This window comes from Aquimarina sp. I32.4 (assembly GCF_002924285.1).
Classification (GTDB): domain Bacteria; phylum Bacteroidota; class Bacteroidia; order Flavobacteriales; family Flavobacteriaceae; genus Aquimarina.
In genome coordinates this window covers 1-81,839 of the sequence record NZ_PGUB01000006.1, presented here as the reverse complement: position 1 = coordinate 81,839, position 81,839 = coordinate 1, and the positions used below count along the sequence as shown (strand labels likewise).

79 protein-coding genes and 1 pseudogene are annotated in these 81,839 nt (G+C 32.7%); 28 read left to right on the top strand and 52 right to left on the bottom strand.

Annotated elements, in window-relative coordinates; translation table 11 throughout:
- Window positions 1–138 precede the first annotated feature (138 nt).
- The gene (locus CVD18_RS02465) at window positions 139–789 is read left to right on the top strand and encodes a PAS domain-containing sensor histidine kinase (RefSeq protein ID WP_103863858.1); all 651 of its coding nucleotides are present in this window, start codon (window positions 139–141) and stop codon (window positions 787–789) included.
- 29 nt (window positions 790–818) lie between these two features.
- On the opposite strand, the gene CVD18_RS02460 is transcribed toward CVD18_RS02465, so the two are convergent.
- The 11 genes from CVD18_RS02460 to hemA all read right to left on the bottom strand — a co-directional run bounded on the left by CVD18_RS02460 (window position 819) and on the right by hemA (window position 9,575).
- Entirely contained in the window at window positions 819–1,226 is a 408-nt protein-coding gene (locus tag CVD18_RS02460; protein WP_103863857.1) for a hypothetical protein, read from the bottom strand.
- A gap of 48 nt (window positions 1,227–1,274) precedes the next feature.
- Window positions 1,275–1,877, bottom strand: coding sequence for a hypothetical protein (locus tag CVD18_RS02455; RefSeq protein ID WP_103863856.1), 603 nt, complete (start codon window positions 1,875–1,877; stop codon window positions 1,275–1,277).
- A 204-nt stretch (window positions 1,878–2,081) separates the two neighbouring features.
- On the bottom strand, window positions 2,082–2,855 hold the full coding sequence (locus CVD18_RS02450) for a hypothetical protein (protein WP_103863855.1): 774 nt from the start codon (window positions 2,853–2,855) through the stop codon (window positions 2,082–2,084).
- Between the two features lie 15 nt (window positions 2,856–2,870).
- Entirely contained in the window at window positions 2,871–3,779 is a 909-nt protein-coding gene (gene hemF / locus CVD18_RS02445; RefSeq protein WP_103863863.1) for an oxygen-dependent coproporphyrinogen oxidase, read from the bottom strand.
- Window positions 3,780–3,900: 121 nt separating this feature from the next.
- On the bottom strand, window positions 3,901–4,689 hold the full coding sequence (locus CVD18_RS02440) for an EI24 domain-containing protein (protein ID WP_103863854.1): 789 nt from the start codon (window positions 4,687–4,689) through the stop codon (window positions 3,901–3,903).
- A 1-nt stretch (window position 4,690) separates the two neighbouring features.
- Window positions 4,691–5,080, bottom strand: coding sequence for a hypothetical protein (locus CVD18_RS02435; RefSeq protein WP_146052685.1), 390 nt, complete (start codon window positions 5,078–5,080; stop codon window positions 4,691–4,693).
- A gap of 69 nt (window positions 5,081–5,149) precedes the next feature.
- The gene (locus CVD18_RS02430) at window positions 5,150–5,641 is read right to left on the bottom strand and encodes a hypothetical protein (protein ID WP_103863852.1); all 492 of its coding nucleotides are present in this window, start codon (window positions 5,639–5,641) and stop codon (window positions 5,150–5,152) included.
- Between the two features lie 2 nt (window positions 5,642–5,643).
- Window positions 5,644–6,675: a uroporphyrinogen decarboxylase gene (gene hemE, locus CVD18_RS02425; protein WP_103863851.1), complete on the bottom strand. Its 1,032-nt coding sequence runs from the start codon at window positions 6,673–6,675 to the stop codon at window positions 5,644–5,646.
- 47 nt (window positions 6,676–6,722) lie between these two features.
- Complete coding sequence (locus CVD18_RS02420) at window positions 6,723–7,409, bottom strand: uroporphyrinogen-III synthase (protein WP_103863850.1); 687 nt, start codon at window positions 7,407–7,409, stop codon at window positions 6,723–6,725.
- Window positions 7,410–7,411: 2 nt separating this feature from the next.
- Window positions 7,412–8,323, bottom strand: a complete 912-nt coding sequence (hemC, locus tag CVD18_RS02415; protein ID WP_103863849.1) for a hydroxymethylbilane synthase — start codon at window positions 8,321–8,323, stop codon at window positions 7,412–7,414.
- The gene (gene hemA, locus CVD18_RS02410; RefSeq protein WP_103863848.1) at window positions 8,316–9,575 is read right to left on the bottom strand and encodes a glutamyl-tRNA reductase; all 1,260 of its coding nucleotides are present in this window, start codon (window positions 9,573–9,575) and stop codon (window positions 8,316–8,318) included. Before hemA ends, hemC begins: the two co-directional genes overlap by 8 nt.
- Before the next feature lie 203 nt (window positions 9,576–9,778).
- On the opposite strand from hemA, the gene CVD18_RS02405 reads away from it, so the two are divergent.
- Entirely contained in the window at window positions 9,779–10,669 is an 891-nt protein-coding gene (locus tag CVD18_RS02405; RefSeq protein WP_103863847.1) for an AraC family transcriptional regulator, read from the top strand.
- Between the two features lie 7 nt (window positions 10,670–10,676).
- On the opposite strand, the gene CVD18_RS02400 is transcribed toward CVD18_RS02405, so the two are convergent.
- Window positions 10,677–10,856, bottom strand: coding sequence for a hypothetical protein (locus CVD18_RS02400; protein ID WP_103863846.1), 180 nt, complete (start codon window positions 10,854–10,856; stop codon window positions 10,677–10,679).
- 293 nt (window positions 10,857–11,149) lie between these two features.
- On the opposite strand from CVD18_RS02400, the gene hemH reads away from it, so the two are divergent.
- The 8 genes from hemH (at window position 11,150) to nadD (ending at window position 20,351) form a co-directional block, all read left to right on the top strand.
- Window positions 11,150–12,184 carry a ferrochelatase gene (hemH, locus tag CVD18_RS02395; RefSeq protein WP_103863845.1) on the top strand — a complete coding sequence of 345 codons (1,035 nt, stop codon included), beginning with the start codon at window positions 11,150–11,152 and terminating at the stop codon, window positions 12,182–12,184.
- Window positions 12,184–13,575 carry an MATE family efflux transporter gene (locus CVD18_RS02390; protein ID WP_103863844.1) on the top strand — a complete coding sequence of 464 codons (1,392 nt, stop codon included), beginning with the start codon at window positions 12,184–12,186 and terminating at the stop codon, window positions 13,573–13,575. The genes hemH and CVD18_RS02390 overlap by 1 nt, the downstream gene beginning before the upstream one ends.
- A 256-nt stretch (window positions 13,576–13,831) precedes the next feature.
- Window positions 13,832–16,942: a glycosyl hydrolase gene (locus CVD18_RS02385; RefSeq protein ID WP_103863843.1), complete on the top strand. Its 3,111-nt coding sequence runs from the start codon at window positions 13,832–13,834 to the stop codon at window positions 16,940–16,942.
- Window positions 16,943–17,079: 137 nt separating this feature from the next.
- Entirely contained in the window at window positions 17,080–17,631 is a 552-nt protein-coding gene (locus CVD18_RS02380; protein ID WP_103863842.1) for a CopD family protein, read from the top strand.
- 6 nt (window positions 17,632–17,637) lie between these two features.
- On the top strand, window positions 17,638–18,186 hold the full coding sequence (locus tag CVD18_RS02375) for a GNAT family N-acetyltransferase (RefSeq protein WP_158250376.1): 549 nt from the start codon (window positions 17,638–17,640) through the stop codon (window positions 18,184–18,186).
- Window positions 18,187–18,278: 92 nt separating this feature from the next.
- Window positions 18,279–19,136 carry a YicC/YloC family endoribonuclease gene (locus tag CVD18_RS02370; RefSeq protein ID WP_103863840.1) on the top strand — a complete coding sequence of 286 codons (858 nt, stop codon included), beginning with the start codon at window positions 18,279–18,281 and terminating at the stop codon, window positions 19,134–19,136.
- Window positions 19,137–19,706: a guanylate kinase gene (gene gmk / locus CVD18_RS02365; RefSeq protein ID WP_103863839.1), complete on the top strand. Its 570-nt coding sequence runs from the start codon at window positions 19,137–19,139 to the stop codon at window positions 19,704–19,706.
- 63 nt (window positions 19,707–19,769) lie between these two features.
- On the top strand, window positions 19,770–20,351 hold the full coding sequence (gene nadD, locus CVD18_RS02360; protein ID WP_103863838.1) for a nicotinate (nicotinamide) nucleotide adenylyltransferase: 582 nt from the start codon (window positions 19,770–19,772) through the stop codon (window positions 20,349–20,351).
- Between the two features lie 60 nt (window positions 20,352–20,411).
- On the opposite strand, the gene CVD18_RS02355 is transcribed toward nadD, so the two are convergent.
- From CVD18_RS02355 to CVD18_RS02345, 3 genes are all read right to left on the bottom strand, one after another.
- Window positions 20,412–20,975, bottom strand: coding sequence for a TetR/AcrR family transcriptional regulator (locus tag CVD18_RS02355; RefSeq protein WP_103863837.1), 564 nt, complete (start codon window positions 20,973–20,975; stop codon window positions 20,412–20,414).
- Window positions 20,976–21,144: 169 nt separating this feature from the next.
- The gene (locus CVD18_RS02350) at window positions 21,145–21,927 is read right to left on the bottom strand and encodes an enoyl-CoA hydratase/isomerase family protein (protein ID WP_103863836.1); all 783 of its coding nucleotides are present in this window, start codon (window positions 21,925–21,927) and stop codon (window positions 21,145–21,147) included.
- Between the two features lie 87 nt (window positions 21,928–22,014).
- Complete coding sequence (locus tag CVD18_RS02345) at window positions 22,015–23,475, bottom strand: ATP-binding protein (RefSeq protein ID WP_103863835.1); 1,461 nt, start codon at window positions 23,473–23,475, stop codon at window positions 22,015–22,017.
- Between the two features lie 103 nt (window positions 23,476–23,578).
- Between CVD18_RS02345 and CVD18_RS02340 the strand changes: the two genes are divergently transcribed.
- Window positions 23,579–25,270: an ABC transporter ATP-binding protein gene (locus CVD18_RS02340; RefSeq protein ID WP_103863834.1), complete on the top strand. Its 1,692-nt coding sequence runs from the start codon at window positions 23,579–23,581 to the stop codon at window positions 25,268–25,270.
- Window positions 25,271–25,823: 553 nt separating this feature from the next.
- Here the strand turns inward: CVD18_RS02340 and CVD18_RS02335 are convergent.
- The 8 genes from CVD18_RS02335 to CVD18_RS02300 form a co-directional block, all read right to left on the bottom strand.
- On the bottom strand, window positions 25,824–26,477 hold the full coding sequence (locus tag CVD18_RS02335) for a CoA transferase subunit B (RefSeq protein WP_103863833.1): 654 nt from the start codon (window positions 26,475–26,477) through the stop codon (window positions 25,824–25,826).
- Between the two features lie 2 nt (window positions 26,478–26,479).
- A complete protein-coding gene (locus CVD18_RS02330) occupies window positions 26,480–26,737 on the bottom strand; it encodes a hypothetical protein (protein ID WP_103863832.1) in 258 nt (85 codons plus the stop codon).
- Between the two features lie 91 nt (window positions 26,738–26,828).
- Entirely contained in the window at window positions 26,829–27,470 is a 642-nt protein-coding gene (locus CVD18_RS02325; protein ID WP_103863831.1) for a peroxiredoxin, read from the bottom strand.
- 32 nt (window positions 27,471–27,502) lie between these two features.
- Entirely contained in the window at window positions 27,503–28,204 is a 702-nt protein-coding gene (locus tag CVD18_RS02320; protein ID WP_103863830.1) for a CoA transferase subunit A, read from the bottom strand.
- Between the two features lie 152 nt (window positions 28,205–28,356).
- The gene (locus tag CVD18_RS02315; protein WP_103863829.1) at window positions 28,357–30,687 is read right to left on the bottom strand and encodes a penicillin-binding protein 1A; all 2,331 of its coding nucleotides are present in this window, start codon (window positions 30,685–30,687) and stop codon (window positions 28,357–28,359) included.
- Between the two features lie 84 nt (window positions 30,688–30,771).
- Window positions 30,772–31,275, bottom strand: coding sequence for a gliding motility lipoprotein GldH (locus CVD18_RS02310; protein ID WP_103863828.1), 504 nt, complete (start codon window positions 31,273–31,275; stop codon window positions 30,772–30,774).
- Window positions 31,262–32,539: a regulatory iron-sulfur-containing complex subunit RicT gene (locus tag CVD18_RS02305; protein WP_103863827.1), complete on the bottom strand. Its 1,278-nt coding sequence runs from the start codon at window positions 32,537–32,539 to the stop codon at window positions 31,262–31,264. The genes CVD18_RS02310 and CVD18_RS02305 overlap by 14 nt, the downstream gene beginning before the upstream one ends.
- 161 nt (window positions 32,540–32,700) lie before the next feature.
- Complete coding sequence (locus tag CVD18_RS02300) at window positions 32,701–33,732, bottom strand: rhodanese-related sulfurtransferase (RefSeq protein WP_103863862.1); 1,032 nt, start codon at window positions 33,730–33,732, stop codon at window positions 32,701–32,703.
- Window positions 33,733–34,246: 514 nt separating this feature from the next.
- Between CVD18_RS02300 and recA the strand changes: the two genes are divergently transcribed.
- From recA to CVD18_RS02280, 4 genes are all read left to right on the top strand, one after another.
- The gene (gene recA / locus CVD18_RS02295; protein ID WP_103863861.1) at window positions 34,247–35,254 is read left to right on the top strand and encodes a recombinase RecA; all 1,008 of its coding nucleotides are present in this window, start codon (window positions 34,247–34,249) and stop codon (window positions 35,252–35,254) included.
- Window positions 35,255–35,390: 136 nt separating this feature from the next.
- The gene (locus tag CVD18_RS02290) at window positions 35,391–35,801 is read left to right on the top strand and encodes a hypothetical protein (protein WP_103863826.1); all 411 of its coding nucleotides are present in this window, start codon (window positions 35,391–35,393) and stop codon (window positions 35,799–35,801) included.
- A gap of 24 nt (window positions 35,802–35,825) precedes the next feature.
- A complete protein-coding gene (locus CVD18_RS02285; protein ID WP_103863825.1) occupies window positions 35,826–36,371 on the top strand; it encodes an RNA polymerase sigma factor in 546 nt (181 codons plus the stop codon).
- 2 nt (window positions 36,372–36,373) lie between these two features.
- Window positions 36,374–37,936 (top strand): outer membrane beta-barrel protein, encoded by a 1,563-nt coding sequence (locus CVD18_RS02280; RefSeq protein ID WP_103863824.1) that lies wholly within the window; start codon window positions 36,374–36,376, stop codon window positions 37,934–37,936.
- 96 nt (window positions 37,937–38,032) lie between these two features.
- On the opposite strand, the gene CVD18_RS02275 is transcribed toward CVD18_RS02280, so the two are convergent.
- Window positions 38,033–38,776 carry a 1-acyl-sn-glycerol-3-phosphate acyltransferase gene (locus CVD18_RS02275; protein WP_103863823.1) on the bottom strand — a complete coding sequence of 248 codons (744 nt, stop codon included), beginning with the start codon at window positions 38,774–38,776 and terminating at the stop codon, window positions 38,033–38,035.
- Window positions 38,777–38,850: 74 nt separating this feature from the next.
- On the opposite strand from CVD18_RS02275, the gene trpS reads away from it, so the two are divergent.
- Both trpS and CVD18_RS22470 read left to right on the top strand, forming a co-directional pair.
- A complete protein-coding gene (gene trpS / locus CVD18_RS02270; protein ID WP_103863822.1) occupies window positions 38,851–39,819 on the top strand; it encodes a tryptophan--tRNA ligase in 969 nt (322 codons plus the stop codon).
- Between the two features lie 601 nt (window positions 39,820–40,420).
- Window positions 40,421–40,573, top strand: coding sequence for a hypothetical protein (locus CVD18_RS22470; protein WP_158250375.1), 153 nt, complete (start codon window positions 40,421–40,423; stop codon window positions 40,571–40,573).
- Between the two features lie 168 nt (window positions 40,574–40,741).
- Here the strand turns inward: CVD18_RS22470 and CVD18_RS02265 are convergent, their stop codons facing one another.
- A complete protein-coding gene (locus CVD18_RS02265; RefSeq protein WP_103863821.1) occupies window positions 40,742–40,966 on the bottom strand; it encodes a helix-turn-helix domain-containing protein in 225 nt (74 codons plus the stop codon).
- Window positions 40,967–41,238: 272 nt separating this feature from the next.
- Here CVD18_RS02265 and CVD18_RS22465 point away from each other — a divergent pair, with 272 nt between their 5' ends.
- On the top strand, window positions 41,239–41,415 hold the full coding sequence (locus CVD18_RS22465) for a hypothetical protein (RefSeq protein ID WP_158250374.1): 177 nt from the start codon (window positions 41,239–41,241) through the stop codon (window positions 41,413–41,415).
- Between the two features lie 222 nt (window positions 41,416–41,637).
- A complete protein-coding gene (locus CVD18_RS02260; protein WP_103863820.1) occupies window positions 41,638–42,753 on the top strand; it encodes a DNA alkylation repair protein in 1,116 nt (371 codons plus the stop codon).
- 74 nt (window positions 42,754–42,827) lie between these two features.
- Here CVD18_RS02260 and CVD18_RS02255 read toward each other — a convergent pair whose 3' ends face one another.
- From CVD18_RS02255 to CVD18_RS02225, 7 genes are all read right to left on the bottom strand, one after another.
- Entirely contained in the window at window positions 42,828–43,307 is a 480-nt protein-coding gene (locus tag CVD18_RS02255) for a lipocalin family protein (protein WP_158250373.1), read from the bottom strand.
- Between the two features lie 311 nt (window positions 43,308–43,618).
- On the bottom strand, window positions 43,619–44,014 hold the full coding sequence (locus CVD18_RS02250; RefSeq protein ID WP_103863818.1) for a hypothetical protein: 396 nt from the start codon (window positions 44,012–44,014) through the stop codon (window positions 43,619–43,621).
- A 7-nt stretch (window positions 44,015–44,021) separates the two neighbouring features.
- Complete coding sequence (pheS, locus tag CVD18_RS02245) at window positions 44,022–45,041, bottom strand: phenylalanine--tRNA ligase subunit alpha (protein WP_103863817.1); 1,020 nt, start codon at window positions 45,039–45,041, stop codon at window positions 44,022–44,024.
- Between the two features lie 208 nt (window positions 45,042–45,249).
- The gene (locus CVD18_RS02240; protein ID WP_103863816.1) at window positions 45,250–45,606 is read right to left on the bottom strand and encodes a hypothetical protein; all 357 of its coding nucleotides are present in this window, start codon (window positions 45,604–45,606) and stop codon (window positions 45,250–45,252) included.
- A gap of 210 nt (window positions 45,607–45,816) precedes the next feature.
- Window positions 45,817–46,950: a hypothetical protein gene (locus tag CVD18_RS02235; protein ID WP_146052682.1), complete on the bottom strand. Its 1,134-nt coding sequence runs from the start codon at window positions 46,948–46,950 to the stop codon at window positions 45,817–45,819.
- A gap of 97 nt (window positions 46,951–47,047) precedes the next feature.
- Window positions 47,048–47,926 (bottom strand): sugar-transfer associated ATP-grasp domain-containing protein, encoded by an 879-nt coding sequence (locus CVD18_RS02230; protein WP_103863814.1) that lies wholly within the window; start codon window positions 47,924–47,926, stop codon window positions 47,048–47,050.
- A gap of 66 nt (window positions 47,927–47,992) precedes the next feature.
- The gene (locus tag CVD18_RS02225) at window positions 47,993–49,585 is read right to left on the bottom strand and encodes a 7TM domain-containing protein (protein WP_103863813.1); all 1,593 of its coding nucleotides are present in this window, start codon (window positions 49,583–49,585) and stop codon (window positions 47,993–47,995) included.
- A 75-nt stretch (window positions 49,586–49,660) separates the two neighbouring features.
- Here CVD18_RS02225 and CVD18_RS02220 point away from each other — a divergent pair, with 75 nt between their 5' ends.
- The 3 genes from CVD18_RS02220 (at window position 49,661) to CVD18_RS02210 (ending at window position 53,766) form a co-directional block, all read left to right on the top strand.
- Complete coding sequence (locus CVD18_RS02220; RefSeq protein WP_103863812.1) at window positions 49,661–50,173, top strand: RNA polymerase sigma factor; 513 nt, start codon at window positions 49,661–49,663, stop codon at window positions 50,171–50,173.
- A 58-nt stretch (window positions 50,174–50,231) separates the two neighbouring features.
- Entirely contained in the window at window positions 50,232–51,134 is a 903-nt protein-coding gene (locus CVD18_RS02215; RefSeq protein WP_103863811.1) for a FecR family protein, read from the top strand.
- A 76-nt stretch (window positions 51,135–51,210) separates the two neighbouring features.
- Window positions 51,211–53,766 (top strand): carboxypeptidase-like regulatory domain-containing protein, encoded by a 2,556-nt coding sequence (locus CVD18_RS02210; protein WP_103863810.1) that lies wholly within the window; start codon window positions 51,211–51,213, stop codon window positions 53,764–53,766.
- Window positions 53,767–53,778: 12 nt separating this feature from the next.
- Here CVD18_RS02210 and CVD18_RS02205 read toward each other — a convergent pair whose 3' ends face one another.
- Together CVD18_RS02205 and CVD18_RS02200 are read right to left on the bottom strand one after the other, a co-directional pair.
- Window positions 53,779–54,054 (bottom strand): hypothetical protein, encoded by a 276-nt coding sequence (locus CVD18_RS02205; protein WP_103863809.1) that lies wholly within the window; start codon window positions 54,052–54,054, stop codon window positions 53,779–53,781.
- Window positions 54,055–54,065: 11 nt separating this feature from the next.
- The gene (locus CVD18_RS02200) at window positions 54,066–54,308 is read right to left on the bottom strand and encodes a hypothetical protein (protein WP_103863808.1); all 243 of its coding nucleotides are present in this window, start codon (window positions 54,306–54,308) and stop codon (window positions 54,066–54,068) included.
- A 175-nt stretch (window positions 54,309–54,483) separates the two neighbouring features.
- Here CVD18_RS02200 and CVD18_RS02195 point away from each other — a divergent pair, with 175 nt between their 5' ends.
- Window positions 54,484–54,996, top strand: coding sequence for a CvpA family protein (locus CVD18_RS02195; protein WP_103863807.1), 513 nt, complete (start codon window positions 54,484–54,486; stop codon window positions 54,994–54,996).
- Between the two features lie 55 nt (window positions 54,997–55,051).
- On the opposite strand, the gene CVD18_RS02190 is transcribed toward CVD18_RS02195, so the two are convergent.
- The 12 genes from CVD18_RS02190 to CVD18_RS02135 form a co-directional block, all read right to left on the bottom strand.
- The gene (locus CVD18_RS02190; RefSeq protein ID WP_103863806.1) at window positions 55,052–56,920 is read right to left on the bottom strand and encodes a SulP family inorganic anion transporter; all 1,869 of its coding nucleotides are present in this window, start codon (window positions 56,918–56,920) and stop codon (window positions 55,052–55,054) included.
- A gap of 347 nt (window positions 56,921–57,267) precedes the next feature.
- Window positions 57,268–57,900, bottom strand: a complete 633-nt coding sequence (locus CVD18_RS02185) for a carbonic anhydrase family protein (RefSeq protein WP_103863805.1) — start codon at window positions 57,898–57,900, stop codon at window positions 57,268–57,270.
- Between the two features lie 25 nt (window positions 57,901–57,925).
- Complete coding sequence (locus CVD18_RS02180) at window positions 57,926–59,506, bottom strand: SulP family inorganic anion transporter (protein WP_103863860.1); 1,581 nt, start codon at window positions 59,504–59,506, stop codon at window positions 57,926–57,928.
- 139 nt (window positions 59,507–59,645) lie between these two features.
- The gene (locus CVD18_RS02175) at window positions 59,646–59,966 is read right to left on the bottom strand and encodes a hypothetical protein (RefSeq protein ID WP_103863804.1); all 321 of its coding nucleotides are present in this window, start codon (window positions 59,964–59,966) and stop codon (window positions 59,646–59,648) included.
- Between the two features lie 81 nt (window positions 59,967–60,047).
- Window positions 60,048–60,797 carry a tetratricopeptide repeat protein gene (locus CVD18_RS02170; RefSeq protein WP_103863803.1) on the bottom strand — a complete coding sequence of 250 codons (750 nt, stop codon included), beginning with the start codon at window positions 60,795–60,797 and terminating at the stop codon, window positions 60,048–60,050.
- A gap of 5 nt (window positions 60,798–60,802) precedes the next feature.
- Window positions 60,803–62,572, bottom strand: a complete 1,770-nt coding sequence (locus CVD18_RS02165; protein WP_103863802.1) for a BatD family protein — start codon at window positions 62,570–62,572, stop codon at window positions 60,803–60,805.
- Window positions 62,573–62,628: 56 nt separating this feature from the next.
- Window positions 62,629–63,501, bottom strand: a complete 873-nt coding sequence (locus CVD18_RS02160) for a tetratricopeptide repeat protein (RefSeq protein WP_103863801.1) — start codon at window positions 63,499–63,501, stop codon at window positions 62,629–62,631.
- Between the two features lie 6 nt (window positions 63,502–63,507).
- Window positions 63,508–64,542 carry a VWA domain-containing protein gene (locus CVD18_RS02155; protein ID WP_103863800.1) on the bottom strand — a complete coding sequence of 345 codons (1,035 nt, stop codon included), beginning with the start codon at window positions 64,540–64,542 and terminating at the stop codon, window positions 63,508–63,510.
- 66 nt (window positions 64,543–64,608) lie between these two features.
- Window positions 64,609–65,613 carry a VWA domain-containing protein gene (locus CVD18_RS02150; protein WP_103863799.1) on the bottom strand — a complete coding sequence of 335 codons (1,005 nt, stop codon included), beginning with the start codon at window positions 65,611–65,613 and terminating at the stop codon, window positions 64,609–64,611.
- 2 nt (window positions 65,614–65,615) lie between these two features.
- Window positions 65,616–67,280, bottom strand: a complete 1,665-nt coding sequence (locus CVD18_RS02145) for a BatD family protein (RefSeq protein WP_103863798.1) — start codon at window positions 67,278–67,280, stop codon at window positions 65,616–65,618.
- A 13-nt stretch (window positions 67,281–67,293) separates the two neighbouring features.
- On the bottom strand, window positions 67,294–68,160 hold the full coding sequence (locus tag CVD18_RS02140; RefSeq protein WP_103863797.1) for a DUF58 domain-containing protein: 867 nt from the start codon (window positions 68,158–68,160) through the stop codon (window positions 67,294–67,296).
- An 89-nt stretch (window positions 68,161–68,249) separates the two neighbouring features.
- Window positions 68,250–69,251: a MoxR family ATPase gene (locus CVD18_RS02135; protein ID WP_103863796.1), complete on the bottom strand. Its 1,002-nt coding sequence runs from the start codon at window positions 69,249–69,251 to the stop codon at window positions 68,250–68,252.
- Window positions 69,252–69,661: 410 nt separating this feature from the next.
- Between CVD18_RS02135 and CVD18_RS02130 the strand changes: the two genes are divergently transcribed.
- The 5 genes from CVD18_RS02130 to CVD18_RS02110 all read left to right on the top strand — a co-directional run bounded on the left by CVD18_RS02130 (window position 69,662) and on the right by CVD18_RS02110 (window position 75,180).
- Window positions 69,662–70,417: an SDR family NAD(P)-dependent oxidoreductase gene (locus CVD18_RS02130; RefSeq protein WP_103863859.1), complete on the top strand. Its 756-nt coding sequence runs from the start codon at window positions 69,662–69,664 to the stop codon at window positions 70,415–70,417.
- A gap of 90 nt (window positions 70,418–70,507) precedes the next feature.
- Window positions 70,508–71,644 (top strand): ATP-binding protein, encoded by a 1,137-nt coding sequence (locus CVD18_RS02125; RefSeq protein ID WP_103863795.1) that lies wholly within the window; start codon window positions 70,508–70,510, stop codon window positions 71,642–71,644.
- Window positions 71,645–71,692: 48 nt separating this feature from the next.
- The gene (locus tag CVD18_RS02120; RefSeq protein WP_103863794.1) at window positions 71,693–72,421 is read left to right on the top strand and encodes a metallophosphoesterase; all 729 of its coding nucleotides are present in this window, start codon (window positions 71,693–71,695) and stop codon (window positions 72,419–72,421) included.
- Window positions 72,422–72,801: 380 nt separating this feature from the next.
- Complete coding sequence (locus CVD18_RS02115) at window positions 72,802–73,941, top strand: SPFH domain-containing protein (protein ID WP_103863793.1); 1,140 nt, start codon at window positions 72,802–72,804, stop codon at window positions 73,939–73,941.
- Between the two features lie 132 nt (window positions 73,942–74,073).
- Window positions 74,074–75,180 (top strand): DNA helicase PriA, encoded by a 1,107-nt coding sequence (locus tag CVD18_RS02110; RefSeq protein ID WP_103863792.1) that lies wholly within the window; start codon window positions 74,074–74,076, stop codon window positions 75,178–75,180.
- A gap of 145 nt (window positions 75,181–75,325) precedes the next feature.
- Here the strand turns inward: CVD18_RS02110 and pgi are convergent, their stop codons facing one another.
- The 6 genes and pseudogenes from pgi to CVD18_RS02080 all read right to left on the bottom strand — a co-directional run.
- The gene (gene pgi, locus CVD18_RS02105) at window positions 75,326–76,966 is read right to left on the bottom strand and encodes a glucose-6-phosphate isomerase (RefSeq protein WP_103863791.1); all 1,641 of its coding nucleotides are present in this window, start codon (window positions 76,964–76,966) and stop codon (window positions 75,326–75,328) included.
- A 2-nt stretch (window positions 76,967–76,968) separates the two neighbouring features.
- A complete protein-coding gene (locus CVD18_RS02100; protein WP_233194450.1) occupies window positions 76,969–78,240 on the bottom strand; it encodes a peptidoglycan DD-metalloendopeptidase family protein in 1,272 nt (423 codons plus the stop codon).
- Window positions 78,241–78,251: 11 nt separating this feature from the next.
- Window positions 78,252–79,217 (bottom strand): tryptophan 2,3-dioxygenase family protein, encoded by a 966-nt coding sequence (locus CVD18_RS02095; protein ID WP_103863789.1) that lies wholly within the window; start codon window positions 79,215–79,217, stop codon window positions 78,252–78,254.
- Complete coding sequence (locus CVD18_RS02090; protein ID WP_103863788.1) at window positions 79,217–79,996, bottom strand: DUF3108 domain-containing protein; 780 nt, start codon at window positions 79,994–79,996, stop codon at window positions 79,217–79,219. Before CVD18_RS02090 ends, CVD18_RS02095 begins: the two co-directional genes overlap by 1 nt.
- Before the next feature lie 429 nt (window positions 79,997–80,425).
- Window positions 80,426–81,418 (bottom strand): fumarylacetoacetate hydrolase family protein, encoded by a 993-nt coding sequence (locus CVD18_RS02085; RefSeq protein WP_103863787.1) that lies wholly within the window; start codon window positions 81,416–81,418, stop codon window positions 80,426–80,428.
- Between the two features lie 63 nt (window positions 81,419–81,481).
- Window positions 81,482–81,688 (bottom strand): annotated as a pseudogene (locus tag CVD18_RS02080) (transposase); the annotation flags it as partial.
- Window positions 81,689–81,839: the final 151 nt, after the last annotated feature.

Below are 81,839 nucleotides of genomic sequence, written 5' to 3'. Positions count from 1 at the left end.
GTTGAATTAGAATTTTATAAACTTAAAAATACAGCATAGGTCTTAGAAAAATTGTCCGAATTTCTCTTGCAAGTCCACATAATGAATTGGACGAAAAAGAGACAGACTCGTGGATAAAACTCATTAGGGTGTTGAATCATGAATTCTGTAACCCCTATCACCTCTATATCTGAATCTATATTAGGATACTACAAAGATAAAAACGGGATATTATCTGCCACCAAAATTGATGAAGATAAAATTCGTAATACCGCAAAAGGATTAGAGGTTATCAAAAATCAAGGAAATGATTTGATGATTTTTGTACAATCATACCGTAGCTTCCTTAATGTACCTGTTCCTGATAAAAAAATAATTAGTGTAGATGAATTACTAGAAAAGGTAAAAGTTTTGATGAGTCAAGAAATAGATTTTAATGTCATTTCTTTTGATATTCATGGCCACCATAAAAATCTTGAAATCTATGCAGACGAAAAGCAGATTACTCAAATACTTGTCAACTTATGCAAGAATGCTGTTCAGGCATTAAAAGAAACTGAAAACGCATCTCTTATATTTATTACTGGTCTTACTAGCGATGACAAAAAGTATATAACAATCCAAGATAATGGCTCAGGAATTCATCCTGATATTATAACCCAAATATTTGTACCTTTTTATACTACCAAAAAAGATGGAACTGGGATTGGTCTCAGCCTCTCTAAACAGATTATGCATCTACATGGTGGTAATCTATCGGTGCGTTCTATCCCTGATCAAGAAACGTCGTTTACATTATTTTTTGAATAAATACAAAGACAATTAATTATTATCACCTATTATTTTACTTGATCGAGCTTTAATGTTTTCATCAAAGCATCAAAATAAAAGTCTTCCTGATCTGGAACAATAATGACCTTATAAGCTGTGTTTTTAATAATATAGTGAGATGAAATGGCTGGATCTAACGTATCAGAATGAAGATTGACTGTTTTTTGTATAAAATTATTAATTAGTAGTACTTCATCATAATGTATCTCTCTGCGATAGGTAGGCTTATCACTTTTATATACTAGATAATCATTTCTGAAACTAAGGGATTCTTTATCTCCATTAGAACGATTAAATTCAAAAGTAAAATCCTTGGAAGCAAATATGGTATTAATATTTTTTGCTGTTGGTTCTACCTCTCGAGCACAACTCACAACAAAAACTACAATTAAAAATATCTTAGCTCTTTGCATCATACATATATCTAGATGAGGAAAAGAACTAAGATAAGAATAATTCGTAATCTATTTTACGGCTAATTGTTTTATAGAATTTTCAAAATCAATATCTTCAAGATTGCTGATGGATAATCCGATTCCTCCAGATTTGGAAGCTACTATATATTCTGTTTGAAATTTTTTCTCTTTCTCAAATGCTTTCAAATACTTAAGTTTTACCACTTTTGATGTTGGTGTAAAGAAAAAACGGCCATGTATTCTCTTATATCTCACTTTCTGAATATTCGACTCATCTTTGAGTTGGTTATTCATAGCTTCTACTACTTTTGCTGCTCTATGCTCATCAAATTGATAAAAATCACAAACATATACAAATACGTAATTCTCTACAGTATTCTCATCTACAAATAGTTCGAAATCAACTTTTTTATCTTCTATTTTCTTTAATTCATCAAGAGCGACTTTTTTAAATTTCGGTTTATCTGTCAAAGAATCTAACCTTGCTCTAAACTCTTCTGGTGAGGATTTGGCATAACTACTTGTAAGAACTACAGTGTTGTTTCTGAACTCAATTGTGTTTTTTGAAAACTTAGAAAATTTGGATTCTTTGGGTAAAAATTCACATCCTACAATTAGGACTGTTACTAGTGCTAGTAGAATTTTTTTCATAGGGCGTTTGTGTTAATTAATACAACATTACAATAGACCAGCCCAAAATGATTTGCCTTGTAAGTTACTAAAAAAAAACTAATTAAACCCCCTTTCAACTTGATTTCTAAGCACTTCTACCGATTTCGCTTATAAAAATCACACAAAATAGTAGGAATAGTATTACTATTTTAATTCTCTCTTACCCCTTTATTACAGTGACCTCTACTCTAGATTAGCAATAAATTTTTCTACATTGAAATTAACATCATCTTCTCCTTGCTGATCAAAAGGATTTTCTAAATGAGATTGAATATTATCTAAAGCCACCAAAATAACACTGTATAAAATAGGCATAGCAAATTCCAATCCTACAGAATACTCATTGGCTTTATAAGCAAAATAGGGACCATATAGAATTGGCAAAACAATGATAAAGATATTACTGTACGTTCTCAATGTTCTTGGTGTACGATATTGGTAAATATGTTTTGTTCTCTCAAAAGAAATCATCATTTTGCTCAAAAATTGATTTGAACGAGATGCCTCACCTGAAGGTAACCCATGACTTCTCATTTTTTTTACAAAAGCAGATATTTCTGTAAAACTCTGATACACATCTTTTTCATATTTTTCAAGTTCAGATACTGGTTTTGTAAACATATGTCTACATGCGTTCATGAGTCCTTCTAAATGAATTTTCAACTCTTCTTTAAGAGTTTCAGGAGGATTTTCTAACCAATGAATGGTTGCAAAATATAAAGCTCTACCATGTGCCTTTATCCCACCGTATTCATCTAAAGCAATCTCTCTACGTTTATATGCCCCTCCTATAGAAAAAACAATAGGAAAAACAATTGCGGTAGCAATAAGACTCAAAGGAAAATTAGCAATAAAATTAAAATACCTGCATGTATAACTAGATATCAAAGACAATAATATAACTACAAAGGTCTTATAGTTGATAATCAGACCTACTCTTCTAATAAATTTTAACATAAAAATAATATGAGTTTAATTTGGCACCCAATTGACTGGGTTTTTTAATACTTCTAGTAATTCTTCTTCTTTACTCCCTTTTTCTGGGTGATGATCATATTGCCATTGCACATGGGGAGGTAAACTCATTAAGATACTTTCTATTCTTCCGTTTGTTTTTAACCCAAATAGGGTTCCTTTATCATGTACAAGATTAAACTCTACATATCGTCCTCTTCTTATTTCTTGCCAATCTCTTTGCTCTTTGGTATATGGTAATTCCTTTCTCTTCTTTGCTATCGGTACATAGGCATCAAGAAAGCTATCTCCTATTTCTATTACAAAATTATACCAGTCCTGCATAGACATCATATCTGTTGCTTTACAATAATCAAAAAACAAGCCCCCTATTCCTCTTCCTTCTTCTCGGTGAGAATTATAAAAATATTCATCACATTTCTTTTTATAAGTGGTATAAAAATCTGGGTTATGTATATCGCAAGAAGCTTTACACACTTCATGAAAATGCTTTGCATCCTCATTAAAAAGATAATAAGGTGTTAAGTCTTGCCCTCCTCCAAACCAACTATCTACTACGGTTCCTGTCTTATCATACATTTCAAAATAGCGCCAGTTGGCATGTACTGTTGGTACCATAGGGTTTTTAGGGTGCAATACCAATGATAGACCACATGCAAAGAAATCTAAATCACCTACATTAAAATAGCCCTGCATAGCTTTTGGCAATGCGCCATGAACTCCTGATATATTTACGCCTCCTTTCTCAAAAACATCTCCATTTTCGATTACTCGGGTTCTACCTCCACCCCCTTCTGGTCGTTTCCACAAATCTTCTTGAAACTTGGCCTTACCGTCTATTTCTTCTAGAGTAGAAGTAATTGTATCTTGAAGGTCTTGTATATATTGATAAAATCTGTCTTTTATATTCAACTTTTGATGATTTTCTTTCTGAAATTTATTCATTCTGTTACTATTCAAAGTTTTATTTGATAACAATAAACAAAATAAAGTCCTCTTCTATAATTTTTTAAAAGCTTATCCTTGATCAAGCTTCAATCTTAGGAACTTCTTTTGATGCACTGTTTAATTTAATAAATCCTTTTTCTTTTAAAATCTTTACAGTCTCTGTTGAGGCAGCCACCACAGATATTGGTAAGGTGATAATAAATCCTAAAATTGGTATAAAGAGCATGAGTACAAATACAATCCCGTTACCTATAGCGGTACCTCTGTTCTTTTTAACAAACTGAACGCTTTCTTTATAGCCAAAATGACGTTCCATAGTATAATCCATATTACCAAAACCTATATAATACGCTTGTATCAAAAAGATCAATATGGTAGCAATAATACCAACGATTGGTATAAAACTTAAAATCACTAACGGAATCATAAACAATAACTCTCTGATAAGATTACGTATGTTAATTCGTATCCCTCTAGATAATTGTTGACTAAAAGATGTTTGACGATGCGTATGATTTGTTTCTCCCAACAAATGAGATTCTACTTTTTCTGAAACTGGACTCATAAATGGAGCCGACAGTGCCATCACAATATGTTTATACAAAATTAACCCCACAACCAGAATCATTAACCCTCCTATGTATGTACTAATCGTTGCAAAGGTCTCTGATCCCCACTCCCAAACCCAAGCTTTGGCAATCAATGCTCCCAAGCTATTTGCAAAAAAATAAGTTAATGCTACAAAAGATACTCCAGTAACTACACTAATTAAAATTGGTATCGCAAAATACCTCCACAATCCAAGTTTTGAGATCAGTTTAAATGTACCAAAATAGGCTTTAATCCCACTTATAATATTTTTGAACATACTATTTATTATTTAGTCTTTCTATTTTTTGATTTAACTCAATAGAATACGTTGTCGCATTTGATTGTACATATGCATAAAGCTCATTTGCTTTTTGATAGATATTTTGCAGGGTAGCATTTTTAAAATATAATTCTGCCAATACATCCCCTAACAACTCTATATGTTGTAAACCAAAGTTTCGTCTTTTTAGAGTTGTAATCAGTAACATTTTATCCATATTACACACCTCCTCTAAAGATATCCCCAATTCTTCTTCTAATTTATTTGTAATTATCGTTACGCTTTCTTCCTTATTACTTGTAGTAATCTCAGTAGCTTTGGATAATAGATTCATTAGGAATTGAGTAATTTTCCTGACCTCTCTTGATAACCAATCCTCTACAGACAAACTAATTCTATTTTCCTATTAGTAGTCTTCATTATGATTTTGTTTCATTATTAATTAATTTTTATGCTTTCAAAACATAAGATACACCAAATCATTTGTATATACTGATACCTCATTAATCTCTTTTATTACTTTGGCATTCTGCAATTGTTCTTGTAGAAGAGTAATCACTTTTTCTTCCTCAAAACATACATCTTGTTTTAAAAAAACATCACGTCCTATTTTATTATTATGTAAATCCATAGCAGTAGCTATTGGTTCATTGGGTGCTAGCTCCTCGTGCATATCAGTTATTTTCTGTGCCCAATCAACGGATTTTTCTTTGCTTTTTGTTTTATACAATACACTTTTACAAATCAACACATTCCATAACGCATGTCTAAAAGCATTTGCTTTTCCATTGCCGTGATGTTCCTTTCCAAACAACTGATCACAAATAATCATGGTTCTTCGTGTTGCGATCAAAGTTGGATATATAAATAATGGGTTCTGAAGCATTGTCTTGGCCAGTCTATAAAACTGCCTAAAACTTAATTGTTTTACCAAACCCCAGACATTCATCCTTATACTTTATACTCTTTTACAGCGTCAACAAAAGCTTGTGCATTTTCTACTGGAATATTAGGCAATATTCCATGTCCTAAATTAGCAATATAACTATCCTTACCAAAGCCATCTATCATCTCTTTTACCATCTTTTTAATATCTGCTGGTGGAGATAATAGTCTTGATGGGTCAAAATTACCTTGAAGTGTAATATTTCCTCCTGTAAGATATCGTGCATTACGTGCAGAACAAGTCCAATCTACACCAAGTGCAGATGCTCCTGATTTTGCCATTTCCTGTAATGCAAACCAACACCCTTTTCCAAAAACAATAACTTCTGTTTCGTCTTTTAGCGCGTCTATAATCTGTTGAATGTATTTCCATGAGAATTCCTGATAATCTACAGGTGATAACATTCCTCCCCAACTATCAAACACCTGAACAGCATTAACTCCCGCAGCTACCTTTGCTTTGAGGTAAGCAATTGTAGTATCAGTAATCTTCTGTAATAATTGGTGTGCTGCTTCTGGCTGCGCAAAACACAACTCCTTGGCTTTATCAAAATTCTTAGACCCTTGCCCTTGTACGGCATAACACAAAATGGTCCAAGGAGAACCTGCAAAACCAATTAAAGGAACACGGTTATCTAATTGTTCTTTGGTTAGTTTAATAGCTTCCATTACATACCCTAACTCTTCATGCACATCAGGAACAACAACTTGCTTTACATCTTTTAGAGATCTAATAGGGTTTGGTAACCAAGGTCCGATTCCATCTTTCATCTCTACCTCAATATTCATAGCTTGGGGTATTACCAAAATATCACTAAATAAAATAGCGGCATCCGGTCCTATGATATCAATAGGCTGTACCGTTATCTCTGCTGCTAATTCTGGTGTTCTACAACGTGTAAAAAAATCATACTTTGCTTTTAATGCGCGAAACTCTGGCAAATATCGTCCTGCCTGACGCATCATCCATACTGGTGGGCGTTCTACTGTTTCTCCTCGTAGGGCTTTAAGAAATAGGTCGTTTTTTAATTCTGTCATTTTATTTTTCTATTAGCTCAAATATGTATTTCTGAGTTATATTTTTTCTATTTATCTCTATAATACGTAGCTGCCTGAACAATTACATTTTCTATAGTCGGACGATTTGCAACAACTACATTATCAGTATATTTTCTAGCTTCAGAGGCAGTTGTATTTCCTATACAAAACAAAATACTTTCTCCAATATTGTTTGTAGACACATAACTTCTAATTGCCGATGGACTAAAAAACAATATCCCATCAAATAAACGATTAAATATATTTGATGTCAAATATGTATTATATACAATTTGTTCTTCTATCGATATATTATTTTGTTTTAAAAGATCTGGTAATTCATCTCTTCTCATATTTCCGCAAAAAAACAAAAAAGAGTCGCTTTTATATCTTTTTATGATAATTTTAGCTAAATCTGATGCATTGTAAGCAACCTCTACCACATTACATCCATTATCTTCCAATAGTTTTTTTGTGTTTTCTCCCACACAAAAAACTCTTATTTCAGAATTTTCTATTTTGTAAAAAGGAAGTGATTTTTGATTAAAAACAGCATGTACTGCATTCTTGCTTGTAAAAATTATATTCGAGATAGTATTCTCTGGGCCTTTGACTTCTAAAAAATCAATTGTCACAGCATTATACTCAACCAATCTTAATCCTGTATTTAATACTAACTCTTTTTGAGCAACAGAGAGTTTCTTGGTAGAAAGTAATGTTGGTGAAGTATTCAATTTTACCCTATTTCTTCTTTAATTCTTTTCATTAACTCCTTACCACCATTCTGCAATATCTCCTGTGCACATCGTACACCAAAGTCTTTGCTTTGATCTATCTTTATTTCTTTACTTACTTCTATTTTATCTTTTCCGTCAAGACTAAACAAAACTCCCGTAAAAGAAATAAGATCCTCTTTAATGGTTGCTAGTGCTCCTATAGGTGCTGTACACCCTCCTTCTAACTCTCTTAGAAATTCACGTTCTATATGTACACATGTTTCAGAAGTTCTATCATTCAAGTTTGACAATACGTCTCGGCAATATGTATCTTCCTCTTTGGCAACTACCAACATTGCTCCTTGTGCTGGAGCAGGAATCATCCAGTCTAGATCTTTATAATTATCTGGTTTCAAATTTATACGCTCCAATCCAGCAGCAGCAAAGATTGCTCCATTCCACTTATTATCAGTGAGTTTTTGAAGACGTGTATTTACATTCCCCCTCAGGTCAGTTACTGTATGCTTAGGATATTTATGTAACCACTGTGCTTTTCTACGCAGACTTCCTGTAGCAATTATCCCATCACTTTCTAAAAATTCTAATCCTTTATGCACTAAGATGTCTTTTACATTAGCGCGTTTCAAGATAGCAGCCTCAACAATACCTTTGGGCAAAGCGGTAGGAACATCTTTCATAGAATGTACAGCTATATCAATATCATTCTGTAACATGGCAATATCCAAGGTTTTGGTAAATATACCTGTAATACCTAACTCATATAATGGTTTGTCTAACACAATATCACCTGTTGATTTTACAGGAACTAACTGAGTTTTGCATCCTAAATCTTCTAAGCTCTTTTGTACCGTTTTGGCCTGCCAAAGTGCTAACTCACTATCTCTGGTTCCTATGCGAATTGTTCTAATCAAGGCTGTTTTTTTGTAATTGAAAAACTTTTTGAATCAACTCTATACTCTCATCTGCCGAAGTGTTATCATCTTTGAGATGATTGGCAAAATGATTTGTTATTTTCTGAATGATCCTACTACTTATAATATCTGCTTGCTCTTCATCAAAATCTGCATACTTTTTTCTTTGTAAATTAATTTCTGCATCTTTTAATGTAAACAATTTATTTTTGAGAGCTCTAATGGTAGGAGCAAATTTTCTAGTCTCTAACCAATTATCAAACTCTAACTTTACTTCTTCTATAATTTCTTCTGCCTGCGGAATGTATTGTTTTCTTCTTTGTAATGTATCATCTGTCATTTTTGATAAATGATCCAAATGCACCAAAGTTACATTAGGTAATTCTGTGACATCATCTGCAACATTCTTAGGAATAGAAAGATCCAAAATCAACAATGGTTTTTGCGAGTGTATTAATTGCTTAGAAATTGTTGGATTCTGTGCTCCTGTTGCGACAATCAGGATATCTGTGTTTTTTATTTCAGATTGGATATTAGCATAATCTTTTACAACAAGATTAAATTTTCCTGCTATTTTTTCTGCTTTATCTTTGGTACGGTTAATAAGCGTAATATGATCATTTTTGGTATGCTTAATTAAATTCTCACAGGTATTTCTTCCTATTTTTCCTGTACCAAAAAGTAAAATATTCTTATTAGAAATATCTTCTACATTTTTTAAAATGTATTGTACTGACGCAAAAGAAACTGAAGTTGCTCCAGAAGAAATTTCTGTTTCATTTTTGATTCGTTTGCTTGCCTGAATTACCGCATTGATAAGCCTTTCTAAAAAAGGGTTTGTCATCTCAGCTTTTTTAGAAGCTTTAAAACTTATTTTTAGTTGGCTTATAATTTCAAAATCCCCTAATATTTGACTATCCAAACCAGTACCCACTTTAAATAAATGCGCTACTGCTTTCCTGTTTTTATGCACATACGCCACCTTCTCAAACTCCTCTACAGTACCATGAGTATGCTCACATAGTAATTTAATTAATTGAAATGGGTGCTGTGCAAAACCATGTAGTTCTGTTCGATTACAGGTAGAAGTAACAAGTAATGCTTCTATACCATCTTCTTGGGCTCGTTGTAGTATTCTTGCCTTGACCTCATCATTTACACTAAAATGACCTCTGATCTCTGCATCAGCTTTTTTATAACTAAGTCCAATTGTGTAAAAGTTCGTTCCTTTAGCTCTTAAGTGAGGCTCCATGTAATCAATTCTATTATATTCCGTAACAAAAGTATTTTAGATAGATCAGAAAAAATAACGCTAGAGGGATTTTTAGTGTCGAAAAACGTTGTTTCTGACATTATTTGCAAAAAAAACACAAAAAACCCTTATTTTTGTAGAGCTAAGAAAGGTTCTTATATCGATAGTTTAGATTCATTCTAAATAAATAAAATTTTATAATTATGGAAATTGAACTAAAAAACAACGCTTCAGGGATTCTAGAAGAAACCTTTATCGAAGACGGTTTTTACATCCTTAAATTTCAAAATGAAACCAATGAAAATCAAAGAGTTGTTAGAGATATCGACAGCAATTTGATTCAATTTCATTTCTGTATCAAAGGAGCTATTAAGTTTAATTTCAATAATGGAAGTTATGCTATAAATCTTTCTGAAGAGAATTCACTTCTTCTCTATAATCCACAACGAGACTTACCCATGAATCTGGAAATGAAACAAGATTCGTGGCTAATTACCATCCTTATCTCTATAAAAAAGTTTCATTCTTTATTTTCTAAAGAAGCAGACTATATTCCTTTTTTAAGTGAAGGGAATCGAGATAAAAAATACTATACAGATGCAGGTATTTCTCCTTCTATGGCAGTAGTACTTAATCAGATTATGAATTATAGTTTGCATCCATCTATCAAACAATTATACTGTAAAGGAAAAGCTTATGAATTATTAAGCCTTTATTTTAATAGACCTGGAGATACAGATATTGAACAGTGCCCTTTTCTGGTCGATGAAGAAAATGTAATAAAAATCAGAAAAGCAAAAGAAATTATTATTGCTCGTATGGCTGAGCCTCCTACACTACAACAATTATCAAAAGAAATTGGATTACCTCTCAAAAAGCTCAAAGATGGTTTTAAACAAATTTATGGAGAACCAGTATATACATTTCTTTTTGATTACAAAATGGAAGTAGCTAGACAGTTACTTGCCTCTGGAAGTCATAACGTAAATGAAGTTGGCTTAAAAGTTGGGTATAGCACAGCTAGCCATTTTATTGCTGCGTTTAAAAAGAAGTTCGGCACTACACCAAAAAAATATGTCATGAGTTTAAGTTAAAACTCAATTAGTCAAATAATTCATCTCTAGGGATACCAATCCCTTTTTGCAAGGATACAATAGAATCATACATCCCTGTATCTTCTTCTGTAGTATCAGCCAAAACGGATACAAATTCAAACTGGTCTAAAAGTTCTAGAAGAAAAGATAACTTATCTTTTTCTACATCTACAATTATACGTTTCATGTGCTTTTATAATTTAGAATTAATAGTCATATGAAACCCCATAACAATTAAAAACATCATTTTTTTAATTGAATCAGGTTTACCTTGCTTTTTTAATTACCTAAAAATACTAAAATAAAATCGTCCTTTTTTTGGTTTACTGGAATTTAACGTATTTTAAGTTATTATTGGCAACCCTATACCTTACAAGCATTAAGACAACAAATAGACAATACAACTATCAAAAAGTCTTATCACTTTTTATTTTATTCCTCTTTATAGTTTGTATTTTTGTACATGCAAAAAGGAAAAATATGAGTAAAGGAGTTCTCCTTGTTAATCTTGGATCACCAGATAGTACAGCCCAAAAAGATGTAAAAAAATATTTAGGTGAATTTTTGATGGACCCCAGAGTAATTGATGTTCCGCTTTGGGCTAGAATACTACTAGTAAAAGGAATTATTTTAAACACCCGACCTAAAAAATCGGCAGAAGCTTATAAGAAAATATGGTGGGATGAGGGGTCACCCCTGATTGTATTATCAGAAAGATTACAAAAAAAAGTTGCTGATAGCACTTCTATTCCTATAGGGTTAGCCATGCGTTATGGCTCAATGAATATCAAAAAAGGATTACAAGAACTACATGATCAAGGTGTTACTGAGGTATTACTGCTTCCTCTTTACCCACAGTTTGCAATGGCTACTACAGAAACGATTTTAGTACTGGCAGAAGAATTACGAGCAAGCTATTTTCCTGATATGAAATTCACAGATATCCCTGCATTTTATAATAAATCAGAATACATAAATATCTTATCCAATAGTATTGCTGAAAAACTAGAGAGTTTAGACTACGAGCATCTTCTTTTTTCTTACCATGGAGTACCCGAAAGACATATTAGAAAAAGTGATATTACAAAATCTCACTGCAAGATCGATGGATCATGTTGCAATACCCCCTCTCCAGCACACGAATTTTGTTATCGCCATCAATGCTATAAAACTACCCAAGAAGTTGCAAAAAAACTAAACTTACAAGAAGGCACTTATTCAACTTCTTTTCAATCAAGATTGGGTTTTGACCCTTGGTTACAACCTTATACAGATAGCACCATTGAGCGAATGGGAAAAGAAGGAGTCAAAAAAATGGCTATTGTAACCCCTGCTTTTGTTTCTGATTGCCTAGAAACCTTGGAAGAAATTGCAATGGAAGGAGAAGAAATTTTTCATGAAGTAGGTGGTAAAGAATTCACTACAATACCCTGCCTTAATGATCGCGAAGATTGGTCAGGTTTGCTAGCAAACTGGGTCAATGATTGGGCTACTACAAAAACTCAAACTGTTTAATGGCAAAACTTACTGCTGAAGCATTAGGAACAGAACCTATAGGAAAATTACTTGTAAAACAAGCATTACCTGCATCGATAGGGATATTGGTAATGTCTCTGAATGTCTTAATTGATTCTATTTTTGTAGGCAATTGGATTGGTTCTATTGCTATTGCTGCAATAAATGTCGTACTACCTGTATCATTTTTTATTGCTGCCCTTGGGATGGCCATAGGCATAGGAGGATCCAGTATCATCTCTAGAGCACTAGGTGCAAATGACAAAGAAAAAGCACTACAAACTTTTGGAAATCAAATTATCCTTACTTTGTTATGTACAGTATCTTTGGCCGTATTGGGTTTAGTTTTTGCTAATAGCATTATCCCAAAATTTGGAGGGAAGGGTGATATTTTTGATCCCGCAAAAATATACTACATCATTGTTTTATACGGAGTGCCTATTCTAGGTTTTGCTATGATGGGTAATACAGTAATTCGTGCAGAGGGGAAACCTAAATTTGCTATGATTGCTATGATTATCCCCACATTAGGAAATCTAATAATGGATTATGTTTTTATCAACCTAATGGATATGGGAATGCAGGGTGCCGCATGGGCAACAACAGCGTCATATCTAGCTTGCTTTCTATATATTTTTTGGTTTTTTGGCTCTAAGAATTCAGAACTGAAATTAGGTTTTCGCCATTTTGGTTTGCAAAAAGAAATTGTTTCTGAAATCTCTTCATTAGGAGGTGTTACCCTTGCTAGACAAGCTGTAGTAAGTATCACTTATCTATTAATGAATAATATTTTATTTGATCTAGGTCAAGAAGGTCTCATTGCTGTATATGCCATTATTGGTCGAATGCTAATGTTTGCACTATTTCCTGTATTTGGCGTTACTCAAGGCTTCCTACCTATTGCTGGGTATAACTATGGTTCTCAACAATACTCTCGTGTACGAGAATCGATTAATACTGCTATTAAATACGCTGCAATTGTTGCCACCTTAGTTTTTATTGGGCTGATGATTTTTCCTTCAGAAATAACCGCTTTATTTCTCAGTAACAATCCTAATCTAAGCCCTAAAGAATTAGCATTAAATCAATATGTTTTAGCACATACCGCAACACCAATGCGATGGGTTTTTGCCGCTACCCCCATCATTGCCCTACAACTTATAGGTGCCGCTTATTTTCAGGCAGCGGGCAAAGCAAAACCTGCATTATTACTAACCTTATCAAGGCAAGGATTCTTTTTTATTCCATTGATTTTAATTCTACCTAAGTTTTATGGAGAATTAGGTGTTTGGATTTCTTTTCCAATAGCAGATATTCTAGCAACCATCGTTACTGGTTATTTCCTGAATCGCGAAGTAAAATCAAAACTCATCACTACAAAAACCTCTTAACTCTTTATTTTTAAGGACTAATACCAGTTCTGATTTAAATTTACTCATAAGAAAAATGATGGATTTTTACTCTATGCTTCAAAATAAAACACAGCAATAGTGATGTTATCCCTAAATTTTCTTTTTTGTATAAGGTTAAAATTACGTGAATTTTTTTTGAAATAGTTTTTAATTCCTGACTTTAGTGTCCCATCAAATCTATTTTTTAACTACTTACCTAGCAACGTAGGCTTTTTAAAATTAAACACCAATAAACATGCATTTACAACTACCTAGAACATTCCTTATTCTTCTTTTAGCTTTTCTTACGATATCAAATCTTAACTCTCAGGTTTACAATCAAGAACTATATGATGCCCTTGAATATCGATTAATCGGCCCATTTAGAGGTGGCCGAAGTGCTGCCGTAACTGGAGTTCCTGGGAAACCTAATCTATTCTATTTTGGCGCCACAGGTGGTGGTGTATGGAAAACAGTTGATGGAGGGCGTGCATGGCAAAATATTTCTGATGGCTTTTTTGGAGGGTCTATTGGTGCAATTACTATATCCAAAAGTGACCCCAATGTGATTTATGTTGGAGGTGGTGAAAAAACACTTCGAGGAAATGTATCATCTGGTTATGGTGTCTGGAAAAGTGTAGATGCTGGAAAAACATGGATACAATCTGGCTTGCCAAAAAGCAGACACATTCCTAGAATTGCAATTCACCCAACCAATCCTGATATTGTTTATGCTACTGTATTAGGAAACATATACAAACCTACACAAGAACGAGGGCTCTATAAAAGTAAAGATGGCGGTAAAACATGGAACAACGTTCTTTTTGCTAATCAAGATACAGGTGCTGTTGATCTAATTATCGACCCTAATAACTCTAGAATTATATATGCCTCAACATGGAACGCCAGAAGAACTCCTTATAGCCTAAGCTCGGGAGGAAAAGGTTCTGCATTATGGAAAAGCACTGATAGTGGTGGAACATGGAAAGAAATTTCAACCAATAAAGGGTTTGCAACAGATACTTTGGGGATTATTGGCATTACCGTTTCACCTGTAAATAGTGAACGTATATGGGCAATTGTAGAAAATAAAGAAAAAGGAGGTGTATATCGCAGTGATAATGGTGGTGAAACATGGACTCTTTTAAATAGTGATAGAAGTTTGCGTCAACGAGCATGGTACTACACTCGAATTTATGCTGATCCAAAGGATATTGATATTGTTTATGTAGTCAATGTATCTTATCACAAAAGTAAAGATGGTGGCAAAAACTTTAGTAGTTACAATGCTCCTCATGGGGATCATCATGACCTCTGGATTGCCCCCGAGAACCCCAAACGTATGATCATTGGTGATGATGGAGGCGCACAAATTACCTATGATGGTGGTGAAACATGGAGCACCTATCACAATCAACCTACTTCTCAGTTTTATAGAGTAACTACAGACAATAGTTTTCCTTATAGAATTTATGCTGCGCAACAAGACAATTCCACCATTCGTATTAACCATCGAAGTACTGGTTCTTCAATTTCTGAACATGATTGGGAAAGAACTGCTGGAGGAGAATCTGCCCATATTGCGGTAGATCCTAAAAACAATGATATTGTTTACGGAGGAAGTTATGATGGTTTCCTTACCAGAAAAAACCATAAAACAGAAACTGTACGCTCCATAAGTGTATGGCCAGATAATCCTATGGGGCATGGTGCAGAGGACATGAAATATAGATTTCAGTGGAATTTCCCAATATTATTTTCTAAACATAATCCTAATCGGTTATACACATTCTCCAATCATGTTCATGTTACAGAAAACGAAGGACAAAGCTGGAAAGTTATTAGCCCAGATTTGACTCGTAATGATCCTGATAAACAAAAATCTTCAGGAGGACCTATCACACAGGATAATACCTCTGTAGAGTATTACTGCACTATTTTTGCTGCCGCAGAAAGCCCTCTTAAAGAAGGATTACTTTGGACAGGAAGTGATGATGGATTAATCCATATTAGTCAAGACGGAGGAGCCTCATGGAATAATGTGACACCAAAAGGAATGCCTGAATGGATGATGATCAATAGCATTGAACCCAGTTCATTTGCAGAAGGCACATGCTACATAGCTGGCACCAGATACAAGTCTGGTGATTTTACTCCATATCTCTATAAAACTACTGATTATGGAAAGTCTTGGGTCAAAATCACTAATGGAATCAAAGATGAACATTTTACTAGAGTAGTACGAGAAGATCCTAAGCAAAAAGGAATATTATACGCGGGTACTGAAACTGGTATGTATATCTCTTTTGACGATGGAAACAACTGGAAATCTTTTCAATTAAACTTACCAATTGTACCAATCACTGACATAACAATTAAAAACAATAATCTTATCGTTGCTACACAAGGAAGAAGCCTCTGGATTATTGATGATCTTACTGTTATACACCAGTTAAATAACATCTCAAAAAATCAAGATCACATCTTGTACAAACCTAAAGACTCTTATAGACTATCTGGTCGTAGCAACAAAAATTCTAAAACAGAAGGAACTAACCACCCCGCAGGAGTTATGACATATTTTTATCTCAAAAATTATGATGCTACAAAAGACACTATCTCCTTAACTTATTTCAACACCAAAAATGATACTCTTATATCTTTTAACACAAAAGCAAAAGAGAAAAAGAATCAATTAGAAGTAAAAAAAGGAGCTAATATCTTTACTTGGGATATGAAAGGCAAGGGAGCTGAAAAGCCAAAAGGCATGATCCTTTGGTGGGCAAGCTTGGATGGTCCAAAATCTGTACCTGGCACCTACAATGTGAGTCTTTCTATAAACAAAAAAGAAATATCAAAGCAATCTTTCACCATTCTTGCAGACCCAAGGGCAGAAGCTACAATCCCACAAATGAAATCTCAATTTGATTTTGTTACTGATATTAACAAGACTGTTGACAAAGCCCATAAATCTATTAAGAAAATCAGAAAAATCAACACACAGCTAAAATCCTTTACTACACAATACAAAGGTAATGATACAACTACTGATTTGGTAAAAAAGGCAACAGAGTTACAGGAACAATTTGAAGAGATTGAGAAAGCACTCTATCAAACCAAAAATAAAAGCAATCAAGACCCCTTGAATTTCCCTATCAAACTTACCAATAAATTAGCACACCTCAATGCACTAGTAAGCATGGGGGATTTTGGTCCTACAGAGCAAGATATTGCTGTAAAAAATGAACTTACCAAAATGATCAACAAGCAACTCACTCTTCTTGACACTCTAATTTCTAAGGAGATCAAAAGTTTTAATACAGAATTCAATACCCTACAGCTTAATTATTTGTTTGTAGATAATTAGATTAATTTGGTTTTATCATAGAACTCATCTTGACAGTATTGCTATATACAAATGAGATTTCTTATTTTTGGATTTTTAATAGCAGTAGTTATCGCATGTTATTGAAGGATACCTATGTTATTTCTTAAAAATATATAATGCTCGAATATTACAATTACATAAAATCATTGCATCTTATCTTTGTAATTACATGGTTTGCTGGATTATTTTATATCCCTAGATTATTTATATATCAAATAGAAGCCTCTCAAAAACCTTCACCAGACAAAGAGATATTAGGTACACAACTTAAACTTATGACCAAACGTCTTTGGTTTATTATTACTTGGCCTTCTGCTATACTAGCTACTTTATTTGCTATCTGGTTACTCATCTTAATGCCAGCTTGGCTACAACAACCTTGGATGCATGTAAAACTTGGGTTTGTTATACTTTTGATCGCATATCACCTAAAGTGTCATCACATATACCAGCAACTTCAGAACAATATTATAAAATGGTCATCAGGGCAAATGCGAATGTGGAACGAAGGGGCCACCATTATCTTATTTGCTGTTATCTTTTTGGTTATTGTGCGTGATGCTGTCAATTGGATTTATGGAGTTGTAGGTATCATATCGCTATCTATATTATTAATGATGGGAATCAAACTTTATAAAAGAATACGAGATAAAAACCCTAATACTTAAATAACATTGGATTTTCTTTCTAAAAGATATAAAACCAAATTAAACTACTCTATACTCATAAGAGAAGCAGTAGCGCAAGATGCTGAACAACTATTAGCTTTAAAACTTGAGTATATTGCCTTATCAAATACAATCCCCTTATTTGATTATGAATACGCTAACACTATTGAAGAAGAGGCAGAACACATCCAAAATTTTCATAAACATCCAAATAGCTTATTACTTGTAGCAGAATATAACGGAGAACTTATTGGCAATATTGACCTTACAGCCAGCTGGCGAAAGAAAATGCAACATACAGCTATGATAGGGATGGGAATACACACCAAATGGCATAATCAAGGCATCGGAACACTATTGATTCAAAATGTACTGGAGTGGTCTAAAGAAAAATCCTCTTTATCAGTGATCTGGCTAGAGGTATACGCTTCTAATTTAACAGGCATAGCTTTGTATAAAAAAATGGGGTTCAAAATTAATGGTTCTATTCCAAAGTTCTTCCTTGAAGTAGGAAAGTACATTGACAAAACTTGTATGCATATTCAAATAAAATAAATCTGAAAACCACTACACCTTGTCTAAATCATTCTTATTATTATCTAGGTCAGCAGTTTTCCTTATCTTCGTGCAACTTTTAGCATAATTTTATGATCAAATCTATGACAGGCTTTGGGAAGTCTATCCTACAGCTACCTACAAAGAAAATCACAATTGAGGTTAAATCTCTTAATAGTAAAAACCTAGATCTCAACGCAAGAATTCCTTCACAATACCGTGAAAAGGAGCTTGAAATGCGAAATACCATTGCAAAAAAATTGGTACGAGGTAAGGTTGACTTTGGTTTATATGTAGAAGCAACAGGTGAAGAAACATCCAACAAGGTCAATGAAGCTATTGTAAAAGAATACATCAGACAACTATCCAATGTACATCAAGGTGACACTACCGAGTTATTAAAAATGGCAGTACGCATGCCAGATGCTCTAAAAACCGAACGTGAACAAATTAACAAAGAAGAGTTTGATGCCATAAAAAAAGAGCTTACCATTGCTTTATCAGAAATTGAAAACTATAGAACTGACGAGGGGAAAGCGCTTGAAAAAGATTTCAATCTACGTATTACCAATATCGGTAAATTACTTGAAAAAGTGATTCAAATAGACCCTGAACGTATTGAAATTGTAAGAGAACGCTTACATAAAGCTGTTTCTGATCTAAAAGAAGAAGTAGATCAAAATCGTTTTGAACAAGAGCTGATTTACTACTTAGAAAAATTTGATATTACCGAGGAAAAAGTTCGATTAGCAAATCATTTAGAATATTTTACATCTACTTTGAATTCTTCTGATTCTAATGGTAAAAAACTTGGATTTATCACTCAAGAAATAGGTCGTGAGATTAATACTATTGGTAGTAAATCTAATTATGCACCTATGCAACAATTGGTAGTTCAAATGAAAGATGAACTCGAAAAAATTAAAGAACAATTACTAAATGTGTTGTAAATGAACCAAGGTAAACTTATTGTGCTTTCAGCTCCGTCTGGAAGTGGAAAAACTACTTTAGTTAAATACTTGCTTAACCAAGAAAAATTGAATCTTGGATTTTCTATCTCCGCCGCTTCTCGAGAACCTAGAGGAGCAGAAGTACACGGAAAAGATTACTATTTTTTATCATTACGAGAATTTAAGGATAAAATCAAAGCAGATGAATTTCTGGAATGGGAAGAAGTCTATCGAGATAATTTCTATGGTACTCTAAAAACCGAGGTACAGCGTCTTTGGAACAATGGCAAGCATGTTATTTTTGACATAGATGTAGTTGGTGGATTAGATATCAAAAAAATATATCCTGATCAGACATTGGCTATTTTTATTAAACCTCCAAGTATTGAAGAATTAAAAATCCGTTTAAAAAAACGTAAAACCGAATCAGAAGACAAAATTAATATGAGAGTTGCCAAAGCTTCTACAGAGATGGCTACTGCTCCGCAATTTGATGCTATCGTAACCAATGATACTCTTGAAAAAGCAAAGGACGAAGTATATCAATTGGTAAAAAAGTTTCTTTTGTAATACTAAAAATTTGATAGCATATAGAAATCTCTATATGCTATCAAATCAAAACTATGCTTTTTGATGAAAAAAATTGGATTATACTTTGGCACCTTTAACCCTATTCATATTGGTCACTTAACGATTGCCAATCACATGGCTGAACATTCTGATCTTGATGAGCTCTGGATGGTCGTAACTCCTCATAATCCTCATAAAAAGAAAAGCTCTTTACTAGACAATCATCATCGATATGAGATGGTATACCTAGCAACTGAGTCCTACCCTAAATTAAAACCCAGCGATATCGAGTTTAAACTATCGCAACCCAACTATACTGTCTACACCCTTGCACATCTACAGGAAAAATATCTAACAAAGGAATTTCATCTGATTATGGGAGAAGACAATTTAAAAAGCTTTCATAAATGGAAAAACTATGAGACTATTTTAGAGCGTCATAACATTTATGTATACCCTAGAATTTCTGATGGAATTATAGAGACTCAGTTTGACAATCACCCAAAAATACATAGAGTTGATGCTCCTATAATGGAGATTTCTTCAACATTGATTCGCAAGAATATTGCTATCAATAAAAATGTAAGACCTATGCTTCCTTTTGAAGTATGGAAATATATTGATGAAATGAATTTTTATAAATAAAAAAGGCATACTTATAATTACTTTCTTAGTTTTTAATATAGTGTGTTTACTCCAAAAAACCTATACATTCTTGAAAACTCCTTCTATATAATCAAACAGTTCTTTCTCTTTAAACACTTTTGATGCGACCGATAATCCTTGTAATGAAATTATTAAATAATTTGCTTTCTCTTCTACTTCTTTTTCACTAATCCTTTCTTCTTGCCGTAGCTTATTATAAAAATTCTCCCGAACGTTTGTTGCAAACTTAAAAACCTCATCAGCAATTGATGTGTCTACACCGTCTTCTAATTCATTAATTGTATTGGTTACAAGACACCCTTTATTTCCTTCTTGATCTTTGGAAAAAATTAAAAAATTATAAAAATACTGTTTAACACTTTCTATTCCATTAGCCGCATCTAGAGTATCCAAAAGCTCAGTTTGTATTTTCTTTTTATAGCATTTTAAGCTTTCTAAAAAAACCCCTTGTTTATTTCCAAAGCTCGCATATACAGAAAATTGGTTTATCCCCATCTCTTTCTCCAACATGCGTACTGAAGTAGACTCATACCCATTTTTCCAAAAAAGATGCATTGCCTTTTCTATCACCTCTTCTTCTTTATATTTCTTTTTTCTAGCCATCAAATATTTCCAATATTATGAAACTAAGCAATCGGTTAGTTATTTACAAATGTACTTATTTTATTTTTACTCACTAAGTGAGGTTTTAAAACTATGAAGCTTACTTATTTATCTAAAGAAGAATCAAAAAAAATACTCTTTTCCTTTTAATTCTTCTTTTAACTAATTTTTATTTACCAGGAAAATCCGCTTTTCGTTTTTCTAAAAACGCCGTTGTTCCTTCTTTAAAGTCTTGAGTACCAAAACAGTTTCCAAACTGTGCTACCTCCACTTTATATCCATTCACACCATCTTCATAACCAGAATTTACAGATTTGATTGCTGCACTAATTGCTACAGAAGAGTTTCTCATAATTTTTCCAGCTAGTTTCTCTGCCAAAGGTATTAACTCTTCTTGTGGTGTCACATAATTTACCAACCCATACTGTAATGCTTGATTAGCGTCAATCATTCCTGCCGTCATAATCATCTCCATCGCTCTTCCTTTACCCACTAATTGTGGCAGTCGTTGTGTTCCTCCATATCCAGGAATCACTCCCAAAGAAACCTCTGGCAATCCCATTTTTGCATTATCGCTGGCAATTCTAAAATGTGCTGCCATAGCAAGTTCTAATCCTCCCCCTAGCGCAAAACCATTTACTGCCGCTATTACAGGTGTAGAAAGGTTTGCTATAAAATCAAAAAGTAATTCTTGTCCTTTCTCGGCTAGTTTTCCTCCTTCTGACACAGAAAAATCTGCAAATTCACTGATATCTGCTCCAGCTACAAAAGCCTTTTCTCCACTTCCTGTAAGAATAATGACTTTGGTATCGGCATCCAAATCTGCAACTCTAACCGCTGCATGCAATTCTTGAATAGTATCTTTATTAAGTGCATTAAGTTTTGACTCACGATTAATCGTTATAGTAGTAACTCCTTTGTTCTGTGATGTTAGAATATTAGTGTACATTATAGTTTTTGTTGTTTGTATTAAGTATTTTTTATATTGATGTAAGTCTTTTTACAAACCTACTAACATTTCTTATTATTGTTATATGGTTTATAATTCTTTTGGGAATTTGACCTTGAAAACAGTTCCTTTTTCTTCTTGTGATGTAAAAGTAATGCTTCCATTATAAGTTTCAACAATATTTTTTACCATTCCCAACCCAAGCCCCATACCACTGGTTTTAGTAGTAAATTTAGGCTCATAAACTTTTTTCTTATTTTCCTCACTTATTCCTATCCCATTATCACTAACCATAATGACCACCTCGTCATTTTCTAAAAACACATCGACTATTATTTTTGGTACCTGACCCTCTGGAATTGCCTGTATACCATTCTTTACAAGATTCGTAACAACTCGGATAAGCTGGGTTCTATCAAACTTGGCTATGATTTTTTCTTTTTCTGAAGGAAAAATAATATAATCTTCATTAAAAATATCTAATGCTAATCCTACAATCTTTACCACATCAAGGGTTTCATTTTTTTGAGCAGGCATTTGCGCAAAATTAGAAAACGCAGAAGCAATAGAGCTCATTGTATCAATTTGCTGAATCAAAGTATCACTATACTCCTGAAGTTTTTGATGGATATCTGGATCTTGGGGATCAAATTTGCGCTGAAAACTTTGCACAGTTAATCGCATGGGAGTTAACGGATTTTTGATCTCATGTGCCACCTGTTTTGCCATTTCTCTCCAAGCTGCTTCCCGTTCGCTCTTAGCCAGCATTACTGCACTTTCTTCTAGTTCATCAATCATACTATTATACGCATTGACCAATGTATGTATTTCTTCTCCAGCATCTCCTATTTGTATACGTTTATTACGTTTATCTAATCGTGTCTGATCTATAGTTTCTGATATTGCTTTTAAGGATCTCGTTATATACCTTGAAAGAAAATATGCCAATACTACCGCTACTAAAAGCATCAACAAATACACTTGCCCCAAGTGCTTTAGAAACTCCAGCAATTCTCTTGTAATTAAGTGATCATCTTCTAGGTAAGGTAAATTAAGTATAGCTAATGGTTTTGCTCTACTATCTGTTATATAGGTGTATGATGACAAGAATTTTTCGTCATTTTTTTCTGACTTTATCAAATATCGCTTATCGTATAAGGAGGCAAGCGTATCTATAATTATTGGATTCAATTTTTTTCCAATCGTATCTTCAATAAAATTACCTTCTGATTTGATCAGTAATTGTCCTGATAAATCGTAAATATTAACGGGGAGTGAGTGCTCTTCTGATATTTGATAAATCCTTCCTCTTTCTCTAAAAATAGAAGTAATATTCTCTTCATTTACGGGATAGGTTGTACTTTTAAGAACATTATTTATTGCAATCTGTATCCGCTGTTCTTTTCGCTCTAATCGTCCTTGATGGTATTCTTCTGCATCTTCTTTATATTGATAGATGGTAACCGCCGCAATCAATATTGAAGCAATTAACACCAATATTGTCATTGATATAAAAATTCGTGTACGAAGAGAAAGTTTTAATAGCTTCATAGTATGCTTTGACCAGTAAATATAGCAAATATCGCACCAAAATAGTTGCAAAAAGAAATCCTGAAAACCGTTGAATTTCCTAAATTTACCTAGCTTTTTGATTATGAACAATACTATACTACTTTCTGTACAACATCTTTGTGTATCTTTTTCTTCTAATAAAAAGGAAAATCAGGTATTATATGATCTTTCTTTTGATATACATAAAAATGAGATATTAGGTGTTGTAGGTGAATCTGGGAGCGGAAAATCTGTAGCGTCATTAGCTATTCTTGGCTTGCTCCCTTCTAAAATCTCAAAGATTACCAAAGGAGATATTGTTTATAACAACACCTCATTAACCAATCTTACAGAAAAAAATTATCGAGCAATTCGCGGAAATGAGATCGCTATGATTTTTCAAGAACCCATGAGTTCTCTAAACCCATCTATGAAATGTGGCAAACAAGTTGCCGAAATTTTGCGTCAGCATACTTCTCTCTCTGCCATCAAAATAAAAGAAGAGGTCCTTTCTTTGTTTGAAAAAGTAAAACTTCCTGACCCCAATCGTGCATATTCCTCCTACCCTCATCAACTAAGTGGTGGTCAAAAACAACGTATAGTCATTGCAATGGCTATTGCTTGTAAACCCAAATTGCTTATTGCAGATGAACCTACCACAGCATTGGATGTAACGGTACAAAAAGAAATCATAAGCTTACTAAAAAGCTTACAGAAAGAATATAACATGAGTATTCTTTTTATATCTCATGATTTATCGTTGGTTTCTGAAATTGCTGATCAAGTTTTAGTAATGTATCAAGGCAAAATGATAGAATACGGAACGGTAGATACAATATTTCATACTCCAGAAAAAGAATACACCAAGGCATTGATAAATGCTCGTCCTCCTTTGAAGATTCGTTTAAAAAAACTACCAACTATTTCTGATTTTCTTAATGATAGTAATCAAATAAAAGAAATTATCACCAAAGAAATGAGAAAAGAACATCATCAACACTTATATAGTAAACCACCTTTACTAGAAGTCATAAATGTTAAAAAAAGTTATTTCTCTAAAGCAGGGTTATTTAAAAAAACTGAGTTTACCGCGGTAAATGATGTAAGTTTTAAACTTTATGAGGGGGAAACTTTGGGACTTGTTGGTGAATCAGGATGTGGCAAATCTACATTAGGAAACACAATTTTACAATTAGACAAGGCCAATAGTGGTCAGATTATTTACAAAGGACAAGATATCACACAACTACCCCCTTCTGCTATACGAAACCTGAGAAAAGAAATTCAGTTGATATTTCAAGACCCTTTTGCCTCTCTAAACCCTAGACTTACAGCAGGAAATGCTATTATGGAACCTATGCAGGCTCATAATCTACATACTAATGACACAGAAAGAAAGCAGAAAGTAATTGAATTACTAAACAGGGTAAGCCTGTCTGAGGAACATTTTGATCGCTATCCTCATGAATTTAGTGGAGGACAGCGCCAACGAATAGGTATTGCAAGAACCATTGCGCTACAACCAAAACTTATTATATGTGATGAATCTGTGAGTGCACTGGATATATCTGTACAGGCACAAGTATTAAATTTATTAAATGATCTAAAAGATAATTTTGGATTTACTTACATTTTTATATCACATGATCTTGCAGTGGTAAAATACATGTCTGACCAGCTATTAGTCATGAACAAAGGGCAAATAGAAGAGCATGGAGATGCAGATAACATCTACAATAGCCCAAACAAAGAGTACACTAAAAAACTTATTAACGCTATTCCAAAAGGAATATAAATATAAATCAAAAAAAACCTGTTAAGTCTTAAGAGTATAACAGGTTTCATTCATCGCGACTTGGGGACGGTTGCGATTAATTAACAACAAAAATCACATCAACAAAAATACTTTCTTCGCCACATAAACACAGTTTGAAATCAAATCTATTGTAGGTTTGATTGACTTCTGCAGACGATTAATACGTTTTTTCATAATACGGGGAAACTTTGTGGGGGTTAATACTTTCTTTTTAATTCAAAAAAATAATTTTTTATCTAGGGGATTACTTTTTATCTCGATGCTAATATGCAAATTATTTTCAACAACAACGTTAAAATACATAAATAATCGACAAAATACACTAAATTTTAACATTTATTTTTCTTTTTACTGTTTTTAAGCCTTAAAGCAAAGGTTTAACAGGATAGAAAATTGCTTAAAAGTGTAGTGCTTTTCTTTCAAAAATAAAAAACAAAGACCTTGTTATTAATAACGAGGTCTTTGTTTTTTTATTATTCGTAGTGCATTAATTATTATTCGTTGCTATATTCATAGAATTAGAAACAAACCCTTACAAAGTCATTTCAGGAATATCACCTTCAATAATTAAGTTCCCTTCAGTAGCATTTTGAATATCTTCTACAGATACCCCTGATGCTCTTTCTAAAAGTTTGAACCCCTCACTTGTCACTTCTAAGAATGCAAGGTTGGTAACAATATTTTTTACACACCCAACTCCTGTGAGTGGAAGTGAGCATTTTTTAAGTAGTTTAGATTTACCCGCCTTATTGGTATGCATCATAGCAACAATAATATTCTCTGCACTAGCCACAAGATCCATTGCTCCTCCCATTCCTTTAACCATTTTCCCAGGAATTTTCCAGTTAGCTATATCACCTTGTTCTGACACCTCCATAGCTCCCAAAACTGTTAAATCAACATGCTGACCTCTAATCATTGCAAAACTCATTGCAGAATCAAAAAAAGAAGCCCCTGGCATAGTCGTTATGGTTTGTTTACCTGCATTTATAATATCTGCATCTTCTTCTCCTTCATAAGGAAAAGGGCCCATCCCTAAAACACCATTCTCACTCTGAAACTCAACTTCAATCCCTTCAGGAATATAATTAGCCACCAGAGTAGGAATTCCGATTCCTAAATTAACAAAAAAACCATCTTGTAGTTCTTTTGCAATACGCTTTGCTATTCCGCTTTTGTCTAACATATTTATTTTCTTCTGATCTTATACGAATTAAAATAATGAGTTGATTTACCTTCTTGCACCCACACTCCAAAAGGTATTGCAATCATAGCTAATGCTATAAGGCCGTATAAACTCATTAAAGCAATAGTTACTATTGCACTTATTATAAATGCTAGTAATATTTTTCTACTATCTACTACTGCATCTATCCTATTGATATGCTTTTTCTCTTCTTTATTACAATATTTACAGGTTACAGCTACCTCATCACCTACTTTCATCTGTAAATCAACCCTAGTAGCATTACTGGTCTAAATTTATTCTGAATCTTACATTGCGTACAAGTAAATTCTAATTTCATCTTATCTAATTCTAATTGAGGTCAGGTTGTGGCGTCATCCTTAAATAAGGCTTTATTTCCTTATATCCTTTTGGAAATAGTTTTGCTATTTCCTCATTGGTTACAGAAGGCACTATTACACAGTCCTCTCCTTGTTTCCAATTTGCAGGCGTTGCTACTTTCTGATATGCTGTCAATTGGAGTGAATCGATAACACGTATTAACTCATCAAAATTTCTACCTGTAGATGCAGGATATGTAATTATTAGTTTAATCTTCTTATCTGGTCCAATTATAAAAACTGAACGTACCGTTAATTGACTATCTGCATTGGGATGAATCATATCATATAATTCAGACACTTTTCTATCCTTATCTGCAATGATCGGGAAATTGACTGTTGTATTTTGTGTCTCATTAATATCATTAATCCACCCATGATGAGACTCTAGATCATCAACACTCAATGCTGCAACTTTTACATTGCGCTTATTAAATTCATCTTTATACTTTGCTACAGTTCCTAATTCTGTAGTACAAACTGGGGTATAGTCTGCAGGGTGCGAGAATAGAATTCCCCATCCTTCTCCTAACCAATTATGAAAGTCTATTTCTCCTTCTGTAGTTTGCGCTATAAAGTTTGGGGATTCATCCCCTAATCGTAATATTGCCATGATGTATGTATTCTAGGTTTATATAATAAGAGCTATTCTTTTGTACGAACAGTACGTTGCTCTATTCTTTTTTCATAGTGTTCTCCTTTAAATATACGTTGTACGAATATTCCAGGAATATGTATTTGATCAGGATCTAAGGTTCCTACGGGTACCAGTTCTTCAACTTCAGCAACTGTGATTTTTGCTCCTCCACACATGCAGGGGTTAAAATTTCTTGCCGTTCCTTTAAATATTAAATTTCCAGCTTCATCACCTTTCCAAGCTTTTACAAATGCAAAATCTGCTTGAAATGCATGTTCTAACACATACATTTTACCGTTAAATTCTCTGGTTTCTTTTCCTTCGGCTACTTCTGTACCATAACCTGCTGGAGTGTAGAATGCAGGAAAACCTCCTTGAGCTGCTCTACATCTTTCTGCTAATGTTCCTTGAGGAATAAGCTCTACGTCTAATTCTCCACTAAGCATTTGTCGCTCAAACTCATCATTCTCTCCTACATAAGAAGATATCATTTTTTTAATCTGGTTTTTTTGAAGCAAAAGCCCTAATCCAAAGTCATCGACCCCTGCATTATTAGAAATACAGGTAAGACCATTAATATTTGATTTTACAAGTTCTGCAATGGCATTTTCAGGAATACCACATAAACCAAAGCCCCCAAGCATAAAGGTCATATCATTTTTGATACCAACCATCGCTTCGATAACACTAGGTACCGTTTTACGAATCATAATATTCTATATTTTTCGGATTAAAAATACTAAAAAAATAGTACTATATCGTTTGAAAAACATAGTTTTAAGAATGAATTTGTTTACACTTGTTATTAACCTAAAATTATTCTTTTAAAGATCACAAAAAATGTAAACAAATTCTATATTTTCTATATACTAAATTCGTCTATATTTTCATCTTGGACATTATTATTTTTGAAAGCTCTACAATCTACCTCGATAGATAAATTTTTTGGTTTTTTGAAAGCGCCTTTTGAAACCTTTAATGTTTCGTCTGCGTAACATTTTTGCATATATAATCCCCAAACAGGTAATGCCATAGTTGCTCCTTGACCAAAAGTAGTTGTTCTAAAGTGCACTGCTCTATCATCTCCTCCTACCCATACACCTGTACAAAGGTTTGGCACAATACCCATAAACCAACCATCACTTTGATTTTGGGTTGTTCCTGTTTTTCCTGCTATAGGGTTTCTGAACTTATATGGATGTCCAGTAACCACATTTTTTAGATCATATCTAGAGGATGGTCCTGTACGTAAACGGACTCCTGAACCTGATTGCGTTACTCCTTCCATTAAGTTAATCGTAACATAAGCTGCCTCTTTACTGATTACATCACGAGTTTCTGGAACAAACTGATATAAAATAGTCCCGTTTTTATCTTCTATACTGGTAATTGTTACTGGTTTTGTATAAATCCCCTGATTTGCAAAAGTACTATACGCTCCTACCATTTCAGACAATTTAAGATCTACTGATCCTAATGCAATAGATGCTACTTCGATAACCTCAGACTCCACCCCCATTTTCTTTACCAATCTCACAATAGGCTCTGGCCCTATTCTATCCATCAGACGGGCAGAAATTGTGTTTACAGATTTTGCCAATGCTTCTTTAAGACTCATATACCCTGCATAATCCCCATCACTATTTTTAGGGGTCCAATCTTTATCAACTACTCCATTAGATCCAGCCGAAATAGTAATTTGAGATTTTGGTATAGTATCACAAGGAGATAATTTTAACTGATCTATTGCAGTAGCATACACAAATGGTTTAAACGTTGATCCTACCTGACGAGCACCTTGATACACGTGATCGTATTGGAAATGTTTATAATTTATTCCTCCTACCCAAGCTTTTACATGACCTGTCTGGGGCTCCATAGACATTAATCCAGATCGTAAAAACTTTTTATAATATAAAACTGAATCTCTTGGAGTCATAATGGTATCTACTTCTCCTCTCCAGTTAAATACACTCATTTTTACTTTCTCATCATACGATTTTTCAATTTCCGCCTCACTTTTACCTTGTTTCAGCATTTTTTTTCTTCTTGCAGAGTTTTTTAATGCTCTGTCTATAATCATCTTTTTTTCTTTCTGACTTATATCTCTAAAAGGGCTTGTCTTATTTTTCTCTTCTTGTTTATCAAATTCTTTTTGAAGATTTTTCATATGTTCTTCTACAGATTCTTCTGCATATCTCTGCATACGTGAATCGATAGTAACATTAATCCTTAACCCATCTCTATAGATATCAAAAAGTTCTTGCTCTCCATCTTCATTTTCTCCTTTTGGGTTTTCTTTTACCCATTTAGACATCCAACTTCGCACATATTCTCTAAAATAGGTTGCCGTACCATCATTATGCCCTTCTGGAGAATAGTCTAACTGCAAAGGTAACTGCTTCAAGCTATCTCTTTCTTTTTCATTAAGATACCCATATTTATGCATTTGATTAAGTACCACATTTCTTCTTGTTTTTACCTTTTCTGGCCTACGAAGTGGATTGAATAGCGAAGAGTTTTTTAACATCCCTACTAATACAGCAGCCTCCTCTTTCTTAAGATCTTTAGGGTTTTTTCCAAAATAGATTCTAGAAGCAGAACTTACACCAATTGCCTGATTAAGAAAATCATATTTATTAAGATACATTGTTATGATCTCTTTCTTAGTATATTGTCTTTCTAATCGCGTAGCAATCACCCATTCCTGAATTTTTTGCAGATATCTTTCTATTTTATTTTTTGACCCACCTGTAAACAATTGTTTAGCCAACTGCTGTGATATAGTACTGGCTCCTCCTTTACTTCCTAAAAACACAAATGCTCTCAGTGTTCCTCTGGCATCAATCCCAGAATGCTCATAATACCTTGCATCTTCGGTTGCAACTAATGCTTCTACCAAGTGTTGCGGCAGTTCTTCATAACTTACAGGGGTTCGGTTTTCTTTAAAAAAAGTTCCTATTTGCACTCCATCTGATGAAATAATCTGTGTAGCCAGATCATTTTGTGGATTCTCTAACTCATCAAATGTAGGCATCTCTCCATAAACACCCCAACTAGCCAAAAGGAATACAAGAGTTATAAAAAAAACTCCTGACCCAAATAATATCCAAAATAACTTTATGTATTTTAATGTGTTATTAATTGGAGTTTTTGGTCTTTTTTTTGTTGTTCTAGGTTTTGCCTTTGCCATACTTCAGCTATTTAATCTATTATCTTCAAAGGTCAATAAAAGCATATATTAACCTTTTTAAACACTTCCTTTTTTGTTTTCTATTTAATCCTTTTTAAGAATTTGAGCATTCTCAATTCTAAATCCAATATCAGTAATCCCCTCTAGAGATGAGACTCCATTAACTTTTCCATTCTTTCTCATTGCATGTTGCAGTGATATGGTATAATTTCCTTTTTCTTTAAAACCCACATTCTCTTTATACCACAGCTTATTTTCTTTAAGATCAGAAAACCCACTCCCCAACCACTCTCCTTCTGGGGTAGCCATGACATACTCTAAAGTATCTGTAACAACCTTACCATTAGGAAATCTCATTTCACTAATCAAAAATATATTACTGTACTTGTACGCATTATTATTACGTACATTAATAAATAAATTATAGGTTTGTGTACTATCAAGTATTGGAAGTGTAAAATTTATTTTTTCATCTTTATCCCAGATATCATCCACAGTTTGATATGTATCAAAAATCTGTTTGTTGTTACAGGATGATAATATGCTTATTACAATAAAAGTTATTAAAAAAACCCTAAGCTTTATCATTGTTCTTATTACGAGACTTACGCTTTTTATTTCTTTGATTACTTGACTTGTTTGTCTTTTTGTTTTCAGGGTTTCCTCCTTTTGTTTTACTTGAAACTGTTACTTGTTGCTTTTCTGAAGGTCTTTTACCCTTTGTTTTTCTTTTATTACGATTTCTTCTTTTATTTCTTTTGGGCTGATCAAAACGTGTTAAACTATCTTGTCCTACAACGTTTTCAAAATCTGTTTTAGTATCTTCTATCAATTCTGAAGCAAACTCCTCTAATCCAGCAACTTTCTCATTATTAGAATTTACTGCTATTATTTCGTTGGCATCTTCAACAGAAATTTTGTGCCAATTCATCCATTCTCCTTCATAAGCATACCATAAAAATCCTTTAAAAATATCAATTTTCTGACATACGGCTGTCCCTTTTTCGGTTCTTAGCTTTACATCAGTTTTAGGAAAACTATTAAGCGCATCAATATACGCATCGAGCTCATAATTAAGGCAACATTTTAATTTCCCACATTGACCTGCTAGTTTTTGTGGATTCAAGGATAACTGCTGATATCTGGCTGCACTTGTATTTACCGATCTAAAATCAGTAAGCCAAGTAGAACAACATAGTTCTCGCCCACAAGACCCTACTCCTCCTAATCTGGCTGCTTCTTGTCTAAAACCTACTTGTCGCATTTCTATTCGCGTACTAAACTCATGCGCAAATTCTTTGATCAATTGCCTAAAATCAACTCGTTCTTCTGCTGTATAATAAAAAGTAGCTTTTGATCCATCTCCTTGAAATTCAATATCAGAAATCTTCATTTGCAATTCTAATCGTATTGCTATTTCACGAGCACGAACCTTCATAGTTTCTTCACGCCCTCTGGCTTTCTGCCATATATCAATATCTTTTTGAGAGGCTTTTCTGTAGATTTTCTTGATTTCTTCGCTATCTTGATCTACTTTCTTTTTCTTCATCTGGATACGAACCAGTTCTCCTGTTAGGGTAACAATTCCTACGTCATGACCTGGAGAAGACTCTGTTGCTACAACATCACCAATATTCAAAGAAGTATTTTCTATATTCTTAAAGAAGTTTTTTCTTCCGTTTTTAAATCGTATTTCGACATAAGGAAATGGAAGCGATCCACCAGGAAGTGACATATTTGACAACCAATCAAAAACTGTCAATTTATTACAACCATCTGTACCACAGGTACCATTATTGTTACAGCCCTTAGGTTGCCCGTCTTTTGCGGAGGAACAACTGTTACACCCCATATTTTCTATATATATTGAAATTTGTCTGCAACTATAGTCACAACAAATACGGTTCTTACTAAACCCAGAGACATCCAATCTCTAGTATATCAATCGTTAAAGATACTATGAAATCAGGATAAAAAAAACTATCTGACCTAGTATCTTTAACTTTACAAAAATTATTTTTTGTATTTCAACGCTTCAGAACGGCCTTTTTTAAATATTTTATTACTATTTCCTTTACCTCTCCTTAACGCTTTTTGTTCTTCTATCGGCAACCTATTTACTTCCATACATTCTGTAGAGCAACATTTTTCTAATTCTGCTGCACAATTCTCACATTGAATAAACAACAGATGACATGCTTCATTCTCACAATTTACATGTGTATCACATGGAGCTCCACACTGGTGACAACTTGCTATTATATCATTTGATATAAGTTCTGCCCTTCTATGATCAAAAACAAAATTTTTACCCAAGAATTTATTTTCTAGTCCTTGGTCTTCGATTTGCCTAGCATATTCAATGATACCTCCTTCTAACTGAAATACGTTTTTAAATCCTTTGTGTTTATAATATGCACTTGCTTTTTCGCAACGTATTCCTCCTGTACAGTACATTACCAGTTTCTTATCTTCTTTATGATCTTTAAGATCTTCTTCTATGATATCCAAAGAATCTCTAAACGTATCTACATCTGGTGTAACAGCTCCTTTAAAATGCCCTATTTCACTTTCATAATGATTACGCATATCCACTAAAACTGTATCTGGATCTTCTATGAGTTCATTAAATTTTGATGCATTGACATGCACTCCTTTGTTAGTCACATCAAAAGTATCATCATTCAGTCCATCGGCTACTATTTTGTTACGAATTTTAACCTTCAATTTCAAGAAAGATTTAGCGTCTTGTTCTCTCGCAATATTAAGGCGTATTCCTTCTAAAAAAGAAATACTATCCAGATGTTTCTTGAAGGCTTCAAAGTTTGGTGCTGGCACAGATAATTGGCCATTAATCCCTTCTTTGGCTACATAAATCCTACCTAGAACTTCTAGTTCATCCCAATGAACAAAAAGGTGGTTTCTAAAAATCTCAGGGTTTCCTATATGTGCATATGTGTAGAAAGATAGCGTAAGTCGGTCAGTACCTGCCTCATCAATAAGAGCTGCTCTTTCTTTTGCACTTAATTTGTTGTACAGTTGCATGCTATACTTACTTTTTAAGTTAAAAGAAATTATTTGTATTTTTTCAAAAATACAAATAATTAGATAATATGCAAGACCATAGAACATGACTCTATTATAAATATAAAAAATGCCTTGAAATAAAATTCAAGGCATTTTTTGGGCTAATTCGTTATTAAATAATTTAACGATTAAAAAATACAATAACGAAAGCTAACCACCTTCTACCATACAACTACTAATTTTAGTAATCATACAGCCATCAAGGTTATTTATGACCTTTTTAAGGAATTTCATCTGTACACCTTCCTTTTTATTATTAAGTTCATAATTGCTTTTAGATAATAGATGCCAAAAATTAAAATGGTTGCGTTATTCAATTAAAAAAACAATCTGTTTTGTTTATTTATCCAAAAATCACTCCTGATTTGTTGTTAATAACGATTTTAGAATCCCTGTCACAACTACAAAAAGAAATAGTATTTTAGCAAAAAGTTTATTATCAATGTCAAATCCCGATATATTTGAGCAACAAATGAGTACAGAGAAAGACGCAAAATTAAAAGCATTAAAGCTTACCTTAGATAAATTAGACAAAGCTTACGGAAAAGGAACTGTAATGAAAATGGGGGATCGTGCTGTTCAAGAAGTCGATGTAATCTCTACAGGATCTCTTGGTCTAGATTTGGCAATGGGTGTTGGTGGATACCCCAGAGGAAGAGTTATTGAAATTTATGGCCCTGAATCTTCTGGTAAAACAACACTTACTCTACACGCTATTGCACAGGCACAGAAAGCTGGTGGTATTGCTGCATTTATAGATGCTGAACATGCTTTTGATCGTTTTTATGCTGAAAAATTAGGTGTAGAAATAGATAATTTAATTATCTCTCAACCTGATCATGGTGAGCAAGCCCTAGAAATTGCAGACAATTTAATTAGATCTGGAGCAATCGATATTATTGTAATTGATTCTGTAGCTGCTTTAACTCCTAAGAGTGAGATTGAAGGTGAAATGGGGGATTCTAAAATGGGGCTTCATGCAAGATTAATGTCTCAAGCACTTCGAAAATTAACTAGCTCAATCAGTAAAACTAATTGTACTGTAATCTTTATCAACCAACTTCGTGAAAAAATCGGAGTAATGTTTGGAAACCCAGAAACAACTACTGGTGGTAATGCTTTAAAGTTTTATGCTTCGGTACGTTTAGACATTCGTCGTTCTACACAGATAAAAGACAGCAACAGTGAAGTAAAAGGAAACAAAACCAGAGTTAAGGTTGTAAAAAACAAAGTAGCTCCTCCTTTTAGAACTGCTGAATTTGATATAATGTACGGAGAAGGTATTTCTAAAAATGGTGAAATTATTGATATTGGTGTTGACTATGAGATCATCAAAAAAAGTGGTTCTTGGTTTAGCTATCAAGACACTAAGCTTGGGCAAGGTAGAGATGCTGTAAAATCATTACTGAATGATAACCCCGAACTGATGGAAGAACTTGAAGAAAAAATCAAGGAAGCCATAAAAATTGCTAAAGAATAAAAACATCTTTTTACTATAAAATAAAAAAATCCCGAAGTTTTTCGGGATTTTTTTATACCCTAGAAGCAACCATATTTATAGTAAACCATCTATATATTATAAAAGAGGTTTAATCAGGATTTCAAAACCCCAAAACATGAAACAATTAAAAACAGTATTAGCGTTTTTTCTTATTATCATCTTTACTGGATGTTTGGATGATGATAATGAAACTACTTTCTTCTATGAATTAACACCAATAGAAAAAGTAGATATCCCTGATGAATTTACCCGAGGAGAAACCGTAAAAATTACAACCACATACATAAGACCATCTAATTGTCATGCATTTTATGACTATAGATATTCTATCGTAGGAAATGAACGTACAGTTACCGCAATTAATGTTTATATTGACGAGGGGAATTGTACCGAAAAAACAGAATTGGTTTCTGAGTCTTTTAATTTTCTTGTAGGAGAAGAAGATTCTTATATTTTCAGGTTTTGGCAAGGGCGGGATGAAAATGATGATAATCAATTTCTGACCATAGAAGTGCCTGTATTATAATCAATAATAAAAAAATAATTGTTAGTGGGCTTAGACCAACTTATAAATAAGTGCAAGAAAAAGAATGCCAAGGCACAAGAACAATTGTATAGATTATACAGTAGTAAACTATTCGCGATTTGTTTGAAATATTCTAACGATTCTCCTAGTGCAGAAGACACCCTGCAAGATGCTTTTATTACCATTTTTGATAAAATCAACCAATATAAAAACCAAGGTTCTTTTGAGGGGTGGATGAAAAGAATAACTATTAATACAGCATTACAAAAATATCGAAAACAACGAGTTTTTGATATTATTAATGAAGAACAAATCGAAGAAGTAGAAATAGAGGTAGATGAAGAACAAATCTCATTAGATTATCTTCTAAAAATAATACAACAACTACCTGATCGTTATCGATTGGTATTTAACTTATACGTGTTAGATGGATACTCACATAAAGAAGTTGCAAAAATGCTTGATATATCTACAGGAACATCAAAATCCAATCTAGCAAGAGCAAGAAATATTTTGAAAGAAAAATTACAAACCAACAAAGAACTTTATGTTCGATCAATTGAAGGATGAAGATGAATGATAAAAAAAACATAGACCGTTTATTTCAGGAAAAGCTTAAAGATTTTGAGGTTACTCCTGATGAAATAGTATGGGAAAGAATAAAAGCTCATCAAAATGAAAAAAGAAGAGCCTTACTCCCGTTTTGGTATAAATTTGCTGGTGTTGCGGCATTAGTTGCCATTATATTTGGTGTTAGCTTTTTTATGGCAGATAATAGCCAACAGCCAAAAAACACAATTACCAATGCTAATTCTAAAAATGAAACAAAAAAACAACAAGATCTACACAATGACACACCTGTTCAGAAAAAGAATGATATCGTAAGCTCAGAAAAAGAACGGAGTAATATCCCAAGCAAAGGAGCAACAAATGAATATCAAAGTCATGATCCTACTATAAATTCGTACACGATTAAATCTTCTGATTCTGATCAAAATGCGGTTACAAAAAAAACTACAGATGAGCAATCTCTTATAAATTACAGGAATAAACTTATTACTTCTTCATCTGCTATTTACAATCAAATCGTGGAAGCATCCTCTAAAACAGTAAACAACAGTAAGAAACAACCGTTATTACACAAAAAAACAGACACTATTTTAAGCAAGAATAACATTGCAAAAAACACAATTTCTGACCCAAAAAACGAAAATTTAATCCCTAATAAAAAGCTACCATTCCTCAACACACCTCACATAAAACACACCTCAGACTCCCTAAGTATAGCAGAAAGCGATAAGGGTAATCAGAAAACAGAAGATATCAAAAAGGATAAAGATATTAACGCCCATAAAAAATCGATTTTTGATGTAATAAACAATAAAGAGGATATCGTTGAGGAATCAACCTCAACAAGAAAATGGAATATCTCTCCTACAATTGCTCCTGTATACTATAGCTCGTTGGGAAATGGATCACCTATTGATTCTCAATTTGCAGATAACACAAAAAGTGGACAAGTAAATATGAGTTATGGCCTACAAGTAGCTTATGCGATAAATAAAAGATTTAGTATACGATCAGGAGTAAGTAAAGTAGATCTTAGTTATCACACAGAAGATGTTGGCTTTACCCCTTCTGCTTCTTTAAACAAAAACCTTGAAAGCGTTGATTATAATACTTCTTCAGAAGCGATTTTGGTTTCTGATATTGGAAATGTAGGTGTTTCTGAATTTACGGATGTTACAAGAAATGCAACCAATACCACTCAAAATATTGGCTTACTTAATCAAAGTATTGGCTATATCGAAGTGCCACTAGAAATGAAATACGCTTTGGTAAACAAAAAAATTGGGATCAATATGATTGGTGGTATGAGTACTTTGTTCTTACAAGACAATGAAATCTCAATAGAAGCTGGAGATTTTGAAACTCCTATTGGCAAAGCTAACAACCTTAACGAGGTAAGTTTTAGTGGTAATATTGGATTAGGAATAGATTATAAAATAACAAAGCAGCTGGAGATTAATCTCGAGCCTATTTTTAAATATCAGCTTAATACATTTAATACCAACACAGACAATTTCAAGCCTTATTATTTTGGTGTCTATACTGGTGTTAGTATTAAATTTTAAAGAACATAACGATTTTTAGTTGGTTCGGAAAGTTATTGCAATTCAAAAAGCAATGATGAACAAAGCCATCTCTGGGGAGAGGTGGCTTTACTTTTTTTATGATATCAAATCTTCTTTTAAAGTATTAAAAATAAGTGTACGCACATTTTCTTTTACTTCTTTTTTATCATCTTGAGTTAATCCTTTGGTAGAAATTTCTTTCAACACGCGACCTCTCATAATCCCTGGGCTTCCACTAAAAAAAGTATATGAAAAGCGTTTTTTGTTATCTAGAAAGACCAAAGGCACTATAGGAATCTGATGATCTATTGCCAATCTAAAAGCACCATCCTTAAACCCATCCAAAATTACTGATTCATCATCAGGTATGCCTCCTTCAGGAAAAATGCATATGCTCGTGCCAGTATGTAGTCTTGCTTGTGCGCGATCAAAAACTTCTTTTCTACTACGCTGACTGCTACGATCAACCAATATACATGTGCGCTTATAAAAGAACCCAAAAATCGGAATCTTTGCCAGTTCTTTTTTACCCACAAAGACAAAGGGATTTTTGACAGCATACAACATCAACATGATGTCTGTCATAGAAGTATGATTGGCTACAAACATATAACTTTTCTTACGATCGGGTACTACTTCACTAGCAACCCTAGGCACAAACCCTGACCCGTACAATACTATTTTTGCCCAAAATCTAGCAACTACAAAAAATTGTGAATACCACTCTTCTTTTGAACTAAATACTAACAATAGAGGAAACATGATAATTATAGGAACTCCCATAAGGATATAAAACCAAATACGCCATAATAGAATAAGTATCTTTTTAAGTATATGCATCTCTCAAAAATACACAATTGGTTTGAGCTATGTAAACAAAAAAATTACCTTTGCCAACAAATTATAAAATTACCATGTCGAGAATTCTAACAGGAATACAGAGTACAGGCACTCCACACTTAGGAAATCTATTAGGAGCAATCATCCCTGCAATTCAAATGGCTAATGAGCCCAATAACGAATCATTTTTATTTATTGCCAACATGCATTCTCTTACCCAAATTAAAGATGCCACTGTGTTGCGAGAGAATACTTATTCTACTGCTGCGGCATGGTTAGCATTTGGGTTGGATATTGAAAAGACTGTTTTTTATAGACAAAGTGATATTCCCCAAGTAACAGAATTGTCCTGGTATCTGAGTTGCTATTTTCCGTATCAACGTTTGACGCTCGCACATTCTTTTAAGGACAAGGCTGATCGTCTAGAAGATGTAAATTCAGGATTATTTACATACCCTATGCTTATGGCTGCTGACATTCTTTTGTATGACGCAGAGATTATTCCTGTAGGAAAAGACCAATTACAACATTTAGAAATGGCCAGAGATGTAGCATCTCGAATACACAATCTAGTAGATAAAATATTTGTGTTACCCGAAGCTCAAGTACAAAAAGAAACTATGTATGTTCCTGGAACAGATGGTGGTAAAATGAGTAAATCTAAAGGGAATATTATCAATTTGTTTTTGCCAGATAAAAAACTACGCAAACAAATTATGTCTATCGAAACCGATAGCATACCGCTAGAAGGTGTTAAAAATCCTGAGACCTGTAATGTTTTTTCTTTATATAAACTAATCGCAACCGCAGAGCAACAAAAAACTATGCGCGAAAATTACTTAGGAGGTAATTATGGATACGGCCACGCCAAACAAGCCTTGTTTGAGTTACTTATTGACAAATATGCTACAGAACGAGAACGCTACAACTACTATATGAGCAACCTTAATGAAATAGACGAGGCTCTTGCTGTCGGGGCAAAAAAAGCTACTGCTATTGCAAATACTGTATTAGCTAGGGTACGAGAAAAGATCGGTTACTAGTTTAAACAAAACACCTTCTTACAAGAAATAATATTATACTAAATTCTATTATAAAACTAAGAGGGTTTTATACATCAAATGACATTTAGCTTTACAAAACGCTAAATGTCATTTTCCTTTCATATTACTCAATAAATCATCCCTTATATCACTGATTATCTAATAGATATAGTAAAAAAAGCACTATTTTTATTAAATACTCAATGTTGTTTATTATCAAAATATAAGAGAAAAACCTTAAAAAGACTCTTAGTTTACCGTAACCAACTTTGCCATTTTCTTAGTAACTTAGATTTCTGAAAGACTTTTTTTTAAACAGATCATATTCTGAATAAAAAAAATTAAAAAATTACCCCTGCTTACATATAACAAGTCATACATATTAGGGCTTATTGTAAATCTGTTATATTAAAAGCACAAACATCATTTAATACATTGTGAACGATGACAAAAGAGGAATTATATAATTATATGTTAGCCTATCAACAGGAACATTTATTTACAAAAAACGATCAAAGTAATTTTATAACATTGTTAGAAAACCTAAAGTCTGATAGTGATATAAAAGAGAAAAAGATGCAAACCTAAACAAGAAACTACTATGATAACAGAGGAGAAATTATACGAACGGCTCATGAAACACAAAGGTAAACATGGTATTACTCAAGAGACATTACAACATTACCATTGGGCTATAGACACGCTTAGACAACAATCTACAAACAATAATAGCAATTCTCAAGAAAGAAATTAGTGATTACATCGCAATAACACTCCCTCATACAAAAAAATAAATTAGAGTCCCTACGGAAACCCGTAGGGGGCAATCTAGTTCTTTATCTTACCTTAGAATTCTAAAACATTTTGATAGTTAAAATAAATCGCACTAATAAATAAAATACATGCACTAGTTATTGATTACTTAATATTTGAATTTAAAAAAGTCAGAAAGAGGATATTCTAGAACCCCACAAAGCAACCTGATTACTTCAACCGAAGGTCTTGTTTTTGCTTTCTCAATATCAAAAACTGTTCGGTAACTTACTCCGGATTTTTCGGCTAATTCTACCAATGTTAGCCCAGCGTCTTGCCGTAAACTTCGTAGTCTATTGCCTAATGCTTCTTTGAATTTATCATCCTTAGCCATCCTCAAAAATGACTAATTTCCTGCTAGAAATATTAGGTCAAATTGCAATACTCTATCAATTGTTTGATTTTCAACATGAAATGTGTATTATATTGCATATATTTAATATTAGTTATTAAAGATATTATCATATTATGACCAAAGAAGAGTTGTACCAATATATGTTGGCGTATCAACAAGAACATTTATTTAGTAAAGAAGACCAAAGTAATTTTATCACAATACTTGAAAACTTAAAACCTACTAATACCACAAAAAGAGACAAAACATGAATGAATAAACTAAAAACTATAGTCATGACAGAGGAAAAATTATATAAACGATTAATGGATCACAAAAGTAAATATGGTGTAACACAAGAGGTTTGGCAACATTATAAATGGGCATTAGAACTCCTTAGACAACAGCACCAAAAAAAGCAACGCAATACTCAAAAAAAAGAGCATTAAAAACTCCTCTTACACCCCTATTTTATAGAGTCATTAGTTTATAACAACTTATATTACTATAAGAAAATTATACACTACACTAAACACCTATACTCTTTATTTATCTTCATATTTACATTTATTAATATCGTTTTTTTGATATAGCTGACATGCAGTTGTCACTAGTACATTTTACTTTTACTTTTTATTAAGTTAATTTTTACTAGCTATTAAAAAAGCATTATGGCAGAACTACTCAAGCATATTTACTCTCATGCATTTTTTGAAGAATTCACAACTGTTCTTCAAAAAGTGATTCCTTATTTTAACACCTCTTCTTTTATCAAACAGATTTATGATAACGAATGGGAGAAAAAAGAGTTAAAACAGCGCATGAGACATATTACAGTCGTTTTGCAAAGCTATTTACAACCTAATTACTCAAAAAATGTGGATACGTTGCTCAACGTAATCAAACAACTACAAAAAGAAGGAATAAAGGAAAATAGTTTGGAATACATGTTCTTTCCTGATTTTATCGAGTTTTATGGAATTAATGATTATGACACTTCTATACGGGCTATAGAAGAAATAACACAATTTACCAGCTGTGAATTTGCCATTCGCCCTTTTCTTATCAAATATCCTAAAAAAGGTATCGCACAAATGACAAAATGGTCCACACACAAACACTTTATGGTAAGAAGATTATCTTCTGAGGGATCCAGACCGCGTTTACCTTGGGCTATGGCACTGCCTTTCTTAAAAACAGACCCTACACCAATCTTATTAATTCTTAAAAATCTAAAAGAAGACGAGTCTGAATTGGTAAGAAGAAGTATTGCCAATAATTTAAATGATATTTCAAAAGATCATCCTTCTACTGTAATTGATATTGCAAAAAATTGGGTTGGGAAATCAAAAGAAATAGATTGGCTGGTTAAGCATGGATGTAGAACGCTTTTGAAACAAGGAAATCCAGAAATTATGTCCTTGTTTGGCTTTAGAGCTAATGGCAAGATTAAAATTAAAAAATTAAAAATTTTAACTCCTATAGTACAGATCGGAAATACATTGGAATTTACTTTTGAATTACATAATACTGATAATCAATCATCAAAGATAAGGCTAGAATATGGGCTTTATTATCAAAAAGCTAATGGAAACTTATCTAAGAAAGTTTTTAAAATAAGTGAAAAAATATATCCTAAAAATTCGATAACAACTATCTATAGAAAGCAGTCTTTTAAAATAATAACTACTAGGAAATTTCATTTAGGATTGCATCAACTATCGATTATAATTAATGGTAATGAATTTAAAAAACACGCTTTTGAACTTGCTGATAAAAAACCTTAAACAAGAACGCTAAAAACACATTTTTTTTAATATAAAAAAAATGCAAATCACTCTTTTATTCAGAATCTCTATTCTTACCCTTCTACTTTGGTATAAATAAACTGAAGAGTAGTTTCATGTCCTAAATCTGGATCATCATAAGCTATGGTAATCACTAAATGTCCATTTTTGAGAACAACGTCTGATTTGGTAAACAACAAAACACTCTTTTGATTATAAATAAAATTAATAGTTCCATCTGGTTCTTTTTTCCAATTACCTAAAGTTTCTTCAGTATCTTTTAAACATTCTCCTCCTGTACCAAAATCTTCGTAATAGCTTTTTTCTACAAAACTACCATCTATTGCTATTTCTAAAGTTGTCATTTTCTCACAAAAAGAAAGAGGGAACTCCTCAAAACCCATATTCTTACCTTCACTACTAAACTGCTGTTTTAGTTTCCATTTTCCTATAAGTAAGATACTAGAAGCGTCAGGATCACTCCTTTTACAAGAAAATATCATCAACACAAACCCAGCAAACAATAGTATACACACGGGTAATAATCTCTTCATATATTGCATTTCCGATTACAATACAAAAATCATAAAAACACTCGTGATTAACAAATACTTGACTGCTTAAAATGTATTTAATCTAAAAATAACGCGTTTAATCGATATTTTTCGTGCCCAAATTACTTGCATAAAACATTAAAGCACTAATAACAAGAGGTTTACATAAAATTTTTCTCAGGCACACAAGAAAAGTATTAAAATTAAACATAATAGGTATAATGAAAAGTTTAAAAAAGAAGTAAACTTTCATAAATGAGTTTTAATGATATACATTAAAAAATGTACAATCAGTCAAAATTAAATGTAGATTATTTTACCAACACTCCACGTTGGTTCATTACTGGTAGATCTTGAAAAGCATTTTCATTTATAGTATGTTTTCTAAACAAGTATTTCTTATCATACAATTTGCTGTCTGCAAAAAATGTAACTACAAATTCATTATTCATACCTAACAATGCCTCTTGAATCATTTCTATTTTGGCAGAAGACTTAGCAGGAACAGTTCCGATACCATGGCGTAACAATGAGGTTTTTCTATCTTCATCATACCCTTTTGTTACTACCAAAACCATCTCTATAGGAATATCTTTATCATTAATAATATATGAATTCCAGTTCTGCGCCAGAAATTCTTCATCCCATTCTTTTACTATAGCAATATAAACTTCTTCTACAGTAGGTATATGAATATCTTTTTTCATACAAAAGTTATAGTGAAGCTTTAAATTGTTCTAAGAAACGCACATCATTTTCACTAAGCATACGAATATCAGATACTCCATATAACAAAAGTGCAATACGATCAATCCCCATTCCAAAGGCAAAACCACTATATTCTTCAGGATCAATATCACAGTTTTTAAGAACATTAGGATCTACCATACCACATCCCATAATTTCTAGCCATCCTGTGCCTTTTGTCATTTTGTAATCTGTTTCTGTTTCTAATCCCCAATATACATCTACTTCTGCACTTGGTTCTGTAAACGGAAAATAAGATGGACGTAGCCTGATTTTAGATTTACCAAACATTTCTGTGGTAAAATATTGTAAGGTTTGTTTGAGATCTACAAAAGAAACATCTTTATCTATATACAGTCCTTCTACTTGATGAAAAAAGCAATGAGATCTTGCAGAAATTGCTTCATTACGATATACTCTTCCTGGAGAAATTGTACGTATTGGCGGCTTATTGTTTTCCATATAACGTACTTGTACCGATGAGGTATGTGTACGCAATAGAACATCAGGATTTGTTTGGATAAAAAATGTATCCTGCATATCTCTAGCAGGATGATACTCAGGTAAATTTAATGCAGTAAAATTATGCCAGTCATCTTCTACTTCTGGGCCTTCACTTACATTAAACCCTATACGAGAAAAGATATCAATTATTTGATTTTTTACTAAAGAAATAGGGTGTCTAGAACCCAAAGTAATAGGCTCTGACGGTCTAGTTAAATCACCATAAAGGCCTTTTTCTTCGTCTTTAGATTCTAACTCATCTTTGAGGTTCTTGACTTTATTTTCTGCCGCTATCTTAAGAGCATTTATAGCTTGCCCGAATTCTTTTTTCTGGTCATTGGCTATATTTCTGAATTCTGAAAAAAATTCATTAACTAACCCTTTTTTACCTGAAAACTTAATCCTAAAAGCCTCAACATCTTCTTTGGTTTTAGCTTTGAATGCATCTACTTCTTCTATATACTCTTTTATCTTATCAATCATCGCAATTTTCTTAATAGAACGGCAAATTTAAGTAATTTAGGTTAATGGAATAGTACATTCACATACAAAACAAGCTCGCTATATTTATTTCATGAAAGTTTCCAGTATATATTTTATGAGATCTGCTTTCTATTTACCACTTTAATTGTATCATATACCAGACAACTCTTATATTGATTCTATTATTAAAAGCCACATTGACAGATAGCTATTCTATATATCTACTTGATAAAAAATAACTTACTATCGCTTCTTTCATCAAAACAGATTGCTCTCCTGCTTTCAAGCTTGGCAACTGCTCTTTGACCTTATAATGAGGCCACCCCTCATTATCAAAATAATCAAATTCATAATACCCATATGGTTCTAGAAGACGACAAATTGCAATATGCATCAAATCTAATTTTTCGTCTTTTTTAAAATCTCTGTGTAATTGACCTAATTCCTGAACTCCAATCAAATATATAATCCCATCTAGATCCAAATCTTCTCCATCTGCAAATTGATCCGAAAGTTTTTTTACCAGAACCTCCCAACGTTCTTTTAATTTCTCATCTCTGGCCATACTTATAGTTTAATAGCTTTCTATAATATTAGTAATATCTATCAGAACATGTTATCCCAATGGAAACAAAGATAAACTATATTATGAACAGCCATACAAAACATTACAACCAATTCTTTTTACATAAATTTTATGTAAAAAAAGGTTAGACGCTACCTAAAAAAGTAACGCCTAACCAAGGAAAACTAACAATAAATCAGGGGGGAAATCTTACAACTCCCATAAAATACCTACTCCAGCATATTGATTTCTATAATTTCTAAAAGATCTGGCATCTATGTCAGTATAGTTTGTACTTCTTATTCTAGAGTACAATGTTGTCGTTATTGAAAACCCATTTGCTATTTTTTGAAAAAAATTAGCTTGTATGTTTGCGTATTTATACTTTAAATTTTCTCCTATACGTTCTTCTGTGTTTCTAGCTTCAATAGCATCGTATTTCCTTGTAATATAAGAGAATGATGTTCTTATTTTGGTTCCTCTATTTTTATATGCCATATTCAACCCAGGACCAAATTGTTTAAATCCTGAACGTCCTGCAGAGTTATCAATTCTAGCATAATATAAAATATTGGGTCTTATTTTGAAATGCTCACTAAAGGGCAATTCATAAAACAAATTTGCTTTTATATAATCCCAATCTCTCTCTCCGTTTGTATCGATTTCGCTAGCATTAAACGTATCATACATACGTTTCTTTACCAAGGCACTTACTCCTAATTTATGCTCTAATCTATTTATATCAAAAGATTGAACACTGGATAATTGAACTCCATATTCATCAAATTGTAAATCTCTAATGCCAAAAGCATCAAAATCTTTGAAATTATAAAACCCTTCAAATGTGGTTTCATTTTCATTAAAGAGTGGAAATTTAAAACCTAGAGTAGCTCCATAATTAGTATATCCCAAAGGATTGATTAATACATCTTGATTTCCTCCCAACCCTTCTCGGTTCATCCTTTTTAATCTAGCTTCTGCTAAAAAGGCTGTTTTTCTAGTGAATTTATAATCATATTTGGCAACGGCATTCAAACTCCAATAACTATCATCAACACTTTCATAAAATATCCTTGAGAAAGGATTTATCGATAATCTGAACCTGTTTTTTCTCTGCTTATAGCGGTATTTATAATGTGCTTCTATATCTTGATAGAAACTACTAGAGATCAGATCTTCTTTGACTAGCACATTTCCTTCTACTCTAACCTCATTAGGACTTTTGAAATAATTGTATTCATATCCTGCCTGCGTTCCAACCTCTAGTGTATTTTTACTTTGCGAAAAACTAAAAGAGTACAGTAGCATCACAAGCACTATAGATATTATATTTCTTATCTTCATTTATTATTTTTTATTAATTTGATCCAACGTAAACTATACATTTCAATGCCTATTGAAATATTCACAATGTTTATTTAATTACTTCTTTTGTTATTTTTTAAATAGCTTCTTTTATCACTTCTTTTAATCCTGTTTTATTCACCAATTGAATACCTAACCCAGGACGAACATTGATCTCCATTATCTGTGGCCCTTTATTTTTATCTATTACAATATCAATCCCCAGATAGTTCAATGGAAATGCTTCTGCAGTTGAAATACATATTTCCAAAATTTCTTCCCAGTAAGGTATGGGGGCACCATTAACCAAAAAAGTACTATCTGGGTGATGATTACTGTATTTTTTACCATCATAAACTTCTAGCAACCTCCCTTCATTCATATCAATACCAATACCAACTCCGTTTTGATGAAGATTGGCTTTACCATCAGATCTATCTGTTGGCATTCTCAACATTCCCATCAACGGTGTATTATTAAGAGTGATAATTCTAAAATCAGGTACTCCCTGCGGGTATATTTCATGAAAGAAAGGATGTGGTTCTATACACTCTTCAATTAACACTCTGTCATGTGAACCTAATGAAAAGAAACCCATAATGATGGAGGCCATATGCTGAAATATTTGGCGATCTGTTATCACCTCTCCACTACTCATCCAGTCCCCTTCTTTATTCTTCTTAAGTATCTTAATACCTCCACCTCCACAACCATTTGCAGGTTTTATAGCTACTGCATTATATTGCTTACAAGATTCCCATGCTTTTTTGATATCACTATTGTATTCTATCACGGCATATGTTTTTGCACATGGAATATCATTTTGGTGCAGTATTTCTTTGGTTAACACTTTATCATCTGCTAATGGATAGTGTTTCTTGGGGTTATTAGGATAAATTAATTTTATGTTTCTTTCATTCAAACCGATCACACTGGAGGCTGCAATGGATTTCTTATTGAAAATTATCGAGAACATATTTATATATTTTAAATAGTTATTTTCTTTGTTTTATAGAAACAGGTAAGTTTGTATATACCCTACCTAAAAATTTAATTTTTTATTTTCTGAATTAAATAATGGCTTAAATCTAAATAATTCAATCCACCTAATTCCAATATACCTACCCAAGAAAGTAGCTAATACCACTATCAAAAGAACAATTTCTGGAAATAGAATCAATACAGATGGCAACCATGCCCAAGATAATATGAGATATGAAATTGATGTAGCTATAAGTGTTTGAAACAATTTATCCATTGCTTTTATATATCCATCTTCTAGTGTAGAACGAGAAAATCGTTCTGCAGAAATGGTTAAAATAATAATTGGAAAAAAAGTGAGTTTTGTAAGCCACTCTATATTATTTTTTACTCCAAAATGAGTAGCGACTACAATCAACGACACCATAATGGTTAATGATATAACGAGTTTTGGTGTATACAGCAATCGCAACTTATCAAAGGGATAGGCTATCAACCCAATAAACATAATAAGCCCTACAAAAATTGCAATTCCAGAAATAAAGCCTGTATGGGATAACGAAAAGGCTATCAATACTGGCAGGAATACTCCAAAGGTCTTAAGCCCTACTATATTTCTTAAAAAAGCAACAAGTAACCCTCCTATAGGCAATAACAGTAGAAGGCTAAGAGACCCTTTTGGTATGATCTTTTTATCTACTAAATTCCAAAGTGAGAAACCGGGCAGTTTATGAAGTTCTTCTGAATTCATTTTTAAAAAAGACACATGATTTACTTCATCTATCTGATAACTATAATCAAATTGGATATCGGCTGTATGCGTTATCAAAGGCTTATCGCCTTGATACAATTCTAAATAATTAGCTGGAATGTATGCAAAATGGTTGTTTAGTCCATCAAAAGGAATCCATGTTTGATTAATCAATACTTCTACCCATGCATGTGATGTTCTTTTATTCGCATTTTCTACAATAATCCCTCCTTTTACTCTGGCAGGATATCCCATATTTCTACATAAGGCAACAAACAACCTACTTTTTCCATTACAAGAAGCTTTATTTTGTCTTATTGTTGTTAATGCATCTGTTAATGTAATAATTGGTGCTGAAGGGATCTTATATACATAGTCAAAAATGTTTTTTATGATTTCTCCATCATTTTTAGCACCCTGTGTTAGGCTACTTGCCAATGTATTGATTATTGAATCATTTGATTGAATATCATCTGTAGCTTTGAGATATTCTTCATATTCTTCTGAAAATTTGCTGAATGTATTAGGGATTTTATAATGCTTAGCTTTTCCCTCAAAAATAAACTCATAATCGATAGAATGATATGAGTTTATATCATTAGTTCCCCAGATAGCCCTTATATTCTGATGTTTTTCTTTTTGTTTTGTAAAAAACAACAGGCTATCATTTTTGATATGTTCTCCAGATATCCTTTGCCTAGAATTTGTAATAGGGATATATGTTTTTAATGTAGTATTTTTGTCACCAGATTTAAAAAAGAATCTATAGGTAATTTTATAGACTTTTTCAGGATTAAAATCATCATAATTTCCAAGAATTGGCTTTACTTTAAACCCAATAGAAATTAGTGCAATTATAGTTATTATAATTAATGCGATTTTAAGATTTGGTTTCAAATTCATAATCAGCTATTTTTGGATTAATAACAAGTAGAAATAATTTCACCCTACCCTAAATCAGAAAAAAAACCTTTTTATATGTCGCAATCTTCAAAATCTGTATGTGAACAACCCGTTTTCACAGAATTATTCGAAACACATGCAGAGGCTGTTAGAAATTTTATTTACTATAAATGTGGAGACAGAGAACAAGCAGAAGATGTTATGCAAGAAGCATTTATAAAGCTTTGGGATAATTGCAAAAAAGTAATCCTCGAGAGAGCAAAAGGTTTTTTATGTACTGTAGCCAATAATTTATTCCTTAATCAGGTTGCTCATAAAAAAGTTCGATTAGAATATTCAAAAATCCCTCAAAAACATAAAAATATTGAATCTCCAGATTATGTAATGGAAGAAAAAGAGTTTATGGATAAGCTGCAAAATGCAATTGCTGATCTTTCTGATGGCCAAAGAGAGGTTTTTTTACTCAATAGAATCGACAAAAAAACATATAATGAAATTGCCGAAATGTTGGATATTTCTGTAAAAGCAGTAGAGAAAAGAATGCATAATGCATTAAAACAATTAAGAAAACTGGTAAAAAACATATAATATCTGGTAGGGTATTTTATATCTTACCTGTTATTCTTCTGATATTAAGGTAGAAATTATGCTTAACGATAAAGAAAATACATACTTAGCAAAGTGGTTGAATGATGACCTTAGTTTTGAGGAATTAGAGGAATTAAAACAGCTTCCTGAGTATAACGAATATAAAAAAATTGTAGACGGCTTAACTTATTTCAAGGCGCCTCCTTTTGATGTGCAACCATCTTTGGCAACCACCCTGGGTAAAATTTACCGCCCCAAAGAAGCAAAAGTCATTAACCTAAAGCCTGTTGTATATACTATTGCTGCTGCTGCTTCTATTATTTTGATTATTGGTATCTTCTTTAATAAAGTAACCTATACAACTAATCAAGGAGAACAATTGGCTGTGGTCTTGCCTGATGGGAGTTCTGTTGATCTTAATGCCTCTTCTACACTAACACATCAACGCTTTTTTTGGTCTAGCAACAGAAAAATAAATTTGCTAGGAGAAGCCCATTTTAAAGTCTCCACTGGAACCAATTTTACAGTCACTACAAAATTGGGTAAAATTGAAGTCTTAGGAACTCAATTTAACATAAAGGACAGAACAAATGAATTTATTGTAGATTGTTATGAAGGAAAAGTAAAAGTATCTACATATGATAATCAACAAAAGGTTTTACAAAAAGGAGAAGGTGTTTTCTTAAAAAACAATCAACTTACTGAAGAAACTGTTTCTGGAAATGAGCCTATGTGGAAAAAAGGAGAAAGCATTTTTAATAGTGTTCCTCTAAAAAATGTATTGGATGAATTAGAGAGACAATACAAAGTCGTTTTCAAACGAAATCAAATTGATCAAAAGCAATTATTCACAGGAGGATTTAACTATCAAGACCTCACTATTGCACTAGAATCTGTTCTTGTGCCTATGGGAGTTGACTATGTTGTAAACGGTTCCAATATTTCACTCTCTGCCCAATAAGTTAAAAACACATGCTTTTAGGCAATAATCCAAAAATCTCAAAGTTTTAGAAGCCCCCTAAAGCCACTAATATACCATGAAGAAAATTTTACTATTGTTACTTTTTTGTACTTTTTCTTTACAAGCACAAATCATTAAAAATTATAAAGAAACCCCTTTACAACAAGTCCTTAATGAGTTGTCAGAATCATACGATCTTATTTTTTCGTTTAGCAATGAGACAGTAAAAAATAAAATCATCACTCTGGTAATAAAAGATACTCCATTGGATGAGATTTTGATTACTTTAAAAACATTGACTAATCTTAATTTTAAAAAAATATCCGATAGGCAGGTAATTGTAAGCTCTGAGAACAATCAGATTGAAGTTTGCGGGTATTTATTTGATGCATCTACCAATTCTCCTCTACCTTATGCTACAATAACTATTGAAAGCTCCAAAGTAGGAACTATTACTAATGATGATGGTTTTTTTCAATTAGGAATGATTGACAAGAATGAATCTATCTCTATACAGTATGTAGGATACAAAACCAAGATACTAGACGCTGCTTCTTTTACCACATCAACCTGCTCTAGAATTCCGCTACTTACTGAGAGCACTTCTTTGGGAGAGGTACTTATTGTAGAGTATATTACTACAGGAATCGACAAAAATATCGATGGGTCTCTTACAATTTCTAATGATGAACTTGGTATATTGCCTGGACAAAGTGAGCCTGATATCTTTCAGAGTGTTCAACTTATTCCAGGAATAAATAGCCCTGATGAAACTGCTTCTGGTATACAAATTCGAGGAGGGTCTCCTGATCAAAACCTAGTTCTTTGGGATAATATAAAAATGTATAATACTGGACATTTTTTTGGAATGTTTTCTGCTTTTAATCCCAATGTAATTAAAAGCGCTAAAATATTCAAAGGAGGTGCTGACCCAAAATATGGGGATCGAGTATCTGGTGTTATTGATATTTCTAGTGAAGGAGAAGTACCTGAAAAATTTAATGGTGGTGCTGGAATTAATGGTACTCATGGAGATATGTTTATAAAAGTTCCTGTTGGAAAAGCCCTTGGACTCGTTCTTTCTGGAAGACGATCATATACTGATAGTTTTGAGACCCCTACTTACAAAGCCCTTTCAGAAAAAGTATTTCAAAACACAAAAATAGCAGAGAATCCAAATCAAATTCCTACGGAAGAAGATGAAGAGGAGGAAGATGAAGAAAGTATTGCAAAAAATAACTTCTTTTTTTACGATACCAGCGCCAAACTTATTATTGATGCCTCTGATAATGATAAAATACTAATTAGCGGTATCCTTACAGACAATAATCTTACATTCGAAGTTAATAATGAAGAAGATCTCATCACTGATGACTTAGAAATTAAGAATAAAGGAGGCAGTATTTCTTGGCAAGGAACCAAAATGAATAACTTACATCATCACCTAAAAGCATATTATTCTATGTTTGATTCTGACTATTTATTTACAGAAAGACAAGAATTAGAGATAGAAGAACGATCTGTTAGAAAGAATACAGTAAAAGACATTGGTGCTGATTTTAATATTACATACGATCTAGATTCTAAAAACTCATTTATGTTAGGGTATCAGTTCTCTAGTACAGATGTTGTTTATACCGTTACAAGAGAAGGTGAATTTGAAAACCCAATAGATGAATCTGACAATGTAAAAAACAAGGCAAATACACTTTATGCCAACTATAAGTTTTCTCCAAAAAACAAAAGCTTTATCAACTTAGGGATTAGATCATCCTCATATTCTGTGGTGGATAAGGTTTATATAGAACCTAGAGCAAATATAGAACATCCTATCACCCGCTTTCTTAGAATAAAAGCAACAGGCGAGCTTCGATATCAACCTATAAGTCAATTGGTAGAATTTGAAGATACTCAGCTTCGCTTAGAGAATAATCTTTGGATACATGCCAATGAAAACATTCCTGTATTAGAGAGTACTCAATTCTCTGGAGGAATTTTATTTTCTAAAAAAGGTTGGAACTTTGAAATTGACGGATATTATAAAAACATTGATGGATTGACATCGATTACTAGTGGATTTAACACCATCAATAGTGAATTATCTACAGGAGAAAGTGAAATTCTAGGCGTAGATGTTTTATTGAAAAAGAAAGTGAAAAATTTTAGAACTTGGGTTGGATATACTTTTAATGATGTAAAATATACGTTTCCCGAAATACAGAGAGGTTCATTTTCTGGAAATAATGATATCACTCATAATTTTAGGATTTCTAACACCTATACAATTAATAATTGGGAATTTTCTTTAGGATGGTTATGGCGATCTGGTGCTCCCTTTACAGGTGCTAACCTTATCAACGAAGAAATCGTTTTTGAGAATGCTAATGCAAACCGCTTACCTGAATATCATAGAATGGACATATCTGCCATTTATAGATTTAATATTAGTACGTCTGGTAGCTGGAGAGGTCAGTTAGGCGCTTCTATACAAAACATATACAATCGTCAAGTACCTATTGCTGTAAGTTATCAATTAGATGACAATATAACAACGGGTGATTTAGAACTAGAAAAGTTGCAACAAAAATCATTGGGTATTACCCCTAATGCTGTTTTTAGAATTTATTTTTAAGTTCAAAATATTTTAATCATTCTTTATAATATGCATTATCTCATCACGATGTAATAACCGCATCAGTGTTAGTTCTTTTTCTGATGTCATAATGCCTACTAAATAATAAAATCCAACACTCACCTTATACGCATTATCATTACCTCTTATTTTCCTTAAAAAAGACACTTCATTAATACTTTTGGCAACTTTTATAGACAATAACACCTCTTTAATCTTTTCGTGTAAAGAAACATCTTTAATTGCCTTTAAATCCAATTTGAACTGTATAGAAACTTTCAATACCATTTTATACTACTTTAGGAATTAAACAACTCATCCTCATCAATAGTTAATGTAGCGTCTGCTTTTTGCATTAAAAGCAACAACCCTAAATCTTCCTTTTGATCCAAAGACATCGCATTTAATTGTTCATTTTGCTTTTGTTCTATATACCAACCAATAGCATTCTCCATTGTTTTTTTTACGCTAACTCCTTCTATTGCTGCTATCAACTTGAGTTTAGGAATTAGATGTTTATCAATATCAATTATTTTTTTCATTGTATATATTATATATATGTTATGTTAAATATATATAATTATTTTTAACAATATACCGCACTATACAATTACTTCTTAAATTCAAAAAACCTCTTACAATCGACAAAATAAAATAGAACACGTGCGTATGACCAGAAAGAATTATATTTGAATCTTATTACTTAATCATTATTCAATGAACTATATTGACATTATTCTAGGTATTTTCTTACTATGGGGGCTCATAAAAGGATTTAGTAAAGGATTTTTTTCTTCTTTAGCCTCTTTGGTTGCACTAGTAGTAGGTATATATATTGCAGTTCATTTTTCACATATCTCAGGAGAATACCTTGATCAATATGTTGATTGGCAACAAGGCACTACCAAATTAGTAGCTTTTGCCTTAACATTTATTATAGTTGTTGTACTTGTATCTTTGGCAGGAAGAATACTTACCAAAGTTGCAGATTATGCTGCACTAGGGATTCTAAACAAAATACTTGGTGGTGCTTTTGGAGTATTGAAGATGGCATTTATAGCCAGCGTTCTCATCATCTTTATAGATGCCTTAAACCGAAATATAACAATAATCAAAGAAGACACTCTTAACTCTTCTTTGCTGTATACTCCCATCAGAAAACTAGCTCCATCTGTATTGCCCAGCATACTAAAAAAGGAAGACACTAATGCTTCTGAAAACGAAGCATAATGTTTTAAATTATCTAAGATATTTTATTTCACGCTGTAACCAATTATACAAGTACTTAGATTGTATGACTATTATCTGTATCTTTTACAAAGTTTCTTAAATAATTAATACAAGGATCAAAATCTTCAAATACACTTTCTTCTGGTATAAGGTCAGGAATAATACCCGTATTCTTGGCTAGATATAAAGGTTGTTTTTGAATTCCTACTATATAAGATTTTACTCTCTTTTTTTCCAGACTCAAAATAATATCTTCTAATGTATATACTCCTGACTGATCCATATAGGGTACTCTATCCATTCTCAAAATTACATGAGATGCAGACTCTGGTATTTGTGTAGCAAGCTGCTGGAGTTCACTTGTGGCTCCAAAAAACACAGGGCCATTAAGGTGTTTTACAAATATTTCTTTTTTAAGTTCTGTAGTAAGATTCTTTTCATCTTTCCACGGCTTTTCATCATTATCATATTGAGTCCCTTTCAAAGATTCTATCTTGGATTGGCTTGCTGTTACATCTCCCATTTTTTTCATAAAAATCACAGAAGCAATAATTAAACCAACACCTACTGCATATACTAGGTTCCAAAAAACAGATAACACCAGAACAATAACCATTATACCAACTTCTATTTTAGGCATATGAGGCACAGCCTTAAGCCCTCTGTAATCCATTACTCCAATACCTACTGTAATCAATATACCAGCTAGAACCGCAGCAGGTATTTTTGACGCTACTGGTCCTAATGCTAATAGTACAATCAATAATATTATTGCAGCAATCATTCCAGACAATCTGGTTTTTCCTCCTGCATTAATATTAACTACAGTTCTAATCGTGGCTCCAGCCCCTGGAATTCCACCAAATATTGCTGCAATACTATTTCCTATCCCTTGACCTATTAATTCTTTATTAGGCTTGTGCTTTGTTTTGGTCATATTATCTGCAACCACAGAAGTCAGCAAAGAGTCAATCGCTCCTAAAAATGCAAGAGATAAAGCCGTAAAAATATAAGGAGTTATTGCTTCTATTTTGAATTCGGAAAAAATTGACAGATTAGGAACTGGAAAACCTGTAGGAATCTCTTCTATTAGTTTATATTTCAGATCAAAGCCATAGGCCACTCCAGAAACTATTATTAACGATACCAAAGTACTTGGTATCGCTGTAGTAATTTTTTTAAATCCATAAACTAATATTATGGTTACAACACATAATATTAGTTCTAGATAATTAACCTTTGAGAATGCTCTGGGCAGACTTTTGATTGCTCCAACAACTCCAGAAGCTTCATTACCTGCTAAGGTAATTGCCTCGAGAGAAATCTCATCCTCAGAAATTATCTCTGCTCTTTTTATTGTTTCTTTAAAGTTTTCTAGCACCAGTATCCCTTCACCTGCTTCATCTTTTAGTATTTTATTCAAAATTACCTCTTCAGCCTGTGGTTTAAATTTTTCAACAAAATCGGTATCTTCTTTTGGGTAATACCCTAACGCAGGTAAAAATTGTGTTATTAAAATCATAACTCCAATAGCTGTCATAAAACCAGATACTACTGGATATGGGATATATCTAATATATTTTCCTATTCCTATTGCTCCAAGACCAATTTGCATTAACCCTGCCATCAAAAACACAATAAGGATAATTGGCAATGCTTTCTCAACGCTTCCATCATTTGCACCTATTACACCAGCAACAAGTAACATACTTACAGCTGTCATTGGCGCAGTTGGCCCAGAAATCTGTGTATCTGTTCCCCCAAACAATGCTGCAAAAAAACTAATAAAAATTGCCCCATACAATCCAGCACTTGGCCCTAAACCAGAAGAGACTCCAAATGCCAATGCTAAAGGAAGCGCTACTATTCCTGAAGTTAATCCTCCAAAAACATCTCCTTTGAAATTACTAAAAAAAGCTTTCATTTGTATGTATTTTTATTAATTCGTTATAATAGAAACATTCAAAAAATCACTTTTGGTTGATACTAAACCTTTTTACAAAAATATTTTCTGAATACTATAGTTTTTCTTCCTACCCTATTCTTATTTAAAATGACCTTAATCTACATTAAATTATTTTTGGTTCAAGCAAAAAAAGAAAATTCAGAGATAGCATCACTATCTACGTATTTTATTTTGAAGCCTGGGGTAAAAGAAACAATTTTAGAAGGTAATTTCATTTAAGAAATGGTATTCTAGGAAACAAATATAAAAAAAGAGCTAACGCTATTACACATTAACTCTCTTTTTTAAAAAGTGTTTAACCTTAATTAAGATTCAAAAAAGGTTACTTTACCGTTGCTTATATCGTACATTCCTCCAACAATCATTATCTCATCATTACTTTCCATTTCACGAAGTACTTCACTATCTTTTCTAATATTATCAATTGTCATTTGAACATTTTTTACAGCTACTTCATTAACAAAGTCTATGTTTTTTGATGTTCTTAAAGATGCATCGGCTGGTTGAGAAACAGCATTTACTGCAGGTTTAATCTTACTAATAAGTGCTGTAAGATTTCCTAACTTCGCATCATCACAAGCTCCTTTTACTGCACCACAACTCGTATGCCCCAAGACTAAAACTAATTTAGTTCCCGCAAGTTTACAAGCAAATTCCATACTGCCAAGAATATCTTCGTTTACAAAATTACCTGCGACTCTTGCACTAAATATATCTCCTATTCCCTGATCAAAAATTAGCTCAGAAGACACTCTAGAATCTATACAACTCAAAATTGTTGCAAAAGGAAATTGACCACTTTTAGTATCAGATACTTGCTCTAATAAATCCCTATCAGAACCCATTTTCTTCTGAAACCTGACATTTCCTTCTTTTAGTAATTCTATAGCTTTTTTTGATGTTATTAACGCTTGTGTCTCTTTAGTATAAGCTTTCATATGTGTTAAGTTTTATTGTAGTAATTTACGATGATTTTGATCTAAGACTAAAAAACTGAATATAGCTATCTGGATTTTCTACAACGCCTAGTTCAGAAATTAATTTAATATCAATATGTCTGTTTTTTGCTTTGTCAGAGAAATCTTCTAGAATTTCTATAATATCATTATCCAAATATCTAGTTTTTCTTACATCCAAGGTAAGATACGTATCTTCTGGCAATCGATCAAGTTCTTTTAGAATTGCACCTTTATTAAAGAAAGTAACCTCTTCTGCCAGCGTCATTACAATTCTATGCTTTCCATTACTTTTATCCTCAATGTGTAGAAAATGTGAATTTTGATAACTCTTGATTAAAATCACAACAATACCTACTAATAATCCAAGACCGATACCTACTAAAAGATCTGTAAAAACAATACCTACAACTGTAACGCAAAATGGCACAAATTGTTTCCATCCCATTTTATACATTTTCATGAATAAAGATGGTTTTGCTAATTTGTATCCTACCAAAAGTAATATCGAGGCCAAAACAGAAAGAGGGATCATATTTAATAACCTTGGTATTAGAATCACAGAAATCAACAATAAAAATCCATGAATAATTGCCGCCATTTTAGTTTTACCGCCAGATTGAATATTTGCAGAACTACGTACAATTACCTGAGTAATTGGCAACCCTCCTATCATACCAGAAATAATATTCCCTGTTCCTTGAGCCAACAATTCTCTATTGGTTGGTGTCACGTTTTTCTCTGGATCTAACTTATCTGTAGCTTCTACACATAACAGTGTTTCTAAACTAGCTACCAATGCAATTGTAAAAGCAGTAACCCATACATTAGAATCTAAAATAGCAGAAAAATTTGGGAAACTAAATTGTCCTAAAAATGATGACAGATCTTCAGGGATTGGTACACTTACCAAATGATCCTGAGATATCGCCAGAGTTTCGCTATCCTTGGTTATAATATAAAATATAATTCCAGCCGCTACCGCTACCAAAGGCCCTTGTATCAATTGAAAAATCTTTCCTTTATTACCTAATACTTTATCCCACAATAACAATATTCCTAAACCTAAGATTGCAATTAATGTAGCCCCTAGGCTAATAAAATTAACTGAATTAATTATTTCTGAAAAAGTATTTTCTCCATCAATTTGAAAAAATGCAAAATCTCCTTCTGGGTCAGCATCATATCCAAAAAAGTGTGGGATTTGTTTTAGAATTATAATAATCCCTATTCCTGTAAGCATTCCTTTGATTACTGAAGAAGGGAAATAATATCCTATGATCCCTGCTCTCAATACACCAAACAATAATTGTATTACTCCTCCTAACACCACTGCTACCAAAAAGTTTTCATATCCTCCCAGCGCACCAATAGATGTAAGAACTATAGCTGCTAAACCAGCTGCAGGGCCACTTACTCCAATTTTGGAACCACTTAAAGCGCCAACCACAATACCTCCTATAATTCCCGCAATTACACCAGAAAAAAGAGGCGCTCCACTAGCAAGAGCAATACCTAAACATAAAGGTAATGCTACAAAAAAGACAACTATACTTGCGGGTATATCACTTTTTAAATGTTTAAAAATGTTCATATTTGTAAAAATTTGTTGTTCTCTCTAAAAATTCAAGAACAATTGAATAAAATTAATTTGAAATCATTCAAAAAGAAACACACCTCTACATAAGATAAAATCTCTATTTTGAAATTAAGTTACTTAAAATATATTATGAATACTTTGGAGGAGGCGTCTTATGCTCCAAATACACAGATGCATTTAGGATATAAAACTCGGGGTATCGTTCTATAAAAATAGCTGCAAGGGTTGTAGCTTTTTCTTCATAGAATTGTGAAATTTTATTTTTCTCTTTAAAATCATCCTTTTCTGAAGCTTCTTTTTCTTTTTGCTCAGAACCCTCTGTTTCCTCCAGAACGATTGAAGTTTTATCAGTACAACTATAAAAATTGACTAAACTGATGCTATAATTGGCTATACTAAGAAGAAAGCCAAAAACAATCAAAAATTTAGTTATTTGAAGTTTAGTCATTACTGATAAATAATTTTGAATTGCTAAAATAATAGTATTACTTTCAAAATCGTGTTAATGTATTGCAAATTTTCATATTAATTACAATTCTTGAAGTTCTGTTTTTGGAATCCAACCAATTTTACCATCAGCAAGTTTAATTTTTTTCCAATCATTTATAGTCTCCAATACCTGAACTTTGGTTCCTTCATGAAGTTCAAACACGGTATTACTTCTCAAATTTGGCTCACTTTTTACTGTAATTTCCTGAGCGTAAATAATCGCAAATCGATTGTTTATAAGAAAATCGTATTGCTTAAATGCAAAGAAAACTGATGCTATTCCTATAATTAAAACCACCCAAGCACTTGTAAAAAACAATCTCTTTTTTGAAGAAGTTCTAGCTGTATAATACAGTATCAACAAGGCTACAAATAATATAATAGAAATAACCGAAAGCCAAGCCCACCCATCAAGACTAAATATCTTTGTAAATTTTCTTATCATCCTTGATATAAAACCTTGAGGCAACACTTCTATTTTATCAATAGTTGTTTTTTGAGCATACGTCAAATTGTTTTCTATATCCTCATCATTTGGAGCCAGAATCAACGCTTTCTCATAATAAAAGATACTTGATCCAATGTTATTTAACTTATAATGTGCGTTTGCAAGATTATAATATAAAGAAGCAGATTCTTGGCCAGCTTCCAAAATAGATTGATAGGCATTGACAGCTTCTTGATATTTCTCTTTGTTATAATGCGAATTTGCTCTTTTGAATGATTCTTCATTCTGAGAAAAACCTACTATTACACTTAAAAAAATAAGTATTTCAACTATTCTCTTCATATCCTTTATAGTTGTTTATCTATTGTTGCAATTACTCTTGAAGCTTTATCATAATCTTGTTGCATAGCAGAAGTAGAGGAAGGTGTGTATCTTGCAAATTCACAACTTTCTAACAAAGCTATAAATTCTATTGTGACGGTCTCTTCAACCTCTCGTCCTTTTAATAATCGTTGAATACGATCCTTGCTCATATCACTGGTTTGTATATTTAGTTTTGCTTTTAAATAGTTATGCAAAGCTCGCTCCATAGCAATATAAAACTCTTTCTGACTACCCAAATTTTTCTTGGCCTCAGACAAGTGCTTTCTAGCTAACTTATCTGCTTTACGAACCCTATTAGCACTTACATCATCTAGTCTTTGCTGTCTCTTTTTACCAAAGAAAAGAAACAAGGGGATTGCCAATAATGGTGTAACTAGTGACATCCAATATATTGTTGACTTAAAAAAATATTTCTTTTGTATTGGCTGAAGGTCGGCGCTTGATTTTAAGAATCTAAACTGGTTTCCTATTTGAGTTACACGTTTTTTACTTACTCCTTCTTGTGATGCTACATTTGATGTATCATTATATGGTACTGCAGGGTCTTTTTCTACATGTATTGTAATCTCATCAGATTCAATTGTTTTATACGTTTTAGTTTTTAAATCAAAATAAGAAAAAGAAACCGATGGAATGCTATAATTACCTTTATGCTGTGGCACTAATGTATATGTATCTGATATATCGCCTCTCATTCCTGTGAGATTGGTTCGCACCCTCTCATTATGCTGGGGCTCATACTCTTCCATACCATCAGGAATATTTAATTTTGGTAAATCAAAAAGCTTTAAATTCCCTCCACCAGAAACTAAAACCTTGGCATCCAATGATTCTGTAGCATCAAGATTTGTCTTATTGGTTGATACTTTAAAATTAAAACTTCCAACCGCTCCAGAAAAATCATCTGGTTTTCCTTCTAATGGTAAAGACTTTACATTGATTACCCTCTTACTAGACACTAGCATTTTATCTACTTGATTAAATACCCTTCTACCCGTAAAACGATCCCTTCTGTTTGTAGGTACTCCAACTTTAAAGCCTAATGCAAGGGGTTCAATCTCTAATTTTCCAGTTTTTTGTGGGTACAGTACTGTTTTATGAAATACAACATAAGTATATGCTTCTCCTTTATAAGTACCTGATTCTCCTACTAATCGTTTTACATCAATATCTTGACTCCAAAAATCACTATACTTTGGGTTATCTACTACATTCAAATCACTTATATTTAGCCCTCTACCTACATAAAGTTTATAAATCACTGTGATTGCTTCGTTAAGATATGGATTAGATTTAGAAACCTCTGTAACCAAATGTACATTATCATCTATAGAAAAATCGCCATTCGCACCGTTTGATTTAGCGACAGCCTTTGTTACTGTAACTTTTATAAGAGATGTTTTATATATTTTCCCATCAATCTTTATGGTCGCTTGTTTTATTGTGAAATTTCCTTTGCGTGTAGGTTGTAAAAAATAACTAAACGTTTTAGAATATGATTTTTTCCCATTATCCCATATACTACGAATAGATTGCTCTGGCCCTGAAACCTTAAATCCCGAAAAAGATGGTGGAGTAAAATCATCACCATCCTTATTCATTTCAAAATCTACTCGTAATACCTCATTAATACCAAGTTTTTTCTTGGTCACTTTAGCCTCAAACTTTACCTGAGCAAACGTCAGTTGTATGGTGCTTATAAACAGTGTTAGAAAAATTAATTTTAGTTTCATTTTTTAATCTATTTAGATCAGTCAATACTCTTCAATTTCAACAGCTTTTTATACCCTTACCAATCTTTATCTGTTTTTACTTTTGATCTATGCGCTTTTATCAAATTAATTTTATCCTGCACTTTCTTTTCATGGTTATTCATTGCCTCTAATAAACGTTTAATTTGTTCAGGTGATAATTTACCTTGCGCTTGTTGTTTATTAGGCCCACCTTTTTTATCATCCTGATCTTTAGGTTTTCCTCTTTCATCTTCTTTATCTCCTTTTTTATCTTTTTGGTCTCCTTCCTTATCCTTTTCCTTATCCTTTTCCTTGTCTCCTTTTTTATCTTTCTGACCGCCTTCTTTATCCTTTTCCTTATCCCCTTTATCTCCTTTTTTATCTTTTTCCTCTTCTTTCTTATCCTCTTCTTTCTTATTTTGATCTTTTTGATCTTTCTTATCTTGTTCCTTTTTATTCTTATTCTCCTGTTGCTTTTTCTCTAGCATCTTTTTGGCCAATGCAAGGTTATAGCGAGTTTCGTCATCTTTTGGATTATTCCTAAGTGCATTTTTATAGGCTTCTACAGCTTCTTTATATTTTTTTTGTTCCATATACGTATTTCCTTGATTATGAAACACCTTATGCTTTTCTGTTTTTGTAGTGGCTACCTTAGCTGCTTCTGCATATCGATATGTTGCTTCATCATACTTATCAGAATTATAATACGCATTCCCCAAATTATATTTTGCAACAGGAGTCACAGGGTTTTTATCAATCGCTTTTCTATATTCTCCTTCTGCTCTAGGAAAATTACCTTCTTTAACAAGAACATCATTTGCTGTTGCTACAAATACATTCGCCTCCTTTATAGTGTTATCTGCACTTTCTTCTTGAGAAAAAACAATCCCAAGTTGAAAACATAACAAAATACTTAAAATCTTTTTCATGCCTGACTATTTCTCATTAAACAGGTTTAATTTTTTCACCCAAGATGTTTTTTTATCTAATAGAAAAATATCTAAAAACAATAATAGTAACCCTGCTCCCAAAAACCATTGAAATTGATCTTTAAAGCCAGTTATTTGTTTTGCTTCAAATTCTTTCTTATCCATATTTCGTAATACGGTAGTTACCTTTTCTACTACCATCTTTGTATCCTTACCATCAATATATATTCCATTTGCTTCATTGGCAATTTCCTGTAAAATTGTCGGGTTTAGTTTGGTGATCACGGTAGCTCCCTGACTATCTTTCTTATAACTTTGCACAACCCCATTTCGTTTTATAGGGATAGGGGCTCCTTTTGGCGAACCTACTCCAATAGTAAAAATCTTAATCCCTTCTTTGGAAGCTTCTTCTGCAATTAATTTCACATTTCCTCCATGATCTTCTCCATCACTTATAATAAACAACACTCTATTGGTTTGTTCTTCATCATTATAATAGGTCTTTGCTAGCTCTATAGCTTCATGAATCGCAGTTCCTTGAGAAGACAACATATCTGTATTCATAGATTGCAAAAACATCTTTCCCGAAGCATAATCAGTAGTGATTGGTAACTGCGGATAAGCACTACCTGCATATGCTATGATACCAATACGATCACTTGCCATATTATTAATGATCTGAGTAACCAATTGTTTAGATTTTTCTAATCTATTGGGTGCAATATCTTCTGCTATCATACTCTTAGACACATCTATAGCAAAAACTACATCAACACCCTCTCTTTTTACCGTTTCTAGTTTCGTCCCTATTTTAGGGTTTACCAAAGCTATGATCAAACATACCAAAGCCAGACTTATTACTCCTATTTTCAAAACAGATTTAAAAGTTGATTGATTTGGGCTTAATTTTTTAAGCAATACCAAATCCGCAAACTTTTTCTGAGTTCTTTTTTTCCATACCAAAACTCCTAAAAACAAAAGGATCAGTAACGGAATACTAAATAACAACCAGAAATATATTTTTTCTTCAAGTAAATACATATTTTAAACTATACTTCTATATCCAAATTTATAGATTCTTATTAAAGCGACAAAAACGACAAAAAATTATATAAAGCTTTTAAACACAGTATATCTTAACAAAAATTCAATAAAAATCAATAGTCCTGCCAATAATACAAGTGATCTAAACTTTTCTTCATAATTATAAAATTTAAATTCTTCGATATCTGTCTTTTCTAATTTATCTATTTCTTGATAAATTTGTTCTAACTTTTTATTATCTGTTGCTCTAAAATACTTACCATTAGTAGCTTTGGCAATTTCTTTTAACAACTTCTCATCAATTTTAACTCGTGTTCTACCATACCTTAGAGCCCCATTTGGCAATCTTTCCACTGGACTCAAAGCCATTCCATTTGTACCAATACCAATTGTATAGGCTTTGATACCATACTCTACAGCTAATTCTGAGGCTATCTTTGGATCAATAAAGCCCGCATTATTAGAACCATCGGTAAGCAAAATAATTACTTTGCTTTTTGCTTTACTGTCTTTAAGTCGGTTTACAGAGGTAGCTAAACCCATTCCTATTGCTGTTCCTCCTTCTATAACCTCACCATATCTTATGTTTTTTAATGCTGTTGCAGCAATTGATTTATCACTAGTAATTGGTGTTTTTGTATAGCTTTCTCCTGCATAAACCACCAAACCAATACGATCGTTTATTCTATCTTTGATAAATTCTGCTGCTACTTCTTTTAAAGCCTCTAATCGATTTGGCTTTAAATCTTTTGATAACATACTAGCAGATACATCTATTGCCATTACAATATCAATTCCTTTGGTAGTATCTGTTTTTGTTGATATATCAACCGTTCTTGGTCTTGCTAACGCAATAATAAGTAATACTAAAGCGATTAATCGTATTACAAACAATAATGGCTTAAGCTTTGTGAGGTTACTTACAGATGTTTTAAAACCTTGAACACTGGAAACCTTAAGAGAAGCTTGTTGTTTATTTTGTTTCCAAACATACCATACTATTGCCAATGGTAATAGTAATAATAACCAAAAAAAATGAGGATTCTCGAATATAAAATTTTCAAACATCGCTATTCAGCATTTTTAAGTTCTACAGAATTAATAACACGTTCTGCTATAGATTTCGCATAACGATCTTCTTTATTATAGGTAACAAGAATTTGCTGTAACCCATTGTTTTCTGCAAAATATAACATTTGATATTCGCATTTTTTATTTTTATTAGTCAAAGTATCTTTGATTTTATATTCCCCATACACTTTTACACCATTTGCCCCGCCTAGTGTTTCATATTCTTCATTTTTTATGGTAATATTTCTAGCTCCTTCTGCTTCAAAAGATCCTACTGCACTTTCTACAATCTCTCCAATTTCTATTTTTATCTCTTGATTCTCACGACCATCGACACGCATCGTACTTACAGCAGCATAAAAATCTTCTGTCAACCCGCCATATATAAAAGTTGAATTACCTTTAAGAATATGGTTTTGCCTATCTGTTAATTTATATTTATTACGAATTAAGACTTTTGGAGTAGAGATAGTAACAGGTGGTGATCCATAAGCACTATTTACCCAATCACTTTCTGCAAGTTCTTTTACTGGATGATTAAATACAGTATCTACAACCTCATGATATCCTTTTACAAGTATAATAACCACTAGACCAATTGCAAGTATCGATACCAATCCTAAACTACCAAATAGAATTTGTTTTTTACGTCTTTTATTAGCCACAGATTTTCTGTACTCTTCATCTACTAATAACTCTTCTTCTGTTGGTTCTGGAATCGCATTTTTTGTTTTATTAATTACTTGCTCTATTACATTGCGATCTGCTTTTGCTGTTATGACATCGGGTTTTGATTTTGCAAATTTAGCCATATCAGCTGTTTTCAACACCTTTTTCAGATCTTCTATAGTTGATTTATCCAAATCAAGAACTCCTGATCTTATTTCTTCGTCTAATCGCTCAATCAACTCATCAGTCGTACTCTCCATTGCATGATCATATACCTCTTCATCAATATATTTACGTGCGGTATCACTTAACTGTGAATAATACTCCTTATGTGAATCTTTTTCTAACAATTTAGATTCATCTATTTTCTGAAGTGTTAATATTGCTCGTTCATAAGGAGGCAATTGTTCTTCTTTCTTTGCAATACGTTTCTTCTTTCTCAATACAAAAAATATAATTACTCCTAATAGGAATAATCCTGCGACAACCCATAAAACCCAACTTTTTGAACTAGTAGGAAGCACTGCTTCTACATGTATCAACGGCTTAATCTCATATAGTTTCTGTTTGGTAGTGTCTACTAATACATCATGCACCTCTACCTTCAAAGAATCTGTAAAAAACACCTTATCACCAACAATTACTTTTTGTCTAGGAATCGTATAATGTCCTGAATCAAATTGTGTTAATGCATATTCTTTGGTAAGGTAAATTTTTTTACCATTTTTTGAGGTATCTATTTTTTTAGATTCAATAACTTCTAATGGAGTAAAGGTTGATCCCTCAGGAAAAACTACGATTTGAGTAGTGTCTACTTCAACCTTCATTTTATACCTGATCTCTTCTCCTATTTTTATTATAGTAGAATCGATTGTTGCAGAAACTTGGGCAGAAATTCCTGATCCACAAAAGACCAAGAACACCACCCAGATCAAATTCTTAAGAATTCCTGGCTGTATACTTCTCTTTTCTTGTTGTAACTCGTAATTCGTCATTCTTAAAATATCCTTATCCTCTTCTTTTAAAATAACCTAATAACTTCTTCACATAACTCTCATCAATCCTGCTGCTCAAAAAACCTGATCCACTTCTTGTAAAACTATCTCTAAAATAATCTACTCTTTCTTGATAATACTTACTGTAATTGATTCGTGTGTTTTTTGAAGCAGTATTTACTAATAAAAGCTCTCCTGTTTCTTCATCCTCCATTTGTACCATTCCCAAATTAGGAATTTCCTCTTCTCTTCTATCATAAACTCTAATTCCCGTAACATCGTGTTTTCCACCTGTAATTTTTAAAGTATGCTGGTAATCATCTGCGAGAAAATCAGATAACACAAAGACTATCGCTTTCTTTTTCATCACATTAGACAAAAACTTTAAGGCTTGAGTAATATTGGTTTTTTTACTTTTAGGCTCAAATTCTAGTAATTCTCTTATAATTCTAAGCACATGAGACCTTCCTTTTTTTGGAGGAATAAATAATTCTATTGAGTCAGTAAATAAAATCAAACCAATCTTATCATTATTCTGAGTAGCAGAAAAAGCCAAAGTTGCGGCAATTTCTGTAACAATACCTTTCTTAAATTGTTCTTGAGTACCAAAAAATTGCGAACCCGAAACATCTACCATAAGCATCATGGTGAGTTCTCGTTCTTCTTCAAACACTTTTATGTAAGGCTCATTGTAACGAGCTGTCACATTCCAATCTATATTACGAACATCATCGCCAAATTGATACTGTCGTACTTCACTAAAAGTCATCCCTCTACCTTTGAAGGTAGAATGATACTCTCCTCCAAAAACATGGTCGCTCAAACGACGAGTTTTGATCTCGATTTTTCTAACTTTTTTTAATAACTCCTTAGTATCCATAATTTTGCTTTGGGTTTCTTCACTTTGTGAATATTTTTAGCTTTAGGTCTTAAATTCCTAAAACGAAAAGAACTTCAAACAATTTATTACTATGGCACTTCAATTTCGTTTACTATCTTATTGATAATATCTTCAGAAGTTATGTTTTCTGCCTCGGCCTCATAGGTAATTCCTATTCTATGCCTAAGTACATCATGAATTATTGCACGTACATCTTCTGGAATTACATACCCTCTTCGTTTAATAAATGCATAACATTTTGCTGCTGTTGCCATATTAATACTACCACGAGGAGATGCTCCAAAATTGATCAATGGTTTTAGTTCTTCTAGACCATATTTTTCAGGATAACGAGTGGCAAAAATAATATCAAGAATATATTTCTCTATCTTTTCATCCATGTACACCTCTCTTACTGCACTCTGTGCTCTAAGAATTTGTTCTATAGAAACAACAGGGTTTACTTTTTCAAAAGACCCTTTGAGGTTAGCACGAACAATCAATTGTTCTTCTGCCAGTTTTGGATAATCAATAACTGTCTTTAGCATAAAACGGTCTACCTGAGCTTCTGGCAAAGGATAAGTACCTTCTTGTTCTACTGGATTTTGTGTCGCCATTACTAGAAAAGGCTTATCTAATATAAATGTTTCATCCCCAATAGTAACTTGTTTTTCTTGCATTGCTTCTAGTAAAGCACTCTGTACTTTTGCAGGAGCACGGTTTATTTCATCTGCCAAAACAAAATTAGCGAAAATAGGCCCTTTCTTAATCGAAAAATCATTCTCTTTCATATTAAAGATAAGAGTTCCAACTACATCTGCTGGCAGTAAATCTGGAGTAAACTGTATTCTACTAAAGCTACCATGAACAGCTTTTGACAATGTATTAATTGCCAATGTTTTTGCCAATCCAGGAACTCCTTCTAACAGAATGTGACCTTGACCTAATAACCCAATAAGTAAACGCTCAACCATGTGTTTTTGACCTACAATTACTTTATTCATTTCTAAAGTAAGTAAATCTACAAATGCAGACTCTTTTTCTATCTTCTGGTTGATTGAAGCAATATCAATAGAACTGTTCTCTTCCATCTATTTTTATTTTTTTTAAAGGCGTGAATTTAATACTACTAATCCAACATTGCAAATTGTCGAAATATTTTTCATTCTCTTGTTAATTCTTGGTTAAATGTACTTTCAAATATTCATATCAGATACAAAATTTGAAGTATCTTTAAACTACTTTTACAAAAAATTAGACATACTGATTTTTATCATTTTTTTTATGATGAGTATACAAAAAGACGTATCTCTTGTAAAGGTGTTGCATTTTTCACAACAATTAAAGAAATATTATTTTCTAATGTAATTAGACCTTTTTTCTTTTCAATTACTTTACAGTATTTGAAAAAATCAAGATTATGGTGTATCCAGAGAAAGCATCATGTGATTTATTGTTAAAATTAAAAAACATATACCATAATATAAAACACAATAATATAATTATGAAGACAGCATTAATAACAGGGGCTACAAGTGGGATCGGAAAATCTACTGCGATAGCGTTGGCAAAACACAATATTAACCTTATTCTTTGTGGGCGTCGACAAAATCGATTAACTGACTTGCAAAAAGAACTTAGCAAAACTGTCTCAGTACATACACTTTGTTTTGATGTGAGAGACAAAGGCGATGTTTTCTCTGCAATAGAAAACCTCCCCGTAGAATTTAGAAAAGTTGATATTTTGATCAATAATGCAGGAAATGCACATGGACTTAGCTCCATTCAAGATGGAAATCTTGATGATTGGGATGCTATGATGGATATTAATGTAAAAGGACTCTTATATGTTTCTAAAGCTGTTATCCCAAAAATGATCAAACATAAATCTGGTCATATCATTAATATTGGTTCAATTGCAGGAAAAGAAGTGTATCCAAATGGTAATGTTTATTGCGCCAGCAAACATGCTGTAGATGCAATAAACAAAGGAATGCGTATAGACCTCAATCAACACGGTATTCGGGTAGGAGCTATTCATCCAGGGCTAGTAGAAACAGAGTTTAGCAATGTGCGATTCAAAGGAGATGACCAAAAAGCAGATAATGTATACAAAGGATATACTCCTCTTCTTCCAAAAGATATAGCTGACATTATTTCCTTTGTAGTTACCAGACCATACCATGTGAATATTGCTGATCTTATTGTATTTCCTACAGCACAAGCAAGTAGTACAATAGTAACCAAAAAAATATAATAATTCTTTATTCTTATCACATTGCAGGCCCAATAAAAATAGCTAAGTTTATGTTGGAGAAAAACTTAAACTATTATTCATAAAAAAGGAATGATTAATAAACGCCTTCTCATTAAAAATTTACTGGCACATAATGACGAAAATAGTTTTTATGACAAGAAGCGTAAACTTAATATTGGCGAAAAAGATGGCAAAGCCAAACTCCTGAAACACATTTGTGCCCTTGCCAATTCTAACCCAAAAAACAACTCTTATATCGTAATTGGTGTTGAAGATGAAGATAATAGAATACCTGGGGTAGATTTTTTTGATGATAGCAAAATCCAAAATCTGGTCAATGCCTATTTAGATAACCCCCCTAATGTGTCCTATGAGAATATCCCATTTCCTCATCTTCCCTCAGACAAAGTTGTTGGATTGGTAACAATTCGTCCTCAAGGAGGTAAACTTTGTTCTCTTCGCAAAAACATATGGAAATATTATGGTGGTAGTGTCTTTTTTAGAGATGGTAGTATCAGCATGCCTAAAGTTTTTGATATCGAAATCAAAGATGTTAACTCAGAAATAGTAAATGCTATAGAGAGTCATGCACAAAATAATATCGAACTTACACTTGATGGAGTTTTTGATTTCATGAACTCAAGAACCGACTATAATCCTACATATCGGGTTTTCAAGGAATACTTTGTAGTTTGTTGGGCAGGAAAAGAAAAAAGACAAAATGAAGAAACCTATTATTCTAGAGTTGACATTGAATTAATTAATGAACAGGTTAAATTATTTTATTCAGAACTAGATGAAGTAAGTATATCATTAACCAACGACCAGTTCAAAATTATTGAATACGTACAATTGGGGTTACAAGATAACTTTGCATATTACCCTCTGGAAGAAGTAACAATCACTTTTAAGGATAATGCAAGTTATGATATCGAAAATAAACTTCTATTTGAGCCTCCTCAATTTGATCGAAAAACATTGCATCACCTTTACAACAGTAATAATAGCTTAATAGAAAAATTGAAAAATAACAGTTTATTATCTAAAAATGATGAGAAAGATATTATCAATCTTCCTGCTACATACCTAATATGCTACTTTAATGATTTTCATGAAGCAAAGGAGAGGCTAGAAGAAGCAAAACCGTATCTAAAAGCACATAATGATACTGCATATTCTCTTTACAAAGAAAGTATGCGAATCTTAAGAAAAGTTAGATACAATTAAACAAAATATAACAATTATTAGTAATCAATAAATTAGCAAACTCATATTATGGGAAGAATTTTAGTCATTGGAGATATGCACGGCGCTTTGAATGCCTTACAGCAAATACTCAAAAGAGCAAAAGTTACCCAAGATGACACCTTACTTTTTTTGGGAGATTATGTAGATGGCTGGAGTCATAGTGCTGAATTAGTTTCATTTTTAATACAACTCAATACTTCTCATAATTGCATATTCATCAAAGGAAATCATGATGATCTTTGCTATACTTGGTTAACCAAAAAAACATATAATCCTGATTGGGTTGAACATGGCGGACAAGCAACAATAGATTCATACGCAAAACTATCTCAAGAAGAAATCGATATTCATCTTGATTTTTATAAGAACCTTATTAATTACCATGTCGACAATCATAATCGGCTGTTCCTTCATGCTGGGTTTACCAGTATTCATGGACCACATCGAGAATATTTTGATGAATCTTTTTATTGGGATAGAACGCTATGGGAAACTGCACTTGCAATAGACCCTACGCTCAAAAAAAACAGTCCAAAATACCCAAAGAGATTATTACTTTTTGACGAAATTTATATTGGCCATACACCTGTAACAAGAATTAATAAAACTGCTCCAGTACAAGCAAATTGTATCTGGAATATAGATACAGGAGCTGCATTTAAAGGGGCGCTAACTATAATGGATATTAACACTAAAAAGTTTTGGCAAAGCGACCCTGTTTATCAATTATATCCTGATGAAAACGGAAGGAATTAAGAAATAAAAAGGTAACAAAAAGGCACAACTATTGATATAATGTTGTAAATGACAAAAACCAAAAATCATGAAAACAACAATTAAATTTTTAACCTATAGCTTACTAGCTTTTTCTTTGGTGTTTATAATTATCAAAGAAAAGGTTCATTTATAGGGAAAATAAACTCAAAATCAATCCAACTATTATAGAAACAGAACTACACACTTCGTCTTATAAAAAAGAACTTCCTTATATCAGATAAGATGTAAGTTACATCACTCATGACCTATTCACAATGAAAATGATGTAATACCAATTTGGTATAATTAACTCAAAAATATTTTTCTTCGACCAATCTATTTTGTAGTTTTAAAAACACAAATTTAAAATCAACTCATCAATGGGAATTTTTGACGAAATAAAGAAGAAGCTTAACCATGAATTTATAGATATTATAGAGTGGTTAGACTATACAGATAATACTATCGTACATAGGTTTGAACGATATCAAAATGAAATTAAAAACGACGCAAAGCTTATTGTAAGAGAAGGACAAACTGCAGTCTTTATAAACGAGGGACAACTCGCAGATGTTTTTACACCTGGAACATATACACTAAACACACAAAACCTTCCTATTCTAACCACATTAAAAGGATGGAAATATGGTTTCAACAGCCCTTTTAAAGCAGAAGTATATTTTGTAAACACTCATTTGTTTACAGATGAAAAATGGGGTACAAAAAACCCAATCACTCTAAATGATGATCGTTTTGGATTGGTAGAAATTCGTGCATTCGGAACATACGCTTTTAAAATCAATGATGCAGGAAAATTTATTGTAGATATTGTAGGAACTGATGCCAATTTTACCAACTTTGAGATCAACGAGCATCTTAAAAGTTTAATCTCTACACGTTTTACAGATACTATTGGTGAGGCTAATTTACCTATTGAACTCTATGCAGCCAATACTACAGAATTATCAGATACTTGCCGCGAGGTAATGCAACCTGAATTCAACTCAGTTGGTATTTCTCTGGAAAAATTCTTTATCGAGAATGTCTCTATGCCAGAAGAGCTGAAAAAAGAAATTTTTGAATACAGCAGAATTGATAAGCTAGACTTGGATAAATTAACCAAGTTTAAAACAGCAAAAGCTATTGAAGCAGCAGCAGCCAATGAAGGAGGAACTGCAGGTGCTGGAATGGGAATGGGAATGGGATTTGTTCTTGCACAGCAAATGGGTGGTATGATGAGCCCAACGGCAGGACAACAACAAGCACACACTCCTCAACAAGCAGCTCCAATAACCCCACCACCAATGCCAGTGCAAGTGCAGTATTTTTATGCACATAACGAACAACAAGCAGGACCAGCATCTTTTGAACAATTAAAAGTATTATTTGCAAACAGAACTATTAATAAAGATTCTCTGATCTGGAAACAAGGAATGAGTAATTGGACTGCTCTAAAAGATATAGAAGAGTTAAAATCATTTCTTGGCGGAAACACACCTCCTCCTTTACCAGGTAACTAATTTATAGTATTTAGAATAAAAAACTCAGCTTATAGCTGAACACATCAAGATTTTGTAAAATATCAAAGAATATCTTTGACAAACTTATACAGTGTATAAACTAGTCGTTTTTATAAGACTTGCGATACGTACATGGAACAAAAAGAACAAAAAGCAGTTTCAGAACATAAAAAATCCTGCACCAATTGTGGTGCAGAATTAAAATACAAACCTGGAACTAAACATATTACCTGCGAATATTGTGGTCATCATGAAGAAATCACACACGCTACTGATGGCTTTCAAGAATTAGAACTTAAACCTTATCTACAAGAAATGGGATCTCAATCTCATTCTGAGGAAATCATGATGTTACATTGTAAAAATTGTGGCGCAAATCAACATATTGAAGAAAATTATAAATCTTTGCATTGTGTTTATTGTACGATGCCTCTAATTATAGAAGATGCTTATAAGGAAGATTGGATTCTACCTGGAGCGATACTCCCTTTTCAATTTGATCAAAAAAAATCCCATCAAATTTTTTCAAAATGGGTAAAAGGTTTATGGTTTGCTCCTAATAACCTCAAAAAAGCTACTCTAGACCCACAAAATACCAAAGGGCTATACTTACCATACTGGACTTTTGATGCCCAGTTATACGCCAACTATAGAGGAGAACGAGGAGACTATTATTATGTCAATGTACCCTATACAACAACTATAAATGGTAAACAGGTTTCAAAAACCCGAAGAGAACGCAGAACCAGATGGTCTTCTGCCAGCGGAAACATTACTGGTTTTGTTGATGATACCTTAATAAAAGCATCTCATCAAAATAAAAACCCTATTCCTAAAAAAATATCAAATTGGAATCTAAATTTACTAGAATCCTTCAATACAGGATTCTTAGCTGGTTTTGTTACCGAAAAATATACAATACCACTCAAAGATGGTCACCTGTCTTCTACAAAAGAAGCTGAACGTATTGCCGATACTTGGACTCGACAAGATATCGGGGGAGACACTCAAAGGGTGCATCATATTGACATGAGTTTAAGTCAAGAAACTTTTAAACATATTCTTCTTCCTGTCTACATAAGTGCATATCGATTTAATAGCAAAAAGTATAATTTTTTTATCAATGGTCAAACAGGAGCTATTTCTGGAAGTAGACCGTATTCTTTTTGGAAAATATTTTTCTTCGTATTATTTATAGCGGCTATTATTGGAGCAATAATATGGTTTTCAGAAAAATAACAGCGATCTATTAAAATACTCTAAGGCAATCCCCAAAAAAAACCTCGTTTTGTTATTTCAAATAACTTGCGAGGTCTTATACTAGTTGTATTTTATTTTTTGCCTAAACTAAAAAACAATTCAATTCAGATCACGGTTATTTCAATTAAGAATTAGTATAACGCTTTAACAGCTCACTTGTAGATGCATCATGCTTTTCAATCTTACCAGTATCTATTTCAGAAAGTATTGTGGCTGCTAGTTGCTTACCTAGCTCTACACCCCATTGATCATAACTAAAGATATTCCAAATAACTCCTTGAACAAAAATGCGTTGTTCATACATTGCTACCAATGCACCCAAGCTTTTAGGAGTAAGTTTATCAATCAAAAGAGTTGTAGTAGGTTTATTTCCTTCAAAAACTTTGAATGGCATTAATTGCTTGAGTTTATCTTCAGACAAATCTTTACTTTTCAAGTCAACGAGTACTTCTTCTTCTGTTTTACCATTCATCAAGGCTTCTGTCTGTGCAAAGAAATTTGCCATTAATTTATCCTGATGGCTCTGATCTTGGAATAAAGAATGTTTAAATCCTATAAACTCTGCAGGAATCAATTTCGTTCCTTGATGAATTAATTGAAAAAATGCATGTTGCGCATTTGTTCCTGGCTCACCCCAGATAATTGTACCGGTTTGATAATCCACAGGGTTTCCATTACGGTCTATACTTTTTCCATTACTCTCCATAATACCTTGTTGTAAATACGCAGGTAATCTATGCAAATATTGAGAGTAAGGAATAATAGCTTCGCTCTCTGCCTCAAAGAAATTATTATACCAAACACTTATCAACCCAAGAATAACGGATATATTCTCTTCAAAAGGAGTGCCCTTGAAATGTTTATCCATTTCGCAAGCTCCTTTTAGCAATCCTTCAAAATGTTCATACCCTACAGTCAAACTTATAGATAATCCAACGGCACTCCATAATGAAAAACGACCACCTACCCAATCCCACAAAGGGAAAATATTTTCTTGAGCAATTCCAAAATTGGTAACATTAGCTACATTACTGGATACCGCTACAAAATGCTGACCAACTGCTTCTTTTGGTGCTTTTTTAACAAACCACTCTCTTGCTGTAGTTGCATTGGATAAGGTTTCTTGTGTAGAAAAGGTCTTAGAAACTACCACAAACAAAGTAGTTTCAGGGTTTAATTTTTTTAAGCTTTGGTGTACATGATCTCCATCTACATTAGAGATAAAATGTGTAGTCAAGTGATTCTGATAATAAGCCAAAGATTCTGTAATCATAGCAGGACCAAGATCAGATCCTCCTATTCCTATGTTTACAATATCCGTAAACGCTTTGCCTGTATACCCTGTAAGGGCTCCTGAAATGACTTGATCACTAAACGTTTTTATCTTTTCTTTTACATCTGTAATTTCTGGGATAATATTTTTACCATCAACAATAATCTCATGTGTTGATGGAGTTCTAAGTGCTGTATGTAAAACTGCCCTTTCTTCTGTTTCATTAATAACACTTCCTTCAAAATAATGCTGTATGGCTTCTTTAAGACCTGTTTGGTCCGCAAGGTCCAACAACAGTTTCTTGGTTGTACTATCTATTCTGTTTTTGGAGTAGTCAATATAAAAATCTTGCCAAGCAATAGAAAAAACATTTGCACGCTCAGGGTCTTGCTTAAAAAGATCCTTGAGATGAGCATGTTTTATCGTTTCATAATGTGACTTTAAGTCTTGCCAAGCTTTTGTGGTGGTAGGATTTATAGTTGGTAGTGACATGGTTATAAAATTTCTTCTGGTTTTTTTGGTTTTTCTGGTTTAAACAATATACTGTCTAGCTGTGTTCTTAATGGTTTTATGTGATTATAAAAACCTGTTCTTAGGCTATCTGCTAATGGTTTTGATGCAGGAAGATCTTCTCTAAAAGGATCTACTTCTTTTCCGTTTTTCCAAAACCTATAACATACATGAGGGCCACTGGTATTACCTGTCATACCAATATACCCTATCACATCTCCTTGTTTTACAAATTGGCCTACTTTTACAGCTTGTTTACTCATATGTAAATATTGCGTATCATAGGTTGCATTGTGTCTTATCTTTACGTATTTACCATTTCCTCCTTTTCGTTCGGATTTGGTTACGATACCATCTGATGTTGCTAAAATAGGTGTGCCTACTGGTGCTGCAAAATCGGTTCCTCTATGTGGTCTAATTTTGTTACCATAATACTTGATTCTTCTTTTGAGATTATACCTAGAAGAAATTCTACTGAATTTTACAGGTGCTGTAAGAAATGCTCTTCGCAAATTATTAGCTTTCTCATCAAAGTAATCCATCGACTTATTAATAGAATCATCCATAAACCTAAATGCATAGATAGATTTTCCGCGATGTTCAAAATACGATGCTTTAATCTGGTCAACTCCAGCAGGAATTGAATCATCTATAAAACGTTCTGTATAAACCACCTTAAACCTATCTCCTGCCTGTAGTCTTGTAAAATCTATTGTCCAAGCATAGATATCTGCCATATTATATGCTACCAGAAAATTAAGGTCCATATCATCAAAGGTTTGCATCAGACTACTATTTATGGTCCCTGAAGCAACTTTTTCTACGAGTGCAACTGGTTTTTTATTTTTTCTGGCACTTATACTATCTCTTAAATCAATTACTGTATAATCTATCTTATTATCTTGATAAACAAAAACCTGCACTTTATCTGTCGTGTCTTTTGATTTAAGAAGCGTATATGGTTTTCCTGCTTTTATTCTCGCTACATTAAACGTGTCTTTAATTGCATTGGTTATCTCAAAAACCTTTGCTGTACCTATGCCGTGGAAATCCATAATTGCACCAAAACTATCTCCTGATCGTATGGTATCTCTTACTACATTAAAATCATTTAGAACATATCCAAACTCTTTAATAACAGGTGGTGCTTTTTCTTCCTGCACAAGCTCAGGAACACCATTCATTATTTCTTTTTTTTCTTTTTTACATGAAAATAATACTACCATAACTAGTAGTAAGTAACCTATTTGTTTCAACTGACAATTATTTATTTTGTGGTATTAAATTGATGGGTTACCCATTGTTGGCCCCAATTCTCTTTCTCTTCTTCACTCCAAAGATTAGGAAAAAACATGATTCTCTGAAAACTTGGAGGCAAAAAACTTTTCCAGTTGGTTCCTCCAGTAGCTTTAACCTCTCCTTTTCCTTTACTGAGATATCTATAAGCTGCACCCATATGCATTAATAACCAATTAATATTCACATTAGTGTCAAAAGTACGTAATGCTTCTATAAGATGACTATTATTTCGTTCTTTTTCGGGAAGCTCCTGATACTTATGAAAAATAGTACTGTGCTGCACTTGCTGTGCAATACGCATCATTCTTGGTGTATACCTATATTCAAATTGTTTGAGAGTTAGTGTTTTTTCACCTGTATCTTTATCTGTAGCACCAGATTTCCAGTATAAATGTTCGAACACTTCTTCTAGTTCATCTTTTTCAGAAAATTGATTTCTTTCTTTAGAACTCACCAAATGTACCAAAGGAGTTGAATAAATCTCGATTAATCTAAATTGTACTGATTGAAAACCACTAGCTGGTAAAAGGGACATTCTATATTTGAGAAATTGCTCTTTATCCATCCCTTTGATCATCACATCAAAAGAATTAATTAAAACGTTAAAATAGCGATTTACTCTTTCTATTTTTGATATAAAAAATGTAGCTGTTTGCAACTTATCATCAATGATTTGCTTTAACTCATGTATAATAAGTTTAAAATACAATTCTGTAATCTGGTGATATGTAATAAATATCTCTTCATCTGGAAAATGAGTTCTGGGTATTTGCAAACTCAATAATGTATCTAGATGGATGTAATCCCAATAGGTAAGGTATCGGTCATGAAGAAGACCATCTAGGTATGAGCCCAGATTCTGGCCAGAATTTTTAAATTTTTTTTCTAATTGCTTTATTTTTTCGGCAATCTCTGGTTTTATAGATTCATTCATTAATCTACTATAATTTTAAACGGGTGTTTCAGCCCTTTGAAGGCATCTAAATCTGCTTTTATAGAACCTACTAGTATATCTGCTTTTATTCTTACAGGCATTCGATTATCATCATCACTTACCCACACGGTCATACTTTCTTCTTCTTTAAAAATCCTTTCTGCCTGAACATAAGGTCTAAATTTTAAACATGCAATTTTACCCATTTTAGTTTTAATAACTTCTCTTCCTAAAAACTTTAACTTAAATCGATAGTTTTCATTATCAAAAAACATATTTACATATTGTTCATCTCCTTTTTTCAGAGAAGATGTATTGATATTATTACGTAAGTAATAAAACGAAGACATCATATCTTGTACTCCAGGCTTAATCGCAAAAGATTTTTTGGTATTATATTTTTTATTAAACACCCTTGCTTTATTTCCTTTATAATCAAAGTTGATTTCTATATCCTTGGTATGTCCTCCTTCATTTATCTTTCTGATAAAACGATATGGCTTTACTTCTTTTCTATCAATATAAGTTTCGTAATAGTCTTCTACTTTAAAAAATACGCTTAAAATACCAGATGATTTACCAGTCCCGATTATATGATGTACTGGTACACCGTTTAATTTTTCATCTTTAATTTCTAGGGTTGCATAACTTGCTGTAAAAAGACCGTAATGAATTCTAAATTTGAACCATTCTCCTGCATCAAACGCTTTATGGTTTTTTTGAGAAGAAACAGTCATGGCACTTATTCCTAAAAGTAATGTAAAAATATACTTTTTCATAGTATGGGGGCATTGTTATTATTCGATTTATATATTCATTGGTTATATATAATTACAATATCCATTCCAAAAATAACATTTAATGTGAAGAGATAAAAACTAATATTATTATTAAATTTAAAACATAAAAACAAAAAGAGAGCCACCACAGCTCTCTCTTTTACTTTTATTAACCAACTAAAAACTTAAATTATGAGAATAATTATTGTTATTAGATATAGGCGGTAACCACTCCACCTCTATTTGCAAAATTGCACTTTTTTTGAATAATTATCAAACGAAAACGTTTTTTTATTATGAATTTTAACAAAAATTTATACTGAGGTCGTTAAAGATTACATTTTTCTCAAAAAACTAAAAACCCATTACAGTTAATAAAAATCGTATTTTTCAAAAAACCCAAGCAAGATTATATATTAAAAAACTCGTTTAATTTATAGGCTCATATTGCTTTACTACCTGATCTATTTTTCCAAAAATAGTTTTTCCTTGATTATTTTTCATTTCAATCTCTATACGATCTCCAAAACTCATAAAAGGAGTTGTGGGTTTCCCATCTTTTATAATTTCAAGACACCTAATTTCAGCAAGGCAACTAGATCCATTAGGACTTCCTTGATTTGCAACTGTACCAGATCCTATTACAGAGCCTGCCATCAACGATCGAGATTTGGCTGCATGAGCAATCAATTGACCAAAATCAAATGTCATATCAACGCCTGCATTAGGAGTTCCTATAATTTTAGAGTTTAATGTAGAAATAAGTGGTAAATGAACCTTTCCCCCATCCCAAGCATCTTCTAATTCATCAGGAGTTACTACTACTGGAGAAAATGTAGTCCATGGTTTTGATTGATAAAACCCAAATTGCTTAGATAACTCGTTAGGAATCAAATTCCTCAAAGAAACGTCATTAATAATTGCAATAAGCTTGATATGGTTTTGTGCATTTTTTGCATTTACTCCTGCAGGAACATCGTCTGTTATTATAGCTACTTCTGATTCAAAATCAATTCCCCATTCTTCATTCTCAATTTCAATATCATCATTTGCTCCTATAAATGCATCTGAAGCCCCCATATACATCAAAGGGTCAGTCCAGAAAGTTTTTGGCAATTCTGCATTTCTTGCTTTTCTTACCAATTCTACATGGGTAACATAAGCACTGCCATCTGCCCAATGATATGCTCTGGGAATAGCTGCCATTGCTTCTGATGAATTAAAATCAAAAACATCAGACAACTCATCATTTTGCAATTGTTTATATACTTTTTCTAATTGATGCGCAATAGCACCCCAATTATCTAATGCTCCTTGCATTGTTTGAGCTATCTCAGGAACTTTTACAGCTTTGGTTAACGCTTTGTTTACTACAATTAACTGACCATCTCTGGTATTATTTTTTATTGTTGCTAATTTCATTTTTATGGTTTTACACAGAAGGATACACTAAACAGCACTCCTCTCTATTATATAATTATATGCTTATCCGTTTTCTCCCCCAAGATAATTCCATCTATTAGATACAGCTGCGACCATCAGTCTATCGAAAATATTATCAAAATACCTTCGATTAAACTTAAAGCAGTATTCATTTAGATAGTTTTGAAGAAAATCATCATCTATTCTATGATGTACATCAAGTAGCAATCTCTTAGCATTGCTTATTGCTGTATGCACCCATGGTAATATTGTGTTATTAATAAGAGCATAAATTAGTTTATCTTTTGTTTTAAAAATCCTTATTTTTAGGTTGTGAGAAGAAGAAATAAAAAAAGACACAGTCAAGAAGCTCAGGAATTGATTCGTTTTAGGGTAGCGGATTACCTAAAAGCTAAAAAAG

Bases quoted from the DNA above. Each gene is read 5' to 3' on its own strand.
- CVD18_RS02380 (WP_103863842.1), top strand. From the start codon at position 17,080: ATGCTCGAATATTACAATTACATAAAATCATTGCATCTTATCTTTGTA.
- hemA (WP_103863848.1), bottom strand. From the start codon at position 9,575: ATGGAGCCTCACTTAAGAGCTAAAGGAACGAACTTTTACACAATTGGA.
- CVD18_RS02115 (WP_103863793.1), top strand. From the start codon at position 72,802: ATGGGAATTTTTGACGAAATAAAGAAGAAGCTTAACCATGAATTTATA.
- recA (WP_103863861.1), top strand. From the start codon at position 34,247: ATGAGTACAGAGAAAGACGCAAAATTAAAAGCATTAAAGCTTACCTTA.
- CVD18_RS02440 (WP_103863854.1), bottom strand. From the start codon at position 4,689: ATGTTCAAAAATATTATAAGTGGGATTAAAGCCTATTTTGGTACATTT.
- CVD18_RS02250 (WP_103863818.1), bottom strand. From the start codon at position 44,014: ATGAAAAAAGATATTCATATACCTACTGTAGAAGAAGTTTATATTGCT.
- CVD18_RS02160 (WP_103863801.1), bottom strand. From the start codon at position 63,501: ATGAAAAAGATTTTAAGTATTTTGTTATGTTTTCAACTTGGGATTGTT.
- CVD18_RS02190 (WP_103863806.1), bottom strand. From the start codon at position 56,920: ATGAAAGCTTTTTTTAGTAATTTCAAAGGAGATGTTTTTGGAGGATTA.
- CVD18_RS02140 (WP_103863797.1), bottom strand. From the start codon at position 68,160: ATGGATACTAAGGAGTTATTAAAAAAAGTTAGAAAAATCGAGATCAAA.
- CVD18_RS02110 (WP_103863792.1), top strand. From the start codon at position 74,074: ATGGAACAAAAAGAACAAAAAGCAGTTTCAGAACATAAAAAATCCTGC.
- CVD18_RS02355 (WP_103863837.1), bottom strand. From the start codon at position 20,975: ATGGCTAGAAAAAAGAAATATAAAGAAGAAGAGGTGATAGAAAAGGCA.
- CVD18_RS02200 (WP_103863808.1), bottom strand. From the start codon at position 54,308: ATGAAAAAAATAATTGATATTGATAAACATCTAATTCCTAAACTCAAG.
- CVD18_RS02090 (WP_103863788.1), bottom strand. From the start codon at position 79,996: ATGAAAAAGTATATTTTTACATTACTTTTAGGAATAAGTGCCATGACT.
- CVD18_RS02235 (WP_146052682.1), bottom strand. From the start codon at position 46,950: ATGAAGATAAGAAATATAATATCTATAGTGCTTGTGATGCTACTGTAC.
- CVD18_RS02340 (WP_103863834.1), top strand. From the start codon at position 23,579: ATGAACAATACTATACTACTTTCTGTACAACATCTTTGTGTATCTTTT.
- CVD18_RS02165 (WP_103863802.1), bottom strand. From the start codon at position 62,572: ATGAAACTAAAATTAATTTTTCTAACACTGTTTATAAGCACCATACAA.
- CVD18_RS02370 (WP_103863840.1), top strand. From the start codon at position 18,279: ATGATCAAATCTATGACAGGCTTTGGGAAGTCTATCCTACAGCTACCT.
- CVD18_RS02450 (WP_103863855.1), bottom strand. From the start codon at position 2,855: ATGTTAAAATTTATTAGAAGAGTAGGTCTGATTATCAACTATAAGACC.
- CVD18_RS02430 (WP_103863852.1), bottom strand. From the start codon at position 5,641: ATGAATGTCTGGGGTTTGGTAAAACAATTAAGTTTTAGGCAGTTTTAT.
- CVD18_RS02455 (WP_103863856.1), bottom strand. From the start codon at position 1,877: ATGAAAAAAATTCTACTAGCACTAGTAACAGTCCTAATTGTAGGATGT.
- CVD18_RS02290 (WP_103863826.1), top strand. From the start codon at position 35,391: ATGAAACAATTAAAAACAGTATTAGCGTTTTTTCTTATTATCATCTTT.
- CVD18_RS02310 (WP_103863828.1), bottom strand. From the start codon at position 31,275: ATGATAAAGCTTAGGGTTTTTTTAATAACTTTTATTGTAATAAGCATA.
- CVD18_RS02185 (WP_103863805.1), bottom strand. From the start codon at position 57,900: ATGAAAGCTTATACTAAAGAGACACAAGCGTTAATAACATCAAAAAAA.
- CVD18_RS02170 (WP_103863803.1), bottom strand. From the start codon at position 60,797: ATGAAGAGAATAGTTGAAATACTTATTTTTTTAAGTGTAATAGTAGGT.
- gmk (WP_103863839.1), top strand. From the start codon at position 19,137: ATGAACCAAGGTAAACTTATTGTGCTTTCAGCTCCGTCTGGAAGTGGA.
- CVD18_RS02220 (WP_103863812.1), top strand. From the start codon at position 49,661: ATGTCGCAATCTTCAAAATCTGTATGTGAACAACCCGTTTTCACAGAA.
- CVD18_RS02320 (WP_103863830.1), bottom strand. From the start codon at position 28,204: ATGATTCGTAAAACGGTACCTAGTGTTATCGAAGCGATGGTTGGTATC.
- CVD18_RS02120 (WP_103863794.1), top strand. From the start codon at position 71,693: ATGGGAAGAATTTTAGTCATTGGAGATATGCACGGCGCTTTGAATGCC.
- CVD18_RS02325 (WP_103863831.1), bottom strand. From the start codon at position 27,470: ATGGCAATATTACGATTAGGGGATGAATCCCCAAACTTTATAGCGCAA.
- CVD18_RS02460 (WP_103863857.1), bottom strand. From the start codon at position 1,226: ATGATGCAAAGAGCTAAGATATTTTTAATTGTAGTTTTTGTTGTGAGT.
- CVD18_RS02335 (WP_103863833.1), bottom strand. From the start codon at position 26,477: ATGTTAGACAAAAGCGGAATAGCAAAGCGTATTGCAAAAGAACTACAA.
- CVD18_RS02275 (WP_103863823.1), bottom strand. From the start codon at position 38,776: ATGCATATACTTAAAAAGATACTTATTCTATTATGGCGTATTTGGTTT.
- CVD18_RS02215 (WP_103863811.1), top strand. From the start codon at position 50,232: ATGCTTAACGATAAAGAAAATACATACTTAGCAAAGTGGTTGAATGAT.
- CVD18_RS02150 (WP_103863799.1), bottom strand. From the start codon at position 65,613: ATGTTTGAAAATTTTATATTCGAGAATCCTCATTTTTTTTGGTTATTA.
- CVD18_RS02230 (WP_103863814.1), bottom strand. From the start codon at position 47,926: ATGTTCTCGATAATTTTCAATAAGAAATCCATTGCAGCCTCCAGTGTG.
- CVD18_RS02300 (WP_103863862.1), bottom strand. From the start codon at position 33,732: ATGCAACTGTACAACAAATTAAGTGCAAAAGAAAGAGCAGCTCTTATT.
- CVD18_RS02210 (WP_103863810.1), top strand. From the start codon at position 51,211: ATGAAGAAAATTTTACTATTGTTACTTTTTTGTACTTTTTCTTTACAA.
- CVD18_RS02225 (WP_103863813.1), bottom strand. From the start codon at position 49,585: ATGAATTTGAAACCAAATCTTAAAATCGCATTAATTATAATAACTATA.
- pgi (WP_103863791.1), bottom strand. From the start codon at position 76,966: ATGTCACTACCAACTATAAATCCTACCACCACAAAAGCTTGGCAAGAC.
- trpS (WP_103863822.1), top strand. From the start codon at position 38,851: ATGTCGAGAATTCTAACAGGAATACAGAGTACAGGCACTCCACACTTA.
- CVD18_RS02125 (WP_103863795.1), top strand. From the start codon at position 70,508: ATGATTAATAAACGCCTTCTCATTAAAAATTTACTGGCACATAATGAC.
- CVD18_RS22465 (WP_158250374.1), top strand. From the start codon at position 41,239: ATGAATAAACTAAAAACTATAGTCATGACAGAGGAAAAATTATATAAA.
- pheS (WP_103863817.1), bottom strand. From the start codon at position 45,041: ATGATTGATAAGATAAAAGAGTATATAGAAGAAGTAGATGCATTCAAA.
- CVD18_RS02195 (WP_103863807.1), top strand. From the start codon at position 54,484: ATGAACTATATTGACATTATTCTAGGTATTTTCTTACTATGGGGGCTC.
- CVD18_RS02405 (WP_103863847.1), top strand. From the start codon at position 9,779: ATGGAAATTGAACTAAAAAACAACGCTTCAGGGATTCTAGAAGAAACC.
- CVD18_RS02385 (WP_103863843.1), top strand. From the start codon at position 13,832: ATGCATTTACAACTACCTAGAACATTCCTTATTCTTCTTTTAGCTTTT.
- CVD18_RS02465 (WP_103863858.1), top strand. From the start codon at position 139: ATGAATTCTGTAACCCCTATCACCTCTATATCTGAATCTATATTAGGA.
- CVD18_RS02255 (WP_158250373.1), bottom strand. From the start codon at position 43,307: ATGAAGAGATTATTACCCGTGTGTATACTATTGTTTGCTGGGTTTGTG.
- CVD18_RS02145 (WP_103863798.1), bottom strand. From the start codon at position 67,280: ATGACGAATTACGAGTTACAACAAGAAAAGAGAAGTATACAGCCAGGA.
- CVD18_RS02205 (WP_103863809.1), bottom strand. From the start codon at position 54,054: ATGGTATTGAAAGTTTCTATACAGTTCAAATTGGATTTAAAGGCAATT.
- CVD18_RS02330 (WP_103863832.1), bottom strand. From the start codon at position 26,737: ATGAAAGTAGGTGATGAGGTAGCTGTAACCTGTAAATATTGTAATAAA.
- CVD18_RS02345 (WP_103863835.1), bottom strand. From the start codon at position 23,475: ATGAAGCTATTAAAACTTTCTCTTCGTACACGAATTTTTATATCAATG.
- CVD18_RS22470 (WP_158250375.1), top strand. From the start codon at position 40,421: ATGATAACAGAGGAGAAATTATACGAACGGCTCATGAAACACAAAGGT.
- CVD18_RS02265 (WP_103863821.1), bottom strand. From the start codon at position 40,966: ATGGCTAAGGATGATAAATTCAAAGAAGCATTAGGCAATAGACTACGA.
- CVD18_RS02400 (WP_103863846.1), bottom strand. From the start codon at position 10,856: ATGAAACGTATAATTGTAGATGTAGAAAAAGATAAGTTATCTTTTCTT.
- CVD18_RS02280 (WP_103863824.1), top strand. From the start codon at position 36,374: ATGAATGATAAAAAAAACATAGACCGTTTATTTCAGGAAAAGCTTAAA.
- CVD18_RS02095 (WP_103863789.1), bottom strand. From the start codon at position 79,217: ATGAATGAATCTATAAAACCAGAGATTGCCGAAAAAATAAAGCAATTA.
- CVD18_RS02085 (WP_103863787.1), bottom strand. From the start codon at position 81,418: ATGAAATTAGCAACAATAAAAAATAATACCAGAGATGGTCAGTTAATT.
- CVD18_RS02305 (WP_103863827.1), bottom strand. From the start codon at position 32,539: ATGGGGTGTAACAGTTGTTCCTCCGCAAAAGACGGGCAACCTAAGGGC.
- CVD18_RS02315 (WP_103863829.1), bottom strand. From the start codon at position 30,687: ATGGCAAAGGCAAAACCTAGAACAACAAAAAAAAGACCAAAAACTCCA.
- CVD18_RS02390 (WP_103863844.1), top strand. From the start codon at position 12,184: ATGGCAAAACTTACTGCTGAAGCATTAGGAACAGAACCTATAGGAAAA.
- CVD18_RS02240 (WP_103863816.1), bottom strand. From the start codon at position 45,606: ATGGCCAGAGATGAGAAATTAAAAGAACGTTGGGAGGTTCTGGTAAAA.
- CVD18_RS02175 (WP_103863804.1), bottom strand. From the start codon at position 59,966: ATGACTAAACTTCAAATAACTAAATTTTTGATTGTTTTTGGCTTTCTT.
- nadD (WP_103863838.1), top strand. From the start codon at position 19,770: ATGAAAAAAATTGGATTATACTTTGGCACCTTTAACCCTATTCATATT.
- CVD18_RS02260 (WP_103863820.1), top strand. From the start codon at position 41,638: ATGGCAGAACTACTCAAGCATATTTACTCTCATGCATTTTTTGAAGAA.
- CVD18_RS02155 (WP_103863800.1), bottom strand. From the start codon at position 64,542: ATGTATTTACTTGAAGAAAAAATATATTTCTGGTTGTTATTTAGTATT.
- hemH (WP_103863845.1), top strand. From the start codon at position 11,150: ATGAGTAAAGGAGTTCTCCTTGTTAATCTTGGATCACCAGATAGTACA.
- CVD18_RS02135 (WP_103863796.1), bottom strand. From the start codon at position 69,251: ATGGAAGAGAACAGTTCTATTGATATTGCTTCAATCAACCAGAAGATA.
- hemE (WP_103863851.1), bottom strand. From the start codon at position 6,675: ATGACAGAATTAAAAAACGACCTATTTCTTAAAGCCCTACGAGGAGAA.